The sequence below is a fragment of the Allorhodopirellula heiligendammensis genome, assembly GCF_007860105.1.
In the GTDB taxonomy this organism is placed as follows: Bacteria; Planctomycetota; Planctomycetia; order Pirellulales; family Pirellulaceae; genus Rhodopirellula; species Rhodopirellula heiligendammensis.
This window is the reverse complement of sequence record NZ_SJPU01000002.1, coordinates 917,284-1,032,626: the sequence shown is the minus strand read 5'-3', so window position 1 is coordinate 1,032,626 and position 115,343 is coordinate 917,284. Positions and strand designations below refer to the sequence as shown.

Genomic DNA, 115,343 nt, shown 5'->3' with positions numbered 1-115,343 from the left:
GGGTTGTTTGTCCGCATACACGAATCCACCATTCTTTTCGATCCGCTGACGCAATGGATCAAGGTACAATGCACGCAGCGTGCGGTCAGGCGTCGTCTCATCACGCGAGTGAGCAACGAGCAATTCACCATCGTCGAGGATGACGTCGGCCTCGACGCTCATGAAACCCTGGTCGAGTGCATCGAGCAGCGGTCGCTCGTGCACATAATCATTGTGAGCATGGGCTTGACGACGCGGAGTGATTTCGGCTGCCTGAAGGCCGGTCGCAGCCCAACTGGCAGCGATCACAATGAGGGCGGTTAAAGTACGGCTCGAGGGACTCGAAAGCATGAGCAATGATCCACAAATAGAACAAGGAAGATGTCGTAACGTGATCCATTATGACTGACGGTCAACACCATATCGACCCTTCCCCCAGAGATCCTAACAATCAACTCAGGAGTCGATTGATTGGTGCTCATCCGACGGAAACGGACATCGTGGTGATCGGAAACGCGAGCGTTAACAATCCGGTGGCGGGCTCTGACTTGAATGAGAAAGGTGCGGAACGTGATTCGTTAAGCCGTCCGGGTAACGCCCCGCTCGATCCACTCGCAGTATGCTCGCAGGTCGATGGGTGGACGCGGCGACGCCGACACTGCGACAATCCGGATCAGAATGGACCGTTCGCGTCGGCGCCGGATGTCAGCTCAAAGATATTGTCAAGGAACTCGACCGACATGGTTTGACACTTCCGACGCTGGGACTCATTGATGAGCAATCCGTCGCCGGAGCCATCGCGACCGGCACGCACGGGTCGGGACGCCCGAGTCTCTCTCACTTCGTTAGCGCGATTCGAATCGCGTCCTGCTCCGGTGAGGGAGGCCCTGCGGATTTTCACTGGATTGACAGCGGTGAACCGCACCGCCTGCGGGCTGCAAGGTGTTCGCTGGGCTGCACGGGTCAATATGATGGGAGTACTCAATGCCAAAGCCGCTGACTTCGACGGCGACGGCGACATGGATATCGTCGCCTGTGCACTCCTGGCCGGTAGCACTGCGTCTGAGTTCGCCGCGTCCGGAGTCACGTCCTTGATGCTGCTTTTGCAAACCGAGCCCGGGCAATTCGAACCATCAAAAATTGAAAGTGGGCACTATGACCACATCTCGCTGGAGGTCGGCGACTTCGACGGTGACGGTACCGTGGATATTGCCGTGGGGAACTTTCTGAGGCAAGGAAGTGCCGAAACACCTGATCTCACAATCTGGTGGAATCACCCGCAGCAAGTCGCCAGCGGCGAGTGAGAAGGATTGGCGTATTGTTAGTAGTGGGGGTCCTACGTATTGTTTGTAGTGGGGGTCCTACGTAGCGCGGGCTCATCAGCGTAGGCGTCCCCCCCTTATCCTCGGTGGCTTGATCATCCGGGCGGGAGTGGTCACGATAGAGCGGTGATGTTTCCCGCCATCTTTCCGCTGAATTCCACATGATCCTTGCCGAGAAGACACGATCGTTCACCTTGGTGGTTTCCAAGGGCCAGTCGCGGAACCCTGCCAAGCGGGCGTTGGAACAGGCGATTGCGGACGCGGGAGGAAAAATCCCTGATTTGGAAGTGGTGGTGGTCCCTCACCTGTATGACCTGCCCAAGAACGGTGAGGCTGTGACGCGGCTGCGAGAAATCGAAGGCGACATCGTTCTCGCCAGTTGGATTTTTCCCCGTGCTGCTCACTGGGTCCTCGATCGAAACGGCATCGACGGCCGGGTGGGGGTCGTGGAATTGGGCAGTGACGAGTCAGACGATGAAACCGTGGGAGATGATTCAGCCAAACTCTCGACGGTCGCGAGCGACCAAGCTGGCAGTGAGCCCGACGCTGCCAGTGAGCCCGACGCTGCCAACGGGCCCGAGGCGGTACTGCGGATGACGGAGATGTATCCGCGATCCGAGCGGCAAATTTATTCCATTGACCTGCGGACCTCGGAAGATACCTCGGATTTTGTCGCTGAGGTTCACCGTATTCTGGGCATCGACTCCGCCGAGACACGCGCGCTCCCCATCGTGGGCGGGAGTATCGAATCGGTCGAGGAGACGACGGGCCGGCGTTGGTACCCGGTGATCGACTACAGCCGCTGTACAAACTGCATGGAATGCGTCGACTTCTGTCTCTTTGGGGTCTATGGTCTTGACGGCGCCGAGAGCATTCTCGTTGAACAACCGGATAATTGTCGCAAGGGATGCCCCGCCTGCAGTCGCGTTTGCCCCGAGAATGCAATTATTTTCCCGCAGCACAAAGCACCCGCCATTGCCGGGGCCGAAACTGAGGGCGACGAGGGTTTCAAAATCGATTTGTCGCAATTGTTCGGGGCCCCCGCCGGTAGCGATGATCCCATCGCGACAGCGGCACGTGAGCGTGATGAACAATTGCTGCTGGCCGGTCGCGGTACCGTCGGTGTCGACGCCGTGCTGCGAAAACGCCAAGCCGCTCGTAACTCCCAGCCCAAGGACGAGCTCGATCGGCTCGTCGATACGCTTGATGAGATGGAACTTTGAGTACTGACCCCAACCGATCGGACAGTGTGCCGACACCACCGGCGCCCGATGTTCGCGGCGTCGCGCTGGACATGGACGGTTTATTGTTTGATACCGAACGAATTTATTTTCAGGTCGGCGACGTGGTACTGCAACGTCGTGGCTTTCGGTTCAGCAGTGAGCTGCAGAAGCAGATGATGGGACGCGTTGGACTGAGCGCGATCGGCGAAATGATCGCCTTCCACCGGCTCGATGATGAGCCCGCCGCGTTACTCGCTGAGTCCAACGTTGTCTACGCGGAATTGCTGCTCGACCATCTCGAGCCGATGCCCAACTTGGAACGATTCATCGACCACCTCAGCCGCTCGGGGGTGCCCTTCGGCGTCGCCACCAGCAGCCAGCGACAGTTTGTCGAAATGATTCTGCCAACGACGACGTGGCATGATCAACTTGCATTTGTGCTGACGGGTGACGATGTCACGCACGGGAAACCACATCCAGAAATGTACCTCAAAGCCGCTGAACTGCTGGCGATCTCACCGGCCAACATGCTGGTGCTCGAGGACAGCGGCAATGGCGCGGCATCCGCGATTGCCGCGGGAGCGATCACAGTCGCGGTCCCCAACGAGCATTCGCACGATCAACCTTTTGATGGCGTCGATCTCGTCGCGGACACACTCGGTGACGAGCGGTTGTGGGCAATGTTGCCTTCTTCGTCCCCGCAGACGAACGCCGCCACGCGTTCATGACCCCGACCGTCGTCAGTCGATTGACAGCTGCTGGTCGATCCGCTGTCGCGGTGATTGGGCTATGCGGCCCTCGTGCGGAAGAATGTATCGCCGCTTGTTTTCAGTCGGCGACGAGCTCACGCTGGCGGGTCGGGCAAGTTCGCTATGGTACGTGGCGTCGCCCTCACAGGCCGACCGGCGACTCGATTGTCGGCGAATCGGTCGTGCTGACGCCGATTGGAGAGACACATTTTGAAATTCACGGGCATGGTGGTGCCGCCGCAGTTTCCCGAATCATTGACTCTCTGGTCCAGCTCGGTGCCACTCGCGTAGACGCAGCTACGTGGGACCGGCAGCTGAGCGGGTTGCAGCACACCTCTATCGAGCCGTTGCTCGCCGAGGCGGCACAGGTGCTCATCGCGTCGACGACGCGACCCAACGCGGCGATCGCGTTGCAGCAGTATCGTGGTGCACTGCTGACTTGGACGTTGGGCTGGATAGAACGACTGACTCAGCAACCTGAGGCCCTGCAACAACCCGACGCTCTGCAACAACCCGACGCTCTGCAACAACCCGAGGCTCTGGGCGAACTCAAACACGCTGCAGCGGAGTTATGGCAACGACGGTCCATTGGCCAGCATCTGACCGCCCCGTATCGTGTTGTTTTGGCTGGGCCGCCGAACGTCGGTAAGAGCAGTCTCGTCAATCGTATCGTCGGCTACGGGCGCAGCATCACGCACGATGAGGCCGGGACGACGCGCGACGTGGTGGATTGCGATACGGTCATCGCTGGGCTGCCGATTCGTTTGAGAGACACCGCCGGTATCCGTGCCGGTGGTGGTGTGATCGAGCGCGAGGGTATCCGCCGTGGCGCGGTGGCCATCGCGTCAGCGGATCTGATTCTAATCGTCGTCGATCCCACCACCATTGCCGAGCGGGCGGCGATTGAAACCACCATCGCTGGACTGACCGATACGGCGGACGTCTTGCGAGTGCTCAATAAATCAGACCAAATCGCCAATATCGACTTCATCGGCGGCGACGACCCCGGATGGATCCAGACCATCGCTACCTCACTCGACTCCGAGGTTGGCACGACGATCGAACGAGGCGGTCGGAATGGCGGCATCGATGGCTTGATTAGCGCTATCGCTCAGCGGCTTCGGCCCGACCCTCTGCCCGAGGGCGCCCCACTGCCGATCAACGAACGGCAATCGCAATGGATTGCGGCGATCGCGAAATCGAGTGACGCGACGTCGGCGCTAAGGTACCTACATAGCTTACGCAGTGGAGCGGATAACACGTGATGCCAACGGAGACCTTTCACCATAGCGCGCTCGGCGAGATGACACCGGCCTTATGTTCACGACTCGCTGAATTGAGTCATGATCCCGAATCGAAATCGAAGCCCGATTCGCTGACGTCGGCAACCCGCGCGGTGCTGATTGATATTGCGTCGTTGCAAGTCAAAGCGAATCGCACGCTTGGAGCTCCGGTGCAGCCGGAGGCTGCATGGTGGGTCACCCGTCAATCGCTGCAGCAATCGACACATCACGCTGTCGCGGCACTCAAAGCAACTTGGCTGGGTGCAGGGCTCGTCGTCGATCTATGTTGTGGCCTCGGCAGCGACTTGATTGCGATCGCCCGTCGCGGCCCCGCCTTAGGAGTCGACATCGACAGCGACGTGCTCGCCTATGCCGCCGCGAACCTAAAAACCGCTGCGGTTGCTGCACCGCTGCATTCAATCGATGTGACCACCGCAGCCGTGATGCGTTTGCTGGATGGATCGACTCTCATCCACGTCGATCCCGACCGCCGCGTCGATGGAAAGCGACATACATTGGCGAGTGATCTCGTGCCCGACTGGTCGCGTGTGACAGAGTTGTTGCGGTCATGCCGGGGCGGTCTGGTCAAACTCGCCCCCGCCACCGGCATACCGGACGACGCGGTCGGAAAATACCACCGGACCTGGATCGCCGCCGGAGGCAGCGTCCGTGAACAGACTGTCGTGGCGGGCGACGTGCTCGATCATCCGTGGCTTCAACAGCACAAGATGGCTGTCGGGGGCCGATCGGCAATTTCAATTCGTGACGGCGAAGCGAGTGTTTTCTCATTCGACCAGCACTTGGATTTCGCCATCGACTCCGCCGATGGTATTGGTCAGTGGATTATTGACCCTGATCCGGCGATCCGCGCAGCGGGTCTGACGGAGGCTTTCGCCGCGTCAACGGGCACGCGCCCGATCGGCGGCCCCAGTGGATTTCTCACCTGTGACGATGCAGCGGGATTGGCGAGTTGGCCTCAAATGGCCAACGCAGCCCAGGTGATCGATGTCATCGGCTGTGACGACCGCAAACTCCGCCGCTGGTTTCGAGCGCATAACGGGTATCCGGACCTCATCAAGGTACGTGGTGGCGATATGGACCCCGCCGCATTGAACCGCCGCATGAAATCATGTGGTCAGACTCCCATGGGCCTCTGGATCGGCCGCCAGGGCAAACGGACCTACGCCGCGATCACGCAGTGAAGTGGTATAGTGGATGATCACCACTAATCTGACCAGTGAGGGAGTAGATGATGCAAAGTACGGCGGTCGCAGTTTGGCGTGGAGGACTCAGCGAGGGCCATGGCAGTTTGTCCGGTGGCAACGAAACATTTCAGGGCGCGCCCTTCACATCGAATTTTCGTAATCAAGTCCCGGGGACTACGAATCCAGAAGAGTTGCTGGCTGCTGCCCACGCGAGCTGTTTCTCGTTGACCCTGTCGATGATTCTGAGCGGGGACGAGTTTGCGGTGGGAAAAATCGAAACGGAGGCCACTATCACGCTCGAAAAAACACCTGAGGGACTAGCCATCACGAAGTCTCATCTGAACGTTCATGCGATCGTGCCAGGCGCTGCACCGGAGCGATTCATCGAAGCTGCGAAACAGGCTGAGATCGAATGCCCGATCTCAAAGTTGATTCAAGGCGGCGTCACAATGGAAGCGCACCTGATCGACATCGGTTGAGTGAGTCGACTTGATACCGCCAAAATGAGCTGAGTGTCGTCAGGCACCTGGCCAGCGTCGCGAGGCCGGCCGCTGACGCGTCTCGGCTCTCCAAATCCACAGCCCCATGGACGGTCCGCTACTCTCCAACGAAGCGGTCCGACGCACCTCTAGTGCAGTAGGAATGCGTTGAGATTCCAGCCGGTTTCGGTTGTTTCGACGTAGCTTGACGCATTGCGAAAGAAACCTTTTACCTGGTCGTACGGAGGCCACTGAGACGCATTGGGATGCTCGGGCTCTTCTTGCTCTTCGTCTTTGAACATCCGCCGTATGATCGCTGAGAGCACTGAGTCGTTGTCGCGGAGTTCTCCGCGGCGACGAAGTTCATATTTTGTTTCGAGTGACTCTCCCAGGCGAACAATTCGCTGAATGGCAATTTGATCGGCACCAGACTCTTTGGTCGTTTTGAACAGCGCTTGAATATCGGCTTGGTCGGCTAACCCGTCCCCAGCTCCGGACTCGATGCGCTGGGCAGCCTCGATCAAGAGGTCGACATGGCTGGCGAACATCAGATAGGAAGTGTCGGACCCCGCCGCTTTGCCGACCATGGCGATTGCCCAAGTATCGAGCAGGGGCGTCTGTTTCTCCTCAGGTTCGTCGAAGTCAGCGAAATCGTCGAAGAAGACCTCTTCCTCCAGTTGGTCTTCCGCCCGCTCGACCTTCCAAATATTGACGCCAGGAACGGTGTCCACCAAAGTGACATCCGGCTCGACTTCCATCGCCTTCTTTACTGCTTCGTTGATCGCCGTCTCGTCGGTTACCTCGATGGCGACCAGCATTCGCTCGGACTCGGTGGTTGCCGGCTCTGTGTTATCGGTGAGTAGTAGCAGGTGCTCTCCCAGACTGGGCAACACGTTTTTTTCGAGGTCAATCTGCGGGCCTTCCTCGTCATCGCGTATACCCGCGAGGGTGGGGCGGAAAATCTTATCGTTGAACGCCTCGTCCACCAATGTTTCCAACGCCCAAAAACCCTCTTCGATCTTCCAATTAATTTGTGTCGCAGTCGCGATGGTTTTAGGGATCCAGCGAGGCAACGGGCGCATATCCTCGTTGGGGAATTGCAGTATCCGGGCGGCTTGGCGATAGCGATCGGGCTGATCGGTGACCGCCGGGGCGTGGATGTAGCCGCGATGCAAGAGGTCATATTGCCCTTGGGCAACGACGACGGTACCGCCCATTGCCTGGACTGCATCGAAGCCTTGGTTTTCAAGTAGATTGAGAATTTTCACCTTGTTCCCGCGATCAACCTTGGTGACATCGCGAATGATACGTCCCATCGCGATCGGTCGCACGTACCACTGCACAGTGCTGCCGGGAGTGTCAACGGTGATCCGCTCGGCGACTTGATCGTTAACAGTCTGGTAGAGTTCGGCGTCGGCGATGGGATCTGCCAATCCACCCTGCGGGATCGCTTCGAGAATATCAAAGACAACGGAGTCTCGGTTCGCGGCGATCATACGATCTTGCGTGATCACAATCACGACCTGCTCGATTTTCAATTGTCCCGGACGCACCTTGGGTTTGTAGATTCGCACCGTCTCACCGGACTTTTGCACATCGCTACGCGTGGCTCCATCGGCTTTCAATTCACGATCGATCCGCTCAGCGATCTTGACGGCCTCATCGTGGTTGCCACGAATATCTGCAACGATGGAGAGGCAGGAAGGACGGCGACGCTCGTTTTCAAAGGGCAGCCAAGCTGCGACGACTTCGCCCGAAGCAATGTTGCACAGATCTTTAGGACGCACGCCAATTTTGTCGCCGACGTTGTTCCACATCGAGCCGTTGGCGCCGAAGTTGGCTTCCAAAAGCGGTCCCATAACATCGTCTTGCCCCAACTTGTGCAGCGTCGTGTTCTTCCACACTTCGCATAGCGTCGGCATCTCGGCCACACGCACCACTCCTGCGGCGTCGCCGGAGAAGAGACGTAATCCGCTGACGAATTCGTCGGCAGAGCAGCGGCGGGTACAGCAGGTCAGACACACCTGAACGACGCTCAATGCGATCGTAAGGAGGACGAAATTTCGGGGTCGCTGGGACCACGCCTGGTCGCTGCAGTGAATTGAAAAACGATGGGTCACGTCAGGTTCCGCCATGAGTTGTTCGAAGCAGTGGAATGGAGCATGATATCGCGCAAGAATTGCCAGCGTAATAGTGCCTGCAAGCTCACGAGATCGCCCTTCGGACAAACCCCCTCTTCCGGGGGCCAGCGGCTTCGATGGTGCGTTGGCACCGCAGTCAGCCTGCCTGTGGACGACGTTAACCCATTACCTAGCCTTCGATCAACCGCCCAACTCCCGTGAAGCGGCCCCACTTGGAGCCTGCTTTGGTGGGTGACCTTTGCTACGAAAAACGACCCGTTTTGCCACTGATCTCTTAGAAAAAGAAGATCGAATCGATTCCAAACGTCGTCTGCTGGTCAGCATTATTGGCGAGAATTCCCGCAGCATCACCATCGATCCAGTCCCAGCGGACTTCGGGCCGGACCATGATATTCGCGTGTGGTTTGATATTGATCCCCAGGGTGCAGTCGTAGATCTCCACGTCGTTGGCGAAAATTCCCTTGGCATCGTACCACTCGAAACGCCCCCCGAGGGCCAAGTAATCGTTCACGGTATAGAGAAGATAGCTGTTGTAGCTGAATGTATCTCGGACGGAGGTTCCCGCGCCGTCTTCGGTTTGCAGCACATCGATTTGGTTGATGTACTGAATCCGATCGGTGATCGTGGCTTCGGAGACGATGGAGTGCAGGAAGCCTCTCTCACTATCGGCCCCGTCGGGGAACGCCTTGCTCATCCGGCCATCACTGGTCGTGTAGGTGAGCCGATAGTGATCTGTCACCGCCCATGAGATGCCCCCCATGAACGTATCTCCATTGTCTTCAAAGCCACCGTTCCAACCTAAGGTGTAGCCCCCGTAGAGTGTCAAGTCAGTGCCCACGTTGTACTTGGCCAACGCACCCGTATTGGTGAACGGTTCGCTGTGGTACATCGTGTACGTGTGGCTATAGAAAAAATTGTCTGGAGCAGCAACGGTCTCGTACCCAACGATGCTAAAGAAGTGCCCGATTTTGACAGATAAGTCACCGTAGCCGACCTCACCATAGGCCTGCGGGAGAGCTTGTCCGTAGCCGCTGTTGTCAGGGCCATTGTCCCAATTATTGTCCCACGAACCATTATTGATCCCGAAGGCTTGGGTATCAGGGCCGTCGGTGCCGTAGATGTAATCGACACGTCCACCGAAATCGAGGCCGTTGCTTGTGTCGAGCCGCTTTTCGGCGTAAACCCACATTTGCTGCAACTGGACCTCGTTGGGCCGGCTATTGAACATCGGCAAGGCCTCGTCGAAGTATCCCAGCTGGGCCCAGCCACCGGCAACGAGGCCACTGGATTGTCCGAAGAGGCTGAACCGCTTACTAAAATCGTGTTGGCATCCATTGACGAGCAGCCCACCGACTTCGTCGTCCGCACACTCGTAGTCGCCCCCATAACCGCCATCGACGATATGCTCCGTCGTGTAGCTCGAGATCAGATCGTCGCTGACCTCATACTCGTCGTGATTTTCAAACCCGATCCGCTCGATGGGCGCATCGGCGGTGGGGTCCTGCTGAAACACAGCGTCGGAGACAAAGGTATCCTGAGCCGAAAGCATCGATGCGGTTGGCCCAACGGCACCCCACGTCGCAGCTGTCGCTCCGCCAATTGCCAACCATAATGCAAATCGTTTTGTCATCATCTTTTGTGGATCCTTCCCCGATGGCTCCCTCGATTCGCCGCAGCCTGCATCGTGCTCATCCCCTGCCAGCGATTCTAACGCGACCGAACCAGGAGCTTTCCCCCCGCGTGGAAAGCGGGGACGTTGAGTAACACAAGTTTTGAAATCAAGGATTAACGTCTCAACCATCGTATCGGCCCGTATAATCGTCAAAATTAAGACGATCGGCAGGAAAAGACCAATCCCACCGGAAAACGCCAGCGATGATGTTAAGCTGTACCGGTTAGGGCGAGGATCCGAATCATTTTAACATCTGCCCACGCGAGCTGGCGAAACACCGTCCTCCCCTGTGCCCCAGAAATATTTCCTATACCGACACGTGTACACCAAGGTTTCCCAACAGATGAGTTTGCTTCGCTTCGTACTCATGACTGCATTGCTGCTCGGTTGCCTGTGCGAAATGCAATCGGTTTCGGCGCAGCAACCCAGTGCGGTGGAAGAAACCGGCCCGCCTGCGGCGGTCAAAACGGTGGGAGTGGACGATGTCGCGTCCGATGCAGCGATCTCGACGCGGCTGCGACGTATATTTGAATCCTCGGGCTATTTCACCGATTTGGAAGTCGAGTCGGACAGCGGCATCGTCACCCTCAGGGGGATCGCCGACAACGACGAACACCGGCAGTGGGCGACCAGCGTCACGCAACGAACGCAAGATGTCATCGCGGCGATCAACAAGCTGGAGATTAGTTCCACGGTTGATATTTCGTCTAGCAGAGAGTTGGTCCAGCAGAGTCTGGGGGCGTTATGGACCGAGTTTCTCGTCCGATCTCCGCTGCTGGTGGCGGCTCTGATTGTTATTCTAATTACTATCCTGCTGGCAAAATTCACAGGCTGGTTGCTCGTCAAGGTACTCGGTGGCCGTGGGATTCGCCTCAGTCTGCAAGATCTTATTCATCAACTCAGTTCGCTCGCCATTTGGATTGTGGGGATACTGACCGCGACAGTCGTCGCCTTTCCTGGCATGACACCATCGAAGGCACTGACTGTGTTGGGCCTGGGGTCGGTTGCGATTGGATTTGCCTTCAAAGACATCTTCGAAAACTTCTTCGCTGGAATGCTGATCCTGTGGAAATACCCCTTTGATCGAGGTGATTTCATCGAGTGCGAGGGGCTGACCGGCAAAGTGGAGAAGATTACGATCCGCAACACTTTAATCCGCGGTCTCGATGGTGAACTCTCGGTGATCCCCAACGCGACTTTATTCAAAAACAACGTCGACGTCTTGACCAGTCAGCCCCAACGCCGCGTTCGAATTATTTGCGGGGTGGCTTACGGCGAAGATGTTGATGCCGCACGCGAAGTAATTCGAAACGCCATGCAAGACTGCGAAACGATTCTAGGCGTTCGCACCATCGAGGTGTTTGCGCAGGAGTTCGCCAGTTCCAGCATCAATTTTGAAGTCGTGTGGTGGACGGGGTCAAAGCCAACTGACATTCGGCGCAGTCGCGATGAAGTCATCGCGGCGATCAAACGTGGCCTCGATTCTGCCGGGATCGAGATTCCGTTCCCCTACCGCACGCTAACCTTCCAAGATGCCTCCATCGCCGCTGCGATTGGCAGCAAAGTGACAGGCGCAGAACACCGATCGCCGGATGCATGACGCGCACACAGCGATTCAATCTCGGTACCCTACGTCAGCGACTTTCGACGCATGCTGCGCTGCCCGCCTTGATTGCTCCCTGGATAGGACCGGTGTGTTTGCTGGCGATCTTCGCAGGGGTACTCAGCGGTCGAGACCGCCTAGCTTTTCGTGATGTGGGTTACTTCTACACGCCACTTTATCAGTACGTCGCTGAGCAATGTCACGGCCAGAGTTGGGGAGCTTTCGGCAACGCGTTGTGGAACCCCGCCGACCAAACCGGCATGCCGTTGGCTGGCGAAACCACGACCGCCGTATTCTATCCGTTGCGAATGCTGGTCTACGCGCCAGCTTGGTCAGCGGAGATCGCAATGGGTGTGTATGTGGTGCTGCATTTGGTCATCGCCTCGCTAGCAGCTTATCTGGCAGCTCGTCGATTTCGATGTGACCCCGCCGCTGCGGCCGTTGCAGGTGTGGTCTACCCGCTCTCTGGAATGGTATTGTTTCTGGCAACCAACCCGCCATTTTTGGTTGGTGCCGCTTGGCTGCCACTGTTGCTAACACCTCTGATTGATTGGCGGACGACACTGCGATTTTCAGGTGTCGGGGTGTGTGCTCGCCACATCATGCGATCAGCCGACGACCACGAACCACAGCACCTCGATCGCCCCCGCGGGGGCTTCGTATTCCTTCGACATGCGACTCAGATCCCGTGGTGGCGTGCGGCGGTGGTTCCGGCCATAGCGATGGCGATGATTCTGTTGGGCGGTGATCCACCCACGGCGTTGCACGCGATGATTCTGGCCGTGGTCGTGCAAGCGTCCCAGCTGGGCAGGGAGTGGTGGCGGGGATTGCGACCGCCCAACGAGCTCCTGCGGATCTCGTCGGCAATTTTGATCCAGATGGTGACCATCGTTCTCTTGGCGTCGGTATTGGCGGCACCACAACTGGCTGCGTCCCTCGCTTGGTCAGCGCGGAGCGACCGCGTGCAACATGAAGGTGTTTCCGGGACAGCAAAGATTCATGCGGAAGCCTATGCATTCTCGGTGCCGCCATGGCGGTTCGCAGAACTGCTGGCACCTAACCTGTATGGATCGCCATGGCCGACGAATACACGTTGGGACCGACTCGTGTTCGATGGGGGGCGTACGCGATTGGAGACTGCGCTCTGGACGCCAACGCTTTACAGCGGAATGCTGCCACCATTGTTGTTTGTGCTGTTACTTGTTGGCTGGTCGCGGCGAACACCATCGGCGATGGTGACCCTGTCTCGCGATGGGATGGCGATGCTGATCATATTGGCGCTATCGATGGCCGCTGCGATGGGAGCCTATGGGCCGCTGTATCGCGGGCTCCATGAATTCCTGCCCGGCTACGATTCATTGCGATACCCTGCCAAATGGTTACCCTTTGCCGCTTTCGCGTTGGTGATCTGGTCGGCCAAGCTGGTCCGGCGGGACCGCGTCAAGCGGCAGTACGACAAGGGCAGATCGACCATCGATGAGCCGGGCTACCCCACTCACATACTTGTATGGGTATTGGTTGCAATTGGGTTCGTGCTCGCTTCCGTATTGGGAGCGACGGCGATCGGGCGGCTACAGGGGCGGGTCAGCGATCCATTTTGGGGTCCATTTGTTCCGGAATTGGCCAATTACCAGTTCCTATTTTCCATGGGGAGTGTACTCGTGGCCGTCGCTCTGATGGCGGGACGGCGCCGCTCGTGGTGGTGGGTGGTGTGGGTTGCCGTGGATCTGGGAGTAGCGCACTGCCAACTCGTGCCGACGATTGAGCGGGCTGCTGAATCAAGATTACTCACAGGCCAGCAGAACGAGTCATCTGAGATCCGGTGGATGCGTGTGATCCAGGACGGTGGTTACCCTCAAGAGTGGTCGGAACAATCCGACGGCGACCGTATGCTGACCGTCGAAGCGGGGCTACGGCGAGCGAGATTCGGTCGCTGGCATTTGGAACATGGAGACGCGGTGGTCAACAACCTGGTCTCAATCGGGACAAGGGAATTGGCTGAGTTTTGGTATCACGCCAAGTCGATGGATCGAGTGAACCGTTCGTTACCCGAGCATCATTGGCGAGGTTGGTGCCGACTGCTCGGCGTGGGTGGATTGCTACGTTGTCGTGGTGGTGATCTGGCGGCACCGTCGACAACCGCTCAGCATGTTTTGCCTGCCGTGACCTGGGAGCCACTGAATGGGGCAGAATCGGTCATGCCTGACAAACTCTCCATTCGACGTCGCGTCGACGCGATCGATACGGATCGGGCTGCGGCGTGGCGGAAACTTCTGGAGGAGTACGCGGATGAGCGAGCGGGCGTAGCTGCGAGGATCCCACTGCGAATTTGGGAATCGCTGCACTCGCAATCGGAGACCGAGGGTATCACGTCGGCAGTACTTTCGCGGCACGTTTACCAGGACGGGAATTGGTCCGCGACGCTCACTCCGCTAGACACCAACTCGCCACCACAGTTCGCAGAGGTGTTCCCACTCGACTTTCTCTCCCAAGGTGTCCTGTGCCCGTCTGGTCGGTGGCGAATTGAATTCATCTATGCGCCTTGGTGGCACCGGCCCGTACTACTGCTCGCAGCGATCGGCTGGCTCGCTATCACGTTGGGATACCTGGTCAAACGAACTCGTATTGCAATGCGTCGTCGATCGCTGCTTCATATTCGGCAGCGGTGAGTTCGAGCAGATCACGCATGACTTTAAGCGTCCCTAGCTTTTCGTCAGACAGATCTTCTTCACCTGCGGTGGCTGCCAAAAACATGCCCTGGAGGGCCAACATCCGCTGCTGCGGCGTCCATCGTTTGGAGACGCTCAGCACGTAGTTACTCGCTTTGATGCCGGATTGTCGGGCAATTGATGACAACCGTCCGAGTTCCTCCCTGTCCAGTGGCCGATCAAACAGGGTATCCGCAATCATTTGAAGAGATTGGATCTCGGGTTCGGTGATGGTGTCATCGACGAGGGTCATCAAGACGGTTGCCCGAATCGCCTCATCACGAAATTGATCTTCGCGGACCTGCTCGTGCGTCGCCTGGTCCATTTCGAGTACCGTCTCATCCCAGCTCGACCGACATCCATCACAATGCACGAAGGTCTCTGCACCGCCGATTGGGACCGTCGGGATAAAATACAGCGTCAGAAAAGGACGCCGAGACCGCAATCGATAGGTCCGAGAAGCACTACAGGTGGGACAATAAAAATCCCCACGCTCCCGCGTGCGAGTCAGATTCATGGTGCCGATCAAAATCATGTCCAGAATCAATATCGAGGTGGAGAGCAGGTGTCACGAAACTCGCAGCGGCGCGCTCTCGGGTAGCCTGTCGAGGATTGTGGCGTTGCAACGCAGACTAAGAATCATCCGCCACTGTGATGATACCATTTTACCTCACGCCGCCTGATCATGGAAACGGAAAGCCCCACCCTGCCTCCTGCGAGACGAGACAATCCATCTCAGATAGACTCGGTAGCCTGTTCGCAGCCCTCCGATCGCTTGCCCAACGCGGCGTCACGAGATGCCCTGTTTGGGTAGGTGACCACGATCTCGGTGCGGGCCAGTGGATTTGTGACCCTGGGGGTGCGAGACGTGATTTTATAAGGTCGCGCAAAGAGCAAGTGAAATGGAGGCGATGATTAATCGCCGTGACTTCCTTCACGATCCATTGGAAGTCCTCATGGCTGACGTCCGGATTCGAGAACAGAAATTATTTCCCGAACCGCCAGCGACGGCAAGGCAGTGATTTCCTAGCGATGAAGTGAGCGTCCGCTCCCTCAATTACAATCTCAGTCAACCTCTAAAGCAAACCCTCAAACAGGCTTGAACCGATACGAACCAGGGTAGCCCCTTCGGCGATTGCCGCGGCGTAGTCACCGCTCATGCCCATGGAGAGTTCAGGGAAATCAACATCGGTTTGATCCACCAGCGAATCGCGTAGTTCTCGTAAACGTGAAAATTGGGGTCTGGCCTGGTGCGGGTCGGTGCCCCAGCCTGCCATGCCCATCAACCCCACAATCTGAACACCATGCGATGACGAGGAGCGATCAGGCCTCGCAAAAAAACGCTCCACCAATCCCGGTAATTCCGTTGGAGGCAAACCCGTCTTTGCCTGATCGCCGCTGACATTCACTTCGATCAGCACGTCAACCGATGTTTCCTGCCGCCGGGCTTCGGCGAGAACCTCATCGAGCAGTCGTTCGCTATCGATCGAGTGCACCAGCGGCTTGACGGTCAGTAGCCGCCGCACTTTGTTTCGCTGCAGATGACCGATCTGATGCCATTGGATTTCGGTAGCGACGTCGGGGCGGTGCTCCGCAAACCACGTCGCCTTTTGATCGAGCAATTGAGGGCGATTCTCGCCCAGATCGCGGCAACCGGCATCGACGAGCCAACTTGTGATCAGAGCGTCGACATACTTTGAAACGCCCACGATGTGGACCTCGTCTACTTGGCGTCCGGCCGCGGCAGTCGCCTCCGCAACATTCAGGCAGACCCGTTGCCAGTTCTCGGCGATGCGTTGCCTAGCATCCGCTGCCGAACAGGGTAGCTGCTTGCTCTCAATGAGTTCCGCCATGTCGGACTACTCCCCCGCATCCACAGTCACGAGTTCTTCCATCCCGCCGTCACCGGGGTGGAAACGAGCCGCAAAGAAATCAGCAATCAGGTGCTTGCCCATGATCGAACGCGGTCCCCGGCCCGACATGGAACGGTAGACGAACCAATGCTCGCTACCGATTTGGACACGGAACGCTGCGGCGATATGGCGTGGAATGATGGCGAGATCCTCAGCAATGGTGAGTTGCCGCCAGGTTCGTTTGCGGCGGAAACGGCGCGGTTGAAAGTCCAACCACAGCGGTGAGTAGACGGCTCCGCTGCCTGTCGTTGTGACCACGAGATGCTGATCTTCGGAGAGAAAGGCATGACAGCTCGATGGACCGACCTTCCATTCGCTTGAAGCCAGCGGCATGAATAGCACACGGGCTTTCTTGCCATCACTCAACACTAATTCGCGTGTCTCGGCATCCTCTATCACTTCAATGCCTGCGGCCAAGGGCAGCCGACTGACACACCGAATCTCGCGGTTGTCGACCACACCTACCCCAGTCTCCTTACGGTTCGCTTGCGTCGACGGCAGCACCGCGTCGGACACCATCACGCAGCGGTCGTCGCGGACCATCATCCACTGACGCTGCAGCACGACGCCACCGGTAAAGGGTTGCTCGAGTTCGATCAGATGTACATCGTCGTCGGAGTATTCACAGGTGCACTCCCATTTGCCCGCGGGTTGTTGGAGCTCACCATCGACCTGGATCATCGATTGATGCGTGCCCTTGAGCACCGAGCGGCGACCGGCGGTGACCTCCACCTCGACATCGGCACCTGAATAGTTGAGGAAGGTTCGTCCGCGTCGCACGTCCCACTCCGGCAACATGGCGGCAACGCCACTCCGCTCGCTATGCCACATTGTTTCAGGCAGGGATACCTCCCACGCCAATCGGCCGCCAGAGTGGCTTTGGCCAAGTGCCGCAGCCATTGCCGGTACAAGCGTTTCGGAATCAAAATCACTCCCCGCCCGCATCAAACCATGCAGGTCAGGCGGCGAAGCCTTCTTCAATGACCCGAAATCACTCCGGCACGCCGAGACGGCAGCATCGGAAAATACTTGCGTCCCATCATGTCGCGCCAGGACCGCCATCCAGGTAGCGAACTCAGCGGCAATCTCACGTTCACGCTTACTCCACCTGCGTTTGGTTGGTTTCCCAAGAAGACGTACCAGGCGTTCACACCGCACAAGAGAGGCGACGATCAATCGCAACTCCTGCGGACGGACCAGTGACCGATCGATCGATTCACCTTCGCCCTGAAGAAATCCAGACACTGCTTCCAACGCGGCGAATGCAACTTTCGGGCAGGCTGGCAATGGAGCGAGTCGCCAGGCGAGTGTCAGCCCGAGTTCACCGGCCAACACTAGGTGCAGGGGGCAGGTAGTGTCGGAGCCGAGGGAGGCGTCGGCGCGAACCTGCAGCAGCTGCTCGCCACACTGCCACCACGTTTCGGCCGGCAGGATCTGACTGAGAGCCGGCATGGCAGCAGCCCACAAAACCGTTTCGCTGGCCTCAATGCCAGTCATCTGATCAGAAAAGATACCATCGATCAGTCCGTTCGCCTCCTCGACGAGTAGTTCTCGCTCGCCAGCGGTGAGCGCACCGATCGCTTCGCCAGAGTTGCAGGTCGCAAGTTCTGCTAACTTGCGTTGGAGAACCGTCGCTGGCCCCTGCATCGCGGTGGCGAAACCCCAGCGGTAGATCGCACCGTCGCGTGCATCGTCACCCCAGACATCTTCAGCCGAACGGCCGACCGCTACGTTGCTGCTCAGATCCTGCCGCAGTGCGTCCCAATGCGAAGTGTCCAGCGGCATGCCGAAATCAAGCTGGACTGACTCGCTTTCGGGAGCAACAGCTAATGATTTCTTGCTGCGTTTGCGTTTCTTGGGCGTCGTGGGAGTCAATGTCATGGACCGATCGGCGGACAACGGGGATACTGAGGGCGTCACGTAGTTTAACCGCCCACCGATGGGAACCGAAGATGCACAATCCAGAATTCACAATCCCTTCCGCTGCGTACCGCGGGGTGCTCGTTTGCCTGGCGATCTGCTTCTGCAGTGCGTTTGTTACCGGTTGCCAGCCCCAGCCTGAACCGCCTTCGCCGGCACCTGAAACGGCGCCTGCCGCCGTGGAACCAGCGGCAACGGCTCCTCCCGAGGTCAGCAATCCGCCGCAAGCGGACGCGTCTGCCCCACCCCCCCGACCCACTGCGGCGGACACAGTTGAGCAGCCCCAAACAGCACCGAAAGAGACGCTGCGTTTACAGCCGCCGCCAGCCCGTGAGAAGAACGACGCCCCATCGACTCCTAGCAATGGAACTATCGATATCGAATCGCCTGCCGAGCAAGCTGCCGATACCACCGAATCCCCCAATGCAGGCGACACGATGGAGGAAGATGACTATGAGATCGATCCAGAAATCCTAGCTCACATCAAGGCGCAGGAACGCGCGATTCGACGTATCGCAGACACCTACGCTGCACCTCCAGGGGCCAAGCAACTCGGGAAGCAGGCGGACCTCTGGGTCGACATGAAAGCGAAACGGGTTTACATCGACGGTTACGTCGCGATGCGGCGAGGGCCGCTCGAAATGTTTGCCTGTCCGGTCGGTACGAAGGAGCACGAGTCCGTCGTTGCGGTGTTTGCGAAGAGCAGCGAAGTACATGCAGCGCTGCTCGCCATCGGTGCTCAAAGTGGCACGCCGGTGCGATGGAACCCAGAATTCCTGCCACCGACGGGCCAGACCATTACGGTGTGGGCGACCTGGCGAAGTCCTGAACCTTCATCGGTACCGGAGAAAGCAGACGAGGAGGAACCATCGAATGCAGAAGTCGAATTCGTACCGGGAGAGGAGTTCCATGCAGTCGACGCACGCGAGTGGGTTCGCAACATGAAAACCAAGACTCAGCTTGACGAACCTTGGGTTTTCGCTGGCAGTACGTTTTGGTCGGATCCCGAAGATAATGTCGAGCACTACTCCGCTGACGCCGGTGACATGATTTGCGTTTCTAATTTCAGCTCCGCGATGCTGGACGTGCCGTTCAATAGCAGCGCCGACGCCGGTAATCTGCTGTTCGAACCGTTCAGCGAAAACATTCCCGAACGTGGCACGCCGGTCCGATTGGTGTTGGTCCCCCAGTCGATCCCAAGCGATGAGCCACCGGCAGCGTTGCCGGTCGATCCCACCACACCGCCCGACAAATCGATGCTCCCGATTGCGAATCACGCTGCCCCCAAAGCTGCGGATGCCAAGGAATGAGTGATTCCAAGGAGCCATCTGCCACATCGTGTCATCGCCACGTGCTGCTCGTGGGCGCGGGTGTGGTCGGTCGTGCGATCGCAATCGATCACCTCCGCGCGGGCATCCCCGTGTGGCTAGCTGATCGAGACGAGGAGGTGCTCCGTGAAAGTTGCGACCGCGTGTTGCAACGATGTGATAGCGTCGCTGATTCCGCCTCGCCCTGGGGCGTACGATTACCGCTGCCTGTCGCTCACCTGAGTCCATCGAATTTTGACAACGGTTCGGCCGAACTCGCTGCGGCTCCTGCAGCGCTACCGTCATGGTTGCTGATCGAGTCGATCGCCGAGCGGCTCGATATCAAACAGGCGTTCTTTGCCGACGCCGAATCTTGGTTTCAACGCGACGCAGTTTTAACGACGAACACGTCCACGCTGTCGATTGCGTCGATCGCGGCCAATATGCGATGCCCCGCAAGACTTTGCGGATTTCACTTTTTCATGCCGGTCGTCGATCGCCCAGCGGCAGAGGTGATTCCGCATACCGCCGACGCTGCATCGCAGACGGGTCGAGTCGGAACCGCACCAGACGTGATCGAGGCCTGTTGCGCTCATTCACGAGCGCTCGGCAAGACGCCCCTGGTGGTACGAGACTCGCCCGGATTTGTCGTCAATCGTTTGTTGGCACCGTACCTGAACCTAGCGATGAACTTGCTTTGTGGTGGTGTGTCTGCAGCCACCATCCAACGGGCTGCCCAGCGGTATGGGATGCCGATCTCACCGCTAGAACTCGTAGATTTGATCGGGCCGCGGACGGCGTTCGACGGCGGACGTGTGGTCTGGAGCGCGTTCCCCACACGCATGGATCCATCGCCGTTACTGCCTGCAATGGTGAAGGCGAAACTCGCCGGCGTGGCAGTCGGCGAAGGTTTCTATCGCTATGATGCCGACGGCAACCGTTGTGACGATGCTTTAGCGAGTCGTGCGTCGTCGTTGGCGCTAAAATATCAGCATGATGACTTGGCAGACTTTCCCATGTCCGATGAGCAGCAGATCTCCCTCGTCGCGGATTTGTTTGCAGCGGTATTGCGACTCGAAGCGATTGCGATCGAACGAAATCAGGTAGCCGATTCCGAGACCATTGCCGCGGCCATGCGAGGCGGCTTACGATGGCATCCTGAAAGCAGGGACGCTGAGCCAAAGACCTGCCTGACCGCCGAGCACGCGGCGCAGCTGGCGATCCAGTTTCCGAAAATTAAATCGATTCAGCCTGAGAGCTAGTTCATGCGAAATTTTTTTACAACGCTGACCTTTGCGAGCGCCTGGGGTGTCATGACCTCGATATCGATCGCGATGACGCATGCCGACGACGGTCGATCGCGAGATACAGTCGCCGATGCGATGACAACGAACTCCACGGCGGTCGCTACGCTACCGCTCGATGGTTGCGACGGTCGCGAACTCTCGGTGCGCAGTTTCGATCCTGTGCCGCAGCTCAAGGTCAAGTCCACGCCACTGACGCAGGCGAAGTTCCCTGTCGTGAATGTGCATACGCACCTCTTCTACCGGCTGCGACAAAATGAACAGGCTCTCGATGACTTCGTGAGCGAGATGGATCGCAACAATATTGCGGTCTGTGTTTCGCTCGACGGCAAACTCGGCAGTCAGCTCGACGAACATCTCAAACAACTTTGGAAGCGCCACCGTGATCGCTTCGTGGTCTTCGCCAACGTTGACTGGCAGGGCGACGGAGCGGAGGATGACCCTGCCACTTGGGCGTGCCAACGACCGGGGTTCGCCGAGCGAACCGCAGTTCAGCTGCGAGCCGCAGTCGAGCAAGGCGTTTCTGGATTGAAAATCTTCAAACGCTTCGGACTGGGTTACCGCAATCCCGATGGCTCTCTGATTGAGATTGACGATCCTCGCTGGGATCCAATTTGGGCCGCTTGCGGTGAACTTGGGATTCCCGTCATTATCCATACGAGCGACCCGGCAGCCTTCTTCGAACCCATCGATGCCGACAACGAACGCTGGGAGGAATTGTCGCGGCATCCCGATTGGAGCTTTTATGGCGACGGGTACCCATCACGCAAACAGTTGCTCGACGCCCGCAACCGGATCATTGCCAGGCATCCTCAGACGCAGTTCATCGGCGCTCACATGGCCAATAATGCCGAGGATCTGGCGACCCTGTCGCAGTGGCTCGACGAGTACCCGAACCTGTGGGTCGAACCCGCCTCACGGATCAGCGAATTGGGACGGCAGCCCTACACGTCCCGTGACTTCTTTATCCGCTACGCCGATCGGATTATGTTCGGTACCGATGGGCCCTGGCCTGCACAGCGACTGCGGTACTACTGGCGATTCCTGGAGAGTCGGGACGAGTATTTTCCGTACAGCGAGAAATCGCCGCCACCGCAAGGATTATGGCGGATCTATGGCATCCACCTGCCCGACGAAGTCTTAAAAAAAATCTATCACGAGAACGCCGCTCGGCTGATCCCAGGCGTCCGTGAGCGAGTGGAAAAATGGCAGCAACCTCAACCTTGAGGACAGCAAACGCGGCCAGACAGCACTCACCTCCTCAGGCGGTCGAGCCCCGTCGTGGCGAGTGGATTCAGCGGTATCGCTGATCGATAACCCGAAACTCAAATCCGCCCTTGAGGGGCTTGCACTGAAAAACAGTTTTGGCAATATCAGTCACTGATTCGTGCCCTGCGGCAGTGGAAAATTTCAGTTCCATCAGGGCCAGTTGGTTTTCAAGATCGCGGGGAATCAAGCGAATAACCACCCGACCTTCGAGCTCAACGCCAGCTTCGGTCAAGATAACTTGCTCGTAATCACGCAGTCCGCTCGCGGTGGTCCACATGAAAAACAGCCGCTGCTCCTGTTCGGAGTTGACCAGCCGGTGGGTCTGCGGCTGTGTCGAGAGGTGCTCAACGATGTCGACACCTTGAATGCCACCACCGATCACTCCAAGTTCGATTTCAAAGTGATCGAGTTGGGCGGCATAGTCCTGTCGGTTGCCAGCAGAGAAATTCAGCTGCCAGCGCTCGAACCTGGGAACAATGTCGTCCTCTTCCTCAGGGATGCCTGCTGTGGCATCGGGCCCCGAGTGACCTGCCCCTGACGCTCGCTCGGGTAGCTCACCAAGTGGCCGGAGAGTCCGCGCCGCCTCCTGAGCGGCTTCGTTCACTGAAATTAGCGATTCCTCGATCGCCGGTTCCATCAACTCCTGCACCTCCCGCCACTGGGGAGTATCGAAATCGCTTTCGCTACCCGTACTCCCAGCGTCGACAAAGGTCGTACGTACCGGCGGAGAATGACGGATTTCTGATTGGGATGCCCAGCGATTGAGCGTCCACAGCAAGAACATCATCGAAACGATCACGCCCAGAAACAAAATCAGCGTGAGAAAAAATCCGGACGTCAGATCGAATCGGGACGGTCGCATATCGACCGTCTCATGCCGCGTGTTGCTCGATGACGGTTGCGGCGGCGCGGGGTCGGTAGATGTGGACATATCAGGCTCTTCGGCAGCTCTCAAATGAATCGTTGATCATTGCAGTCTAACCATAAAGCCGGGCGTTGTGAGCCGAGTGCCGTCGGGCATCAGGCAGGGGCGCCGCGCCGGACCGCTGACGCTTCTCGCCGCCAGGTCTCACCCTAACCTTGATGCCGGAGCGCCTCGGTGGGATGCAACCGGGTGGCCCGATAGGCGGGCAGCAACGCACCGACGACGCCAATCCCCAATCCAATCATCGCCCCGCGAAGCCATACCGACCACGCAATCGAAGGCTGCAACAGCCCGCCCGCAGCGTCAGTGGCGGCCAAGAGCGATAGCAGAGCGGCGGCGCCGATCCCGCCCAGAATCGTGGCGACGATCGCCAGGATCACTGACTCGAGAAAGATGATCAAGGCAACCCGGCGTGTCGGCCAACCGATCGCCCGCAGGATTCCAATCTCTCCGGTCCGTTCGAGCACACTCGTCATCATCGTATTGAGTGTGCCGATCGCCCCGACGAGCAACGCGATCGCCGACGTCATCCAGGCCATCGATCCTGCTAAACGCATCCGCTGGTCGGTCTCGACAAATTCATCTGTGGCTAGCGCCAGCAGTTTTGGATCAATGGCCTCGATACCGGCAACCACCGGTTTCGTGTCGCCTGGATCCACGTTCCCCGCCAGCATCACGTTGATATAGGTCAGTTGTCCCTCACGTCCCGTCAGACGTTGCAACGCCGCGAGGGGCAGGATCAGCGATCCGTTTTCCCAAATGCTGCCACTTTGAAACGTTCCGCCTACATGAAAGGGTTCGTCAAACAGCATGACTTCACTACCGACGTCCGCGTTCATCCGTCGGGCGAGATTCTCGCCGAGATACAGCGTGTCGGCATCATCACCCTCGGGCGTCTTCTCCGGCGCCGTCAATCCGTAATCGGCGAACAGCCAACTATCGGTGCGAACGCCCATGGCGGGGATACCGTAAATTTGATGGTCTTCGATCGACAGCGTTTCGAGCAACACACCGGCCGCATTGCCGACGCCCTCCACAGCAGCAATCCGAGCCGGAAATTCGTCCGACAACGAGCTGCTCAGCCGATCGGCGGAACCCTGGCGGGAGACCACCAAATCAACATGGTGGGACGCATACACGTTGCGAAAAGATTCCGTGAACCCATCCGCAACGCCCACAAACGCCATCACCGACCCGATCGCTGTGGCGAGTGCCATCAGCGTCAGACAGGCGCGAAAGGGGCGCCGCAGCAGACCTTTGAAAACGAAACCTAGAAATGTCACACCGCACCAATGGCTTCGTTTTCCTCGACGACTTCTTCTTCGACGTGCTCTGGTTTCTTGAAGAATACAATGAGGATGATATAGCAAGCCGCCATCGTCAGCGGCACCAACGTGGTCACCCGAAGTGCCATCCGACTGCCATAAAGGTTTGCTGCGGCCACTGGCCCGGCATCCACATCGGCGTAAGATTTATTGGCTTGCCACCAATCGTATTGCTTGCGCGGTTCCTCAAATTTCTCGGTCGTCCACGCTTCGCCAGCAATCTCCCGTTCGTTCTCGATCGTTTTACCATCATCCGCCAGCATCGCGGAAGCAGAACCATCGATTCCCGTGATCGCAGGGAAAAACAGAAATTGATTTTCGTTCGGAGCTTTCACCCGATCGTAGGTCTCCGGGGCAACTTCCTGCAGCTCATGAGAAGCATAGTAGTCTTGCTTGTACCCAATCCCAGGCCCGCCAAGAGCACCTGCGGAGAGCATGCCGACACCGCCCATGAGCGCCATTCCGATCGTCGCGCTCTGAGGAAAACGCTCGCCAAGCACGCCCAGCATGGTCGGCCATAGGAACGTCTTGCCGACGGCGTATACCGTCGCAGCAAAGAACATGAAGTAAACGTTCGTGCCGATGCTAATCAAATAGAGGCCCGCAGCACCGATTAATGAACTGCATAGCAGCAAACCCAGCGACGAAATGCGATGGACAATCGGTCCTGCAAAGAAACGCAATACCGTCATCAGCAACGACGTGTAAATGAACAAGGCCGTTCCCAGGGCCGCACTGCTGAGAATGCTACCAGTGATCTTGTTGATCCAGCTATCGGTACCGAGTTCGACATAACCGACGCAAGCGTGAGCGAACAACAAGATCAGGAAAAACGGCGTGATCAAACGAGTGATCATGCTACCGTAAGAGACCGCACCCTGTTCGGCCGCTGTCTTGGGGAAGGGTTCAAACGTGATGATAAAGCCGTAGATCACGACAGGAACCAAGAACGTCGCCATCAGGATCTCCCAAGGCACATACGGCTTGGCGAATACAATCAGTCCGCCAATCACCAATCCTGCTGGCCACCCCGAGTGCAAAATATTGAGGTAGTGAGTTTTCTGTTCCGGAAAAAGGGTCGCAGTGAGTGGATTGATCACACCCTCACAAATCCCGTTACCGATCGCAAAAATGAACATGGACCAATACAGCAGCGCGTACACTGCTTCTTTGCCACTGGCGTTGAACACCGGGGTCGCGAAAAATAGCATCACCGCCGAAATCAGGTGACACATCAGTGCGATCTGCATCAATCGCTTATAACCAATCGTATCGATCAGAAATCCAGCAAACAGAATCACGCACCCAAAACCGACCAACCCACCGCCGGTGATTTGACCTAGCTCAGTCATCGTGAAGCCATATTGGCCCGACCAGACTTCAAGAAGTCCGCCTCGCACGCCAAAGCCGATGCCGGCGGCAATGAGGCAGAGAATTCCGGCCAAAAGCAGTTTTTTTCGATTTTCCATAACGTCCAGCTGGTCGAGTGGTGAGCGGGTTGAGGTGGGGTAACGAGTGTCACGCACAGTGGTCGCGTGCAATTGCCTAAACGGGGGTTTGCGGAAGTATAGCCGCTCTTGATGCGGCAAAATAGCAGGCTGAGTAGCCGAGTCTCTCCGAGACTCGGTTTACCGCCGGCCAAGCCCCAGTTCCGTGGCGCGGCAGACTTAGCTCAGCGTCTGGGCAGACTTAGCTCAGCGTCTCGGAGAGACGCTGCTACTTAGTTTCGTCCGCCCCACTCTTCATCGTATAAACGAACGAGAATTTGATCGTTGAGCCGGTTGGTCGAGACCTCACGCGTCTGTTGGTCGGCGGGGAGGTCGAAGAGGCCTCGCATCGCCGCGTCATTGAGAAACTTCAATCCGGAAAGACGCGGGTTTAACCTAGGAGGTAACTGCCAGTCACCACCACTCGAAACCCGCTCGGTACCCCTGGAATCGGTCGGCAGCGGTCGCGCCAGCGCAAACCCCCACACGCCAAAGGTTGGCACACTGGCGTGGTAGGGAGAAACGTCGAATCCAGACTGCCGTAATGTCTGGAGGATGCACCAATATGATTTCGGTGCCACCAGCGGCGAGGTGCACTGGATCGCCACGCCAGCGTCAGGGGCCAAGTGCCGCTTCAACGCTCGATAGAAGTAAGTGGTGTAGAGTTTTCCCACCGAGTAACTGCTGGGGTCCGGGAAATCGATCACGACGGCGTCGAACTTTGCATCGGGACTGTCGCTCGTGTCCGCTGCCAATGGCTCCAGCCTGTCTTTGGCCCAGACGAAAGCGTCTTGATTGATCACGGCGACCTTGGGATCCGACAAGGATCGCTCATTTAGCATCGCCAAGGGCTCGAACTGGGTTGCCAAGCGAGTCATTGCTGGGTCGAGATCAACCAGCGTGATGGACTCAATATTGGGATACCGCAGGAGCTCTCGCACAGCCAGACCATCACCACCGCCAAGCACCAGGATTCGTTTCGCATCCGGGCAGACACCCATCAAAGGATGCACGAGGGCCTCGTGATAACGATATTCGTCGACACTGTTGAACTGCAGATGGCCATTGAGATAGAGCTGAAACCCACGGCCGTCCTGCGTCACCGCAATGCGTTGGTAAGGCGATGTATCGGCGTAGATAATCTGGCCACCCAAGGTGTTTTCCTCGGCCAGCGTCGTCAACGAATCCGCTTTGATGAATCCCACGATCAACAGGCCGATGACCAGTACCGCGCGACCGCGCAGCCCTTCCAGTCCTCGAGCAGGTAATAACGGTCGCAGCAGGTAAGTGCCCCATAAACCGACTGCCGCGTTGAGCAATCCGAATAAGATCGCCGTTCGCGTCAAGCCTAGCCTGGGAACCAAGAAAATGGGAAAGAGTACCGAAGCGAACAGCGCCCCCAGGTAATCAAATGCGAGCACACGCGAGACCAACTCACTGAAATCAAGATGCTCTTTTAGGATTCGCATGAGTAGCGGCAACTCGAGTCCGACTAAGATCCCGATCAACAACACGCTGCTGTAGAGCAATGTTTGAAACCAGTCCACCAGTGGGAAGGCAAGGAACAGCAAGGGCGTCGAAAATCCACCGATAAGCGCGAGCGCCAGTTCAATCTCGATGAAGGTTCTCGCTAACCTTTGCTCCAGGTACTGTGATAGCCAGGCACCGACACCCAGAGCCGAGAGATAGACGCCGATGATCAGCGAGAACTGTGTTACTGAGTCGCCAAGCAGATAGCTCGCCAGCGTGCCGGCGACGAGTTCATACACCAGCCCACAGGTGGCAATGATCAGAACGTTGACGTAGAGCAGGCCGAGTGGGGCGCGGTCGATCAATCTGCTTAACCTTGTATAGCGGCCGCGATGATCATCGACATGCCCAACACAATCGCCGCGACAACGATCGACACCGCCAGGTTATGCTCTTCGCCAATTTCATGAATGATTGAAAAGGGTGTGAGTTTTTCCGTAAGGATCAAGCACCCGATGAACACAATGACGCCCATCATTGAAAACACACTGGCCGCGATCAGGTGTTCGAGCAATAAGTCTAGGCCCATGTCGCGGGCGGGTGAAACAACCACGTGCTGGACGTCCTCAGCAGTGTTTTGGGCAGTCTGTGCGAGAAAATTCATGTCATTCGATGTGATAAGAAGGTTGTTGATGATCGTGAGTGGTTTCAACGTCGAGTTTGCGATGATCCTTGAAAATGGGCGGGACGCGGCGGCCACGCTTACTTGCCGCCACCCCACGAGCCACCGTACCCACGCCCGCCGTACACCCCACCGCTGGATCCGCCGCTGAGGAAACCGGTGTCAGGTGCCCGCCAACCGTACGCGGTCGCAATGCTGAACCACAGACAGACTCCGATGCCGACGACCAAGTAGAACTGAAGCAGTTTCATGTCACGTTTCCACCGTGGGATAGGGGCTGTAGTCGCTGTCTTTCCACCGTTGGGTTTCAAAGTGATATTTGTACGCCCCGATTCCCAATGGCACGACGGATACGAAGATCATGGCGTAGAACCACATCCATGGATCGGGCCCCGCTTGCCCAGGTGCGTGAAACCACACACCACCGAGCACGTGCATCACGGTGATGAACGCCATGAACGCCACCCAGGCCAACCACACGCCGATGTGGATCGCAGGAGAGGGTTGGATTGGACCGACGCCCCAAGGCCGAGTCAAATTCTCGAGCTGGAAGGCGGCCTTGACCTCGTCCACTGTTAAATAGACTCCATGCGAGATATTGAGTTCTTCGGTCTTGCCCGATTTTGATGTCTCAAACGAAAGCATGTAGGGAGGACTGATGTAATCACTGGTTGAAACCACGTCGCCCTGATTGACTCTCCAGTAAAACTCGCCCATGCACGAGCGCACATAAGCGCGGCCACGATCGTACAGTCGGTACGAGCGACCGCTGTACTGCAGCGACTGATGGTACTCAAAATGGTGATTGAAATCACCATCGGTCACCGGCTCAACGAAGGACCAATGGCGATCGTTTTCGACGAGCCAGCGAAAACCGATTTTTGGGTTGTGAAGCAAATACTCACGCCAGGGATAGGCGGTTCCTTGATACATCGCATAACGATCCATGCACCCAATCAACGTAAACTCGTGATCGCTCACTTTATCACGGCATTGAAAACGCCCGACGCTGCCTAGCGGGATCGATGGCTTGACCAGTCGATCATCGAGCGTTTTCAGCACCCGCAGTTTGCCATCATTGACGTCGAGCAGCGCGCCACAGTTGGGACAGCCGACACGCATCGTTTGATCAGGGGTTCGCAAATCCAATGGCCCACCGCATTGCGGGCAGTTCAATTGCACCGCCTGCACACGACGGATGGAGTCCGCTGCGAGTGGTTCGACTGCGGGTGCATCGAGATGCAGGTCTGCTAATGACACCGTTTTGCCAACGGCCAAGCTGCGTTTGCCATCCGGCTTTTGTGGGGCGTCGTATTCGATCGTGGCGAACCAATTGTCCTGTCCACGCAAATCCACATAGACGTGATCATCGCCGGGACGGAACTCCCACGGAATCTCACCCTGGGCTGTCGATGCTGTCGCGGTTCCCTTTTCCATTACCGTCAGATCGGTATCCCCCAAACTGATACTGTCACCCAGATTGATCGCATTGAAATCGGGGACGCTGATTCGTCGATCGATCCGGCGGGGGAACGTCAGTTGGAGTTGGCCCTGGGCGTCGGCCAGCCACGCGATTCGGTCACCGGGTAGGCGGAGGTACCACTCATCCCAGTACCCACCGGCGGCATGTTGGTACTGGACCCGGCCGATGCACTCAAACGGCTTTCCTCGGTACTTCCCGGTCGATCCCAACCGCACGACGCTGTCGGTTTCCACCAGATCGGAGACTTTGCCAATCAGCTCGACTTCGCGGTCGCCGCGTGCGATAGCGCTATGACAGAATTCGCAAACAGCCACCATCGTACCGCCGGAGCGAAACTCCACTGGCCCCCCGCAGTTCGGGCAGTTCGTTCCTTTCTTCTTGAGCGTTCGGGCACCGATCATCCCACGGCCTCCGCGTCAGTTGCAATTGCCTGGCGATCAAGCGGCCGCTCGAGCGGCGACCATTCTCCGCGTCGGAGCACGCGGATGAATACCGTTCGCGCTCCCAGCGCGATCTGAAGTTCACGTTCCCAGGGCCACTCGGCATGCTCGCGGCAACACACGAAATTAAACGTGGCCAGACCGTGTTCGGGATAGGTGTGGACCGCCAAGTGAGATTCACTGAGCAGATATAGCATGGTCACTCCGTGCGGCGCATCGAACCGATGCGACGCCGGAGTTCCAATCACGTGCAATCCCAGCGAGTCGATCACTCGCTGGCAGAACGCTGCGATGAGCTCAACAGATTGAAGCTTTTCCAATTCACATCCGCTGGCATCAATCACCCACTGGGTTCCAACGCTAACGATGGGATTGTCATCTGCGTTTGGCGAGGGAGTGTTCTTGCTCAAGGTTGCATTCACCGAAGAAGTTTCGCGAGTGAGAGATCGCGGAGGGCTCCCCCGTTGTACCCCAAGCGAGGCCGCGGAAAAAGCTCAGCCCTTCTTCGCCAGCTGTTTTTCAATTTCACTAGTCAATTCTTCGTCAGATGGTTTGGTCGCCGAGCGATAGCGATTGACGAGTTGTCCATCTCGCCCAATCAGGAACTTTTCAAAATTCCACTTGACGGGTCCGGTGCCAGCTGGCGGCGCCGTTTGACTGGTAAGGTGTTTGTACAGGTCGCTGGCTTGCGGGGTGTTAACCTCGATCTTACTCATCATCGGGAACGTGACACCGAACTTCGCCGTGCAAAACTCTTTGATATCCGCGTTGGTGCCGGGCTCTTGGCCACCGAACTCGTTGGATGGAAAGCCCAAGACCACGAGACCTTGGTCCTTATATTTCTTGTACAGGTCCTCCAGTCCATCGTACTGCTTGGTGTATCCACATTTACTTGCCACGTTGACAATCAACACGACTTTGCCTTCGTAGTCCTCCAAATCAACCGTTTTGCCATCAATTGTCTTCGCCTTGAAATCCAGCGAGCAGTGGGGCTCATCCGAGGTGGCGTCGGCAGCGGAGAGGGGAGCAGTCATGAAGCATCCGAGGGCCAAAGAAAGTAATAAAAGTCTGGTCATGAATCGATTTCCAGCAGGTTCGGAAGGTGGGAAGGGGTTATTCAGGATATGATAGTAGGCTAGCCAACACCGAAAGAACAGGGTTTATTTTGGCTCGCAGTGAATGACTGCGGTGAAAATATGCAGCCACAAGTGAAAGTTGGAAGATGACACTGAACGGAAAAATTGTCGCCATCACGGGCGGTGGAACTGGAATTGGAGCGGGACTGGCCCGGGGGCTGGCAGCCGCCGGGGCCCATGTGACCATCGGTGGCCGTCGCAGCGAGCCGCTCCAAGAAGTCGCAGGATCCGTCGACGCGGTTCAGCCAATACGCACGCATGTGATCGATGTTGCTGAAAATGCTAGCATTGAGGCATTCTTCGGTGATATTCGCGACAACGTCGGGCCCGTTGATATCCTCATTAACAGCGCGGGCATCAATATTGCCAAACGGACAATGGCGGAGATGGATCCGGACGAGTGGGATCGTGTGCTGCGGATCAATGCCACGGGTGCCTATCGCTGCATGCGGGAAGTCCTGCCCGCGATGCGAGACCGCCGAGATGGTCTGATCATCAATATTTCTTCCATCGCCGGGAAACGGGCTATTTCCTTAGGGGGCGTCGTCTACTGTGCGAGCAAGTTTGCGATGACTGCGATGGGAACCGCTGTGGCCAATGAGGTCCGCCACGAGGGTGTCCGCATTACCAACGTCTACCCCGGCGAAGTCAACACACCGATTCTCGACAAGCGTCCGGTTCCTGTTTCGGAAGAACATCGTCAGTCCATCCTGCAGCCCGAGGACATTGCCGAGGTTGTGCTGTCGATCTGTCGCTTGCCACCGCGCGCATGCGTTCCCGAAATTGTCATCAAACCGACGACCCAAGAATGGGTGTAGCCGCCGAAATTGCCTAGACTCTCTTGCTTCGCAGCGTCGTGAAACGCTATCTCTTCCAGGATGGAAGAGATCTCGATCCAGCCGAAACACTACCTCACCTGCCTGTGGCCAGGCATGGCGGAGCTGTGGTGGCGCGGTCGTATCTCAGCGCTGCCTGCAGCGATCGCATTCGCAGCCATTGTGAACGCCCTCCTCGTCGCAAAATTCATCTATTCCGATTGGTTATCGGGTGGTCTGGTGATGTTAGCGTGCTGGGTGGTGGCGGCGGCGTGGTTGGTCCTGACGATCCGCTCGATCCGTGAGCTGCCGCTATTATTGACGCCGCGGCAGGCGAGTGACCAACCCGATCCGTTTCCAGAGGCCCAAGGAGCCTTCCTGCGGGCTGACTACGTGGAGGCGGAAAAACTACTTAACGAGACGCTCTCGATCGAACCGCGAGATCCCCCCGCGTTGTTACTTCTATCGGCGATCTACCGGCATACCGGTCGCCTGCACGCATCGCAGCTTCTACTCGCCGAGGTTCGCAAACTGGAAGTTGCCGATCACTGGGAGCTCGAGTTCGCGGGTGAACAATCCAGATTGCAGCGAGATATCCAAGCTCGCCAGGATGGCGACGACGACGAGGACGACGAGGGCGCGGACGAGGCCGACGGTGAGTCGAGCAGCGACTCATCCGGCGACGCTGATGGGCAATCGGAACGATCCAGCGGCAGTGCACGCGACGGCGACGCATCTCGGGGTGATGGCCCCCTGAGTGATGCTACGATTGACGATACGTCTGAGGACGATCAGCCGAGCCAGGCCAAGGAGCCTGAACGAGCAAATACTCAGCAAGCGGCCGCCTAGCCCGGAACGGCTTTCCAAAGACTTCCGAGCGTTGCAGGGGGCACTTGGCATGAGATTCGCAAATGCCGTGTCCATCGCCCGTCAAGGATTGCAGTTCAGTTGTGACGCGGCGAATCTTCCCAGTGAACTCGCGCGTAGTGGGTGCGGCTGATGGTATCCTCTGAAGCAGAAAGCTTAAAATGTTCGTTCTCGAATCCATCCTAACAAACGGGATTGCTCAGCTTTCCTACTTGGTCGGTGATACGGAATCGGGACGCGCCATTGTGATCGACCCGCGGACGGACGTAACCGTGTACGAAAGTCTTGCGCGGAAGCACGGCCTCGCCATCACACATATCTTTGAGACCCACATCCATGCTGACTTCGTCTCTGGCAGTCGGTCGCTGGCAGATCGCGTCCAAACGGCAAAGGTGTATCTGAGCAGCCTCGACGCCGAGTACCAATTTGACGCGGAGTCGGTCTCAGATGGTCAATTGTTCGAATTTGGTTCTTTTCACTTGGTTGCCCGCCACACGCCAGGTCACACTCCAGAGCATCTCGCATTCGAACTGTGTGAGAAGAAAAATCCAGAGACTCCATGGGCGATTTTCACCGGTGATTCGCTGTTCGTGGGTTCTGCGGGACGTCCTGATTTATTAGGTGCTGATGAGACGAATGATCTCGCCGAGCAACTCTATCAGACGCTCTATCAGTACTATTTGAAAATGGAGGACTTCGTGACGATATACCCAGGCCACGGCGCTGGATCGGCGTGCGGCGCCGATATTGGAGATCGGCTTAACAGCACGATCGGGTACGAGCGACGCACCAACAAATTTTTAAATTTCCCCGACTACGATTCGTTCCGGTCCTTCGTGGTGGATGACGCACCACCCGTCCCATGGCACTATCCCAAACTGAAGAAAGTGAACGCAACTGGGCCTGAGCTGCTGGATCGCTTGCCCACCATACCGGCTTTACCGCCTGACGAGTTTCGCCGTGTGCAGCGGGAGTCCGGCGTGGTGCTGATCGACACACGATCGATGCTGGCGTTTGGTGGTGGGCATGTTCCGGGAGCAATCAATATTGGTGATCGTCCAGACATGTCTGCGTGGGTCGGGCAGTTATTCGACCTAAACCACCGCATCCTGCTGATTGTCGAGGATGAAACGGATATTGAAAACATCGGGTGGTTAATCGTACGCACCGGGCACGCCAACTTCGCCGGCTATCTGTGCGGCGGTATGAAGAGCTGGGAGATGGCAGGATATCCGCTCACCCATTTACAGCAACTGACTGTGGATGAATTGCGAACCCGACAACGCGACGATCCAACTATGACGATCCTGGATGTTCGCTCCCCGGAAGAATGGGCTGACGGCCATGTGCCGGGCGCCACACACTATTTCATTGGCGAGATGAGGGACCGCATCACCGGATTGGACAAGACCTCAGCCTACGCGACGTACTGCGCCAGCGGATACCGCGCCAGTATCGCTTCCAGCTTGATGAAATCTCGCGGTTTCGAAAATGTCCTCAATGTCCCGGGAAGTTGGAGTGCCTGGAACGCTCGCGGTTTCGAAGTAGAACGTTCACAGGAGGCATAGTATGAAATTTTTTGAATCCATGACGATGCTATCGGATCAGACACAGCAGATTCCCTACGACGGAGCCGCGTGGTCGCCCTATTTGGTCGGCGCGCTCATTGGAGTGTTGTCGATGTTGACATTCTATCTCTCCAACAAGCCGCTAGGGGCTTCAACGGCCTATGCACGGATTGCTGGATTGATCGGAAACTGGGTTGCTCCTGGGCACACAGCATCGCTGAAGTACTTTGACGATAAGCCGCCGAAGGTGGGCTGGGAATTGATGTTAGTGGGCGGTGTGGTGATAGGCGTCTTCGTCGCGGCGTGGACCGGTGGTGAGTGGACCGGGCGGTGGCTGCCGGAAATGTGGCAGGATCGAATCGGGCCCGCGAGTCATCTGCTCCGAATCGGCGTTGCTTGTCTGGGCGGAGTCGCGATGGCTTTTGGTGCTCGGATGGCGGGCGGCTGCACGAGTGGCCACGGGATAAGCGGCACGCTGCAATTGGCGGTGGGCTCGTGGGTTTCGGCAATCTGTTTTTTCATCGGCGGCATCGTCGCCGCCATGCTGATATACGGAATTTAATTTGATGGCAACCACGATTGAAGATAAAAGTCAAACAAGTCACGGACCCTCCAACCCGGCGTCCGCAGCGTCCTCATCGAGTGCATCCTCGCGTCAGCTGCTCCTGGGGCTGTTCTTTGGTGTCCTGTTTGGTTTTCTGCTGCAGAAAGGTGGGGTGGCTAAATTTCACGTGCTGATCGGTCAACTCTTGCTGGACGATTTTACCGTCGTCAAAGTGATGCTGTCTGCGGTTGTTGTCGGAATGTTAGGCATTCATGGGATGCATCGGTTGAAACTGGTTGAACTCCACATCAAGCCGACGCGTTTACTGTCAAATATTGTTGGTGGACTTTTATTCGGTGTCGGGTTCGCGTTGTCTGCCTACTGCCCAGGGACTGGAGCCGCAGCATTAGGTCAAGGAAACTATGACGCGTTAGCGATGATTGCCGGCATGATCGCTGGCTCGTATCTGTTCGCTGAGGCATCAGGTTGGATCAGTAGCCACGTCGATCCGATCGGCGATTATGGAAAGCTAACCTTGCACGATCTCGTGCCAGCTGGACGCGCCGTTGTGATTTTGGCCAGTGCGGTCATGCTCACCCTGGTTTTGGTCGCAATCGAGCTGCTCAGCAACCGCTAGTGGACCGCCGCATTCTTGGCATGCCCCCGATGAACTTGCCCGCGGAATGCCACCGGACGCATGAGTGACGGTACAGGAACACGATGCTTGGATTCCTGACGGGTTCATGCTCAGTCGCGCCATGTGCATCATTAGCGGTTAACCCACTGGCAACCGCGATCATGCTCGCGGTTGCCAGTTAGAACGACTCCCCCCTAGAACGCACGCACGCTCGGTTCTCGATCCCAAATGCGGTGCTGCTTGGCGATATCAACGAACGGCGTCAGTTTCGCGTTGGTCACATCGACCAGGCCTGCGTCCGCATCAATTGCGACACTAGCTTTTTGGAATAAGTCTAACGCGGACTGGGAATATCCGATGACCTTCAAGTGGGCAAACGCATCACGAATGAAATCGACCGCCGCCGCTTGGGAAGCGAGCATGCCCGCATTCTCTTTCGATGGCGCAATGATGACGCAATCGAAGAGACATGACGGGGCACCCGAGAGGAAATGGTCGGGGGTGATCTGTTCGCCGCTGCTCGATTGAATATCACCGATGGTGGGAGTGATGATCTCAACGACTGCGTTCTCAGACTTTGCTGCCTTCATGAGAGCTTTGTGTAGCTTAGCGTCGACGCCGTCGGTGGTCAGTAAACCGATCTTCTTTCCGGCGATGGTCACAGGAGCTTTCGCGTATTGCGACAAGGCTTTGGATGGTTGAACGTCGCGTACCTTGACGATCGGTTTAATCGAGTCCGCCTGCCCGGACATGCCAAGCGCCTTGGCGACCTGATCGGCAAGGTCCTTGTCGATGTTGTTCAGATGACCAAGCATCCGAGTGCGAATTTTCGCGTTCTCACACTTGCCCAGTTCGAAACCAAAACCGCCAGCAATGTGGCGCTGTTCGGGTTCGGACATCGAGATGTAAAACAGGCGAGCCTGCGAGTAGTGGTCGGCGAAGCTCTCGGGACGAAGACGAAGCTTTTGGCCCGCCTCTTCGGCAGGATATGTCGTGAATCCCGCATGCGGGTCCTCACGCAGGCGGCCGTCATCGAGGCTGTTGGGTTCATTCGCGACCCGACCTGTCGGCACCTCTGTTTGCATGTGTCCATCGCGTTGGAAGTTTGCGAAAGGACACTTCGGCTTGTTCACCGGGATCTGATGGAAGTTAGGACTTCCGAGCCGGGAGAGTTGCGTGTCCAAGTATGAGAACAAGCGGCCCTGCAAGAGCGGATCATTGGAGAAGTCGATGCCGGGTACAACGTGCGACGGACAGAAAGCCACCTGTTCTGTCTCGGCGAAGAAGTTGTCAACGTTGCGGTCGAGCACCATTTTTCCGAGCGGTGTCAGAGGCACCAATTCTTCCGGGACTAGTTTGGTGGGATCGAGCACATCAAAGTCGAATTCGTTAGCCTCCGCTTCGCTGAACACCTGCACCGACAGTTCCCATTCGGGAAAGTTCTCCATGGCGATAGAGTTGAAAAGATCGCGGCGGTGGAAATCGGGATCGGCGCCGCCGATCTTGACCGCCTCGTCCCAGATCAAAGAAAACGTGCCGAGTGTAGGTCGCCAGTGAAACTTGACAAACTTGGCCTCGCCGGCTGCGTTGATCATCCGAAACGTGTGAACCCCGAAGCCTTCCATCATGCGGAATGAACGGGGAATCGCTCGGTCCGACATGATCCACATCAGCATGTGCATCGACTCAGGGCTGAGCGACACATAATCCCAAAATGAATCATGAGCCGACTGGGCCTGCGGAAATCCACGGTCGGGAGCGGGTTTCACCGCATGGACCAAGTCGGGGAACTTGATCGCGTCGTGAATAAAGAACACGGGGATGTTATTACCGACCAGGTCATAGTTGCCTTGGTCAGTATAAAACTTAACTGAAAAGCCCCGAACATCACGAGCAGTGTCGTGTGATCCCGCACTCCCGGCAACGGTAGAGAATCGACAGAACACCGGCGTCTTGACGGACGGATCTTGCAAGAACGACGCTTTCGTTAAATCTGCATGGGACTCATAGCATTGAAAGTAGCCGTGCGCTGCATACCCTCGCGCGTGGACGACACGCTCGGGAATTCGTTCGTGGTCAAAGTGCGTGATCTTTTCGCGCAGAATGAAATCTTCGAGCAACTGAGGACCTCGCGGCCCGACCGTAAGGGTATTCTGGTCGTCGGCAACGGGAACGCCCTGATTGGTTGTTAACCGGCCATCACCCGAACTGGTTTGATGCAGCTCACCGCCGTTGCCCACGTGGGATTTCGGGCCCGATTTTCGCGTTGAATTCTTTGCCATCAATGATTTGCCCTGCAGGATGTTGAGGTGTGTGGAACGATTCGTGAGCCGGGCCAGCAAAGCAAAAGGCGTGCCAGTAATGACTGGCGAATGAGCATCGACGCGTATCCCGGCGTCGGTCACGGGGAATTCACCACAGCAGGGTTACGTCAACGAGTCCGCCGTGCACGAAGACTCTTTACCCATCCAGCTGCTGACTACCAACCGCGCCGTCAGCTCACAAGCTTGCAGTCCATAGGAATAAGGGCGGACGCCCGTGGTGTGAGGAAAAGCGACGTCATATGCGTGGCTGTTCGCTAGACCATCAACGTTGATCAATCGGTAGCAGTTGTCCACATCGATGCCACCAGTTTGATAATGAGGGCGGCCATCATCGACGCTCACCCGTGAGTTCTCATGCTCTGGCAGCTTGCCGGGCGAAGAGCTGTCGGCGAAAGGGGCTCTCGCGGGTCGGACTGTTCCCGATTCGACCAAGGAGGGAAACGGGAACTGTTCAATCTGGAGGGATCCCTGCCCGGTGCAATCAACGAACATGCGATACTGGTGGGTCGAGTTGCCACCGTCACCCTCTACCTGCACTGTCGTCAGCCCGTCCTCGAGCGAGACGACTTTGGCGTAGCCCGGCACGAGTTGCAGCATGCCCGCGGTTCGCAAAGCCAGCAACATCCGAGCCGCCCGTAGTGGCATCGCTGCAATCACATTGAGCAGAAACGGCATGACACAGGACTGGAATCGAATATGGTCTTCTGCGGGCATCCAATCGGCGTGGAAGTTGAGGGCATACATTAAGTCGTCAAAGACCTCTTTCCAATGAATTGGGAAGTCTTCTTGAACCGATCGTCTGGCTGCGGGCAGTTCCAATCGCATGCCGTCGAAGGCGTCTTCATACTCGTGTTCGCTCGTCATTTGCTCGGCGAACTGCTCGATGCCGAAATCGGGTTGACTCAGCTGAGACGCCATGTCGTCTCGGCCGTCGCGTTGGAATGCCTCGATGAGAGCGGGGCGGCAGACCTCGTGGAAGTAGGTATCCAAGCGCAGAAAACCCGACTCGTCGCGTAAAGATTCGAGATCTTCTTGAGACACGTGTCGGTAGAGTTCACGAAACGGCTCTTCTTGTTCATACTGCAAATGGGGCAGCCAGCCTTCGGCTGAGTGCATCACGAACTGAAGAGCCTCGCACCCATCGTCCGGGATGTAATCGATCATCTTGCCGCCGCCGCCAGCGCGAGCTTGGAAAGTGCCATGGCGATGGGCGAGCGACGAGATGACATCAAATGCGCTGAGCGATGCGCCCAGCGTCCCAATTTTGAAGGCGAGTTTCTGTCCGTCGGCGGGGAGAAGTTTCTGAATCGGCCAGGGAGATGTGTAGTACCCGGACGCCGGCTCGTCACGCGCATCGAATTGGTGACCACTGGCGATCACAATCGTATCGAATTCGGCTTCCAAATTAGGATCGGCAATGACGGTGTACGTTTCCTGAAGCGGGTCGACTTGAATGTCAACGACGCGACACTCAGCATGTTCAACCATCTTGATTCCGGCGGATTCTAGACGCGCTACAATCGCCCGGAACTGGGCGGCAAAGTACTGCCCCATGGCCAATCGACTGTACGTGTCATCTTCGTTGATATCATCGCGAGATAGCCCAAATTCACGCAGCGTGGCCTGATCCTGCGACCGTAGCCACGCGGCAAACGGTGTCTCCAGTGCTGGCAGCTCCTTTGAGGAGATGTTGCACATGTTGTGATGATCTGTCGTGCGGGGACTGTACGGCATCCCCATACCGAGTCGCGAGTCCTGCTCAAAAACATCGATGCTGGTGATCTGCTTGCAGAAATCGCTCGCCGAATTGGCAATGTGTTTGAGCAAGTAAAGAGCGGTGGGGCCGCTACCTACAATTGCCACGCGTTTCAAGTCAAGCATACTGCGTTGCCCTATGGATGCCATTCTTATGAAGGTAAATTAATGTCCGCCGGGGTTCGCAGGTCATGTCAATTTCTATTGCATCTCTGCGGTATGTCAGTCAGCGGGGAACTTGGGAACGCGAAACGTCACGTCCCACCAAATCGCAGCAAAATCAAAGCAAACCGCGAGCCAAACGATGTGGGACTGACTGGGCGGGGTGTCGCTCCGCACTCAGCAAGAAGAATCAAAACGGTAAGGCAAATATGAAACTCATCGAAATCATCGTCTCACCCGGTCACGATTACTGGGTAGCTAAAGGTGAGCCGACGCAGCAGCACGGCACCCTCAGCCCCCCTGAGGTTTTTTGCGAAGCCAGACGGGGCCTCGTCGGTGACCGCTACTATCACGGTAAACTCGACCGTAAGGGGCAGGTCACTTTTATGGACCAAGCCGTGATTGACGCGATTCGCGAGAAATTTGAGCTGCCGACGCTGGCAGCATCGCTGTTTCGTCGTAACCTGATCGTCACCGAAGCAAATCTAGCAGGCCTGCTTGGGAAAAGATTCCAGTTGCAAGGCGTCGAGTTTGAGGGGAGCCAGGAATGCCAGCCGTGCGAATGGATGGACCGGGTCGTTGCAGTCGGTGTGAAAGAATTCATGCAAAAGGACTTCCGCGGTGGATTGCGGGCCAGAGTGGTGTCCAGCGGAACACTGCGAGTTGAGGATGGGAATCCTGCGTAGAGGATAGTGTCAGAAGTTGAGTAGGCTGCCCCGATGGACTCGCGTCCTGCCACTGACTCAATTGCCGGGCGGCTCCCGCCTTGCCGCTCGCCCGCTTCGCTGCCCGTGGATTCACCAACCCGACCCGCCAACGAGGCAATTCATTTTGTCTCTCGTTCGCGTTTCGGGTTAGTACCTGTGCAACTGGACAGCGAAAGCAATCAATTCAACAGGCTGTTCGCGGAGCGGCGCAAACCGTCCGGTCGTTACATGCTCAAACTCCGCTCATGGACGCGCCGCAGTACCCTCGAGCTAGTACGGGGTTTTTCCACCAGTACAACCAAACACTTCTCCGGTGACATAGCTCGCATCTGTGCTGGCGAGCCAGACGTATAAAGGGGCGAGCTCGATAGGCTGGGCGGGACGCTTGAATAACGTGTCCTTTCCAAAGTTCTTAAACTTCTCCTCGTCCATGGAACCTGGAATCAGCGGCGTCCATACCGGTCCTGGCGCCACCGCATTCACCCGTACACCTTGGTCCATCGCGAGCTTTGACATTGCCTTGGTCATACCAATCATCGCCGACTTAGTCGTCGAGTACGGCAGCAGATACGGGGAAGGGTCGTAGCCTTGGATGGAAACGGTATTGATGATACTGCCGCCGGCAGGAATGTGCGGCATCGCCGCTCGTGATAGCCAGAACGGTGCATACACATTCGTTTTGAAGATGCGATCGAACACTTCCGTCGAGAAGTCTTCGATTGAATCCGCGGTTAATTGGAAAGCAGCATTATTGACTAGGATCTCAAGTGAGCCGAGTGACTCAACGGCACTCTCGATCAACTCCTCACAGAAAGATTCTTCTCGGAGGTCGCCGCGGACCACTTTCGCCTGGACGCCTGCTGCCTCCACGAGCGACTGTGTCTCTTTCGCGTCATCGTCCTCGGACAAATAGTTGATAACCACGTTGGCACCCTCGCGGGCGTAGCACAACGCAATTGCCCGCCCGATGCCGCTGTCGGCACCAGTGATAATTGCATTGAGCCCCTTTAGCTTGCCTGAGCCGCGATAGCCTTGCTCGCCGTGGTCGGGCGTGGGCTCCATTTTCGCCGTCGACCCCGGCATCTTCATCTTCTTCTGGTCGGGAAAGGGTGGCTTCACATAGGCTTCACGCGGGTCCACTAAAGTAACACGGGGAAACGTCGTTTGGTCTTGGATGGCGTCCATGGAACTAGCTCGGAAGTGACGGGAAGTGAATTGATTCCAATCGTCCTGAGCAAGCCGTGTGCCTTTCTCGCCGCATGGGTGCGAGCAAAATTCACTTGAGAGTTTGAGGGACCGCTGGCGGTCCTAGTTGGCCTGGTGACTTTGTCTTTGTGTTAAGTCACTTACCAAACGCAGCATTTTCTGGGCGTCAATCGGTTTGGAGAGGTAGTCGTTGCACCCCGCTTCCAAGCACTTGTTCATGTCGCCCTGCATCGCGTCGGCCGTTAGCGCGATGATGGGCCCCGTGTAGCCTAGCGTGCGAAGTTGTTTGGCAGTCGCGTAGCCATCTAAGATCGGCATCTGCATGTCCAATAGAATCAGGTCGGGTAGATCTCCATTGGCGTAGCAGGCCGTGATATGCTCCACGGCGAGCATCCCGTCATCGCACTCGGCCACCGATGCGCCAGCCTTCGTGAGAATGTGTTTACTTAAAAATCTAATTTCGCGGCGATCGTCTACGATCAACACATGACAGGAGAGAGGCCAAGACGTCATCTCAGCAGTCTGTTCGTCCGATCGCATGAGCGGCGTCGGTTGGGCAAACTCGATTAAATCCGTGTCGGCGATTTCGCCCGTCGCGATGGAAACGCTGAACGTACTACCAACTCCCGCCGTGCTTTCAACGGAGACCTTTCCCCCGAGTGTTTCGGCAAGTCGTTGGCTGATGGCAAGGCCCAAACCACTTCCTCCGAAGTTGCGAGTGACACTGACGTCGCCCTGCGAGAATGGCTGAAACAGCCTTGTCATCTGCTCCTCCGATACGCCGATACCCGTGTCGATAACGTCGAACTGCAATTGCTCGGTGGAGCGATGATACCGAATGCGAATCCTGACGCCCCCTTCGCGAGTGAACTTGATCGCGTTCCCGATAAGGTTGATCAGAATCTGTTTCAGCCGCTTCTCATCCGACTGAATCACTTTGGGTAGCCTGCCATCGTATTGGACCGCCAGTGACAGACCGCCCTCCTTTGCGCGGACCTCCATGATGCGTAGGACGTCCTCGACCAATCGATGCGGTTCGAAACGCCCACAGTCCACCTCCAATTTGCCCGCCTCGATTTTGGAAAGATCCAAAATGTCGTTGATAATTTCGAGCAAGTAGTCGCCGTTGCGGCGAATCGTTTCGAGATGCTGGTGAGCGTCATCGTTATTGACCAAATCACTGAGCAGGTCAGCGTAACCTAGAATCGCGGTCATGGGCGTTCGAATTTCGTGCGACATGTTTGCCAAGAATGCACTTTTGGATTCGTTCGCAGCTTCCGCGATCGCGCGAGCTTCCTTCAATTCTGCTTGCGACTCATGTCGGTCGTGAGCATCGATCACGGACCCAACATAGCCTAAGAACTTGCCGGCGGCATCAAAGCGCGGGCGTCCACCATCGATCACCCACCGATATTGCCCATCAGCGGTACGGAGTCGAAAGTCGAGTTCGAAGGATTCTCGTCGTTCGGCGGCCGCTAAAAATCCGTTCCCCGCTGCCTCGCGATCATCGGGATGGACTGCTTCCGTCCACCCCATCCCCATCCCTTCTGCGGGACTTTGGCCAGAGAAGTCATACCAAGATTGTGAAAGGAAGGTGCAGGAGTGATTCTCATCGGTAACCCAAATCATTGCTGGCGAGGTATTGGCGAGATTGCGAAACCGCTCTTCACTCTGCTCCAGCGCGATTTGCATTTCACGCAATTGCGTCAAATCCAAGACAATGCCAGAGCACGTCTTCGTGGCGTCATTGAGGATCACGAGGGACCCCCGACCTTGGAAATATCGTGTCGAGCCGTCGGGTAAATCGACTGTGTAATCTTCGTGGAATGCAGCTCCCTCTTCCAGCAGTCTCGCAATCGAGTCTCGAACCCGATCTCGATCCACCGCTGCAATCCGCTTTAAAAAGTCCTCGTATTCGCCTGGTTCGTCGACCTCCAAACCAAACATTCGAGCCAGGCTCTCGTCGGCTGTAAACCGATCCGAATTTAAATCAAAGCTCCACGATCCTACCCTACTGAACGTCATGCTCAATTCGAGCAACCGTTTTGCCTGGGCCAATTCTGCAGCCGCTGCGTATCGCTCGGTGATATCCACGCCCGAAGGGATAAGGTATTCAACGTTTCCGTCTTCATCGAGCACTGGAGCAATCATGAAGTCGATCATCACTCCTTCGTCGCCGTGAGCGAACAGTGAAACGTCAAAACGAACGATTTCGCCTGACATCGCTTGTTGCATTGCCGCTCTCATCTTCGCGGCAACCGCGGGATCGTAGCTCCACCATGGTGCGTCGGCAAAATGCCTGCCGACAACGTCTTCACGCTTTGTGTGAGCGATCGCTAGGGACCGATCGTCGACCTCCAGCAGCAGACCGTTGCGATCGATCACGCCGACAAGCCCCAACTGGTTATTGATCACGCGGCGCAGGTGCGCCTCGCGATTGGCCAACTCCTCCTCTGACCTCGCCCTCTCAATCCGAATGCCGACCCGATCGGCAACCTCTTGCAACAGTCGGCGCTCCTCGGCTTCCCAACGATGCGCTGTGGCGTACATCGCCGAAACAACGAACTTGGTGCCACGATCCGTCATGTATGCCGAGTTGCAAAACGCGCCGATGGTAAACTCGCGGAATTTAGCAGATAGCCGATCTGCACGTTCGGTCGCCTGCGTATCGTCTGCGAACACCTGCTGTCCCGCGATCAGTGCAGTCCGTTCTGATTCGTCGTGAAAGTCACCGACGGAATGCTCTCCCACCATACTTGGGCCGGCTCCGTCATGATGGTCGTATACAATTTCACCGATCTGAGCGTTGGCGTCGAACTCAACCAGGACGCATCGATCCAACTCCAGATAGTTCGCGGTCAAACGTGTGGCCGTTGCCATCAACTCATCCACCGAAGTCAGTGACACAAACTGATTCTGCAAATCAGAGAGGAATGCGGCATTCAGTTCCTTCGCTTTGCGATCGGAAATGTCTTGAATCAATCCCGTTACTTGGATTGGTGTCCCATCAGCGTCGCGGTGAATCACTCCGCGTTCTTCCACCCAAATCATACGCCCGTCGCTGGGGCGAATCAGGCGGAATTCTACAAAATGTTCATTGGCATCACTTGCAAAGTTTTCGCCCGTATGACACCTCACCGCTTCACGGTCATCGGGATGAACCAACTGTCGGAAACTGTCGACATTGCCATCGAATTGGCCGGAGCGACAGCCAACCAAGGCGTATCCCATTTCCGACCATTCCGCGTGTCCGGAGGCAAGGTCCCATTTGAACGTTCCCATTTTGCCGGCATCGAGGGCCAGCGTCAGGAACTGCTCGCGTTCGATGACGGCCGCTTCGGCAGCTTTGCGTTCACTGATATCGACCCCCGAAGGAACCAAATGAGTGATCGTCCCATCGCTTGATCGAACGGGACTGATCATGAAATCAATGGTGATGAGCGCGCCGCCTGCCATGCGTGCGACAACATCGTAGCGGACCAGTTCTCCCGAGGCCGCTCGGTGTATCGCCTGCTGTAACGTGGTCATCGACTCCGCATTAAAATTCCACCAGTAGCAGTCCCAGAACTTTTTGCCAATCACCTCGTCGCGGTCGAGTCCAGCCGAGTGGATTGCCGTCGCGTTGGCTTCCAACAGCGTGCCATCGGCGTCGAGCACCCCAATCATAAATAGAGTATTGTCGATCACACTGCGCAAGTGGGATTCTCGGTCAGCGAGTTCGAGTTCCCACTGCTTGCGTTCGGTGATGTCGCTCGCCACTGCCGTGATACTTAGCGGGTGATTATCCTTATCTCGACGGATGACTCCGCGTCCGGACGTCCAGAGCGTCTTGTGGTCATGTCCACGGATGATGCGGAAATCCATCTCATAGGATTCGCAGTTACCGGTAAATACTGCCGCTAACTGCTCAGTGACCCGCTGGCGATCATCGGGATGGATAATTTCCAGAAAACCTGCATGCGTATTTTGGAACTGGTCTCTTGCATATCCAAAAATTTCATAGAGTTGACTGGACCACGCCACATGATCGGCGGCAATGTTCCAGTGCCATGTTCCCAAACGCCCCGCATCGAGTGCCAGATTCAGCCGTTGCTCGCGATCGATCAATCGCTGCTCCGACTCCTTCCGGGCGATGCACTGAGCAACTGCGTCGGCCATCGGCACCAGTTGCTCGAAAACCTCCTTGGCGAGGGATTGCTTCGCGAACAGCGCGACGACGCCCACGACTCGATTCTCGACGACCAACGGGTAGCCAGCGAATCCCACTATGCCGGTACGGGCGTCTGACGGGAGAGCGTCGAAGTTCGCGATGCCGGACGCGTCGTTCATGAACACCGACTGGCGGGTCACGGCAATGTGGCCCACCTTCGATTCGCTCAGCGAAATACGCTTGTGCATCTCGTCAAATGAGGAGCAGCTACCGGCGCTGGCGGCCAACTGCAAGACTTGTTCCGACTCATTCAATCGCCAAACGCAAACCTGTGCCGCATCCAATCCGCTAACCATGCACTGACAGCAGGTGTCGAGAATCTCGTTCAGCGGTGCCTCGCCCGCAAGAGTGACGGCCAAGGACGCGTGCAAAGCCGTCATCGCCGCACGTTGCAGTAAACTGGCCTCGGCCCGTTTGCGTGCGGTAATATCGCGTAGATAGCCTGTAAAGAACGGTGTATCGTCTCGTCCCCGCGCGACGCTGATAGCCAGCTCAACGGGAAACAAACTGCCATCGGCGCGTTGGGCGGTCAACTCCAGTCGCTGGCCGAGGATCGCGGAGTCTCCGGTGCTCAGGAATCGAGCCAGTCCATTGCTGTGGGAGGCGCGATATTGCTCGGGGATGATCAGATCCGCCAACGATTTCCCGACGACGTCAGCAGCCGCATATCCGAATGTCTGTTCCGCGGCAGGATTAAAATCAACGATCCGACCCGCCGTGTCCATCGTGACGATGCAATCGAGTGCCGACTGCAGAATTGCAGTCTTACGGACTTCCTCATTCCGAAAGCTTGCATCGAGTCGCCGCTGCCGGATGAACTGTCCAATCTCGTTACCAACCGAACCGAGCAGCTGGATCAGTTCAGGCTCATGAGGCAAGCGTCTCGAAGTGAAGACCTCAATCACTCCTTTGAATTTATTCCCGACGATGATGGGTGTGCCCACGCCGCTGGTCAAGCCGCTCTCGCCTGCGGCGTCTGCTCGGATAAAGATGTCGATGTCCTGGACGTCCCCGAACCAGACAGGCTCACGGCGTTCCCAAACACGACCTGGCAATCCATCCCCGGGCGCGAGCTTCGTCTGGCGACTCTGGTCGACAAAGGGTTGATAGGAACTATCGATGATGTCCGTCTCGACACAACGCAGGAACTCGCCGCGTTCATCCGTTCTCCACAGCAAACACGCCTCGACTGAGAGCGAGTTGCGGAGTGCCTGAAGCACCTGGGGAATCACCTCGTCGAATGAATCCGCGTCAGCTAGCAACTTGGTCACCGCATGGGCTGCTTTTAGCCGCATGCCCAACTTCTTTTGCTCGGTGATTTCGTAGAACGTCACCACCAAACCATCTCGCTGGTTCTTATCGTTCAAATACGGCTGGATTCGACGCGTGTACCATCGACCATCATCGATCTCGACCTCCTCTTCGACCGGTAAGGCGTCGACCAGAGCGAGGTCAATTGGAAATGGCGGCATCTGCACCGAGGTATGCGTGAAGTGTTCAAGTGGACGTCCGATGTCCGTTGGAAACACGTTATAAATCGCACTCACGCCGGCGTTGAAACTGCGAATACGCAAGTCATCGTCCAGGCACAGTGTGGCAACCTTGGTGCTGTCCAAAAGATTCTTTTGATCGGACTCGACTTGCGCGATGCGGTCGAGCACCACCTGCATGTCATCCTGCGACCTCGCCAGTTCCTTCTTGGCGGCTGCCAAGTCTTGCAATGCTCGGGTCAGACGACCATCTGTCGTTTTCAGTTCGGCTGCCATGGGCGCGACTGGGGAATCGGCGTCGTGATCGGTGATCGCGTTGGACCTGGTCGCTCGCGCAGCGGGGGGACACTTGCTCTCACGGCGATTGGCCAGCCAGACATTCCCGCCGCTGAGCTCCAGCAACCGTTCTGAGGGCGGGATGTAGATGCACCCCGGTTTCAAGGTGGTCCGGCTACTGACTTCGACGACTTGCATCTCTGTCGCCTCGGCCAAGCCCGCCCTCCACGATTGCCGGTCCGGTCGATCGAGGTTTTGGAGTAAGACGACAGCCGTTTGTGCGGGTTTACCCATCTCAGCGAGCATTTCCGTCAGTGCGTCTAATTCGCTGGCAGGACCATCCACACATATGGTGATGAGTGTTGCCCCAGTGCGAATAGGCGAATTGGATGGGCCCTGGGTCATGGAACACTCGAGTGAAATTCAATAACTACTGAGAAACGACAACTCAATAAGTGGGAGAATGGATTTTCCAGGAATCCCATCCAGCGTGAGCTCAATCCAAGTCTACTGGTGCGCTTTTCAGTTAGGGAACCTGTATGCCAGCATCAACCGCACCTGCGCAAAACCGCCGTGGGCAGGGGATATTCTAGCGACTCATCGTTGCAGCGAATATCCTTCCCTGGCGATTGCGACCGTTATCTTGTCGCGATGAGAACCTCTGGTTTGCCGCCGATCGGGCCGGGCACCCGTGTGACGGTGAATCCGGTGGCAGCCATCCGGCGGCGAATTTCGCCTTTGACGCAATAGGACACCAATCTGCCACCAGCGCGTAGACAGCGAGCCAAATTGTTAAAAACCTCTTCCGTCCAGAGCTCAGGATTGGACTGGGGGTCGAACGGGTCAAAGTAAACCGCGTCGAACGTTTCCCTCGTAGCGTCCAGCCACGTTGTTGCTTCCGCGAAGATGACCTGCACCCAACGGTCGCTGTCCACTCGCCAGTTGGCGTCATACGGTCGATTTGGGAGGGAGCGTACGGGCCTGCTCTGCAAAATCGCGTCCCAGCGACTCAGGAAACAATCGGCCAACGACGGATCCGCGAGACCACGACCTAAGTCGAGCTGCCGCAGCACTTCCGTCGGGACGGCGGTGTTCTCCAGGGCAACGTATCGTAGCGGACGCCCCGCGGCGACGACACGGTCGACGGTGCGAAGCATTGCCAATCCAGTCCCAAACCCAATTTCGAGAACCGATTGTGGCCAGTGAAGCTCGGGACCGTTAAATCCGCCGTTGTGCAAGTAGACGTGATCGCACTCCGCAGCCGCCCCGCAGCCACTATGAAACGATAGGTCACCGTCTTGGCGGACCAACGTGCGGCTGCCGTCATCGGTAGTCTCAATCAGATATGCGTTCTCAACCGAGAGAACGCGAGGACGCATCGGTCTGCCCATCCATCTGCACGCGGTTTGCTGCCCCTTGGAACCAATCAAAAAAGATGGAAAAGACTACGAAGCCAGCACTTCGTCTAGCTGGATCGTCGGCGGCGGTAACTCACGCCGCACGCCCCGATAATCGCCAATCCCAGCAGGAGCGTGGAGGAGGGTTCGGGAACGGCAGTGGGACTGATGTTCGGAGCAAAGTTTGGTCCGTGAATCTCGCCACCACTTTGAGTGACGGTGGCGCCGAATACAGCACCTTCCGTAGACGCGGCAATCGTGATGGCCGCCAGCGGAGCTAGAGTGGCACCGGGGACCGAGGTGCCAAGCCTGACTGACGTGGCCTGATGATAATTCCAAATCGTCTTCGCCTTGAAAGCTTCATCATTCAGCTCGCTACCGACAACGTTGGCTGTGAAGTTGACGATTTCATCCGAAACATTGATCACAATCGCGCTAGCGGCGGCCGCGTTGTTGAACTGAATACTCTGAATCTGATCAATGCGCGCCCCGGCAGGAATGTTGAAAACCGCGACGCCATTGGGATTGGCAGAAATCGCGAACACGTCGAAAATCACCGGGCCAGGAGGCCCGGCAGTAAACGATGCAGTGCTGTTTGCGGTGAGACCAGCCAGGTAAGAAGAGGTCGACAATAACTCGTTGGCGGCGCTCGTCCGAACGTCTTCCAAATTCGCGTTCGTCAGCGTCGAGCCGCCAGGACCATTGTTAATCGCACCATTGACGGTGGTCGTATCGTTGAAGACGAAATTACCACTACTGTTGTCGGTTGCCCCGTTGCCAATGTTGCCGACAACAGCCAATGACGTATCACCCGCTTGAATAAATGGAGAGTTCGTACCGACGATGACCTGGCCGACCGTGTCACCACCCACAAACGCAGAGCCCTCCACTTCGGTACCACCCGAGTTGTAGTCTCCTAGTGAAATCATCGTGAATTCATTAATGATCGCAGCGTGCAGTGAGTTCGCGCTCAGCGCGAGTCCTGCTGCCAGGACGATGAGGTGAACGTGCTTGACCATGCGCGATTTACCTAAGCTGGGAATAGCCGAGAAAAGAGTTATGGGGGCAGAATAATCAACCCTGAGCCATTGTCAACGCTTTCCCAGCCCCACGATCGAGGACGGCAAACCGCCTGGACGGGTGCCGTCGCATCGATGGTTGAGGACCCGGTGGGGAGGCATATCAGTGCGTACTCGGAGCGAATTCGTCTCGCAGAATTGCAATGGTAGCTCTCGCCATTGCCCATCGCGCATCCTGCCATGGGAGTCGGATCCTCCTCGGTTTGGTTATCTCATTTGCTTGAGACGTGGGCGGCAACCGGCACTCCCTGACCACTTCGCACTAGCGGCGCAGGCCAGCGGTTGACTGGTAGTGGCGCAGTGCCGGCAGACCCACGCCTCGCTTTGCAGCCTCATATCGGAGGGCGCGTTCAAAGTAGGGGAAGGCGTACTGCGGATTGCGGCGGATGGCATATTGTTCGATCGCCACGACCAAGCGAGCTTCGAGCTTCTGCTCGTCAACGAGTTTCACGATATACCGAATGTAATCCCCTTGGACCTCCGTGGTCGCGTGCAGGCGATTGATGAGTTGTTCCTCCAGCGTTGCAACCGGCGAGCCACCTGCCGTCAGACTTCGTGATGGCGTGATTTGTGCAGACGCAGTGGCGGTGAAGAGTAGCCCGGTCAGCACCACGCTCCCCATCAGCACCCAGCGGGAGACGAGCGTGGTCAGAGACCCGTGCGGGGATAGGCAGTGGCAGGTCAAAATGTTCATCGTCGATCTCCTGCGAGGATTCGGTGGATTTCGAAAGTCTATTGCAGTCGTGCTAACAAATTTTTTGCCGCCACGGCAACGGCCAATAAAAAAAGCGTGGTGGGATTCGGGCCCACCACGCTTTCGCAAGTATCGTTGTAACTTCCATTCTATTGTCGAGAGCCGAGCGAAAACCGTCTCGGTGTTCCGGACTTTTTTGAGCCGGATTCCACCCGGCAAAACCTTCTCACGCGGGTTTGGGTTCGGCTCGCTCTAGAACTGGAAAACGCATCCCAGGTCGATGCCGTGGACGAACAGCGAGTCCGTCTTCAGCCCCTGGAAGGCAGGACGCTGTGGTGGCTGAATCACGCCATTGGCATTGCCAACCAAGTAGCTGGAGTTGATGTCGCGATTGAGATTGTCACCCGCCATCAGGACGTCGTTCCACATCAGGAACGAGTATCCGACCGTGAATCGCATGTTCTTGCGAAATTGATAGCCAAGTTTGACGTTGGCTTCAGGAGCGAATGCGAAACTGTTGCGTGTGATCGTCGTTTGATTGGTGGGGCTGAAGATGCCGCCTTGCTGGACGCCCGCTGGGCTTGGCAGGCTGCGTGTTCCCACGTTCGTGAACGTTTGACTCATGTCACCCAAGTGCACCTTGGTGAGGGCGGTCAGCGTCCAACAGCCACGACCGACCGAAGTCAAGAAGCCGATCTGACCACCATTGAATTCGTTGGTGGCGGTGTAGTTGTCGCTGAAGCTATAGCGGTTGCCCTGGCCGGGACCCACTTCGAGTTGCGTGGTGCTCGCATTGAGTGACAATTCGTCCTCAATATTGAAGTGCGAATAGCCGCCGATGAGATCACTGCGATATCCTTTTCCACCGAGCAGCCGCAGACGTCCGTACGCTTCGGCGGCGTACACCGAGAACGAAGAACGTGCTGAGACACTGCCTGCAAAGTCACTATCGCCCGCCCCAATGCCGTCGGCATAGGCAATCCGAATGGCATTCTCTGCATCGGTGCTCAAATCAGTGTCGTAGAACGGAATACCAATCGATCCGTTGGTGCCATCTCCGCTGGCAGCATAGCTATCGCTAGCTTGGCCAAGCATCCAGAATCGGCCACCGACCCCGAAGTCATCACTGAGCATGAACCCGCCGTCGACACGGAAGCCCGCTTGGAGCTCCCCACCGAAGGCGTTGTTGCCGCCAAAGGCGACTTGAGCACCCTGGTCGAGCTCAGGCAGGGTGCCTGTCGCTGATGTGCTGACCAATGGCACCGACGAACGCACCTGGGGAAACCACAGCAGGGCTTCGACCGTCATCCATTTGTTTGTTTCACAGGCGATGCTCCGCTGCGGGCGGCAGCTGGCTGAGTAGGTGTCGCCGCAAGAACCATCGCTGCAACCGTAGTCGCCCGAGGGATAGGCGTACGAATCGGAGTCCATCACGATGCCACTGCCAAAATCATGTTGATATTCGGCTTGCGGGTAGGACTCTTGCTCATACGTTGCGTGCGAGTCACCCACGTACGCGACAGGCTCAACAGCCTGGGGTTCTGCAGCATGGTCGCCGACAAAGTCGCTTTGGTCGACACTGGCAGCGGCATCCCCACTGGCGGTGTCTTCGTACAAGCCGCCGAAATACTCGGAAGTGTCAGCGAAGTAGGCGTCGTCGCCATACTCGCTCACGTAGCCATTGTCAGCCGCAGTTGCGGCGGTCGTACCAGCCGACAGCAGCGCTGCCAACGTCAACATCTTCCAATTAGTTTTCATATTTTTCTTCATTAGGATTCTCGTGTAGTCCGGGAACACGGGATTGATCTGCATAATGGAATCGACCATTTCCACCGGACTATTCAGAGTGAACGGAACCGTAGGAAAAGAATTCGCAAATTACCTGGTTTGAACCTGCCTGCCGGATCAACTTACCTATCCAGCCAAGAAAGCAGCTAAAATGGCGTTTCGTAGCGATTGTGCCTCGCCGAAGGGGGCGTTTTCTGCGTAAAACGGGCGTACCGATCGTGCGGTTGCCGCGAATCTCGCTCATTTTTGTGCTGTTTTTTCCCTGTGCCTGATTCCATGTCCGATTCCACCGTTTCCCGCTCTGAATCTTCCGAGGATCAAGATCTGCCGGTGCCCGCGGGCGGTGCCGGCGCGCCGCCCCCGGAGGGTGGTCCCATTCCCGCAGAGGATGCCGGGCCCGATCCTCTCGCCCCCAATCCTGCCAGTCCTGAGGACGCGGTCTTAGTCTCGACTGCCCCCGATGTCGCCAACGAGCGGCGGTCGGGTGATCCCAGCGCTCGATCGACGTCTTATCTCTCCGCCCGCAACCTCCGCCCGCGGATGGTCCGCTGGCGACGGCAACTGGCGAGGGTCAACGCGTTCGAACCCATCCTGCGAGCGGAGTCCGACGCCAGCATCCGCAAACGTTCGCTGGCGCTGAGATATCGCGCGATGGCCGGTGAGAAGCTCAGCACACTGTTACCCGAAGGCTATGCGTTATGCCGTGAAGCCGGTCGGCGGGCACTGTCGATGCGGCACTATGACGTGCAAATCGTCGGTGGGATTGGATTGTTCGAGGGGCACATTGCTGAAATGCAAACCGGGGAAGGCAAAACATTGACGGCGACGTTGCCTCTCTATTTGCATTCCCTGCTCGGCAAAGGTGCCCACCTCGCGACTGTCAACGATTACCTCGCCAAGCGAGATGCAGAGTGGATGATGCCGTTGTTCGAGATGCTTGGCGTGAGCGTAGGCATTATCCAGACGGCCGACGATCAAGGTGATCGCCGCAAGAGCTACGGGGCGGCAATCACCTATGGCACCGCGAAAGAGTTCGGCTTCGACTTCCTGCGTGACCGCTTATTGCTCCGCGCTCAAAACCGTATTCAGACTGAAATGCTCGGCGGTGGCGACGGCGGCTTTTCGGATTCAGGCGACCAGGTCGTGATGCGCGGGATGCACTTCTGCTTGGTCGACGAGGCCGACAGTATCCTAATCGATGAGGCTCGGACGCCCCTGATCATCGGAAGTATCGAAGACAATGTGCGCGATCAGATTGTCGAGACCTACCGCTGGGCATCCGAGCATGCACCGAGTTTCGAACTTGACGAGCATTTCGAAATCGATAACGACACCAAACGATACGAATTGACGGCGCGGGGTCGCAGCCGAGTGCGGGCGTTGCCCAAGAGCGACTTGGTTCGCACGATGGGCTTGGTCGATCTCTATGAATACATCGAACGCTCCGTGAAGGTGCATCGCGAGTTCTTGCTCAATCGCCAATACGTGATCCGGCCGAGCGAGAAGGATCCAAACGTTGATGAAATCGTGATCGTCGACGAGTTCACCGGGCGGCTCGCAGAAGGCCGCAAGTGGCGCGACGGGATTCACCAAGCGATCGAATCCAAAGAGGGTATCGATATCAGTGTGCCCACCGGCCAAGCAGCCCGCATCACCGTCCAAGATCTATTCCTGCGATATCCCCACCTCGCCGGCATGACCGGGACAGCGGCGACAAGCGCGAGCGAGATGCGGCGAATCTATCGCACGCCAGTCGTCCGCGTGCCCACCAACCGCCCGCCCCAACGCAAACAACTGCCGCCACGCGTCTTCGGAACGCTCGAGTCGAAATTCGACGCGATCGCGAAAGAGGTCGCCGAAGTGCACGCGACCGGACGACCGGTGTTGATCGGAACCAGATCGATTGACAAAAGTGTGCTGCTATCGAACCTGCTCACCGAGATGAGTATCGAGCACGAAGTACTCAATGCGAATAATGTCGAGCGGGAAGCTGAGATTGTCGCCGCGGCGGGCGGCATCGGTCGCGTCACCGTGGCGACCAATATGGCTGGCCGGGGAACAGATATTAAACTCGCCGATGAAGTCGAACGGCTCGGCGGCATGCACGTGATCTGTACCGAACTCCATGACGCCGCCCGCATCGACCGCCAGCTGATCGGACGCTGTGGTCGGCAGGGTGACCGTGGTTCCTACCGGCAATACCTCTCGCTCGATGACGATATCCTCAAGGGAGGATTGGGAGTGATCAAGTCGAACAAACTGAAATCCCGGGGCGCCGCCAATACCGGCAGTGCCGACCGGATGGCGACGACGTTCACGCGGGCCCAACGCAAAGTGGAACGACAGCATTTCCGCGACCGCATGGTGATGATGCATCATGAAAAGGAGCGTAAGAAAATGCAGCGAGAGATTGGTCAAGATCCTTATCTCGACACCCCTGACTGAGCGGTAGCGGACGCTCCTGCATCGCTTGGCGTGAGCTGCGTTGTGGGATAAGTTATGCCTCAGCGAAGCAGTTGAGCGAGTCGAATCAAACAGGTAGCGGTTGTCGCCAGATAGTGAAATCCACGCTCTGACGAACGTAGCTACTGGATAGATCCATTCGCTATCGCTAAGCATTTATTTTGCAATTCCCCCTGCTCAGCGATCTCATCCATGGCAAATCCTTCGATCTACAACGTGCCCAATGCACTGACGACGGTGCGTTTTGCTTTGGCGATCGCGGTCATGGTCCTCATCCCCATGGGCGAGTTCTGGGCCTCGCTCTGTGTCTTTCTAATCGCCGTTTCGACGGACTGGATGGATGGCTATTGGGCGCGGAAATATGGTCAGGTCACGAAGCTGGGCCGAATTTTCGATCCGTTCGTCGACAAAATCATCATCTGTGGGACTTTCATCGCACTCGTCGAAGTCCCGGACAGTCCCGTGAAGTCTTGGATGGCCACGATCGTCGTCGGCCGCGAATTACTGGTGACGAGCCTGCGTGGAATCATCGAAGGGGCGGGCGGCGATTTTTCTGCCCGCTGGCTCGGTAAGTGGAAAATGGTCGTGCAGTCCGCAGCCGCGGCCGCCGTTCTACTGAGTTTTGTTGTCGAGCCGTTACCGAGCTGGCTGTCGATCACCACGCTGGTGCTGCTCTGGGGAGCCATTTTTATCACGCTATATTCCGGTGCCGAATACACTCTGATCGCCGCGCGGTTGATGCAATCCGATCCGCAACCGCCGGGCGAGCGAGAGTAAACCGATGCAAGATCAAACTGCCATACCCGCGCCGCATGTCGACGGCGTGGTCGCTACCGATGCCGTCGAACTCAGCGGCGTCGAATTGCTACTATCGATGGTGATGTTGCTGCTGATTGCGGCGTTTGCCAGCTCGCTGATCAAATGGATTTTGCTTCTGCGTCGGGGGGCCCGATTGTTTGGCGAGCAAGCGTTGGTGCCCGCCCGCGAACGGGCTCGCCCGTACTGGAACCCCGCGTTATTTATATTTTTCTTCGGCGTGTTGATCGTCGCCAGTCTGCTGCTGAACGGTTGGGCAACCCGCGCTGGCTTGATTTCGACAGCGTCCGAAACGGTGCAGACCGTCGCTGACGAGAAGACCCTCATCGAGGAGGTTGTCCGCCCTGATTCCAATGATGCGGTACCACTGATCCCGGATTCGATCGCTCCAGATTCGATCGCTCCTGACAACGCGACCGCCAGTGGCGCCAAAACGCCGGACGCCGAGAACGTCCCTGACACGGGGAACGCCACGAACACGCCTGCAATCTCAGTCCCGTCGTTATTGCTCAGTTCTGCGTCCATGCTGCTGGCGACAATCGTGACGATCGTCTTTGCGCAGCTCTTTCGCCCGCGCGTGCCCGATTCCGGCAGTGAGCTGGATCCAACGGCGCCACGTGAGCGACCGCGGATCGGGTGCTTGCCGCGCCGGGGGGATATCTCGCTCGGTTTTCGGGCGGCTTGGTTGATTCTGCTACCGACGATGTTGTTGATGGGGCTTGTCACGCTGCTGCAGAAATACTCCCACCCAGTACTCGAAGCACTCAAACCGACCGGTCCCGATGCCAGTCCTGACTTGAGCGTTTTTGCGGCGTTGTTCTTCACGACCGCGATTATCACGCCCTTCGTCGAAGAGTTTTGGTTTCGTGGGATGTTGCAGGGCGGTTTGCAACGACTCGCTGACCTGGGTGTCGATGCGCGTCGATTTTGGGATCGACACTGCCAAAAATCGTCAAACCTGTCAACCGACCGTCCAGGCGATGTGAGCGGTGAACCGGAGGCGAACAGCGAACCGGCTACGAGCGGCGAACGCGATGGGAGCGGGCATTCCAATGCAAGCCCTGCAGGGGCGGTTTTGGAGAATCCTTACGCTCCGCCGCAGGAGCAGGCGAACGATCCGGTCGCTCCGCAAAACAACATCTCATCTCGTCAGATCGACCAAGACCTTGACACACGAGGTGACTGGACGCCGACGGCGGTGTGGCCAATTATCGTCACCAGTCTAGTATTCGCCGTCATGCACTGGGGACAAGGCCCCGCGCCAATCCCACTGTTCTTCCTCTCGTTGGGGCTCGGATATCTCTATCGTCAAACCGGCTCGCTGGTGCCTTCGATCGTGGTGCACTTCATACTTAATGGATTTACGATGTGCGTAACCCTGCTGCAGTTTCTACGTTGAGCCCACCCATTCGCATCCGCGGGGCACGCGTTCACAATCTCAAAGACCTGAACGTTGACATCCCCCGCAATCAGCTTACGGTGATCACCGGTGTGTCGGGCAGCGGCAAGAGTTCGCTAGCTTTCGACACGCTCTTTGCCGAAGGGCAGCGGCAGTACATCGATACGCTCTCAACCTATGCGAGACAGTATCTTGATGCGATCCCGCGCCCCGATGTCGACCTGATCGAGGGACTCGCGCCAACGCTGTCGATCGACCAAAAAAGTGGCACACAGTCCGCTCGCAGCACTGTAGCGACGGTTACCGAGATCTACGACTATTTGCGGCTGCTGTATGCTCGCGTTGGGATGCCGCACTGCACCCACTGTGGCAGTTCCATCAGCACGCAAACGACCGACGCGATTATCGAGTCACTGGCGGCCTACCCACCCCGGACCAAGCTGACACTGATGAGTCCCATGGTTCGGGGACGCAAAGGTGCCCATGCCGATGTGCTTGAAAAAATTGCCGCTCATGGTTTGGTACGAGCCCGTGTCGACGGCGAAGTCTATCTGCTCGAGGACGTGCCACCCCTGGCTGTTCGCAAGAACCATACGATCGAAGCGGTAGTTGATCGAATTGTGATCAAAGCAGGCGTCGAGGCGAGGCTGGACGAATCGACCCGTCTGGCAGTCCGCCTATCTGATGGCATGTGTGCGGTGTTGGCAGAACCACCGGACACCGAGTCGGAAACGAAGCTATTCAGTACCACCATGGCCTGTGTGGAATGTGGAGCGAGCTTCGAAGAACTCGAGCCGCGCACGTTTAGTTTCAACAGTCCCTATGGAGCTTGCCCGACTTGCGATGGACTTGGGGTGGTCTCGGAGGCTGATCTGGAAAAGCCAACGTCAGGCAGACGCAAAACCGCGAAAGCGAGCACACGGAAGAAAGCGGATTCAGAGTCCACGAGCGTATGCCCGACATGTCATGGCGGCCGTTTGCGTCCCGAAGCACTCGCCGTCACGATTGCGGATGAGTCGCTGCCCCAAGTCGTTGCCATGCCACTACCAGAGGCACAGGTCTGGATGAATTCCATCACGGATACACTTTCAGAACTGCATCGCCGCGTGGCTGCGCCGATCCAAGCCGAAGTGATCCGGCGAATGGAGTTTCTACGCCGCGTCGGAGTAGACTACCTCACGCTGGACCGATCCGCCGCCACACTCAGTGGTGGCGAGTTGCAACGGATTCGTTTAGCGACATGCATCGGTAGCGGTCTGGTGAGTGTTTGCTATGTACTCGATGAACCATCGATTGGCCTTCATCCTGCCGATCATGATCGCTTGCTCGGTGCAATCGACGAGCTCAAACGTCAAGGCAATACGGTCGTGATTGTCGAGCATGACGAAGACACCATGTGGGCGGCCGATCACCTAATCGACATCGGGCCCGGTGCCGGTGTTCACGGCGGCTATTTGGTAAGCCAAGGATCACCCGAGGAAGTCGCCAGCGACCCTGCGAGTCCGACCGGCCGGTACCTGTCGGGCAAGGAGATCATTTCCGACCGGCGATCGATTGTCGACGGACGGCTCCGTCCGCCCACAGACGAGAACTCAGTCCCCGACCAATCTCCTGCGTGTCAGGCAGACCCCGTCACCGCCGAGCGGACGAGCGGTTTGACTACGCTACCGACCGGCTCAGCGCAACAGCATTGGATCACACTGCACGGAGCGAGCCTACACAACCTCCAAAACGTGACGCTTAAACTTCCCTTAGGCAGACTCATCGGGATCAGCGGAGTCTCGGGAAGCGGCAAGAGTTCGCTCATCGTCGACACGTTGTATCCCGCCCTGGCGGCTAAGCTGGGACTGGTCGCCAAACCAGCGGGCAAGCACTCACGTTTGGTCGGTGCCGACAAGATCGACAAACTGATCCCCATCGATCAATCACCCATCGGCCGGACATCGCGTTCGTGCCCCGCGACCTATGCCGGTGTGCTCGATCCCATTCGCAATGTGTTTGCTGCGACGCGAGCAGCCAAGACGCTGGGGTTCTCAGCGTCTCGGTTCAGCTTCAATTCGCCCGCCGGTCGCTGTGAAGTCTGTAAAGGCAACGGGTTCGAGCGGATAGAAATGAATTTCCTCAGCGATCTGTTGATTGAGTGCTCGCGGTGCGGTGGCAAGCGATTCAATCGACAAACGTTGCAAGTCCGCTTCAAAGGCGCTACGATCGCGGATGTCTTGAACATGACCATTGAAGCGGCATTGGAGTTTTTTGAAAACGTCCCGAAGGTCCATACCTTGCTCGCGTCTCTGTTTGACGTTGGCTTGGGCTATGTCACGCTGGGACAGTCCAGTACAACGCTCAGTGGTGGTGAGGCCCAGCGGATCAAACTGGCTACCGAGTTGGCGCGTCCCGGCACCGGCAGCACGCTGTATCTGCTTGACGAACCAACGACGGGATTGCACTTCAGTGATGTGCAGCGCTTATTGATTGTTCTGAATCGGCTCGTTGCCGCGGGTAATACGGTTCTTGTGATCGAACACCACACGGACCTGCTTGCCGCCTGCGATTGGCTCGTCGACCTCGGCCCACGCGGCGGCGAGGGCGGAGGTCGCATCATCGCTGCAGGCACGCCCGCCGACGTCGCTGCCTGCGAGGATTCACTTACCGGACAATTCTTGCGAAAAAAATACGCCGCCAGTCGACCTCAGTAACCGCGGTAGTGGAATCTCCCCCGGTTACACGCAGCAAGACCGTGCGGGTTTTTCGCACCTTCACAAAACAGGTCAATCCTCCCGTGACACCGTGCAACCTTTTGCTTGACGCAACTATCCAGACGCCAGATACTCAGCAGCGTCCAATCGGCGGCAACATTCCGCGCGTCACCGGAGAAACCGAAGATTCAAACCGGGACCACACCCCCAAAATCCAATTATCGCCGGGTGACGCCCCCCACAACCAGCGATGACTCCACGTTATCCGACGAAGTTGAATGGCTGATACTGTAAACCCACCAACTCCTTTGTTCGCGGCCCTCGAGTGTGGGGATGACGCCGCAGCGATTCGTGCAATCGAATCAGGATGCGACGTGAATGCTCGTGACTCTCGGCCATACATGGGAGGCGGACGAACACCGATTCATGTTGCGGCCATGATGAACAATGCTTCGATGATTTCACTGCTCCTTGTGGCCGGTGCCAATATAGATGAAACCGACGACGACGGACGAACTCCGCTCTGGGTCGCCTGTTCCAATGCTGACTACCGGGCTGTGGAGGCTCTGCTCGCTGGCGGTGCCGATGTCAACATCCAAGACCAGTTGAGAAGGACACCCCTAAGGTATGTTTCTGAGAAGATCGGATGTTTCATGGCTGTGCTTGTTGCACTTGAACAGAATGCCGGCGGATAACCAACGGATTGCCTGGTCCTCCATGCGTGCCCGCAGAGCTAGCAAAAATCAATGCCATGCAGTGGAGGAAGGTGTTCAGGTCTGGGCGGGCGAACGTCGCTCTGCCGTCCTCACTGATGTTTACCGATGTCGCATCTCCATGATATGAACGCGTTTGAACCATCACGCTTGACGTTCCCTGCTAGTCGATGGCGATTCTTCACCGCCACCATGTTCAGCAGCTTGTCCATCGGGATCGTGGTTTATTGCCTTACCCGATGGTTTCAAATCCCGTTTGGGTGGGCGGTGTTCATCGTCGTGATTCGTGCAGCTTTCTGGGCTTGCGCTGTCGACATTCAAAATTTTGATGTCCATGTAGATGGATACACGCTTTCTGGACCAAGTTTTATCTTCAGCTCCCAACCGGTATCCATCGATTTGAGCGATGTGGATCCTGAATTCGTCAGCGAGTGGCTCGGGGTTTTCTCAGTCCATGATTCCGCGGGAAACGAGGTTATGGCACACTATCGGTACTACATGCCGGACGATCGCGTCCTCCTTCGAGGACTCATCGAGCGTCTTCGTCAGCCATGACAGACCGGTCGCACTGGGAGGGATAATCGTGGCATTCACACCGAACGTGGCTTGCGGCAAATTTTGAGTTGGCCAACTTTACTCTCCGTCCAACCTGGTGCCCCCCGTTCGCCGAAGAAACTCATGCTTGTACGCACCTCGATCGTCGGGCAACGCCTCCGCCGCGTATTCGCTGACACGTCACTGTCCGATGACGCAGGTAACTACGCTGATTTCGTTTACCAACTTTCTAATGGGATAACGATACGGCTTCCTTCCGTAGACGACGCTGGATTCATCGACGCTGCAAAACAATTCATCGATTAGTTCGACGCCGAAGCTAATAGACTCAGCAAGGACATGGCAGAACCAAGCGATCAACCACAGTCGCCGAGCTAATTCGACCTCATCAATCAATGACGGCAACGACGATACCGCTGCCGTTAGCTGACTGAACAGCGTCCTACCGTTAATATTATGCGAAAACGATTCAGCCTCAGAGTGTTGCTTGCCACCGTCGCATTTTCCGCGATCTGTTGCGGTTCCATCATAGCGGTGAGACATAGCATAGTAGGACGTACTTACTACGCTCGCAGACTTGAAGCTCAAATCGATGGCCTCTACGCAAAGCAGCCCAGCACACTGAATGCGGAACAATGGAAATGCATGGTCGAGTGGACACGAAACCTCCATGGAAATAGCTTGATTGCGTTCCAAACCAGCACTGGCGAGATCGCCGCGTTTGAATCCCGCATCAGCGAACGATTGTCGGGCAACGTTGACGGCACTACGATCGAGTGGATATGGGATGAGTACGCCGTCATCTGCCCGGGTGGTGAGAATTACCAGAGATTTCGAATAATGCTCAACGAGTCCCTAGTAGCCCTGAAGTCACCAGTGCTGCTGGAGCCGCCCACGATCGACCAGGAGAATGGTCGGTAACTATCGGGACAGTAACTATCGGGACAGTGCCCCGGTTGCCCGGGCCCCCTATCTCTCCGTAAGTACGCGCCGACCGCACTAGGCTGTGCGCCGCTTGGAAGCAAGCCCGCTACACCTGTCTGTCATCCCGCCGCAGGTGCCCTCGCCTTATACTGTCTCTCCATTGGGTTCCATTTGGTATACTGCCCCTTCGAAATCCACGGACACGATGTGCAGCGGCCTCTCACCCCACCAGACCACGCCCAAATTGGTCGTCCCGCACCCGCGCACGCGAGTCAAACGATCTTCGAATGAAACCTTGTTTCCGTTCCCCCGGAGGCGTGTAATGAGTAGAACACCCTAGGTTTGATGAGTGCCTATTGCCATGCATGATGAAGCTGAACTGATACCGGTGTTCGTGCCCGCTCTGGGGGCGATCCTCGTTGCAGCGGAGGACAAAAAAAGCGAGCCACTCACCAGACAAGAGGTACTCTCAATTCGCGATAACGCCGCTTGCATCATGATGACCTCTTTCGACGCCAAGAAACTGGCTCAGTCCCGTGGCTATGACGACATTGACCCCGAGAACTGTTGGTACGACTGGCAAATGCTCCGGCGTGAGCTTGACCGGCGGCCAGATCGAGACCCTGGTGCTCGTGTAGACATGGTCCGGTCGTCTGACCCTGCGTACCGGGACTGTGTTGCCAATGCGCGGGCGACACTCGATGACTTTCGCTCGCTGATTCGTCGTCATGATTCACATTCATGCCTGATCAAAACCAAACTGAACGACGGCCAGAGCAGTGGTTTTGTGTGGCTGTTCAACACCATCGTTGCAGGCGACAGCTTCACCGCTGAACTGTTCGAAGTGCCACCGTCGGTTTCGTTGCTGAAGGTTGGCCAAGTATTTGAGGTCGCCGAATTTGATGTGATCGACTGGATGGTCAACGATGATGGAACGCTGTACGGTGGATACTCTTTGCGATACCACCGTGCGAACCTTCCCCCTGACGAACGTGGGGCGTTCGATGAATATGTCGGTGTGACCAAATATAGTTAACCAAGCCTTGAACTGAATCTGGCGGTCTTGGGTTTTTTAAATCAAAGTCCATTGGCGATGATTGTAAATGAGTCGACTCGGAAGAGTATCTCGCGCAAGGCATTGGATGTGCGAGCAACGCTTTAGGCAGTCAGCACCGCAGCCAAAATCAGCCGGTGGGCGCTAGCCCCGGTTGATAAGAGAGAACGCAAAGCGTTCCGTACGCGGGACAACCGGAGGCTAGCACGCACCGGCTAATCGGTTGAGACAACCGGGGCTAGAGCTAATCGGTTGGGACAACCGGGGCTAGCGCCCGCCGGCTGATCGGTTGAGGCGGGATTGATGCTGCGATCATCGAATGGACTTGGGATGAACACACCCACCTGTGTATCAGTGGGGCGAACGGGTAGGAGGCTTTGGCAGAAAAACCTTAATAGTGTTCGTTCACTCTCCCGCCAGAACTTCTTTCGCGGCGTCGATGGTTTCATCGATAATCGCTTCGTCGTGCAGCCGACTGAAGAACAACGCTTCAAATTGGCTGCACGGCATATAAATGCCTTTCTGGATCATGCCCCAGAAGTAGCGACCGAAGGCATCGCGATCGCAACGATCGGCGTCGTCCCAACACGTCACTCGATCGGGATTGAAAAACAGCGTCATCATGCTGCCTACGCGAGTAACGCTGTGTGGAATTCCGGCGGCCGTCGCAGCTGCGTCGAGTCCCGCTGCGAGTTTTGCGCCCATTCGTTCGAGTTGCTCGTAGGGGGGATTCTCCTTGAGGATCTTCAGTGTCGCGGAACCCGCTGCGACCGCGACCGGGTTGCCGCTGAGCGTGCCAGCTTGGTAAACCTTGCCCGCCGGTAGTACGTTGTCCATGATATCGGTCCGTCCGCCGTAGGCCCCCAGCGGCATGCCGCCACCCACGATCTTTCCCAGCGTGGTCATGTCAGGGGTGATCCCGAAGAGTTCTTGCGCGCCACCAGGTGCCACGCGGAATCCAGTCATGACTTCGTCAAAAATCAATACCGAGCCATGGTGTGTGGTCAGGTCTCGCAGAGTTCGCAGAAACTCCATCGCAGGAACCACGCAGCCCATGTTGCCGACGACAGGTTCCAAGATCACGGCAGCGATTTGATCGCCCTCAGCGGCAAAGGCATTTTCCAGCTGCGTGACATCATTGTAGGACAGCACGAGCGTGTCGCCGGCTGCCCCCGGTGTGACGCCAGGGGAGTCTGGGGCACCAAGGGTCGCCGCCGCACTGCCCGCAGCAACTAGCAGTGCATCGACGTGTCCGTGGTAATTCCCGGCGAACTTGATCACTTTGTTTCGACCTGTCGCACCGCGAGCGACGCGGAGAGCGCTCATGGTGGCCTCGGTCCCGCTATTGACCAGGCGGACTTTTTCGATGCTCGGCACCGCTTCGATAATCTGCTCCGCAAGCTGGGACTCAGCTTCGGTCGGTGCCCCGTAGCTGGTCCCACGCTCGGCCGCTCGAGTAATGGCTGCGATCACTTCGGCTTGGGCATGACCGAGAATCATCGGCCCCCACGAACCGATGTAGTCGACGTAGCGATGGCCGTCGATATCGAACAGGTAAGGGCCTTCGGCACGTTCGATGAACAGGGGCGTGCCACCGACTGCGCCAAAAGCGCGAGCTGGCGAATTGACCCCGCCGGGCATCAATCGCAGGGCTCGTTCGAAGGCGGCTTGGCTGCGGGCGGGTGCGGCAGGGGAACTCGTCGACGCGGACATGTCAAATCTAGCTGTTGGAGTCGTCAAATGAATACTTTCCAGACACAGAAGTTTAGACCTCTACCGCGTTGGCTTCCAGCCGCCGGTCGTGCGGTTTGGCGTGGTCATCGACCACGATTTCGCCCGACCTGCTCAGTCGTCAAGCAAGCGTGCCGCGACCACGCAGGCGGCGGTTTCGATCCGCAAAATCCGCTTCCCCAGATCAATGGGTTGCATCCCAGCGTCCAAGCAGGCGTTGAGCTCATGATCGGTAAGTCCACCTTCGGGTCCAATCACGCAGCTCAGGTTGGCGGGCATGCTCGCGGACATCTCGCCCAAAGGTCCGCCTCCAGGCATCGCGACGAGACGTAGCGAGGTCTCGTTCGGTGCCAACCGGGGGACAGCGGGCTGGTCGATCCACTGCGCAAACGATACCACCGGCGCAATCGTCATCAATTGATTGCGGCTGGATTGCTTACAAGCCTCGATCACGATCCGTTCGAGTTTCCCGATCAAGGAGGATGACGGTGGCCGCTGCGTGCGTTCAAACGTCAGCGGCACGATGCTCGCGATCCCGAGTTCGGTCAGTCGCTCGATCATTTCCTTACATCGCTCGGGTTTCGGCAACGCAATGGCGAGTTCCAGATGCCGGCTCGCTTCACGATTGACCCGCTGTGGCGATTCACTTTGGCATTCGCACTGGCGGCGATCGACCGCTGTCACGGTGGCGGCCGCTTGGTAACCGCGACCGTCAAACAGTTCGACTGCGTCGCCGACTCGCAACCGCATCACCTTCACAGCGTGGGCGGCCTCCTCAGCGGGCAGCTGGATGAGGGGATGCTGGGTGACTAGATCGGGGACGTAGTAGCGTCGCGTCATCGGTGGCTAGCGGATTCGAGAACAGGAGGGTGAGTCGGTCAATCCAATGGGGAAGACTTTAACGTCAGCAGGGTTTGGGTCGCAGTGGAGATGTGGCTGCAGACGATTTTAGCATGGGCTCGCTGTGTTACGACTTCGCGACATCGCCCGGTCAAACGAGAAAGGCTTCGGCAGGCTCGACGTTCGCGCTGGACGAGATCCTCGCTAGGCGAGGTCCGCGTTGGGCGCGGTCGTTGAACGCTGTGGTCGCGCGGGAATATACCAGACCCCGACTTTTGCCATATCATCACTTGACGCGTTAACGAGGAATCCGGCATTGAGAACAAGGCACAGTTTGCGTGACCCCCGCCGCCATCGGTCTACCTCACCGGAACATCGCAGGTCAGTGACGTCGGGTGAACTAGTGAGCGATGAATTCAGTAGCTATCCACCCGAATGCATCACGTCGCTGGCACCTACGGTGCTGAATCATTGGGGATTGCTCGCCTCCCCCTTTGACGCACCTCGGCCGATCGCCCAGCGACCCCTCCCCACGGAGTTTTATTTTCGCGGTGACCAGCATGTCGCGGCCTGGCATTGGCTGCAAAACCTAGTTCGACGTCCGGCCTGCCTCGGCATGCTGACAACATCGACGGGAGTAGGCACATCCGCATTGCTGCGGCATCTCGCAACCACCTCGGGGCTGGGCCGGACCGCGATCGAGACTGCGACCGCGGAGTGGGGAAATCAGTCGCTCGTTCGATTCATCGAAGATCTCAACCAGACCGCGGGAGGTGTCGACACGGTTAATAGTGTCCGCACGGTTTGGATGGTCGATGTCGCCCCCGCCTGCCAAGTCAGTGTTCGCTATCAGCGAGCAGCCGCATTAAAAAATTGGTACCAGACTAATGCTCACAATTTGTCCAACTTGACGGTGGTGATGGTCATTCGCAGGAACGTTGATCACGTCCGACTGATTTCGAACGCAACCCACTCGATTCCGTCACATCATCTTGCGAGATGGAGTGACCATGAGTTGGTCCGCTGCATCGGTGCCTCGTTGCGCCAAGCCGGCAGCACTCGCCCGGCCTTTACCGTTGCCGCGACGGCGCGGCTCGCAGAGGCGGCTGAGGGCTCCGTCAGCCGGCTCGGCAGACTGGTCCACGCTGCTTTATTGCACGGCTACCTTGCGGGCCTCTTGCAGATATCGCGAAAAGACTTGGGTGGCCGACTGCATGAAGAGATCCGTTTTGACCACTCGGCCGCTCAACGGCGGACTGCGTAGCCGTCTGAGAGCTACGTATCCCTCGAGAACCAACGAGTCCATTGGCGTTTTCATGCGGCGTTGAATCGAGCGGAGAAGAATTGTCGTCTGGTGCTCGGCATGAGGCGACACTCCCCAACCGCTCGATCCTTGATAGCTTGATAGCTTGATAGCTTGATAGCTTGGCGAAATCGGACTTGGGCAATGCCCACCCAGCTTATACAGCACGGTTCCGTATCGCGGTGCTATTTAGACATCGCCAGGCATTGAGTGGTCAAACAAAATCAAACTCACCCGGCTCAAATTCGAGCGAAATGGTGCAGTTGGCAGGCTCAGTGCCGTTGAGGATCCAGTCAAGCCGTCGGTACCAGGGCAGCGATTTCTCCCATTCCTTGATGGCTCCGTAGAGCTGGATCGCCCGCGGATGGTCTGGCTCGCGGATATCTTTCAATACTGCCAAAGCGCCGCTTGGCAATCCTCTCATGAACAGCGCGGTAGCGAAATTTCGTTTATACGCATTGCAGATGTTCGGTCGTTCGCGCAATGTGCCGGGCATCAACACGAACGCGCGATACAGTTCCACAGCACTTTCGGCGCGGCCTGCCCGCATCAAGCATACGCCCAGTGTGTTACGGACCTGCGGATCGCGATTGGCGGTGACGAGTATATTTGCTGCTCCGAGATAGTTGTCCTGCTTGATTAGTTTCCATGCTTTCTGGATGACTGGGTGTAACGGCGTTGCGGTATTGCTGGTATCCCGAACAGGAGAGGAAGGGCTAGCGGATGATTGTTGTGGAGTTTTTATTTGGGTGTGCGCAGACATCGTCTGTAACTTTCGTGAAATTCGAAAACGTGATTGATGGAAAACAGAGGGGAACGCCAGGCGTTCCTAAATCTGCAGTCGCACGTTCAAGTTCACGAGAGTTGCGCCTTGGTGACGGCCTCCAACCAGTTCGCGGTGCGTTCTCCGGTCGTGGGGACAATTCAGGATGGCCCGGGACGCCAGGAACGGAGCCCAGCTACCGCCATGCAATTCCAGCTCGTTTGGCTGTTCACCCGTCCCACGCGGTGCGGCCGTGGGCTGGATTGCCCAATGCTCGGCGGCGTGAGTGTCGGCGTCCAGCGATTGGTTTACCAACGCGTCGGGAAAGTTCTCCACCACGTACCGCGAGGCTGTCAAACCGACGGGTGCAGCCTGGATCAGTGCAACAGCAACAACCAACCAGGTTAGCAGTGGTCGAGCCACGAAAGCCCATCGCGGGGGGAAACCCCGAAGGCAATCAGAGCGTCGACTGACTGGGTTGCGTGTCATGGTGTCTCAGAGAATGAGGTGTGGCGATTGAACTCCGGGCTCGATCGCAACACCCACCGCCAAATTATCGACTGTCAATCCGGTTTGGCAAGTCCATCTTTGCTGACCATCTCAAGTGCATGCTGGTCCTCGCTGCTACGTCATCGAGCGTTGTTGTCGCTCCCACAGGTGGTGTACCCAGATGGGAGGTCATTTAACCGAATGAGAAGGGAGTACGACGTGATCGTCGCTCGATGGCTGGACACCGTCGGCGGGCGTCCAACAGTATTGCGGCGCAGTAGACTGTATCAATCGTGGTTTGATACGCGGCAATTGTTGACGATTTCTGGTATCGCAACGTTCCTTTGGTAGGATTGAAACCGTAGAATCAGATGTGAGCAAGATTCTGGTCGAAGGCGCACGTTCCTGCACACGTCTGCCTGTTTCTGCAGTATCCTAGTGCTTATGCCAAAGACTGCCTCCAACTACGAGTTTCTCGACGCCCCCACCCAAGAAGGTGATTTGGGGACGCTCGGTTCGTATCGCATTCTAGGTGAACTCGGGCGTGGCGGGATGGGCTACGTTTTCCGGGCGATTGACACGGTGCTTGAGCGGCCTGTGGCACTCAAGGTGATGAATAAGAAGGTCGCGTCGACACCCAACAGTCGTGATCGGTTCCTCCAGGAGGCCCGTGCAATGGCCGCCGTGCACCACGACAACGTCGTCGTGATTTTCGAAGTCGGAATGCACGAAGGCACGCCGTTCATGGCGATGGAGATGCTTCGCGGCGTCACGCTCGAGGGGATCAACGCCAGGAAAGAGACGTGCGACTACGAGCAGGTCATCGAGTACGCGCGTCAGATCGCACGCGGACTCGCTGCTGCCCATGCCAAGGGCATCGTGCACCGGGATATCAAACCTGCGAATATTTGGGTCGAAGAGGGTACCGGGCGCATCAAGATATTGGACTTTGGTTTGGCCTTGGCGACGTCACCCGATGCGGATGCTGCTGGGGTGGGTTCCGTCTGCGGGACGCCCGGATACCTCACGCCCGAGCAGGCACGCAGTGATCCTCTCGATGACCGCAGCGATTTATACAGCCTGGGTGTGGTGCTGTACGAAATGTGTACCGGTCGGCTGCCGACATCTCAACCTGCGATTCCTCAACAGTTGGTGGCGTTGTTGACAGGGACGCCCAAACCGCTGCGCGAACTCAATCCAGCAATCCCGCAGCCACTTGCAGATTTGATCCACCAGCTGCTCGCGAAGGAACCTGTCGATCGACCGGCCAATGCGATCGCTTTAGAAAAACAGCTCGATGTGGTGGCGAGGGAATGCGAGGCGAAATCAGAGACGGCGGTGTCGCTCAGCAAACTGCAGTTGAGCTTGAAGGAAGTCGTTAGCAAGCAGGAGGAGGCGAAGGCAGAATCGTTCGACCTGTCCGCTTTCGAAGATCTCGCGCTCCCTGCAGCGTCCACGACGACGTTCCCGGGGCCAGTCACACCGAAGCCTGGTTCGCTCCCTCCGGCGGGGACCAAATCGGGCGTGTTCCCAGCGGTCACGCCCAGACCCGGTGCGCCCAGACCCGGTGCGCCCACTCCAGCAGGCAAACCCAGCTCGGCAGGCGTTAAATCGAAGTCGACCGGCGCACCTGAAGTGAAGCCTGTCAGCCCGATCGTATGGATGGGAGCGGGAATCTTAGGAACGCTGCTGCTCGTGCTGGGGATCGTGTGGATGATCCTACCGGGCCAAAGCGAAAACACAGTCACGGTGGTGCCGCAACCACCCCAACCCCCACCTTCGTCGAACCGGTCGTCACCGCCCTCGCCAACACCGCAGACCAAGCCTCCAGGTGGCAACGCGTCTCCCGCTGGAAACCGAAACGCTAAAAATAAAAATAATCGAAACAGCAAGGCACCGGCGAACTCGCGGGATCCCGTCGCTGAGCCAGTACCCCCGACGACGTCGTCACCCGAGTCGTCCTCACCGGAATCGTTGTCGCCAGAGTCGCTGTCGCCAGAATCTGCGCCCAGAGCATCCGTCGCAGCGGAATCGACTCGACAGGTGATGCCAGAACAAGACCGGCCCCCGCTGCCGGATCCCACCACCACGCCCGATCCCGTTGCGGTTGACGATCCAACGGACGAACCGGCCCAGCCGGAACCCACCAAGGTCGTGAACGTCAACACGACTGCTGGCATCGGTGCCGACTCAACCGTGCGAGAAGGTTTCGAAACGTCGCTGGCCACTAAACCGATATTGCTGGTGCAACAGCGCAAGGGCGACGGTGAAGACAAACAGCATGTGCATTTGCGATTTGATTTGCAGGCCAAAGGGGTTTCTCACGGCGATGTCCAACAAGCCCGATTGGGAATGATCCTCTCACTGCCGGGACATGAGAAGCTTCAGAATACTGCTCTGCAGCTCTACGGATACGATGCCAAAGGCGCTGATAAGTGGGTCGAAGATGACGAACGCAAAGCCATCTTGTGGGAGAATTCAATTTCGCGTGAAGGCCTCGCGTCGCTGCCGTTGCTAGCCCAATGGAGCAGTGAGGATCCAGACTATGCGAATCCGAATGTGATTTTCTTCAGCTCGCCGGAATTAGCGGCCTTTATCCGCAAAGCCTCTGGAAACACGGTTAGCTTTGTGGTCTCCGGTGGTAATCCCGAGGGCACGGCGGTGCGGTTCGTCAGTAAAGAGGGCGACGCTACAAAAGCCCCCACGTTGATGTTGTCGATCTCAGCACCAACGAACTGAGCCTTCGACGGCGTGTTCTTGGCTACGTTCTCGTCGCTACCGGTCGGCAGAAACTTTGGATCGACCCTGGGATCTACTTTTTCTGGGATCTGCTTTTTCTGGGAACTACCTTCTCTGGGATCAATCCTCTCGGGGATCCGTGCGTTGATGCAGCGTACCGGCGACGACTGAGCGGAAATTCGCGATTCATCTGACGGCAGCGTGCGCCGGAGGCGGTCTAGGAATCAGTCCGGGCACCTCGAGATACGCTGCCGCCGGATGAGCGAGATTCGCCGCATGGTCGGACGGGGCCGCGCGTATCCCACGCCCCCCCTTGACCGCGAATCGCAGGCTTCAAATGCGTCAACGGGCCCAGGTTCTCATTAGCAGCACTTAGGGAGGCGATGGGCAACATTCTTCCCATTTCGCCTAGTGATACTTCCACAGGGCTATTAGAACTAGCGAGTGCATATTTAACCTCATGCCCCCGCCCGACCAAAGTCCCGACCGAAAGCTCCTCCCTTGTCTTCCCCAGCTACCTTGAATCAGTCCGCATCGACAACCGATTCGTCCACCCGCGAAGACATTCGCAACGTGGTAATTATTGCCCACGTCGACCATGGCAAAACGACCTTGGTGGACTGTCTGCTGCGTCAGAGCGGCCAATACCGCGATACCGAACTGAAGGGTGAACGCATCCTCGATTCCAATGATTTGGAAAAGGAACGGGGGATCACAATTTTGGCGAAGAACATTGCGATCCCGTATCGCGGTGTGAAGATCAACCTCATCGACACGCCTGGTCACGCGGACTTCGGCGGCGAAGTCGAGCGTGTTGTCAAAATGGCTGATGGTTGCGTTGTGCTCGTCGATGCCGCCGAGGGGCCCATGCCGCAGACCCGCTTCGTGCTCGAAAAGGCGCTCCAAGCGGGCTGCAAGCCGATTGTCGTTGTCAACAAGGTGGATCGGCCGGATGGGCGGCCTCACGAGGCGCTCGACGAGGCCCTGGAATTGCTCGCCGAACTCGGTGGCGAAGAACAACTCGATGACGTGGGCTTCGTGTACACCAGTGCCAAGGAAGGATATGCGACAACTGATCACGAAGTGCGCACCGAAAACATGCTGCCGCTCCTCGACTTGTTTGTCGATCACATTCCCGGACCCACGATTGATCCCGACTCCGACTTCCAAATGATGGTCACCACACTCGACTGGAGCGAGTACGTGGGCCGGATTGCGGTCGGCCGCATCAACGCCGGTACCATCACCGCTGGGCAATCGTTCGATTTGCATTGCTTGGGCGCTGATGGAAAACCCACCAAACGCCGCGTCAAACCGTCCGCTTTGTACCTGTTTGACAATCTCGGCCGCGTGGCTGCGGAATCTGCCTCAGCGGGCGATATCGTTGCGATCGAAGGGCTCGACGATGTCGAAATTGGAGACACGCTGACGGCCATTGACGCCGATAATCCGCTGCCGCGTTTGAAGGTTGACGAACCTACCCTCGAAATGGTCTTCAGCGTCAATTCTTCGCCAATGGCGGGACGCGAAGGCAAGTACGTGACGACACGTCAAATCAAGAATCGGCTCGAAAAGGAACTCGAGCGTAACGTGGCCCTCCGAGTCAGCATGATCGAAGGTACCGAAGCCTATGCGGTCGCAGGACGCGGTGTTTTGCACCTCGCCATTCTGATCGAGACCATGCGTCGTGAAGGCTTCGAGCTGAGCGTGGGCAAGCCTCGTGTGGTCTTCAAAGACATCGACGGTAAAAAGCACGAGCCATTTGAGACCCTTCGCGTCGAAGTGCCCACCGAAGCGATGGGCCCCGTCATGGAACTCGTCGGTCACCGCCGCGGCCAACTCGAAGAAATGAAGCAGCGCGGTGACTACAGCCTATTGAAATTCAACGTCCCCTCGCGGGGCCTGATCGGTCTCCGGACCAAGCTACTCAATGCGACCCGCGGTACCGCGATCATCCACCACCGATTTGAGAGCTACAGAGTCGTCGAAGGTGACGTGCCACGTCGCGCCAACGGCGTGCTGGTATCGATGACCGGCGGCAAAACGATGCCATTTGCACTCTTTGCTCTGCAAGACCGCAGTGAGTTATTGGTGCCAGCAGGCGTCGAGGTTTATGAAGGCATGATTGTCGGCGAGAACTCGCGTGAAGGCGATATGGTTGTCAATCCGTCGCGTGAAAAGAAACTCACGAACATGCGAGCCAGCGGTAGCGATGAAAACGTGATTCTCAAGCCACCGCGCGACATGTCGCTCGAAGCGGCGTTAGAATATATCGAAGACGACGAACTCGTCGAAGTCACGCCGCTGTCGATTCGGCTGCGAAAGATCGCGTTGAAGGAAAACGAACGCCGCCGCAAAGGCCGTAACGCATAGAACGGCGAGGCAATCTTATTGGCTGCTGTCTTAGTTTTTGCGAAGTGACGTAAAGAAGGCATCGGGATCATCCAGCTCTTTCGTTTTCTCCTCATCGAGCTTGAGCTTTCCCATGCCAGCGGCCAGCTTCGCGTTACCTGGCACGTAGCTTACCAGCAAAATTTGCTGGCCATTTAATTGGAACAGCTCCGCTTCTGATCTCAGTCCGTTGAGCTGTCGCATGGTCATCCGATAGCCACTCAGTCCAGCGCGCGAGACAGGGGTAGTCGAACCGATAATGATGCCCTGCTGTTTCATCACCCGGATCAATTCGTCCATCGCAAAACTCTGTCCCGGCAGCGCAACCGGCTTGGTTGAAATGGCGAACTCGCTGTTCGTGCGACGATGCAAGACGCCGACGCTCTCGACGCCATCTTTGCTGGTTTGACCGGCCACCTTCCCAGGAGCGTCCGCCGAGTATCCTGCTAATGAAATCGTGGACCTGGATTCAGGCATGGAGCCGAGGACGAAGATCGCTGCGACGAGTCCAACGACCCCCACGATACTCAGACCAGCCAGAGCCCCGCAGCCAATGAGGATCGGTTTGAGGCGGCCGCCGCCCGGTGACTTTCGTTGCTTCGCTGGAGGGACTGGCGATCCAGGGTAGTGGACTGGGGCCCCGCCACGCTGGGCGGGCCCACCTTGAAAGCCGGGGATCGGTCCGGGAGGAGGTGGCGCTGCGATGTCATCCCAATCCAGATCGGGCGAGACAGTGGGCGACGCCGGGAAACTCGGCTGTCTTGTCGCGGCAAGCGTCTGCGAGGCCCTGGTTTGCGGCGCATGGTTTTGACGCGGCGCGGTACTGCGGGGACCTGCTTGCCCGGGTTTCACTGCCCTGGGGGTCTTGAACCGCAGTTGCTGTTGGCACTTAGGGCACTTCAGGGTCGAGACCTCCCCCGTGGGCACGAACCGCAGTGCTGCGGCACACTTTGAACATTTTACCTGAATAGGTGCTGACATCAGCAGGTTGCCTGAAAAGATGGTGGCAGGGGATCAACGAGGCAAAGCGACGCAATCGCAGCCGAAACGATTCAACCATTTTGAACACCTCGAAACCGATCCTGTGTTCGCTGGCGTTGTCGCTGGCCGTCTCGCCTAAGTAGCCGTCTCGCCTAAGTAGAACGGGTGGTCCCCCTCTACTGTACCCACCCCCCAGTGTGTTTGCCCAAAATCAACCTAAGTGTGGCTATCGAGGGCGTTGCGGTGCAGGCTGTTAGAACCGGTCGCCCCGAATGGCAGCTGTCATGGTCATGCACCGACGAATCGGGTGCGATATGGCAGCCGCCCACTGGAACTGCGAGATGCGAGAGATGGGTTCTATGCGACTCCCGCCGAATTGGCGGGCCAGCGATGACCGGGACGAACACGCGGCTTTCGTCCTCGAGCTCGGCTCATCTTGATTTCCACGGCGGCCAACTGGTAAACGGAGGAGGTCTGGTCGCACACCCGCATTGCGCTCCGGCCGATTTCCTCGCCGTTTACATTGCCCACCCATGAATCCAACCCAATCCTTCGTATCGAACACCGCCTCGGCGATTGTCGAATCCGGCTCCACCCTGGCCGCCAGTGAGGTGGCCCGCCAAACCGGTGAAGCTCCCTCGAAGCCTGGAATCGCCAAAGCGACCTCTGAATTGATCTCGCAGATGGCCCATCGCGATTTTTCAGAAGTGGGACAGTATGCAACCACCCACTTAGCACCAGCAATGCTGTCAGCGGCGATCGGGCTGTTCGTCATTTTCATCGGCTACATGGTCGCGAAATATTTGATGCGAGTGGTCAGCCAACCTGTTTGCCGCCGGGTCGATGAGACCTTGGGCAAATTCGTGGGCAAGATGGTTTTCTACCTGATCATGCTAGGCGTGGTCGGTGCGGTGCTGAGTGTCCTCGGCGCTCCGTTGGGCGGACTGGCGGCGATGTTAGCGGCGGCCGGGTTTGCGATTGGCCTAGCCTTCCAGGGGACCTTGAGTAACTTTGCCTCGGGTGTCCTGATGCTGGTTTTTCGACCATTCAAGGTGGGTGATTTTGTCACCGCTGCTTCAGTTTCCGGACGAGTGAACGAAATTGACTTGTTCACTACCACGCTTGACACGCCTGATAATCGCCGCATCATCGTTCCCAATAGCTCCATTGCCGGCGGCACCATCGAGAACATGACGCATCACAAGCATCGCCGTGTCGAGGTTTTGGTCGGTGTCGATTACGGCGCCGACCTCCAGATCACCCGAGCGGCCTTACAGCGGGCGATCGACAATCTGGCCGAGCACATGATTCCAGGCGAAGGTCGCGGCGGCGCAGTCGTCTTGGCAGGACTGGGAGACAGCGCCGTGCAATGGAAGGTGCGATTGTGGGTCGCTGCCAAGGAATACTGGCCGCTGAATGAGTTGTTGATTGCCGAAGTGAAAACACAGCTCGATGCCGCCGGCGTATCGATTCCATTTCCGCAGATGGACGTGCACGTCAAGTCTACCAGTGAGTCCATACTAACTGGATCGACTACCCCGATCAGTGGCGGCGCGCCGGTAGCGACGCGAATTCGCCCGACCCGCCGGGCTGCGGATCGGTTGGCCGGTTAATCTCGTAGCAAATCCCCGTCCCCTGATGTGGACCCGTCCCCTGAGGTGGACCTGTCCCCTGAGGTGGACCTGTCCCCTGAGGTGGACCACGCCTGCACGATCGCGCGCTCCCAATCACGGTTGACTGCGTTCAACTGGCAGAGCGGAGCGACAACGATACTGCAAACGGGGATAGGTCGATAAAGCTAGGCCGTTGGTCAACGATGTCGGCCATCGCAATCGCGGTCGCAGGCGAGAAGTGGATTCCGCTGCGATAGTGTCCTGCAGCGACGTAGAGGTTGCTTCGATCGGGGACGCGTCCGAGCATCGGAAAGCCGTCAAAGGTCATCGGGCGTAGTCCAGCCCATCGGTAGATTTCGGGTGCTGCGGCAAGTTCTGGGCAAACGTGTGATGCAAACTGCCGGAGTTGCTCGATCATCGCCGCGGTAGCATGCTGGGCAAAACCGGCTTCCTCTTCGCAGGAGCCCACGAGCACCTGTCCGTCACCGCGACTGACCAGATATCGATTCCCGATATTGACGACTACCGGTGCTCGGAATGCGTCAGATCGCAGTAGCAGGACTTGGCCGCGGATGGGAATGAACGAATTTTGCAAGCCGATCGTCGGATCGATGAGGCCGGTCGCAGCACCTCCACACAGGACAACGCGTTTCGCGGTGGCGACTTTGATATTGGACGATTGGTCGTCGCTAGCGTAGATGGTCGCCGACGATGGGGCGTGTTCAATGGACGTGACCGAGGTGTTCTCGATGAACTGCACCCCCGAGGCCCGGCAGGCTAGATGGAGTGCTTGAAGCAGTCGCGGAGGGCGAACTTGATACTCGTCCGGAATCCACCAGGCTGCACGATCGGGATGCTTGCACAACCAGGGATTGCTTTCAATCCAGGACGTGAGATCGGGTAGGCGGGCAGATAACTGATCTCGTGAGAGGGCATGACATTCGATATTCAGTTCATCCCAGTACGAAGTCATGCCGATCATCGCCGCAGCTTCGCCGGCAGTCTCGGCGAGATAATAGCCACCGCACGCGATGAGTCCGACGTCGATGCCAGAGACTGTCTTGAGGCGAGCTGCCCAATCAGGCCAGATTTGATGACTGAAGCCGCGAAATCGGTCCAGCGGATCGGTCGCCAGTTCAAAATTAGCCGGTGGCAGGATCCCGGCGGCCGTCCAGGAGGTGCAGGCTTCCGTCGTGGTCACGCCGTCGGGCAGCGGCGATTCTGCTGGCGTTGCTCGGCGTTCGATGACTGTCACACCATATCCTCGCTGCGCCAATTCCCAGGCAACTGAGAGCCCAATCACACCGCCGCCGACCACCGCCGTGTCGACGCGAGCGTCCACGGGTGGGGGTACCGATGCAACAAGGTCAGAGTCCGAGGCGGCCATAATGTCATCCAAGAAATGAGAGTATCCGCGCCGGGGCGGGAGAACGTACGGAAATCAACGAGTGAGCAAAGGTTCGCAAGCGTACCCGGCGGACTGTCTGAGGAGCGATTGGCTAACACCCCGCTGGTCCGTTGATCGACGACTCCGACGCGATGGCGCGGAACCCAACACTCCCTTGCGCGAGCGGTGCGGATGGGCTACTGGCACACGGAATTCGCGACCACGACGCCATCGACAGGCTGCTAATTCAGGGGTTTCACGTTGAAATTGAGTGCGCAGCCCCCAGCTTTGACTAGAAACATGCTACCAAAACGGTTAGAAAATGCACTCAGCCCGTTCTGGTTTAGCTAAACTGCTTAGAGTGCAGTCGCGTTAAGACGTCGTGGCGGCTGCCAATACAACTCTTTGGGTGGGATCACGGTCGGCCTCTTCCATGTCTTCGATTACTTCCGAACGCTTTGTATCGATGGTTGCCAAGAGCAATCTGGTCGACGAGATCGTGCTCGATCGGTTCGTGTCGAAGGTTCGCGATAAGTGCCACGGCGACCTGCCATCGAGTTCACGGAAACTCGCCTCGGCATTTAAACGGGCCGGCTTGCTGACAGATTGGCATATCGAGAAACTTTTCCAAGGAAAGTATCGCGGTTTCTTTTTAGGCAAATACAAGCTGCTCGGCCACATCGGTAGCGGTGGGATGAGCAGCGTGTATCTCGCCGAGCACATCGGGCTCAATGACAAGCGAGCGATCAAAGTACTGCCGAAAAAACGCGTTCACGATGCCTCTTATCTGGCACGTTTCAAACGCGAAGCTCAGGCGATCGCCTCTTTGAATCATCCCAACATTGTCGTTGCGCATGATATTGATAACGACGGCGATACCCACTTCATCGTGATGGAGTACGTTGACGGCCTCGATCTGCAGATGCTCGTTCGTCGCGATGGGCCGCTGGATTTTTCTACGGCGGCGGACATGATCGCCCAGGCTGCGCGCGGCCTCGAACACGCCCACACGCGGGGGGTGATCCACCGAGACGTCAAACCTGCCAACTTATTAATCGATCAGCACGGACGTGTTCGCTTGCTCGACATGGGATTGGCGTTGATTGAAACGGAGGATGACCATTCTCTCACGGTGGCCAACAATGAGAACGTGCTGGGCACCGCCGATTACTTGGCACCCGAACAGGCGCTCAACAGTCATAAGGTGGATCATCGAGTCGACATCTATGGCCTCGGCTGCACTCTGTATTTCCTGCTCACGGCACGGCCGCCATTCTCTGATGGCACGCTGGCTCAACGGATCATTAAGCACCAAAACGAGATGCCGCGTTCGATTCGCGAGCTTCGCCCCGACTGCCCTGGAGAACTCGAGGGCATGTGCGTGAAAATGCTGCAGAAAGATCCGCAGTATCGCTACCAAACCGCTAAGGAAGTCGCGGATGTGTTCGAGCGGTTTACCCAGCACGTGCCTCGCGGCGAACCAGTGCGGGTTGGACTGGGCAAGGAGCCCGAGCCTGCTGGCACGCTGTCCTCGTTGAGTTTCAGTGGGAGCAGCTCGAGCGGGGTGACCGGTGACGCCGCTCAGCACGATACGGTGGCCAATAAGAATGCGGAAACGCTCGCGAGCAGTCGGTCCAAGCTGATTCGTGACCAAGACAAACTCGCCAGCAGCAGTGGTCGCTTGGTCAAGGTGCGTTCGATGGGATCCCCTGCGGAATCATTGAGCGGAAGTTTAATTGATCTCGAGGCGGAATCGGGATTCCGTGATCCAAGGCGGCAGCGTCCCCGCGTGGATCAATCGATCATCGACAGCGATACAAGGCTGCGTCGCCCCACCCCCCAGCAACGTCCTGCAATTGACCCGGTGTTGCTCGGCACGATCGTTGCCTCCCTCTTTGTGGCGGCACTGGTGCTCGGGTACTTCATCGCGCGAGTGACGTCGTAGGGCGGGTCAATTCAATTCCCAGTGGCAGTGACTCGCCGAAAATAGCCGCTTGTTCTTCGTGGTCAAACTGACCGCCTTCGTTCACCAATTTGGCCAGGTGCGCGGGCGCCGAAATCACGCGTAACTCCCGAAGAACACGCTCGCGGGTGTCATCATCGATGTCCCGGAAACGGTCGTGGCAGCGGCGAGTGATCTGGGTCAGCGCCAACCCAGCGGCGATCTCGATCTGGCTGGCAAACCCCGACTCACTCTGCTTTTCTGATGCAGCGAGCTGCAGTGAGGGGGAGGCCAGGACGCGTCGTACGACGTGCGCCGCATCGGCAGCGCCGATGACCAAGTTGAGCGGTCCGTAGGCGGGAATGCGAGTAGCCAGCCTTCCGATTGCCCACAGCAACACCGGGTGCAATGACGAAGCTTTCTTCCGTTCCAGCTGAGTCAACGCCGCACGCACCCAGTCATTTTTCTCCTGGATAGGCAGGCGTTCGAGTGAACCGATCAGACGCCAAGCCTCCCGGGTTTCGGCAGCTTCGGCGCGAGATCCGCTGCCCGAAAGCAGATTCTTCTTCAGCACGCTCGCCAGTTGGCTCTGTTGGCCTGCGGTCAGCCCGCCCGCAATCCGGCGCCAAAGAATCAGCGTCTCGGCGCGGGTTTGGGCGTCGTCGTGAGCGATCTTTCCAAACAGCAGCCGCCAGGTTTGCGCCGTTCGCCAGTCGTCGACGGCGACTCCGAATCCAGGTCGAAGTGAATAGCCGAGCAAATTCAGCCACCGCGATTCATGTCCTGGTGATTGCCGCCGCTGTGGTTCCACCTCGATCAGCGACTCCCACAGCCCACGCAACAGCACCGGAGGCCAGTCCTCCCGGCGTAGCTCGAGGGTCGATTGCAGCCGCTTGATCAGTTTGGATGGTTTCTCAGTGCCACTGACAAACACCGACTCGATCTCATCCTTACTAGCCAGGAGGGTTTCCTCGTCAAGAATTCCAGACGCTTCTCCACTTCCCTCGTGTGACTCTCGGTCGGTTTCCAAAGTGGCACGTATGTCAAACTCGAGCTTCCACCGTTTCGCACGGCTCGTCACTCGATCAAGATCGTGCCCATCGCTCCTGTCCTCAACGCAGTACACCCCGATGGTGCCAATTTCTGAGAGTTGCGTTTCAATCACGATCTGCATCGTGGATTGGTCGCGTCGCTTGCGATTCTGCAGTGCGGTGTGGATGGGTGGCAGCGCCGTCATCTCCGTCTCGTCGATATTCACCACGTCGCCCACCCGATCTGCCAAGCGGGTACTACTGGCCCACAGCGGAAAGCTCACCGGAACGCCCACTCGAAGTTTCATTGGCAACGAATCGATGCGATAGCTCTGACCGGGTTGAGCATCGGCTGGAATCACGCAGACAGCTTGGGGAGGTGATTGGGAGATCTGCATGAAGTAAGTCCGCGCCAAATTGGCGGCGATGCGGACCCCTTCCCCCCGACGGACACGCGCATAATATGCCGCCCCTTGAGCAACAGCGAGATCGAGACGAGGTGACTGCAATGCTTGCGGCTGCCAGGTATCGTCATCGCCTGCGAACCAGGTTTGCAAACATGAGAGGATGCGTGACTGAATCGCTGGCGAACGCAACACCCCGCCATTGAACAAAACGAGATCGACGCGATCGGAGTCGACCGCTGCGTCATCGAGCCCGGTGGTGCGGTGAGTGCGCAAGAACTCAGCAAGGTGTTTGGTAATCGCAGGGTCCGCGGCGTACGGTAACCCCAGTTCTTGAAACCCGCTCTGCCCGCCAAGTACAGAAGATTCGAGAGCTACCGCAGGGAAAAAACCGTCAAGAATCACGCGGTCGACATCACCCGCTGAAATTGCTAGCGAGACCGAGTCTCCGATCAGCGACGAGCCTTCACCGGCAATCTGGACGGTGGTCTCCGCCGGGCGATCGGGTGATAGCATCAGCTCTTTGACGCGGCGGGCATCGGTGATTAACCGCTGCCATCGGCGTGCGGGGAGTGGCCCGTCGAGCTTCGCTTCCACGGACTTGGCGATGGCCAGATCGAGGTTATCTCCCCCTAGAATCAGATGCTTTCCAACGGCGACACGATGAAACTGGATGGCACCCGCTGTGGAGCTACCGAGGGGATCGACGTCTCCTTCCCGTTCAACATCACTTACTCGTTGATCGGTCGAATCAGCCGCCCGGACTCGGATCAGGGTCAAGTCGGTGGTACCGCCGCCGATATCACAGACGAGAATCAACTGGCCCACGCGAACTCGCTCGGTCCAGTCCTCGCCATGTCGATCCAGCCACGCGTAGAAGGCCGCTTGAGGCTCTTCGATCAGCTGTATGCGGGGCAATCCGGCTTTGGCCGCCGCTGCGACGGTCAATTCCCGGGCAACCTCATCAAACGAGGCTGGCAGCGTGACGACGACATCTTGTTCTGCCATTGGGGCGTCCGGATGGACATCATCCCAGGCGGCGCGGAGGTGCGCCAAGTATGCCGCCGACGCTGACATCGGCGATTGTTTTTCAACATCCTCGTCGCCGTGCCATGGCAGCAACGAAGCGGTTCGATCGACTCCTTCATGAGACAGCCAGCTCTTGGCCGACGTGATCAGTCGTCCGGGATGCGAAGCCCCGCCCACCCGCGCATATTCGCCCACGCGAACGCTCAGCGGATCCACAAGAAAACCGGCTAATCGACGAGCTGATTTGGCAGACTCGGCGGCCGCGATCTCGGCGGTCGTCAACGTGTAGTGAAACGAGGGAAGCGTGCTGCGCCCTTCGACAGCATCCACATCGACCCACTGGGGAACGGAAAACACCTCGACCGCACGTCGGTCGCTCGCGGTGTCGACATACGCCAGCACACAGTTGGTCGTGCCCAAATCGATCCCAATGCAGTACCGGGCCGGAACGGGGTCGAGAGTATCGGAAACAGCTTGATGGGCCGGATCAGTCATGGAGCAGGTGGGTTCGTGGCGTCAGCAGAGAGTCGACCGACGGCTCCCACCGTCGCAAGTCAAACCGTGATTACGACTCGCGAAACCAATTTGTAGAAGCCGTCAATCATCGACATATGAGCCTACGCGAGATTTCGTTCCCGGGATAGTCGCTGATCACTCCGCCGATCACCTGTTTTTCCACCGAGTGTACCGGATGACGATGCCGGCTGAAGTCGGGTTAAATCGCTGCATCGACGGAGGGATTTACACCGCGTCGCGCGAGAGAACCGTGATTGACTTCACGACCGAGACGCCTACGCCAGATCGAGGCACTCGGTGAGTACACGGCCTTCAGAACGTGCGATCGGGCGGCCGATGGGAGTGTCATATTCATAGGCGGGATCCAATCCCAATGCAGTATGAATGGTGGCATGGATATCGGCAATTTCGACGGGTTCACCGACGTGGCCTGCGGGACCGGTTACGTCGATCGCAGCCGACGTAGCCCCGTGTACATAGCCGCGCCGCATCCGACCACCAGCCAGGAAAGTACTGAACCCATGCGGCCAGTGATCTCGTCCACCCGCCGGGTTGATCTGGGGTGTCCGGCCAAACTCGCCTCCGCAAACCACGAGGGTTGATTCGAGCAGGCCGCGTTCCTGCAGTCGCTTCAGCAGTGCTGCGAGGGCGGGATCGAGCTGCTCGCAGGCCGAGGACTGCAGCGCATGGTTGTTCACATGACTGTCCCAACCCCCGAGTGTAACTTCGACACAGCGGACGCCCACCTCGATCAATCGGACGGCCGCTAAACAGCCGCGGCCGAATGGATTCTCACCGAATTCTGATTGCGTCGATGCAGGTTCGTTGGTGACCTCGAAGGCCGACAACTGATCGCTCGACATCATTCTCCGCGCCGCCTCGGTGCTTGCTGCCTGAAGTGTGCGGTTGGATTGCATGTCGACTAACCGACGACGTGCAAATTGTGTTTCGAGCACGTCGCTGAGATCGTCGAGTCGACGCTGGTACCGCTCGTCGTCGACGCGTGCCTCCACGTCAGGAACTCGTGAGCGTGGATCACCGGTTTTAAACGCATCAAACTTCGCCCCGAGAAATCCACCCCGCGCGGGCGAGCCGCCTGGCAAGATGGAGACGTGTCTGGGGATATCGGCGCCAGCGTCATCAGCATCGCACAGCACTGCGCCAATGGAGGGATGAATGAGGGTCGGATCCGGGCGATAACCTGTCTTGATATTGTAGATCGCTCGCTCGTGATCCCCTTCCTTACCAACCACGCTCCGGATCAAAGTCGCCATGTGCATTTGCTCCGCGACGCGCGGCAGGGAGTCGGCAATCCTCAGACCGTTCACGCTCGTTCCGATGTCGCGGGTCTGGCCACCAGCGGCGGCCTGCGGATGGGGGTCGAACGTTTCCAATTGACTGGGGCCGCCTTCGAGCCACAGCATGATCACGCTTAGAGGCGGTTTCCCTGGGTCGGCTGATTGTTCCGAGGCAATCGCCAGCCGCCGTGCTAAGGCCGGTAGCATCAGCCCACCTCCCGCGCCCAGGCACCGTCGCCGAGACAAATGAACTCGCGGATTGCAAAGCATCGGAAATGTTTCATTCATGGTCGTATCCCAGGGAAGGTCGATCCGCAATTTCAATGATTCCACGCCATTTCGCTGCTGTTGAGAAGCACCCACACAATATCAACAATGGCGTTCTTGCGACTGTCCGCCGCTGCAATCCTGGCAACGAAATGCTCGCTTTCAGAAGCCGTGGGATATCGATTCAGGTTGGCTAAATACAGCAGTTCGACGACCGCTGAGTCATCAGCGGCAAACATACCGACGTGCGCCGAGGTATTCAGAACCGGATTCCAGCTTGACATCTCGCTAGTCAATTTTCCGTTGAGGAGCACCAAACGCTGCGGGATGGTCGCCGTTTCATTTTCAAACTCGTCCTCGCCGAGATCACCGTACCGCTTGAGGAAGTCGTTGCGTTCGCCGAATTGTTGTAATTGCAACACCAATGCTGACTCCCGATCGAGCGTCTTGACGCGTCCTGCTTGAATGATCGCCCCGGCGACTTGTTCAGCGCGAAGGCGTGTGATCGGGAACGATGCCATCGCCTGTTCATGGCGGGTGGTGATCTCAAATGCCTCCTCGCCCAGCGGAGATTGACTGTCAACTCGAAACGCCGGACTATCGGTGATCCATCGGATGAGGCTGCGAATGTCGTACCCGGAGTCGATAAAGGCTTGTGCCAATGTCATGATGATCGGACTGGGGGGCTCATCGAGCGGCAAATTATCGACGGACTCTGAGGGTGGCCCGCCAAACAACAGCGTCCAAACGCGGATGACGAAGGCGCGGCTGAACTGGATGTTCTCCGGATGCGTCATCCAGGTCGCCAGACGATTGCGGTCGTTCGACCCGTCGGTGGGCAGCAAGTCACTGCGGAACGGCACCTCGGGCGCAACGACTTGTTCTTCCGTCTCGTAAAGATACTGGTAGCGGTAGTTGGCCTTCGAGTTACGGATGCCTTGCAAGCCCCGTGATTTAGCAGCGGTGAAGAACGCGGCGAGGGAATGGAAATCCCGCTGCGTGCCCTCACGAAACTCGCCATCACCGCACATCCATTGCGGGTTGCCCATCGAAACGTTACCCAGAAAGTCGTCGTGGCACTGCATGCAATCGATACGCATGCCTAGAAAGGCGCGGCACGTTCGCGCGGCCATGCGGATCGGATCGGGCTGCCCGTCGCCACTGTCAAAGGTTACTGTGTAGAAATTGACTTCGGGGCGGTCGGTCCAAAGTCCCTCCGCGGTGATTAACTGCCGTACCAGAACGTCGTACGGCACTTGAGTCGCAATCTGGTCGGACAACCAAGTACGAAAGCGACGCCGGCGGTAGACCAAGAATGGGCCTTCGTCGGCGCCAACGTAAAACCGCGTAAATCGCTCGGCCCAATAATCATGGAATCGCGGATCGATCAACAGGGCTTCGCGATGCCTTTCAATTCGCTGGTTTTCCGGAAAGCCCTCGAGACTTCGGATTTCCTCTAGCGACAAACCTGAACCGACCAACGCCAGCGATAATCGGCGACAGACCGTTAGCCAATCCGCAGGCGGTGCGGCGGTCAGCCCTGTCGACGCAATCTGATCTTCCCAATGGCTGAGGATACGGCCAGAAACATGGGACCATTCGCCGTCGTCCCGCCGCTCGCCCCCCACCGTCTCGGTCGCCAAGGAAACTGGATCGAGATCAGTAAACTTCGCTGCCGACGCGGTCTGCCTGAGCTCACTATTCGCATCGTCCCCCCCGATTTTCTCAGGGATGCCAGGGCTCATGCCAGATGTTAAAAACCCGAACGTAGCTAGCACTAGGAATGCCGTGACCACGAACTTGCCCGCGTTGATCGAAACACGCCGTAACCGGGCCAGCAGGGCGGCGGGCGGCGATTCCGTGATCGTGGGTGTGTCCATCGCTACGTTCCTATCCAGTTCGCGGACAACTAATTTGATTTGATTTCGCCTGAGTCGACAAAACGATGATGGTGTGATCGACGCCGTTCGCTCCGCCATCAGAGCCAAGGCGACCTGACGTGTTTTTGACGCTCCACGTCTCGAGAGACGTCAATGTCGTCGAGTTCGCGAATCGGATGCGTAAATACCGATCGGCCGCGAGCATGCGGAGTATTGTCGCTGTCCCTCGCTGGCGTGCGGGATACGTAAGTCACTAACCCAGCCTGCCAGTATAAGGCTTTCAGGCTCGAGGATGGTAGTAAATTTTTCCCTCTGGCCGGGTCACCAGCAGTCGCGTTTGCCAGCGGGTGCCCGTCCGTTATCATCCGGTTTCTCAATCAAGTTTTTGCCCCGGCATTTTTCTTGAGCTTTTGTCGCCGCCCGGTTTGCTTGGCAGCGATTTCGAACTGCCCATGTTGATCAACGTGACCTCGACACCCTCACCTGACTACTTTTTTGACGCCTACGATCGCGATGACATTGCGTATGGAACCGATCCCTCAGGGAGTTTGGCGGCATATCTTGACCAGACAGCCGGTCACGCACGAGGTGCAGGACGCGCGATCGATCTTGGGGCTGGTGCTGGACGCGATACTCTGGCGCTCGCTGCAGCGGGGTACGCGGTGGAGTCGGTGGATTTGAGTGAACGAGGATTGGCGAGAATTGCCGAACGGGCCGCGGAGCGTGGCCTGACTGACCGGATTCGCACCCGCATGGCTGATGTCTGTCATGTTGATTTTCCACCGTCGCACTACGACGCGGTGATCGCCACCACGGTGCTCGACCATATTTCCGCCGCCGCCGCCGAACAGGTGTGGCAGCGAATGTGCGACGCGCTGAGCGCTACGGGATTTCTTTATGTACAGGTCCATACGACGGAAGACCCCGGTAGCGATCAACCGCCCGGCAATGCCAGTTCCGAACCCGTCAGTGAAACCGCTGGCGCTGTGATCAACTATTTCAGACCCAATCAACTGGCCGCGATGGCGGTTCGGGAGTCGTCGAATCTTCGTATTTTGCGTTACGAAGAACGGTTGGAATGGGACTACACCCACGGGCCCGAACATCAGCATGGCAAGGCCGTCTTGCTAGCAGTCAGAGCGGGGTTCCATCCACACTGGTACGGTCAACCCGCTGCGTTCCCGCGGCGATCGGTCAGTTAGAGCCGAAGACTGTGTTGGGATCGGAGAAGCGAAACAGCGTGGGTCACCCATCCATCTGATCGGCCGAGCGAGTGGCAACTATGCGGATTGACAATCTGGCGACGTAGGTCGATACTCCCACCCAACGATACTTGGTGCCGCGTCGGTTGGTCTTGACCGCCGCGAAAACAGGGAACTTCGGTGAGATTCCGAGACGGCCCGGCCGCTGTATCCGACGCCATGAGCCAATCAACCCGCATGTTCTGCGGTGGTTCGCCCCCACTCCTCCCTCATTGCCATTGCCGAGTGTTCGGTGAGAAGGCCGGGAGTGCGGATCGCGTCGGGAGTCAGAAGACCTACCTGGTATCGGACGTTGAGCATGATTGTTGGTGGCGTTCACTTGCTACCAGCATCTCGCAAGGACCTTCTTGGGTGAGGTCAGCGTCACGAACCTGTTTCGTTTTCTGTCCGATCGAGATACCGCTGCTTTCAGTGAAGTGCAGTTGGGGTGTCGATTGTTTGCTGGCAGCCGGTTGAATATGCCCTCACCATTGAAACTAGCACCTGCACGCACAGGGATTCCAGGAGTCCAGCGTCCTATCACTATCAAACCGCTTCGCCGGCTCGGTTTCACCTTGGTGGAATTGCTCGTCGTGATCGCCATCATCGGGGTGCTGGTCGGCTTGCTGCTGCCTGCCGTACAGGCGGCTCGGGAAGCGATGCGACGGGCCTCCTGTCAGAATAATTTGCATCAAGTCGGATTGGCGTTGCACAACTATCACTCAGCGATGGGATTTTTCCCGCCGGGGGCCGTGGAAGTTCGGCCGCAGTACGCCGGAGGAAAGCAGTTCGCTTGGTCAGCATTTATCTTGCCGTACCTAGAACAAATCGCCATCGCCGAGCAGATCGACTACGGCCGGCCATTTGATGATCCCATCAATGCCGCCGCCGCTCAGACCCCGATCAAAGCCTATCTTTGTCCGAGCACACCACGGTCCGAACCCCGTCGGGGTGGCCATGGTGCAACGGACTACGGAGGCATGTACGGCGAGCGAATCGTCAGCACCAATAGCCCGCCACGCGGCATGATGATTCATGATCAGACGCTCGGTTTTCGTGACATCCTCGACGGCAGTTCCCACACCATCATGGTCACGGAGGACGCGGATTTCCCCGACGGACAGTGGATCAATGGCCGCAACCTATTCGACCAAGCGTTCCCTCCCAACACGGCCCCCGCCTTTGAGAACGACATGCGGAGTTTCCATCCCGGCGGCGTGATGACAATGTTCGCCGACGGCTCGACACGATTCATTGTCGAGCAGATCGACATGCAGATTCTGGCCGCGATCTGCACACGCAACGGACATGAAATGACGGCTGACTACTGAGTGATTTCAAGCGATTACGCCACTCTCGCAAGACACCTCCTGACTACCTACTCGCTCAACAATTTTTATGAAGATGAAACGTACCCAACGGCAATCGCGGCGGCTCCTGATCCAATCGCTCGAAGGTCGGCGGATGTTGGCGGCGGGACCGTACGCGCCAGCGGCTGGAGAATTGGGGTCGACTGCGATCAAGAACACCGATCCCGCCTTCGTGGGCTGGGCATCGGCCGTCGCGGACTATTCGCCAGGCAGTGATGTCGACGACGTCTGGACGGACGCTACGAATGCGCTCGGCCCTGCCGAGGGAAACTATGATTCCATTGTTTCACTCGGCCGAGGTGGGGCGATCACCTTGACGTTTGATGCTCCCATTCGTGACGGTCTCGGCGCGGACTTCGCCGTATTTGAAAACTCGATCAACGACACTTTTCTGGAGCTCGGTTTTGTCGAGGTCTCGTCCGACGGCGTAAATTATTTCCGCTTCGCAGCCGATTCCAAAACGCCTTCGGCCGTCGCAAGTTTCGGAGCAGTCGACCCTACCAACATCCACAATCTCGCTGGTAAGTATCGCGGTGGGTTTGGAACCCCGTTCGACTTGGCGGAGCTTCGCGATCAAGCGGGACTCGACGTGACCGCCGTCAAGTACGTGCGATTGGTCGACATTGTGGGCGATGGTCTCACCCGCGATGCAACGGGTGACTCAATCTATGATCCGACCCCAACCTTCCAGTCTGCCGGACTTGACGTCGATGGCGTCGGCGTCATTCATGCCGTCGAAACAGGGCCAGGGGTGATCGATTTTGAGACGCTCGGAGGCGGGCTTGGCCCGAGCCAGTTCGACAACGGTGCGAGCGGTGCGGGGCAATTCAGCGAGGACGAGCTCAGCCTGAACAACGACTACTCCACGGCCTATCAGAGTTGGTCGGGATGGTCGATTTCACAGACAACCGACACCACCACGGCGGGCTACACCAATCAGTATGCCAACATTACAGGCGGTGGAGTTGACGATTCAGACACGTTCGCGGTGGGCTTCTTCGATTCATCCCCGAGCGATGCACTCACGCCACCGACAATGACGTTGGACCCTGCCACCGGTGCGAGTTTTGACTCCCTCTACGTCACGAACACCACCTACGCCGTCTTGTCGATGCAGCAGGGCGACGGGTTCGCCAAAAAGTTTGGTGGTGTGACAGGTAACGATCCCGATTATCTGCGGTTGACCATCACGGGGGTCGATGCATCAGGCACCCCGGTTGGCGACGTCAAGGTCATGCTCGCTGATTATCGCCCTGCCGACAATACTCAGGACTTCATCGTTGACACGTGGACTCCTGTTGACGTCTCATCACTCAGCGATGCCCAATCGCTGCAGTTCACACTTGATTCGACCGACAATAGTCCGTTTGGGATGAACACCCCGGCATATTTTGCGGTCGACAACGTGACCCTCCGTCGCCCCGCCGTCCCGTTGGACCTGGCCAGTCCCATCACGACGGAGGACAATAGTGTGATTGGACGTGTATCGCGTCCGTCGTTGGACTCCTCTACGGAACTGACCGTCTCGCTGACTCGTACCGGTAGCGATCAAGCGACGCTGCCCGATGCGGTTACCATCCCGGCGGGAGCGGACTACGCTGAGTTTAGCATCACGCCAGTCAATGATGCGGTTCCGACGCCTGACCGCGAGCTGCAGGTTACGGCATCAGCGGACCTCTTCGTGCCCACGACTCGCTCGCTCTTGATTCAAGATGACGAAGTCCTCTCGATCCATTTCACTCCATCGATCGTCAACGCGACCGAGGGAGCTGGTCCCAGTGGAGCCTCGCTGACCCTCACGCGAAATGATGCAGATGTGAGCACTCCGCTGACGGTGACACTCACGCACGATGCAACCGACTTGCTGAGCATCCCCACCACAGCCACGTTCGCGTCTACTCAGCGCACGATCACGATCCCGGTTGATGTGTTGGATGACGATATTGCCAGCAGCGGGCAGACCGTCCATGTTCAGGCCGCCGCGTCGGGGCGAGCGTCTGCGCAACTGACGATCGAATTGGCCGATGACGATTTGCCACGGCTCCAGATCGATCCAACTTTCATTCAGTTAAGCGAAAACGAACCATCCACCATTCGAACGGTTCGACTCTATCGAAATACCGCCGATCGGGCCAATCCCGTCACGGTGTCGCTATCACTACCCAGCGGCGGCCCGTTGACGATTCCAAGTGAAGTCACCATTGCCGCCGATGCCGATTTCGTAAGTTTCGACGTGGGCGTGATCGACGATTCCTTGGTCAATACCATGTCCGAGTATCCGATCCTGGTAAGCAGTTCGAGTTTTCTATCGGCATCGCTTCGCGTCACCGTTACTGACAATGATGGACCACCGCCCAGTCTCGGGATCACCTTTCCGGACGGCGGATTGTCCGAGTCCGATGCCGTCTTTATCAGCGACTTTGAATCACTCGGCGCGGGATTGCTCAGCGGTGAATTTGAAAACAATGCTGGCTCCGCGGACGGGTTTAGCGACGGAACGTTGCAATTTGAAAATTCCTTCGATCAGTCGTTCGGGTTTGACGTGTGGTCTGGATTTGCAATCAGTCGCGGGACCGACACTCACACACCGGGATTTGGCAATCAGTATTCGTCCATCGCCGGAGGCGGGTCTGAGGGTTCGTCGACTTACGCCGTTGCCTACGCGTCGGCGCCAGTCACGGTCAGACGCCCGAGCAATAGCACCCCGTTTTCATCCATGGATGTCTCCAACACAACGTATGCCGCGTTATCGATGCGCGACGGTGATGATTTCGCAAAGAAGTTTGGTGGCGAGTCTGGTAATGATCCAGACTTTCTGCTGCTGACCGTCGATGGACTGGACGCCGACGGCAATTCGATCGGCGAGGTCCAGGTCTATCTGGCTGACTATCGCTTCAACGATAACGACTTAGACTACATTCTCGAGGATTGGAGCACGATCGACATCAGTTCGATCGGTACTGCCGAAACGCTGTCGATACAACTCTCGTCGTCCGACAATGGCGACTTCGGCATGAACACGCCAGGGTACTTCGCACTCGACAACGTGCTGTTAGAACCCGCTTCCCCCAGTCTTCCCACAATCACCATCACTCGCACCGGGGATGACGTTGCAACTCCCCTGGAGGTAAGTGTCGTCGATGACCGCAGCGAATTGCGACTGCCGTCACGGGTCACGATTCCGGCGGGTGTGGCCCAGATCAGTATTCCTGTGATATGGCTCGACGACAACGTGGCCGAGGGAGACAGAACGTGGCAAGTCGCCGTCACCGCAACTGGTTATACGGGTGATAGCCAGACGGTCACGCTGCATGATGACGATGAGAACACCCTGTCCATCACACCGTCCGTCGACGAGGTCAGTGAGTCCGCAGGCAGACAGACGGTTGGATTCGAAGAAATCGGTGAATCACTTCAGGACGATGCATTCAACAATGGCTCTGACGGTCGAGGTGGCTTTCAATCTGGGTCGGTACAGTTTCCGACCGCGTACAATGCCACGTATGGTAGTTGGAGTGGGTGGGCGGCATCCAACGTCGGCGACGTTGCCACGGCCGGCTTCACCAATCAATTTTCCGCCTTCGCGAATATCGAGAGTGATCACCCCGGAGGCGGCGCTGCCGATTCGGCTACGTTTGCGGTCGCCGGCGGCTACGGATCTTCGCCGCTAACCATTTCCCTGCCGAACGGATTGGATGGTTCCTCGTTTGCGTCGATATCGGTAACCAACACGACGTACACGGCGTTGTCAATGTTGCAGGGTGATGACTTCGCAAAACGGTTCGGTGGCGAGACTGGGGACGCCCCCGACTACTTTCTGTTGACAATTGACGGCGTCGACGATGCCGGTGATGTCATCAACACGATTGAGTTCTATTTGGCCGATTATCGCTTCGCCGATAACTCACTCGACTACGTCGTTGATGACTGGACCACGATCGACCTGAGTACCCTCGCGGGGGCGACGAGTTTGCGATTCGGGATGTCATCATCGGACGTCGGCGACTTTGGCATGAATACTCCGGCATATTTCGCGATCGATGATCTAGTTATCGATCGCACCAACGACGCGCCCCCGTCGCTCATGATTGCCCGCAATTCGGGTGACCTCAGTGAGGATGTCACGGTCACTCTCAATGCTAGCCCTGCGTTCCCGTTGATAACACCCTCAAGTGTTGTCATTCCGGCTGGCCTCGATCGAGTTCGTGTGCCATTGAACCTCATCGACGATGCGGTCTATTCAGGTGATCAGACGGTCGATTTCAGTGCATCCGCATCCGGATTCGCGGACGTGATCGCGTCGATTGACGTGCTGGAAGACGAACTGCCGAGCATCGTGCTCACGGACGCGACTGACAACATTTCAGTCGTCGAAGGCGGACCCGAGAACTCATTTATGGTGCAGTTGCCATCGGCGCCATCCGGACCGGTTACCGTGTTAATCACTGGAGGTGAGGACTCACTCGACGTCTCGGCCAGGGAACTGACTTTTGGTCCCGACGATTGGAATCAGCCGCAAGTCGTCACGGTTTCCGGCCGGCTCGATCTGCTAGCCGAAGCCGATCAAGTCATCCAGCTACAAGTGAGTGGTTCTTCAGGCGACTATGCAGCGGCAGATGCGTGGGTCCAGCTTGCCGATTACCAACCCGCACAACTCACCCTAAAACGGGTCGGCGATCAGGTCGAATTGGTGGACGATGTTCGCGACTATGTATTCGGTGAGTTTACCGACGACGATCCGATCGCCATCTCGCTGAGTGATCTATCCCAGCAATTCACACTCGAGCCAGTCGGCCGTGACGGCGTCACCGTCAGCCTGGGCGGCGGTGATGACCAACTTCTTTTGAATTCGGCAATCTTTACGCAGATTAATGGCGGAGGCGGTCAGGATAAAGCTGTGCTCACGCCCACGGATCTCAATGTCGACGAGTCGATCGACGTGGCGGATTGGTTATCCGATCGAATCATCGGTTTCGAGCATGTCGTACTGGGTTCGGAAACGATCGGTGCTGACACCGCTTCGATTTCGTTCACACTCGATGCGGATCGAATGCAGACGATGTTTACCGATGACTCACCGTTTCTGATCACGACGAGTGATCAAAACTTGGCGTTGGTGGGTGACTGGAGGATTGGAGAACCGACGATCGCCGACGGTGAATTTACCGGGCGGATGGTCAGCGGCGCAGCCGATGTGTGGGTCGTTACTGATCGACCGTATCAAAACTTTGTCCAGCATGCGGATGTCAACGCAGATGGATTGGTGTCATCGGTCGACGCTCTCACCATCATCAACCGGATCAACGCCGACGCGGAATTCATCCTGCCGCCACCGACGTCCACGGCAGATTTCGCAGGCATTTACTACGATGTTTCCGGCGACGGTCTTGTAACTTCACTCGACGCACTGCAAGTCATCAACTGGCTCAATGAGAATGACATCGCCGCCGGTTCCGATACAGTCACAGCGGCACCGACGAATGCAAACAGAGAATCGCTGCACGGTTGGTCGGCCCAGCGAGATCAAACCTGGAGTGACATCGACAGGGCGAACATTTCCAGCACGCAAACGAGCCCTATGGAGAACACAATGTTGCCTGCGTCGACGGTTCGCCCGCGCCCCCCGATGCAGCAGGTCGCTCCGGTGAAGCCAATTGACCCTGCCGCCGCGGACATGGCAATTGCTGATCTGGATTTGTTGACCGATTCGCTTGCCACGTTTACTGCAGAGCGATTCCGATGATGCCAGCCACGGTAGTGCGTTCCCCTTGTATCGGAATCTGCTTGGTAAACGACCGGCAAATCTGCACCGGTTGCCATCGCACGCTCGATGAAATCGGTCGTTGGTCGATTGCAACTTCCGACGAAAAACGTTCCATTTTAAATAGTGTGCAATCGCGACGTTTTGCTGCCCTTGCGGACCGACGAACCGATGAAGAGCCCGATTAGTTCAATACGTGCCCTTCAATCCAATCCACTGATATTAATCTTAATTTCCTTTTTCCTTTCAAGAGTCGTTTGATGAAATCCATCTCCAGCCAGATCCGCCACGCTCGCTCGTCCGTTTCGCCGTCGCAAATCGCACTTATCACCGCCGCGATTGGAATCGCTGTCGTCTCGCGATTGCTGCCACATCCGCCGAACTTCACACCCCTCGCTGCGATCGGGTTATTTGCCGGTGCGATCAGCCTCCGTCCTGCCGTGGCAATCGCCACCGTCTTGCTGGCGATGTTAGTGAGCGACGCATTTCTCGGATTTCATTCGCTAATGCCGGTCGTCTACGGATGCCTGTTGGTTAACCTAATGATCGGCTCGCGGTTGGTTCGTGGGAGCGAGGGACTGCAGTTCGGAGCGGCGTCCTGCGGGCGAATCGTTGCCGGCAGTTTGCTCGGCAGCGTCTTGTTCTTTCTAGCAACCAACTTTGCTGTGTTCGTCACCTCCTACCCGACAACCGGTACGGGCCTACTCGCTTGCTACACCGCAGCCATCCCCTTCTTTCAGTACACCGTGACCGGCGATTTGGCATACAGCGCCGTGTTGTTCGGAGCCTATGCTTTGTGCACGGCACGCTCCGCCTCTCCTGTTTACGTCAACGCGTAAAGCATGTATTCCGAAACACGAGCCCGCTGGCGAAAATAATCGGTGGCGGGCAGAGAGGAACGATTCACAATGAGGCCTCACCGACTTGGTCTCGGAGCAACTTTATCGCTGTTCTTAAGTCACCCGTGTTTTTTAAAACCTGTTCTGAATTCGAACGGACTTCGTTTAATAATCGTACGGCAACTCGCCAGTTGGCGCCAGCTGCCACCGATTCGATTCCTGCCGCACTGGAAGTGCCATTCGCTTGGCCTACACTCGTTTGAGCGTCTGATTGTCGGTGATCTCCGCGACGCGGTGCACAATCGTGTAACTGCCCCTCAGCGAGTTAGCGAGCGTTCGCCTGTCCCCGAGGCAAAGCGAAGGCGAGCGTTGCACGTTAATCTCGCATGACGGCATTGAATACGATCTGACGTATTGGTACGGAAATCCCGTATGGCGAGTGGTTGACGCTATCGCTGAGCAAGATTCGAGGATCAAGGTTTTCGATTTTGGTGCCCGCCGTTAACCGGCGAGCCTTCGGCGCTTCGATTGAATGGTCTGGTCGAAACAAACAAACGCCGTGGTATGTACCGACAAACACTTTCGCAAGAAGCCGCTCTTTGGCCAACACGAATCGGTCATTCGATCGCACCTCAGTCCGCGTCAAAGCAGGAACGCCCATGGCGGTCTTCACAAACCAATCACGATTTCAACCGCCACGCGTCGTACGCGGCAAACAGGGTCCGTCGTTGTAGATGCGGGTCGGTTGGTTCGTTCCATCGCTCGCCATAACTTTGCGAAGTAACCGTGGGGTGGTGACCTCATCCGACCTGCTTTCTATCGCAGATACTTTTGAACTTCGCTATCGCGTAGGCAAAGACCGTGTCGATCGCCTCACCCCATCCTTCTTTGCCAAGGCATTCCGAGGCGAGCTCGTCCCGCAGGACCCGAATGACGAACCGGCGAGCGGCTGCTCGAACGCACCCGCGCTGCCAAGCCTGCCATGAAAAAGAAGACAGCAAGGCGAAAGACGAAGGCAGAATAACCGGCGCGAGAACCTGATTACGCCAACCCAAGCCGGTCAAGCAAACGGTCCAAACGTAACCATTGAAACCTGCGTCGAACGCTCTATTGCCCTTCGGATGCAGGCGACTGCGGCTCGGATTGGCTGCTTGAAGATTGGCGATTATCGACAGGTGTTCTCGCAGTAGAATTGGTCGGCTGGGAACTATGAACCAGGATATTCCGCTTCCAGCTTGGCCAAGTCTGAACCTCAGCCGTTGCCCGCTCGATTTGTTGGCGGATTTCCTTGTCAGTCATGACACGCCTCCTTTATCGGTTTTCATCGCGACCTTCTTGCCGAATGCTTCGCAAGCAAGGTATTCCAGTCCCAAGTAGGAAAGTGGCTTCATTTGTAAACGAAGTTGGGCTTTTTCGATACGCCACTCTTTAGTCTCACCAGTGTCTCTGTTTTTTCGGATCAATGGGTAACTGGACCCCAAGTTCATTGAAAAAAGTTCGAAGAATCGGCGTGGTCCTACTCCGACGAATGGCTCGAAAACCACCATTGGCTTTTCCGCTTCACCGGCATTTTCCGCCTGCACAATCGAATCATCGTGAAACTCGAACGCCTTGCTCTTCGAATAGGGCTCGACGTAGACAACGCGAACAACCCCAGCCGCGACGATGTGCTTAGCGCAATTGTGGCAAGGAAAAGTGGTGCAGAGCAGAGTTGTTCCACGCGTCGAAATGCCGTTTCTGCCGCAACTCAGCAGTGCTTCCATCTCCGCATGCACGACGCGTCCAAACTCGGTCAAGTCTCGAATACCGCTTTCACGCAACACCGACAACAACGTGTCGCCATCGAAGTCGGGTTTCACACTTTTCGTTTCATCGATAATTCGCTGGATGATATTAAGCTGCTCGATGCGATTGGAATCACCTTCACGGGTGTAGTCTCGCCCTCGCTTGGCGTCTTCGATGCATCCCGTTTGAGGATTGCGTTCTGCCCAATACAAACCCCCTTTCGCTGACGGGCATTCGTTCGCACCCGTTGCCAATATCTCTTTCTCTCGTGTGATCACTGCGCCAACTTGCCGAGACAAGTCGGCCGAGCGCAGTGCCGCTGAAAACGCCATGAACATGGCGTACTCGTCGAAAGTTGGCGTAACAAACGGATCGCCAAACCAAAGACCTACAAGTCGACGAATATCACACCGCAGTCGATCATGGTTGTCAGTCACTTGAACGAAGAAGTCGGCCAAGTGGAACGTCGAGTTCACTCGCTGGCCGTGTTTGCGATCGCCTTCTTGCCGATCACGCTCGATCAGCTTCTCCGCTTCATCTTCCGACATGCCTTTATTGTCGATGAGATGCTTCGTACGTCGATCGACCTCGGCATGTATGCCTAGCAAAACGAAACCCGACGGATAAATGATCCGCAGCTTCTCAACCTCCTCCGGCCGTTTTAGTGAATCGATAATGAACGCGGTTTTTGGAAGTGGCTCCGGTTCACCGTCAAGATCTAGCTCTTCTGCTTGCCGGTGTTCTGTATTCAGTTGGGTTCGCCGCGCAGCGATGTGCGTTGCGACCCCCAATGCAAGTACAGCGTCGTCTGGATATGTTTCGGGATCCTCGCTCTGGTTCGTCGAGAGTCCCATTTCACGACACTTGTTACCTGCATCCATCAGGTCGGAATATCGTTTGTACTGACTCGTTCCTGGGTCTTCGACATCCACGAGTTGTCGAATCACGTGAGAAGAAACCTTTACGACTTCAACGCGGTAGCCAACCCTGCCGAGTCGTTCTCGGAGCAGATCGATCACTAGCCCTGTCTCCGTACCAACTGCACAAACGAGGCCGATCACTAGTTCTGAATCGAGTTCTTTGTTGTTCAGATAATCGCTCATTACGTATGCTCGCCATTGGGTCTTCCGCACACGACTTCATCTTGACCAGTGCGTCGTAGTGCCACTTGAATGTGAGCTTAAGCTGCCCCAGTGACACGTTTGGTCACAAGTCAACATTTTCCCCGCTGTTTGCATTTGCTGTCAATTAGAGCAATGAAGCAAGAATGGCTGGCCGCTGTCCAGCCTTTTACTTGCCTGACCACGCTATAGTGCTCATGGATCGAGCAGGCGGTCTTCAATCTCCGCCAACCGTTCTTGCAACGTGCTGAGGGTGTTTTCGGCGTCTTTGGTGACGAATCCACGCCGCTGCAGAAAGGCGATCCAACGCCGACCGCCGATAGAAACCGGGTCAACTTCCGCCGTCCCGCCGGCGGCCTCGCTCGGGTGGACAGCTACCAGACAGTTCGCTCGGGACAATGGTCCCGAGCTACGGATACGTATGCTCGTAGCAGTCTGGTATTACGCGGCGCGGCGGGCAACTCGGTCTTGCTCGATCCGGCGGCGTGGAATGGCCGATGCCCCGACTTCGTCGGCTTTGGCAAATGCGTACCAGGCCCGCTCGTCGATCACATTGAGAATCGATTCAGCGACCGCAACGGCGCGGGCACCCGCAGTGCCATCGACGACCGGTACGCCACCGCACTGAACGCTGATCACGAAATCATGGAGTTCGTCGAGAATTGCGTTACGAGGTTCCAGCTGTTGGACTTCGCACTGCAGGTGTTCTCCGAACAGGCTATCCGCGTATGTCAACGGATTGTCAGTTTGGTCGGCGAGATGGAAGTCCCGGCGTGCCAATGACTCGCTACTGCGAACCGTGGTCAATGCGGGTTTGCCAAAATCAATTTGGGCGAATCCCGCCGGGCTGTAGAGGACCATGTCGCGGGCCGGCAGTGGACTGATCCGCGATGCTTTGACGTTTGCGACGAGCCCGCACTGAAATTCAATGCGAGCTTCGGCGATGTCTTCATGATCGGAGACCACCGATAGACCGCTGGCAGCGATCGAACTCACTGGCGCAGTCGTCAGCGAGAGAATGAGGTCCAGGTCGTGGATCATGAGGTCCATGACGACGCCCACATCGAGGCATCGCCCGGGAAACCGGGACGCTCGCGTGGCTTCGATATACTTGACATCGACACCGAAGTCACCCAAGGCGGTGAAGGCAGGGTTGAATCGTTCGACATGGCCAACTTGCAGTACCAGTCCGCGAGTGGACGCAAGCAACGCCAGTCGCCGGGCATCGTCGGATTCGTGAGCGATCGGTTTCTCTACGAATAGATGTTTGCCAGCCTTGAGCAGTGTCGTCGCAATTTCGGCGTGGTAGTGCGTGGGCGCGGCAATGATCGCGGCATCAATGGACTCGATGCAATCGCGGTAGTCCGCGTAGGCGGCTACGGTGCACTGGGTGGTTGACTGCGCGGTAGCTATCGCTTGCCCCGCAACTTGATCAGGATCGCAGACGGCAACTAATCGAGCACCGTCAACTTGACTGAGAAGTTTGGCGTGGATGCGTCCGAGATGTCCGCCACCAATAACGGCGACACGTAGTTCACGGCTCATGCTGCTTTCTTTCGGCGGTCTCGACCTCTTCCGGCCCGGCCACCACACGTGGTTTCTAAACAATCAAATAGGTGCCGGAGGACAGGCCGGATCGGACCGGTTTTGAACATCTCGACACGGGAGGGCTCAATGCCAATACGTTGTCGATACAACAATCGGAAAGCCTGAGTCAAGACCGCGATATCCTCTTCGGTGTAGTCGTGTCGCTTCAATCCGACCGTATTGATGCAACGCGGTTTCGCATCGTAGCCTTCGATGATGACATAGGGCGGGACGTCTTGCAGGATGCGGCTCATCGCACCCACGAATGCCAATGTCCCGACGGAGACGAATTGGTGAATGCCTGCGCCGCCGGCAATCGTGACGTCATCATGGATGTGAGCATGGCCGGCGATCATGCAGTTATTCGCCAACACGATGCGATTGCCGATCGAGCAGTCATGGGCGATGTGCGTGCCTGTCATCAGGTAGTTCTGATTGCCAACACGCGTCACGCCGTCCTCTTTTTCGCTGGCGCGATTGATGGTGACTTGTTCTCGGAACACGTTTCCATCACCGATTTCCACGCGCGTTGGTGCCGCCCGATAGCTGACATCCTGGGGATGTGAGCCGATCGAACAATGCGAGAAGACTTGGTTATCACTACCCAAGCGAGTGACGCCGGTAATGCTAACGTGGTCTTCAATCCGACAGCGATCGCCAATGGTGACATCGGGTCCGATCACGCAAAAATGTCCGACGCGAACGTCCTTCCCCAAATTTGCTTTGGAATCGACAACGGCGGTGGGAGCGATCACGACACTCATCGGGATAATCCTTCGAAGAGGAAAAAGTGAGGGTTCAAAGGTGAAGTTTCAGAGTTGAGAGTTCAGAAAGCGGGTGTTACGCGACTTTGCCATGGCGACTATCGCATGCCTTGGAGGCTCGACAGTCGCCAGCCATTTTTGCTTGAGCGAGCATCTCCGAGAGTTGCTGAGCGAGCACGCCATTGATTCGATGACCACCACGATCGGAGCGAAACTGCCCAATCAAGTCGACACCGACCAAGGCGAGATCGCCAATCATGTCCAATGTTTTGTGGCGAGCGCATTCGTTTCCGAAGCGGTACGTGTTCTCGATCGGTCCCTCCGGACCAATCACGAGCAACTCTTGATTGGAGACGTGACCGGCGATCCCAGCGGCACGCAGCTGCTCGGCTTGTTCAAGCGTGACAAATGTTCTCGCTGAGGCGACCTGGCGCACAAATTGTCGAGGGTTTAGCTCGAACAGAAAATCCTGATCACCAATTGCACTGTCGCTATCGTAGGCCAGCCGATATCCGAAACTGGCCACTCGCCCTTTACTCGGCGTGACTTCAATGGTGGCATCTTCGAACCGCACTTTGAATGGCGCTTCGATGATCAATTGAGGCTTCAGTATTGATTGGATGACCAACCCTGCAGACTGAAGGGCCACGACGTACGCTTGGCTGCTGCCATCGAGTCCCGGCATTTCTTCCGCGTCGACTTCCACGTAGCAGTTATCAACTTCCAGTCCGGCCAAGGCCGCCATGACATGTTCCACCATCGTGAAACGGGCGTCTCCATTCTCCAGATTGGTACGAAACTGGATGCCATTGGCATACTGGACTCGAGCAGGGCATTGGGGATTGCCGCTGAGGTCACTGCGTACAAAGACGATACCGGTGCCCCCGGGGGCAGGCTGAAATCGAATCTGGACGGCTTGGCCGCTCCAATATCCGCGTCCCATGACTTCGCAAGGGGATGCGATGGTGTGTTCGTTACGATATCCGATCATGACGCTGGCCTCCTTGCCTCGTCTGAGGGGCGACCGTGCTGCGCACGGGCTCCCCGCCTCCCGATTGACCTGGCCAACACGTCGTTGACCAAACCGATTCGATTTTCTGCCGAGCCTGAAGGCATGGCAACGATAGCGGCCTCATGCCGCCATCGCAAAACGTCGTCGCCACCGCTGCGGTCTGCAGCGTTGACAACGCAACCACACCTACTGGCGATTCGCAGCTGGAGTGGTCGCGACCTTCAATGCTCGATTGAGGTAGTCCATTGTACCGTTGGTCATGTCAATCGCTTCATCATGATAAACGATGTTTTTCATGACACCACGGATGACCGATTCGCCCTGTTCCAGGTCCATCTCTTCGCTGTTGTAACGCAGGACGAGGTTGACTTTGTGGTACTGGGCCAAGGCTTTCACACCAGCAGCGATGATCTGATAGTTGTCAAAGTAGATCTTGGCTTCACGGTCGGCGAGTTCTTTTCGCTTGCGAGCCATTTCAAGCCGGAGCTTGGATTCCATCGACGCGACTCGCTCTTCTTGCGAGATGTAATCGGACGATCCAGGCTGAAATGTTTTGAGCTTTTCTGCAGCGGACTTGAGTTCGTTGCGTTTGCCTTGTAGTTCTTCGTCGAAGCTCTTGAGGCTATCCTCGACTTCTTTGACTTGGGCTTTAATGCCTTCGTTGTTCTTAAAGATGTAGGCAACATCCACCACCGCGATCCGGTGGCCACCCTCTTGAGCGCTGGCGGCGGTCGGGGCGAGAACGGTTAGGGTGGTCGTGGCCAGGGTTAAGGCCGAAAGTACAAATAGTCGCACGTCCGCTACTCCTTGCGTGGTGAATGCGAAATTTCGAAACCGGTAAAGCATTGGATTGCGGCTTCCATCGCCGACAATCGTTTGCCTACCGCGTTGATGTAGGACTGCGTTTCGGCTGCCCAGTGGTATCAACGCGGTTTCGGATTGTGTCAATCGTGAGCGAAGGGAGCAAGAGGAATCGGACCACTTTTCGAACGCTCAGGAAAATAAATTTGTGTGTTTGACGGCCGATGCTCTTAACGAGGTCGGAGCTTGATTTCGAGTTTGAGTTCCTCGGCGTCACGGCGAACCACCACGCTGAGCACATCGCCGGGTGATTGAAGACGCAGTTGCTCCATCACGTCTTCAATGCGATGGACCGTCTTTTTGCCGACCTGTATCAACTGATCGCCCGCACGGACGCCTGCTTCAGCGGCCGGGCCAGCCGCGAGAATTGACGAGAGCACCACATCGCCAGGTTGTTGGGACAGCGTCACCCCCATCGAAACCGTCAACTGACGTCGAATTTGGACGTTTTTTTCTGTCTCTGCATACACCGGACGCTCGGGCGCTGTCGCCAATCGCTCGCTGACCTGTGAAATGATATCGGTTATCCGGTCCATACCGATTAGGTTTAATTTGTCGAAATCGTCACTTGGTCGGTGATAGTCAGCATGCAGGCCAGTGAAGAAAAACAACACGGGAATGCCCGCTTGGTAAAACGATGAGTGATCGCTGGGACCATAACCACTCTGAACTTTCACCATTTTGAACTTTGCATCTTCGTTGACATCGTCCAGCAGAGCTTCAAAACCCTCAGCGGTACCGGTGCCATAGATGGTGAGTTCGTTGTCATTGAGGCGACCGACCATATCCATGTTGATCATTGCTACGGTTGAGGAGAGCGGGAACCGCGGCTGTTCGATGTAGTGCTTGCTGCCCAACAGCCCGCGTTCCTCTCCGGTAAATGCAATAAATACCAATCGTCGGCGGCTATCTACCGGTTGCTCGCCCGCTAACTTTTGAACCAATTCGCCAGCGACACGGAGCATGGCAGACGTGCCACTGGCGTTGTCGTCGGCGCCATTGTGAATAGCGACTGTCCCAGGTGCCAGCGATCCGAATTCGCCCATCCCAACGTGATCGTAATGAGCCCCGATCACGACCGTTTCATTGGCCAACGCACCGCGTCCAGGCAGCACGCCGATCACGTTGGGACTGCGTGCACTCGACGGCGTCAGCTCCACACCGAGTCGAAGCTGTGTGCCAGCGAGTAGGCGACTGCGCGGCTGCCAATCCGAATCAATCTCTGCCTCGAATTCGCTGAGCCGATTTGCGAGAAGTCGATTGGCCAACGCCCGAGAGATGGACAGAACCGGAATAGGCGGTCGGGGTGTCGGTTCGCCATCGGCGGCGTCGACGCTTGCGGATCCGTGTTGGGATTGCGTGCCAGCCTCGGCGATCCCGAGCAGGCCTCGCTCGGCCATGGCGGCTTCGTCGGACTCCGCCAGCATCGATTCGATCCGCTTGATTTGCCCATTCAATTTTTCACGTGCGTTGAGCGCTTCGGCGGGCAAGGCCAGCAAACGCTGGCGAATTTTTGCAAGTCGCGATAATTCACCCTGCCGCCGTTGCTCAGCGGCGGCAACCATTTTCTCGACGCTGGCCGGATCGTTGACGATCAAAACTGCCGCCGCGCCTTCATCGATCGCGGTGGCGACTTTGGTTTCAAAAAATGCATGCCGCGTATTTTCTGCACCTTCAAATGGGCTATCAGGATCGTTGGTGCCCGGTTCCTTACGCAGCATCATCACGATTTTCCCCTGCACATCGACTGCTGCGTAATCGTCGTATTGATACTCAGGAGCACGAATCCCGTAGCCGACCCACACCAATTCACCGCTCAGGGCTTGCTCGCTCGCACCAATTGCTAGCGGTAGGAAATCGCGGCTCAGGGACAACTCTACGCGATCGTCGTCTTCGTCTTGTTCGCTCCCGTACGACGTGATTTCGAGGAAATTTGCCGCTTTGGATCCCAGGCGAGGCCCCACCGCGATGTCGAGAAACTGCAGCGGCGATCCATCAAACAAAGAGGTTTCGAGTCCGAGTCCACGAAAACGTTCCGCGATATAGTCAGCCGCATCCAAGATTGTTGGGTCGATGCTGCTGCGCCCCTGGAGCTCGTCACTGGTCAGGAACCGCAGATCCTCCACCATGGCATCGTGCAACTCGGCATGGGGCGTCGCAGTTGCCGGGGCCAGAGAATCAGCATCCCGTTCTGCCGCGGTCGAGGAGCCAAAGACGACCAGGCAAGCGACGATCAAGGTGAGTGATCGCATTGCCGGGGCGGAAAGAAAAGTAGCGGTCATGGATGGTGAATTCGAGTTCAGGGAGGAGCGTAGATTCCATCAGAGTATATCCAGACACGGCAATCGGATGAAGATTGGAGTCGGCCAGGTACCTAAATAGTTTGAGTTCGATCGCCGTGATCCTCCGCCATGTTTCGTCTTCAGCGGGCGTCCGAAACGAGCGTTGATCATGGCTCTGCGGAACGCAGCGGCAGGGGGCTCATTCTTGGTCGGATGCTATGGCGGATACTGCCTCATTTGTCTATCTTGGCAACTCGAACGCAGTCACTCACCGGTGGCCGAAATGATCCTTTCGGCCACCGGCGCGGGACTGAAGTCACGAAGAAATCTCTTCGCCTCTTCTCTTCTATTGATGGTTTTGCTTTGTCCGCCTCACCTTTTGAGTCGGAATCCGCCGACGATTTGCGCGATTCCAAAATTCCTGAGCCAATTCCGCAACCCGAGGTCGCGCCACCTAGCGTCGCGCTGCCCGCTGACGTCGAACAACAAACTGACGAAGAGCGAGCGGGACCGGGGCAGTTCGTCGCCGACCAACGGGTCGCTCATCCGGGTTCGATTCATCTCGTCGACGCCGCCGCAGTGGGCGAGCCCTACTCTGACTCGAATGCGAAACTGCAGCGCTGTCAGGAAATCCTGCGATACCAATTTCAAGACCTGAGCCTACTGAAGTCCGCATTGACTCACGCATCTGGAGCATCCAATCGGTTGTCCAGCAACGAGCGACTCGAGTTTTTGGGGGACGCGGTGTTAGGGATGACGGTCTGTCAGTGGCTCTTTGAGACGTACCCCGAATACAGCGAAGGCGATTTGACGAAGATCAAGTCAGCGGTGGTGAGTCGGCGCACGTGCGGTCGAACGGCGACAAAACTGGGTTTGGACGAATGTTTGATCGTTGGCCGCGGAGTGACCCGTAATCGCAGTTATCCACGTTCGCTCGTCAGCGATGTCTTTGAGTCGATCATCGCTGCGTTGTACCTCGATGGTGGAGCCGACGTGGTCCGCGACCGACTCAAAGAATGGCTCGCCGAAGAGGTTCGCCTGTCGGTGGAAACGCAGGGATCGGGAAACCACAAATCAGTCCTCCAGCAGCACGCACAGCGAGAACTCGCTGCGACGCCGGTATACAAGCTGATCCGTGAGATGGGCCCCGATCACCGCAAAGCATTCTTGATCGGCGCGGTGATCGGCCCGCAGGCTTTCCCGCCCGCTTGGGGCAACAACAAGAAAGACGCCGAACAACGGGCCGCTGCCAACGCGCTGGCTACCCTCCATGACCAGCCGATCCCGCATGTCTGCGATGAAGGTGATGGAGCGACCAAGCCAGCTCACTGAATGTCGTTGCCCCGCACGGCACTATCTGACCCTGCGGGTAACGTCGTGGACTTGGCGAGGATCGGGCAGCCCGCTGGGTCGGGAACGACTCTGTGTGACGACTCTGTGTGTCGTCCTCCACCACTGCCCAGCGGTCTATGCTTGGAAAGCGGTCTATACTTCGTAGCTCTTGCCGTCTTCTTCGTAAACGATCTTGTAGAGATCCCGTTTGCGGTCGTTCCAATTTTGGACGGATCCTTGTTCGCGGTGTCGGCGGAGTTGCTCAAAGTCGAGGTCGTGAATGATCAACGTTTCCACGTTCGGGTTGCATTCCGCCGCGACAGCCTCCCGAGCAAACTCAGCGTCAGCAGGCGTGAAGATCCCGGACTGTGCGTAGTGGATGTCTGAGTTTTCGACGAACGGGAGGTTGCCCGTGCAACCTGAAATCGCGACGTATAAATGGTTTTCAATACACCGTGCTTGCGAGCAATATCTCACGCGCAGATAGCCGTGTTGGGTATCGGTATTGAACGGAACAAAGACAATCGAGGCTCCTTTTTGGGTCGCGATGCGTGTGAGCTCGGGAAACTCGATGTCATAGCAGATTTGGATCGCGATTCGCCCACAATCAGTATCAAATACCTCAACCGACTTGCCCGGATTCACTCCCCACCATTTTCGCTCACTTGGCGTGATATGGATTTTGTATTGTTTGCCAATCGAGCCATCGCGGCGGAATAGATAAGCCACGTTGTAGAGCGTGTCATTCTCGATTACGAACTGAGACCCGCCAATCACGTTAAGATCGTACTTCACAGCCATCTCCGTAAATAGATCGAGGTACTGCGGCGTGAACGCCGCGAGCTGCCGGGCGGCTTGGCCGGGACGGGTCGCGTCAACGCATGAAAGCAGCTGCGTTGTGAACAACTCAGGAAACAGCACGAAGTCGCATTTGTAGTCTGATGCCGTATCCAAAAAGAACTCGCACTGCTGAGCAAATTCGTCAAAGTTCTTGATGGTCCTCAACTGGTACTGCACGACGCACACGCGAATCGGTTCGATCACATGATGAAAGCGGCGTTTGGCGCCCGGAATATGTTCCAGGTTCGTCCAAATGGCGTACGTAGCGTAGCCGCACGATTCCGTGTCCGAGGGTAGGTAGTTCGGAATCAGGCCGCGGACAATAAACCCGTTGGACAGTTGGGCGGTGAGCACAGGATCGTAGTTATTCTTTTCCAGAACACTGTCGATATATTCGCGCGCGGACATCTCATCGGCCCGGCGATGGTAGCCTGGGATCCGGCCGCCAATGATGATCTGAGCGAGATTCATACGGCGACAGAGATCTTTGCGGGCATCGTAGAGACGCCGCGACAGCTTCATGCCGCGAAACTCGGGATCGACCATGATCTCAATCCCATAGAGCGTGTCCCCCTTGGGTTTGTGATTGCGAATGAAGCCGGAGTCAGAGATCGCTTTCCAGTTGTGCCATTCCAAGCCGGCATCATATTCCAATATCAGACTCGATGAGGAGGCGGCAATCTTGCCGTCAATCTCAACGACGATCTGGCCTTCTGGGAAAATCTCAAGCTGGCTCTCGAGCTCTTCACGACCAAACGTGGGCATCCCTGGAAAACACTTCTCTGCCAAAGCCGTCAGGGCGTCAAAGTCATCTCTCGTCAACTGCCGAACGACTGTTTTCCATTCGAATTTGGCGAGGTCAAGCGTTTCCATTGTGAAGTGCCTTGGTAGATCAGATTAGTGAATGCGGAGTAGAGTCGAAGCTCGTTAATCAGTAGACACGACACCACCTCTTGGCAACACTGGCCATTGATTGCCGTGGCATCTCGGCTCTGATCCGTCCGCAATTCGGTCGCAATGACGAACTTGTGCGTGACGCACCACACACATGGTTCTCGTGATCCAAACATGAGGGCTGGCCGCTACCGGCTGGATTGGCCGAGCGACAGTCGCAATCGCCCACACTTTGATACCATGGCGAGCGCTGCGAGACTCGGCAGGAATACAAACGCGGCATCGGAAAACCGACCAATCGTCGGGCTGGTGAGAGCCACAAAGGCGAGCCCTGTCGCAGCGTAGCTGATCGCGAGCAATACCAAGGCACGGCGTGCTCGTGCGGAGCACCTGGCAGGTTCGGAATCCATTTCTGCCCGCGACGAGATGACTTGCGGCCAAATGCAAACCAGCATCGCAACGCCCGCAGCCAACACGATCACCATGAGAAAAATAGGATGCATGACGATGTTGGCCACCGAACCCCAGATACCACGACGCATCGCTAGCATCCACCATCTCGCATACCGCAACGGGTAGGCCAGCACAATCTGACGGTCAAGCTCAGCCAACAAGCGATGTTGATCGATCGGGTCATCGCCGGCAACTGCGATCGCTGCGGGGATGGCCACAAGATATGTCATCGCATCCCAACGGTTTTCCAAGGTCATGTAGGAGTCCGCTCGCAGAGAAGGATCACTGGTCACTCGCAGATCGAGTCCGTCGATCGCCCCCGTTCCGGGCTGACTCGCTCGGCCGCTGCGGCCGGTTGAAACGGCAACTCGACGCCTCGCGATTTCGGAAGCCAATGCACCTCCAGGTCCCGACATCTGCTCCAGTTCATCGTTGTCGAGCAGTTGGGTCGTCACGGCCGCCATATTCTGATGGCCGAACGGCAACAGTGAAAAATCGTTGGCAACGGTGTATCGAAACTGACACCAACCGAGCAGCACAACCAGTGGCAGCGAGCCGATGACAGCCACATCCCTCCAGCGACGTGTCCAGGGCGGCAGCACGCCATCCCCCGCGCGAAACAGCACCATCGTGATCACCCACGGCAGTAGAAATAGGTAGGCAGGCCGCAAGCTGATCGACAATAAACTGCTCGCAGCGACGCCCGCAGCGAGCGGCGTTGAAAACCCAATTCGCCAGCCTCGAAGTATGCACGCTGCCGTGATCACACCCCATGACATGGCCGCGCAATCGGTTGCGATGGTGGATACATGATCCCAAAACGAACAGCCCACCGCGACCGCTGCCGCCGCCGCGATAGCAGCACTACGCGAGAGTCCCCATCGCCGCATTTCGATCATGAAGAAAGAAACCGCAATCGCTTGCAACAGGATTTGAACAAGCACCACTAATTGCAGTCCCACCGATTCGCTCGGCGCGATTGCTAGGCAGGCACGCAGGAGCGCCGGATAGGCGGGCAACCGCGAATAACGCGCCATCGATTCCAGTGACGCGAATGGATAGTCCAGGTAACTCGCAGAATCTGAAACAAGATGCGGCTGCCATCGCCCCGACACCGCGCACATGGCCCACAGAGCAATTGACCACCAAAAGACAATTTTGATGGCGTGGAAGGAGGGTGAAGGGTAGAGAGAGTGAGTAACAATATCAGGCTCGCGGCGAGTCCGGCTGGACTCTGCTTGATCGTTCACTCCTCATCGCCTTCAAACTCTGCCTCGCCATCAAAAAAATCTTCTGCTCCTGGAGTTTTGGGATCGATTGGTGCACGCTTGCGAAGTTTACGCTGGAGTGATCGGCGATGAATTCCCAATCGCCTCGCGGCTTCGGAGATGTTGTTATTGCAGTCGGCGAGGACACGGTGAATATGCTCCCACTCGTTGCGGGCCAGGGAAGGCGCGGGGAATGCCAAGCCGCCTTCTGGGACGATAGGTTCATCGCCGCGGACGAAGGCAGATAGAATGTCGTCTGCGTCGGCGGGTTTGCTCAAAAAGTTGACCGCGCCGGCGCGGACGGCATCGATTGAGGCCGGGATGCTGCCGAAACCTGAGAGCATGATGATCCGGCAATCCGGTTTGATTTGCAGCAGCCTGCGCAGCAGATCGAGGCCGCTGCGACCGGGCATCCGCAAATCCAGCACCGCGAGATCGCAGGGATTACGCTGAAAGATGCTGACCGCTTCCTCGTAATTTCCTGCCGTGAGGGCCTCGAGACCGCGGCTCCGCATCGCCATCGCGAGTCGCTCGCGGAGTACTTCCGTGTCGTCGACTAAAAGAATTGACTTCGCTCCGACCGTGTCGGCGGTACAAGCTTCCGACGGATCGGGATAATCAGGAGGTAAACTCACAAGCCGTGCCGTAGGTGAGGTGAAGAAAAAATGACGCGCAAAAACCGCCGATGAGTGACCCTCATGAGCTGCCGTCCAGTGTCGTCGGCCCCGGCAGATTTTTCAACATCCCCCAGGGTCGACTGCTACCTCATCTACCCCTGATTTACGGTCGCGGTACCAACGGTAAGACGACTGTTGCCGTGGTCCCCTTGCCTGGAACGCTTTGGAATTGCAGGCGACCATCCATTCTTGTGATCACGTTGCGGGTCAGAAATAGCCCCAAGCCAATGCCTCGCCCCGGTTCTTTCGTGGTGAAGAACGGATCGCCAGCGCGATCAAGGACGTCCGTTGACATGCCTTGGCCGCGGTCAACCACGATCAACGAGAGCTCTTTCCCTACCCGGGCTGCCTGCATGGTTACGGATTGATCGCCCTCGCTCGCGTCGAGCGCGTTGTGTAGCAGATTTCGAATGGCCTGAGCAACCGCTTCCTCAGGTAACCATAGAGGTTGCCGCTCCCATGCCGGCGTGTCGCTGTCTCCGGTGGTCGCGTCGGCATCGGCCACACCCGTCAAATCGGGTTCAGGCGTCCAGGGGTCAATCGGTTCGAGGATCTCGACACGGTGTGGATCACGTATCCCTTCGAGTGTGGTGTCGATCAAGTCGCCCAACGTAGTACGGTTCCACTGGTCGGCGACCGCGTCGCCAGCCGCGGTGCGCATCCGCGAAAGGATTTGCCGGCACATTAACAGCTGTCCGTCGATGAGTCGCAAGTCGTCATCAATCGATGAGGGTTTGTCGACGGTCTCCAGATGCCGTGTTAGTTCCCGGCAGGCAACGTCGATCGCCGAAAGGGGCGTCGCCAGCTCATGGGCCGCACCGGCAGCCAATGTCGTCAGGCCTTCCAATCGCATCGCGTCGGCACGCTCGGCCTGACTGCGTCGCAGGTCCTCGTCGCGATTGCGAAGCTGGCGAGATGTTCGGGTGACGAAAAACGTGATCACTGTAGCACATGCAATGAAAGCGATGAGCGATGCGAGGTCTCGCATTCCCAGGTCACCAAACAAGATCAGCGGGGGATCGATCGTACGTACACTCAGGCCTTTCACAGGCCACGAATGCACCAGGAGGAAAACGTAGCCCATGACCGCCAAGTTCGTCAGCGTCCATGCGGCAGACCTCTCCAGCATCACGCCACCGACCGCGAGATTGACAAAGTAAAAAAAACAGAATGGATTGTCGGCGCCGCCACTGAGGAAGAGCATCGCTGTCAGCGTCACCAGGTCGAGTGCCATCAACGCGAACGCCACGCGAAGTGGTATCACACTGGTTTCATCGGACGACGACGGTTGCTCCCAGCGCATCAACCACCAGCCGTACGCAAAATTGGTGCATGCGGTGAGGGCAACGAACAGTAGCAGAGGCACGATCGGCAACGGCGTCGCCGTCAGTGGACCTGCCAGCAGAATGGTAATGAGCTGACCGAGGCTCGCGAACGAGCGGAGCCGCAACAACCAGGAAGCCGATCCTAACGGGGCCGATGAGATGAACCTCATCCTCAGTGCGTTTCGCGTCGCGTCAATTCATCACGCAGCTTCGCAGCCAACTCGTAGTGTTCGTGCTCAACGGCTTGATCGAGCCGTTCTCGCAAGGTCTGTCCGACGGAGTATTCTGTCCGCAATGATTCCCGCAGATCGATCAAACGGACAATCAATTCGTCTTCGTCAAAGTGCTCTTCCGCATCGTGTTTGACAAAAAACTCACGCAGCGTTTCGAGTCCGCGATTGATTGCCTGAATCGCCTCCTCGGGTGTGTTCTCTTCAAGTTCGCCCAGGGCTTCGGCCTGGGTGCGATGAAACAGCACGAAGGGTCGGTATTGCTCGTGCGAAGCCGACCAATCCGGATCGTCCGATAGGTCTTCGCACACATCCATCAGCCGCAGCGTGTGATCGGCGTCCATCACCGCTCGATGGTAGAACTGCAACCGCAACCAGCAGATCCGACGGTGATAAAACTGCATGAACTCGCGATCAATCTCATTGCAGTCGTGCTCGCTCAATTCATAGTCGGGCTCGTTGAGTCGGCACAAATTCAAATGTTCGAGATAGGTGTCCGAGCCACTGACCATCTCACCGTCAGGCCGACCGGTCGTCTCGAGTTGGAGGACACCCAATTCCACCCGCATTTGCAGCACGTCTCGCTCATCCTTACCTTTCACCATGCGCACGTTCAATGTCGCCGGGTCGAATGCCCATTGTTTGAGCAGGTCGTCCAAGTGCCGCGAGCGTTTCATGTAGTTCAAAGGGTTCAGAGCGAAAGGATGCGTCAGGTTCCATCCAGTATATCAGTCAATCGCCACAAGTGAACCTTCAATCGTCGCGTTGGGGGCGGCCACGCAGTCGTTTTTTATCAGATAGACGGCGTTTCCCTTCGATTCGTCGCTTTTTACTACCCAAAGTCGGCCGGGTGGGAGTGCGGGTTTTCGGTGGTAAACGACACTCCAACAGCATCCCCACCAAGCGAGCACGGGCGTCAGCGAGATTGCGGTTTTGATCTCGCGTCTTCTCGCTGTGCAGCACCAATTCCCCTTCCCGATTGATCCGAGTGGAAAAACGCGACATAAAGCGATGCCGCCAACTATCGTCGAAACCCGGCTGAGCCACTGGTGTCCAACGCAGCGTCACTTTGGAGTTCACCTTGTTCACGTTCTGCCCACCCGGGCCGCTGCTTCGGCTCGCCGACCAGCGAAGATCACTATCGGGAATCTTGAAACGTTTCGTCACACTCAAATCAGACATAATCTATTCAAAAAAACGTAGGACAGGCTTCCCGCGTGTCATGGTTCGTTAATGCTCGTCTAAATAATCGATCGTCCACTGCTGCACCTCTTCGTCATTCATCAGAAACGAATGCAGCACCGGAACATGATGCACGATCTCGGCACCCTCGAGTTGGGCCTCTTCCAAACTGACCACAAAATCGCTCTCGCCATCAACAAGTGGATTGCGGAGCGGTCCTGAATCGAATTTGCCAGCCACGATCGCAAACGGAAATGGAGGTGTCGCGAGGTTGGCCTGCACGTCGGCCCATCGCGGCCCCAATTCCATCGCGCCCGGACCCGCCACCCATCCAAACACACCGGTTGGTCCCAATCGGCGGGCGATTGCAGCACCTTGATTGGGTGGACCTAGCATGACCATCGCACGGCACCGCGGCAGAATTCCGTTGGGATCGCCGTCCCTCTGCAGATCGCCGATCAGGTGCCGCGTGACAATGTTTCCCATGCTGTGACCGACAATACAGAACTCGGCATCGGGATGCTGGCCCGCGAGTACCCGGTTTAGCGAGGCAGCGGACGCGGACAAACTCGATCGCGTGCTGGCGTATCCAAAGCGAATGACCTGCTCGTATCCATCCGCGCGCAAGGCGTTCTCAAGCGACTTCATCGATCCATCGGTCCGCATCAATCCGTGCATGAGTATGACGATCGGCTTGGCCGGAGGTTCAGGAATCTCCGGACAAAGTTCATCGAGGAGCTCGAGTGAGTCTGTCTCGCTGCCCCACCCACGCCGCACATTATTGGAGTCCAGAATCCGGCAGTGTCCGGTCAGGGCGTTGCGTTGAACACGGTATCCGCCTCGAACCTCCAAGTCCGTCCACAATTGTGCCCCCCCTGCAGTTGGCAGGGCGACATTGAATTTTCTCGCCACGGTTTCGCTTTCATTCTGTCCAATCGCTCGGCACGACGTAAATGCGCAAATTCCCAGAGCAGTCATGCCGAGGCTAAACCTGAAGAATCGGCGGATGGAGGTTCGCAACATATTGCAGATGTCTTGCATGGGAATCAAATCGATAAATGTACTCCGATCCAGAGCCCGCCCGATAGAGAACGCAGCGCGACAACTTCCGGTGCGATGCTCATCGAAACGCGGTCCACGCTTGCGTGGGCCCGACTTCTTAGCTGTACGCAGATCATTTCAGGAACATCCGCCGTCGTCTTGGAGCGTGTCTAGCTCCGCGCGAGTGTTTTTCATCATGCGGTTGATCGTCGCAGTGTTCCCCATCTAAAAAACGGCATGTGGCAAGTTGCTGGCCGCATTTCTGTACCTCCCGTTCGCCGACTGAGTCAACCAGCAGCACACCAGCGTGGTGAGTCTCGCTATTAAAATCAGACGTATACTCATCGCCGCAGTACCTCAATTCAATCCGTGGGAAGCCGTTGCTGATCGCTCGGCTGTGAGCAAGATCGAGCGTAAAACGCTTTACGGACCATGATTTCCGATGATTTCCGGTCCGTCCCGACTGCGTTCGATCTCCAGGCGAGGAAACGACAGGCGACATCGGATAAGGAAGCCCAGATCAACACTATCCGTCTATAACCGTGGAATGCTCTGCCTTGGTGAGGCTCGATCAGTACCTGCTTGGTGGACTATGATACCCCAACCCGATTGCTCCATGGAGAGAACAAAACCAACGGTTGCCGCGTTGGAAGGTAGAAACGCACCTCAAGAGCGGTACGGCTCAGCGAGCTGATTTGGTATCCTAACGCGATGACCTTGGCCTGCGGTATCGGCTCCTCGTCTGGATGTAACAGCACGATTGCTAGGAAGTTCCCGCCTCTCCCACCTCCCCCACCCTCCTGCTATTCAATTGTCCACCCTATCGGTTCCAGCCGGCTCGGCTCACATCCCCACTCTGCGAGCGCTCGTTTTGGCAGGCATCTTCGCCAGCACCATGCTGCTGACGGGCTGCTCCGAAGAGGCGCCTATCGTCACCTATCAGATCCCGACGACGGTGCCAGCGGCGCTAGCGGCTGAGGACACTCGCATGGTCGCTGCGATTATCCCGCAAGCCAATCAAGCTTGGTTTTTCAAGTTGATGGGGCGGAAATCAGCGGTTGACGTGGCCGCCGAAGAGTTCCGCCAGTTCGTTGAGGAAATTGAGTTTGAAGACGGCGAGCCCGTCATCGGTGACTTGCCACCGGAATGGAAGCGGAGTGGAAATCGCCCGATGCGGTTTGCTTCGATTGATATCAACACGCCCACCGAACAACTTGACCTGAGCATCTCGCAACTCTCCCGTAGCGACGATTGGGATTCGCTCGTGACCAGTAACGTCAACCGCTGGCGAGGTCAGGTAGGGCTAGAGCCCACCGAGGAAAAATGGTCCGGCGCCCAACAGCTTGCCTGGCAGTCGGGACAGGCCGAGGATGCGGACACGCCCCCCGCCGCTGCGATTTGGGTGGATATCACAGGCCGTCCCGCAGAATCAGGATCGCCCATGATGGGCGCGCCGATGATGGGGAATGCCCCCTTTGCGGGAACCGCCGGGGGGGCTGGGGAGATGCCTGCAGACCCGCATGCAGGCCTGCCCCAAACCACCCGTGATGCGATCGCTGCCAAGTCGAAATCATTGCAGGCTCCCAATTCCATGAGTGAATCGGATACCCCGGCGGTGACGTCCGCGGCGGAGTCCGGCGACCAAGTTGGCGATCCCAGTTCAAAATTAAAATTTGATCGCCCGGAGGGCTGGCGCGATGGTAGGATGAG

General features: G+C 57.2%; 87 protein-coding genes and 1 riboswitch (2 of these 88 only partly in view). Of the genes, 38 read left to right on the top strand and 49 right to left on the bottom strand.

Going from position 1 to position 115,343, the window contains the following annotated elements; all coding sequences use genetic code 11:
- Positions 1-330 carry the beginning of a phosphatidylinositol-specific phospholipase C/glycerophosphodiester phosphodiesterase family protein gene (locus tag Poly21_RS14200; RefSeq protein ID WP_146407631.1) on the bottom strand. Its footprint begins 480 nt before the window's first position, so the window shows 330 of its 810 coding nt (coding positions 1-330); it begins with the start codon at positions 328-330; its stop codon lies beyond the left edge, outside the window.
- A gap of 268 nt (positions 331-598) precedes the next feature.
- Between Poly21_RS14200 and Poly21_RS28315 the strand changes: the two genes are divergently transcribed.
- The 7 genes from Poly21_RS28315 (at position 599) to Poly21_RS14165 (ending at position 6,240) form a co-directional block, all read left to right on the top strand.
- Positions 599-979 carry an FAD-binding protein gene (locus Poly21_RS28315; protein ID WP_146407630.1) on the top strand — a complete coding sequence of 127 codons (381 nt, stop codon included), beginning with the start codon at positions 599-601 and terminating at the stop codon, positions 977-979.
- Positions 894-1,283 (top strand): FG-GAP repeat domain-containing protein, encoded by a 390-nt coding sequence (locus Poly21_RS14190; RefSeq protein WP_367302553.1) that lies wholly within the window; start codon positions 894-896, stop codon positions 1,281-1,283. Before Poly21_RS28315 ends, Poly21_RS14190 begins: the two co-directional genes overlap by 86 nt.
- A 179-nt stretch (positions 1,284-1,462) precedes the next feature.
- Complete coding sequence (locus Poly21_RS14185) at positions 1,463-2,524, top strand: ATP-binding protein (protein WP_146407628.1); 1,062 nt, start codon at positions 1,463-1,465, stop codon at positions 2,522-2,524.
- Complete coding sequence (locus tag Poly21_RS14180) at positions 2,521-3,252, top strand: HAD family hydrolase (RefSeq protein ID WP_302118912.1); 732 nt, start codon at positions 2,521-2,523, stop codon at positions 3,250-3,252. The genes Poly21_RS14185 and Poly21_RS14180 overlap by 4 nt, the downstream gene beginning before the upstream one ends.
- Positions 3,249-4,538 carry a GTPase gene (locus Poly21_RS14175; protein WP_146407627.1) on the top strand — a complete coding sequence of 430 codons (1,290 nt, stop codon included), beginning with the start codon at positions 3,249-3,251 and terminating at the stop codon, positions 4,536-4,538. The genes Poly21_RS14180 and Poly21_RS14175 overlap by 4 nt, the downstream gene beginning before the upstream one ends.
- Positions 4,538-5,758, top strand: coding sequence for a class I SAM-dependent methyltransferase (locus Poly21_RS14170; protein ID WP_146407626.1), 1,221 nt, complete (start codon positions 4,538-4,540; stop codon positions 5,756-5,758). Before Poly21_RS14175 ends, Poly21_RS14170 begins: the two co-directional genes overlap by 1 nt.
- 47 nt (positions 5,759-5,805) lie before the next feature.
- A complete protein-coding gene (locus Poly21_RS14165) occupies positions 5,806-6,240 on the top strand; it encodes an OsmC family peroxiredoxin (protein WP_146407625.1) in 435 nt (144 codons plus the stop codon).
- A 149-nt stretch (positions 6,241-6,389) separates the two neighbouring features.
- On the opposite strand, the gene Poly21_RS14160 is transcribed toward Poly21_RS14165, so the two are convergent.
- Positions 6,390-8,375 (bottom strand): membrane or secreted protein, encoded by a 1,986-nt coding sequence (locus Poly21_RS14160; RefSeq protein WP_146407624.1) that lies wholly within the window; start codon positions 8,373-8,375, stop codon positions 6,390-6,392.
- A 280-nt stretch (positions 8,376-8,655) separates the two neighbouring features.
- Positions 8,656-10,014, bottom strand: a complete 1,359-nt coding sequence (locus tag Poly21_RS14155) for an outer membrane beta-barrel protein (RefSeq protein ID WP_146407623.1) — start codon at positions 10,012-10,014, stop codon at positions 8,656-8,658.
- Positions 10,015-10,396: 382 nt separating this feature from the next.
- On the opposite strand from Poly21_RS14155, the gene Poly21_RS14150 reads away from it, so the two are divergent.
- Both Poly21_RS14150 and Poly21_RS27560 read left to right on the top strand, forming a co-directional pair.
- Positions 10,397-11,653, top strand: coding sequence for a mechanosensitive ion channel family protein (locus tag Poly21_RS14150; protein WP_146407622.1), 1,257 nt, complete (start codon positions 10,397-10,399; stop codon positions 11,651-11,653).
- Positions 11,650-14,325, top strand: coding sequence for a hypothetical protein (locus tag Poly21_RS27560; protein ID WP_302118910.1), 2,676 nt, complete (start codon positions 11,650-11,652; stop codon positions 14,323-14,325). Before Poly21_RS14150 ends, Poly21_RS27560 begins: the two co-directional genes overlap by 4 nt.
- Here the strand turns inward: Poly21_RS27560 and Poly21_RS14140 are convergent.
- The 3 genes from Poly21_RS14140 to Poly21_RS14130 form a co-directional block, all read right to left on the bottom strand.
- A complete protein-coding gene (locus Poly21_RS14140) occupies positions 14,267-14,881 on the bottom strand; it encodes a zinc ribbon domain-containing protein (RefSeq protein WP_302118909.1) in 615 nt (204 codons plus the stop codon). The genes Poly21_RS27560 and Poly21_RS14140 overlap by 59 nt on opposite strands.
- A gap of 559 nt (positions 14,882-15,440) precedes the next feature.
- A complete protein-coding gene (locus tag Poly21_RS14135; RefSeq protein ID WP_146407620.1) occupies positions 15,441-16,217 on the bottom strand; it encodes a YggS family pyridoxal phosphate-dependent enzyme in 777 nt (258 codons plus the stop codon).
- A gap of 6 nt (positions 16,218-16,223) precedes the next feature.
- The gene (locus Poly21_RS14130) at positions 16,224-18,158 is read right to left on the bottom strand and encodes a hypothetical protein (RefSeq protein ID WP_146407619.1); all 1,935 of its coding nucleotides are present in this window, start codon (positions 18,156-18,158) and stop codon (positions 16,224-16,226) included.
- A gap of 71 nt (positions 18,159-18,229) precedes the next feature.
- Between Poly21_RS14130 and Poly21_RS14125 the strand changes: the two genes are divergently transcribed.
- The 3 genes from Poly21_RS14125 (at position 18,230) to Poly21_RS14115 (ending at position 22,035) form a co-directional block, all read left to right on the top strand.
- Entirely contained in the window at positions 18,230-19,507 is a 1,278-nt protein-coding gene (locus Poly21_RS14125) for a YdjY domain-containing protein (RefSeq protein WP_302118907.1), read from the top strand.
- Entirely contained in the window at positions 19,504-20,766 is a 1,263-nt protein-coding gene (locus Poly21_RS14120) for a 3-hydroxyacyl-CoA dehydrogenase family protein (protein WP_146407618.1), read from the top strand. Before Poly21_RS14125 ends, Poly21_RS14120 begins: the two co-directional genes overlap by 4 nt.
- Positions 20,767-20,886: 120 nt before the next feature.
- The gene (locus Poly21_RS14115; RefSeq protein WP_146408693.1) at positions 20,887-22,035 is read left to right on the top strand and encodes an amidohydrolase family protein; all 1,149 of its coding nucleotides are present in this window, start codon (positions 20,887-20,889) and stop codon (positions 22,033-22,035) included.
- Positions 22,036-22,102: 67 nt separating this feature from the next.
- Here Poly21_RS14115 and Poly21_RS14110 read toward each other — a convergent pair whose 3' ends face one another.
- The 9 genes from Poly21_RS14110 to Poly21_RS14075 form a co-directional block, all read right to left on the bottom strand.
- Positions 22,103-23,008, bottom strand: coding sequence for a hypothetical protein (locus Poly21_RS14110; RefSeq protein ID WP_146407617.1), 906 nt, complete (start codon positions 23,006-23,008; stop codon positions 22,103-22,105).
- 143 nt (positions 23,009-23,151) lie between these two features.
- A complete protein-coding gene (locus Poly21_RS14105; protein WP_146407616.1) occupies positions 23,152-24,285 on the bottom strand; it encodes an ABC transporter permease in 1,134 nt (377 codons plus the stop codon).
- Entirely contained in the window at positions 24,282-25,796 is a 1,515-nt protein-coding gene (locus Poly21_RS14100) for an MFS transporter (protein ID WP_146407615.1), read from the bottom strand. The genes Poly21_RS14105 and Poly21_RS14100 overlap by 4 nt, the downstream gene beginning before the upstream one ends.
- A 251-nt stretch (positions 25,797-26,047) precedes the next feature.
- A complete protein-coding gene (locus Poly21_RS14095) occupies positions 26,048-27,649 on the bottom strand; it encodes a polyamine aminopropyltransferase (protein ID WP_146407614.1) in 1,602 nt (533 codons plus the stop codon).
- A gap of 5 nt (positions 27,650-27,654) precedes the next feature.
- Positions 27,655-27,948 carry a DUF350 domain-containing protein gene (locus Poly21_RS14090; protein ID WP_302118904.1) on the bottom strand — a complete coding sequence of 98 codons (294 nt, stop codon included), beginning with the start codon at positions 27,946-27,948 and terminating at the stop codon, positions 27,655-27,657.
- Positions 27,949-28,046: 98 nt separating this feature from the next.
- On the bottom strand, positions 28,047-28,217 hold the full coding sequence (locus Poly21_RS27555; RefSeq protein ID WP_302118903.1) for a hypothetical protein: 171 nt from the start codon (positions 28,215-28,217) through the stop codon (positions 28,047-28,049).
- A 1-nt stretch (position 28,218) separates the two neighbouring features.
- On the bottom strand, positions 28,219-29,850 hold the full coding sequence (locus tag Poly21_RS14085; RefSeq protein ID WP_302118902.1) for a DUF4178 domain-containing protein: 1,632 nt from the start codon (positions 29,848-29,850) through the stop codon (positions 28,219-28,221).
- A complete protein-coding gene (locus Poly21_RS14080) occupies positions 29,847-30,311 on the bottom strand; it encodes an S-adenosylmethionine decarboxylase family protein (RefSeq protein WP_302118901.1) in 465 nt (154 codons plus the stop codon). The genes Poly21_RS14085 and Poly21_RS14080 overlap by 4 nt, the downstream gene beginning before the upstream one ends.
- Positions 30,312-30,383: 72 nt before the next feature.
- A complete protein-coding gene (locus Poly21_RS14075; protein WP_146407613.1) occupies positions 30,384-30,965 on the bottom strand; it encodes a glutathione peroxidase in 582 nt (193 codons plus the stop codon).
- A gap of 146 nt (positions 30,966-31,111) precedes the next feature.
- Between Poly21_RS14075 and Poly21_RS14070 the strand changes: the two genes are divergently transcribed.
- The 5 genes from Poly21_RS14070 (at position 31,112) to Poly21_RS14050 (ending at position 35,456) form a co-directional block, all read left to right on the top strand.
- A complete protein-coding gene (locus tag Poly21_RS14070; RefSeq protein WP_146407612.1) occupies positions 31,112-31,843 on the top strand; it encodes an SDR family oxidoreductase in 732 nt (243 codons plus the stop codon).
- Between the two features lie 60 nt (positions 31,844-31,903).
- Positions 31,904-32,689, top strand: coding sequence for a tetratricopeptide repeat protein (locus Poly21_RS14065; RefSeq protein WP_146407611.1), 786 nt, complete (start codon positions 31,904-31,906; stop codon positions 32,687-32,689).
- A gap of 179 nt (positions 32,690-32,868) precedes the next feature.
- Positions 32,869-34,275: an MBL fold metallo-hydrolase gene (locus Poly21_RS14060; protein ID WP_146407610.1), complete on the top strand. Its 1,407-nt coding sequence runs from the start codon at positions 32,869-32,871 to the stop codon at positions 34,273-34,275.
- A gap of 1 nt (position 34,276) precedes the next feature.
- Complete coding sequence (locus tag Poly21_RS14055; protein ID WP_302118899.1) at positions 34,277-34,837, top strand: YeeE/YedE thiosulfate transporter family protein; 561 nt, start codon at positions 34,277-34,279, stop codon at positions 34,835-34,837.
- Positions 34,838-34,841: 4 nt separating this feature from the next.
- Positions 34,842-35,456, top strand: coding sequence for a YeeE/YedE thiosulfate transporter family protein (locus tag Poly21_RS14050; protein WP_146407609.1), 615 nt, complete (start codon positions 34,842-34,844; stop codon positions 35,454-35,456).
- Positions 35,457-35,650: 194 nt separating this feature from the next.
- On the opposite strand, the gene Poly21_RS14045 is transcribed toward Poly21_RS14050, so the two are convergent.
- Both Poly21_RS14045 and Poly21_RS14040 read right to left on the bottom strand, forming a co-directional pair.
- A complete protein-coding gene (locus tag Poly21_RS14045; RefSeq protein WP_146407608.1) occupies positions 35,651-37,738 on the bottom strand; it encodes a catalase in 2,088 nt (695 codons plus the stop codon).
- Positions 37,739-37,882: 144 nt separating this feature from the next.
- On the bottom strand, positions 37,883-39,661 hold the full coding sequence (locus Poly21_RS14040) for an FAD/NAD(P)-binding protein (protein ID WP_302118897.1): 1,779 nt from the start codon (positions 39,659-39,661) through the stop codon (positions 37,883-37,885).
- A gap of 65 nt (positions 39,662-39,726) precedes the next feature.
- On the opposite strand from Poly21_RS14040, the gene Poly21_RS14035 reads away from it, so the two are divergent.
- Positions 39,727-40,383 carry an MOSC domain-containing protein gene (locus Poly21_RS14035; RefSeq protein ID WP_146407606.1) on the top strand — a complete coding sequence of 219 codons (657 nt, stop codon included), beginning with the start codon at positions 39,727-39,729 and terminating at the stop codon, positions 40,381-40,383.
- A 291-nt stretch (positions 40,384-40,674) separates the two neighbouring features.
- Here Poly21_RS14035 and Poly21_RS14030 read toward each other — a convergent pair whose 3' ends face one another.
- The 6 genes from Poly21_RS14030 to Poly21_RS14005 all read right to left on the bottom strand — a co-directional run bounded on the left by Poly21_RS14030 (position 40,675) and on the right by Poly21_RS14005 (position 52,514).
- A complete protein-coding gene (locus Poly21_RS14030) occupies positions 40,675-41,589 on the bottom strand; it encodes an SDR family oxidoreductase (protein WP_146407605.1) in 915 nt (304 codons plus the stop codon).
- Positions 41,590-41,712: 123 nt separating this feature from the next.
- Positions 41,713-47,991: a PAS domain S-box protein gene (locus Poly21_RS14025; RefSeq protein ID WP_146407604.1), complete on the bottom strand. Its 6,279-nt coding sequence runs from the start codon at positions 47,989-47,991 to the stop codon at positions 41,713-41,715.
- Between the two features lie 233 nt (positions 47,992-48,224).
- Positions 48,225-48,965: a tRNA (5-methylaminomethyl-2-thiouridine)(34)-methyltransferase MnmC2 gene (gene mnmC2, locus Poly21_RS14020; RefSeq protein ID WP_302118896.1), complete on the bottom strand. Its 741-nt coding sequence runs from the start codon at positions 48,963-48,965 to the stop codon at positions 48,225-48,227.
- Positions 48,966-49,051: 86 nt separating this feature from the next.
- On the bottom strand, positions 49,052-50,002 hold the full coding sequence (locus Poly21_RS14015; RefSeq protein WP_146407602.1) for a choice-of-anchor A family protein: 951 nt from the start codon (positions 50,000-50,002) through the stop codon (positions 49,052-49,054).
- Positions 50,003-50,324: 322 nt separating this feature from the next.
- Positions 50,325-50,756 (bottom strand): hypothetical protein, encoded by a 432-nt coding sequence (locus Poly21_RS14010; protein ID WP_302118894.1) that lies wholly within the window; start codon positions 50,754-50,756, stop codon positions 50,325-50,327.
- Between the two features lie 252 nt (positions 50,757-51,008).
- Positions 51,009-52,514, bottom strand: a complete 1,506-nt coding sequence (locus tag Poly21_RS14005) for a BBP7 family outer membrane beta-barrel protein (protein ID WP_302118893.1) — start codon at positions 52,512-52,514, stop codon at positions 51,009-51,011.
- Positions 52,515-52,820: 306 nt separating this feature from the next.
- Here Poly21_RS14005 and Poly21_RS14000 point away from each other — a divergent pair, with 306 nt between their 5' ends.
- The 6 genes from Poly21_RS14000 to Poly21_RS13975 all read left to right on the top strand — a co-directional run bounded on the left by Poly21_RS14000 (position 52,821) and on the right by Poly21_RS13975 (position 61,186).
- Complete coding sequence (locus Poly21_RS14000; protein ID WP_146407601.1) at positions 52,821-54,989, top strand: preprotein translocase subunit SecA; 2,169 nt, start codon at positions 52,821-52,823, stop codon at positions 54,987-54,989.
- Positions 54,990-55,199: 210 nt separating this feature from the next.
- Positions 55,200-55,784 carry a CDP-diacylglycerol--glycerol-3-phosphate 3-phosphatidyltransferase gene (gene pgsA, locus Poly21_RS13995; protein ID WP_146407600.1) on the top strand — a complete coding sequence of 195 codons (585 nt, stop codon included), beginning with the start codon at positions 55,200-55,202 and terminating at the stop codon, positions 55,782-55,784.
- A 4-nt stretch (positions 55,785-55,788) separates the two neighbouring features.
- Positions 55,789-57,222: a CPBP family intramembrane glutamic endopeptidase gene (locus Poly21_RS13990; protein ID WP_302118891.1), complete on the top strand. Its 1,434-nt coding sequence runs from the start codon at positions 55,789-55,791 to the stop codon at positions 57,220-57,222.
- Entirely contained in the window at positions 57,219-59,918 is a 2,700-nt protein-coding gene (locus Poly21_RS13985; protein WP_146407599.1) for an excinuclease ABC subunit UvrA, read from the top strand. The genes Poly21_RS13990 and Poly21_RS13985 overlap by 4 nt, the downstream gene beginning before the upstream one ends.
- 278 nt (positions 59,919-60,196) lie before the next feature.
- On the top strand, positions 60,197-60,613 hold the full coding sequence (locus tag Poly21_RS13980; RefSeq protein ID WP_146407598.1) for an ankyrin repeat domain-containing protein: 417 nt from the start codon (positions 60,197-60,199) through the stop codon (positions 60,611-60,613).
- 126 nt (positions 60,614-60,739) lie between these two features.
- Positions 60,740-61,186, top strand: a complete 447-nt coding sequence (locus Poly21_RS13975; protein WP_146407597.1) for a hypothetical protein — start codon at positions 60,740-60,742, stop codon at positions 61,184-61,186.
- A gap of 180 nt (positions 61,187-61,366) precedes the next feature.
- Here Poly21_RS13975 and Poly21_RS27550 read toward each other — a convergent pair whose 3' ends face one another.
- The gene (locus Poly21_RS27550) at positions 61,367-61,729 is read right to left on the bottom strand and encodes a hypothetical protein (protein ID WP_302118889.1); all 363 of its coding nucleotides are present in this window, start codon (positions 61,727-61,729) and stop codon (positions 61,367-61,369) included.
- On the opposite strand from Poly21_RS27550, the gene Poly21_RS13965 reads away from it, so the two are divergent.
- Positions 61,721-62,107: a hypothetical protein gene (locus tag Poly21_RS13965; protein ID WP_146407595.1), complete on the top strand. Its 387-nt coding sequence runs from the start codon at positions 61,721-61,723 to the stop codon at positions 62,105-62,107. The genes Poly21_RS27550 and Poly21_RS13965 overlap by 9 nt on opposite strands.
- 364 nt (positions 62,108-62,471) lie before the next feature.
- Complete coding sequence (locus Poly21_RS13960) at positions 62,472-63,146, top strand: DUF2314 domain-containing protein (RefSeq protein WP_146407594.1); 675 nt, start codon at positions 62,472-62,474, stop codon at positions 63,144-63,146.
- 423 nt (positions 63,147-63,569) lie between these two features.
- Here the strand turns inward: Poly21_RS13960 and hemL are convergent, their stop codons facing one another.
- Together hemL and Poly21_RS13950 are read right to left on the bottom strand one after the other, a co-directional pair.
- A complete protein-coding gene (hemL, locus tag Poly21_RS13955) occupies positions 63,570-64,877 on the bottom strand; it encodes a glutamate-1-semialdehyde 2,1-aminomutase (RefSeq protein WP_146407593.1) in 1,308 nt (435 codons plus the stop codon).
- Between the two features lie 132 nt (positions 64,878-65,009).
- Positions 65,010-65,735 carry an RsmE family RNA methyltransferase gene (locus Poly21_RS13950; protein ID WP_146407592.1) on the bottom strand — a complete coding sequence of 242 codons (726 nt, stop codon included), beginning with the start codon at positions 65,733-65,735 and terminating at the stop codon, positions 65,010-65,012.
- A gap of 403 nt (positions 65,736-66,138) precedes the next feature.
- Between Poly21_RS13950 and Poly21_RS13945 the strand changes: the two genes are divergently transcribed.
- A complete protein-coding gene (locus Poly21_RS13945; RefSeq protein WP_146407591.1) occupies positions 66,139-66,999 on the top strand; it encodes a hypothetical protein in 861 nt (286 codons plus the stop codon).
- A gap of 253 nt (positions 67,000-67,252) precedes the next feature.
- Here the strand turns inward: Poly21_RS13945 and Poly21_RS13940 are convergent, their stop codons facing one another.
- Both Poly21_RS13940 and Poly21_RS13935 read right to left on the bottom strand, forming a co-directional pair.
- A complete protein-coding gene (locus tag Poly21_RS13940; RefSeq protein WP_146407590.1) occupies positions 67,253-67,801 on the bottom strand; it encodes a tetratricopeptide repeat protein in 549 nt (182 codons plus the stop codon).
- Positions 67,802-67,867: 66 nt separating this feature from the next.
- The gene (locus Poly21_RS13935; RefSeq protein WP_146407589.1) at positions 67,868-68,224 is read right to left on the bottom strand and encodes a hypothetical protein; all 357 of its coding nucleotides are present in this window, start codon (positions 68,222-68,224) and stop codon (positions 67,868-67,870) included.
- Positions 68,225-68,734: 510 nt separating this feature from the next.
- Between Poly21_RS13935 and Poly21_RS13930 the strand changes: the two genes are divergently transcribed.
- Both Poly21_RS13930 and typA read left to right on the top strand, forming a co-directional pair.
- Positions 68,735-71,029: a serine/threonine-protein kinase gene (locus Poly21_RS13930; protein ID WP_146407588.1), complete on the top strand. Its 2,295-nt coding sequence runs from the start codon at positions 68,735-68,737 to the stop codon at positions 71,027-71,029.
- Positions 71,030-71,530: 501 nt separating this feature from the next.
- Entirely contained in the window at positions 71,531-73,402 is a 1,872-nt protein-coding gene (gene typA, locus Poly21_RS13925) for a translational GTPase TypA (RefSeq protein WP_146407587.1), read from the top strand.
- Positions 73,403-73,432: 30 nt separating this feature from the next.
- Here the strand turns inward: typA and Poly21_RS13920 are convergent, their stop codons facing one another.
- A complete protein-coding gene (locus Poly21_RS13920; protein WP_146407586.1) occupies positions 73,433-74,401 on the bottom strand; it encodes a hypothetical protein in 969 nt (322 codons plus the stop codon).
- Between the two features lie 533 nt (positions 74,402-74,934).
- Between Poly21_RS13920 and Poly21_RS13915 the strand changes: the two genes are divergently transcribed.
- On the top strand, positions 74,935-76,014 hold the full coding sequence (locus Poly21_RS13915) for a mechanosensitive ion channel family protein (RefSeq protein WP_146407585.1): 1,080 nt from the start codon (positions 74,935-74,937) through the stop codon (positions 76,012-76,014).
- 130 nt (positions 76,015-76,144) lie between these two features.
- Here the strand turns inward: Poly21_RS13915 and Poly21_RS13910 are convergent, their stop codons facing one another.
- Positions 76,145-77,401: an NAD(P)/FAD-dependent oxidoreductase gene (locus tag Poly21_RS13910; protein ID WP_146407584.1), complete on the bottom strand. Its 1,257-nt coding sequence runs from the start codon at positions 77,399-77,401 to the stop codon at positions 76,145-76,147.
- 433 nt (positions 77,402-77,834) lie between these two features.
- Here Poly21_RS13910 and Poly21_RS13905 point away from each other — a divergent pair, with 433 nt between their 5' ends.
- Positions 77,835-79,346 (top strand): serine/threonine protein kinase, encoded by a 1,512-nt coding sequence (locus Poly21_RS13905; protein WP_146407583.1) that lies wholly within the window; start codon positions 77,835-77,837, stop codon positions 79,344-79,346.
- Here the strand turns inward: Poly21_RS13905 and Poly21_RS13900 are convergent.
- From Poly21_RS13900 to Poly21_RS13890, 3 genes are all read right to left on the bottom strand, one after another.
- A complete protein-coding gene (locus Poly21_RS13900) occupies positions 79,324-82,302 on the bottom strand; it encodes a hsp70 family protein (protein WP_146407582.1) in 2,979 nt (992 codons plus the stop codon). The genes Poly21_RS13905 and Poly21_RS13900 overlap by 23 nt on opposite strands.
- Positions 82,303-82,598: 296 nt before the next feature.
- Positions 82,599-83,909, bottom strand: a complete 1,311-nt coding sequence (locus Poly21_RS13895) for a DUF1501 domain-containing protein (protein WP_146407581.1) — start codon at positions 83,907-83,909, stop codon at positions 82,599-82,601.
- Positions 83,910-83,941: 32 nt separating this feature from the next.
- Positions 83,942-85,768 carry a DUF1549 domain-containing protein gene (locus Poly21_RS13890; RefSeq protein WP_146407580.1) on the bottom strand — a complete coding sequence of 609 codons (1,827 nt, stop codon included), beginning with the start codon at positions 85,766-85,768 and terminating at the stop codon, positions 83,942-83,944.
- A 452-nt stretch (positions 85,769-86,220) separates the two neighbouring features.
- Between Poly21_RS13890 and Poly21_RS13885 the strand changes: the two genes are divergently transcribed.
- The 5 genes from Poly21_RS13885 (at position 86,221) to Poly21_RS13865 (ending at position 94,979) form a co-directional block, all read left to right on the top strand.
- Positions 86,221-86,970: a class I SAM-dependent methyltransferase gene (locus Poly21_RS13885; RefSeq protein WP_302118884.1), complete on the top strand. Its 750-nt coding sequence runs from the start codon at positions 86,221-86,223 to the stop codon at positions 86,968-86,970.
- A gap of 115 nt (positions 86,971-87,085) precedes the next feature.
- Positions 87,086-87,327, top strand: a riboswitch (cobalamin riboswitch).
- A gap of 11 nt (positions 87,328-87,338) precedes the next feature.
- Positions 87,339-88,340: a DUF1559 domain-containing protein gene (locus Poly21_RS13880; protein ID WP_302118882.1), complete on the top strand. Its 1,002-nt coding sequence runs from the start codon at positions 87,339-87,341 to the stop codon at positions 88,338-88,340.
- A 73-nt stretch (positions 88,341-88,413) separates the two neighbouring features.
- Positions 88,414-94,122 (top strand): DUF4465 domain-containing protein, encoded by a 5,709-nt coding sequence (locus Poly21_RS13875; RefSeq protein ID WP_146407579.1) that lies wholly within the window; start codon positions 88,414-88,416, stop codon positions 94,120-94,122.
- Entirely contained in the window at positions 94,119-94,328 is a 210-nt protein-coding gene (locus tag Poly21_RS13870) for a DUF1289 domain-containing protein (protein WP_146407578.1), read from the top strand. Before Poly21_RS13875 ends, Poly21_RS13870 begins: the two co-directional genes overlap by 4 nt.
- Before the next feature lie 72 nt (positions 94,329-94,400).
- Positions 94,401-94,979 (top strand): DUF6580 family putative transport protein, encoded by a 579-nt coding sequence (locus Poly21_RS13865; protein WP_302118881.1) that lies wholly within the window; start codon positions 94,401-94,403, stop codon positions 94,977-94,979.
- A gap of 376 nt (positions 94,980-95,355) precedes the next feature.
- On the opposite strand, the gene Poly21_RS13860 is transcribed toward Poly21_RS13865, so the two are convergent.
- The 9 genes from Poly21_RS13860 to Poly21_RS13820 all read right to left on the bottom strand — a co-directional run bounded on the left by Poly21_RS13860 (position 95,356) and on the right by Poly21_RS13820 (position 104,391).
- Complete coding sequence (locus Poly21_RS13860) at positions 95,356-95,640, bottom strand: hypothetical protein (RefSeq protein ID WP_146407577.1); 285 nt, start codon at positions 95,638-95,640, stop codon at positions 95,356-95,358.
- Positions 95,641-96,086: 446 nt separating this feature from the next.
- Complete coding sequence (locus tag Poly21_RS27545; protein ID WP_302118880.1) at positions 96,087-96,278, bottom strand: hypothetical protein; 192 nt, start codon at positions 96,276-96,278, stop codon at positions 96,087-96,089.
- Positions 96,275-97,867: an anti-phage dCTP deaminase gene (locus Poly21_RS13850; RefSeq protein ID WP_146407576.1), complete on the bottom strand. Its 1,593-nt coding sequence runs from the start codon at positions 97,865-97,867 to the stop codon at positions 96,275-96,277. The genes Poly21_RS27545 and Poly21_RS13850 overlap by 4 nt, the downstream gene beginning before the upstream one ends.
- Positions 97,868-98,080: 213 nt before the next feature.
- The gene (locus tag Poly21_RS13845; RefSeq protein WP_146407575.1) at positions 98,081-98,284 is read right to left on the bottom strand and encodes a hypothetical protein; all 204 of its coding nucleotides are present in this window, start codon (positions 98,282-98,284) and stop codon (positions 98,081-98,083) included.
- A 42-nt stretch (positions 98,285-98,326) separates the two neighbouring features.
- Complete coding sequence (locus tag Poly21_RS13840; protein WP_146407574.1) at positions 98,327-99,430, bottom strand: Gfo/Idh/MocA family oxidoreductase; 1,104 nt, start codon at positions 99,428-99,430, stop codon at positions 98,327-98,329.
- Positions 99,427-100,236 carry an acyl-ACP--UDP-N-acetylglucosamine O-acyltransferase gene (gene lpxA / locus Poly21_RS13835; protein WP_146407573.1) on the bottom strand — a complete coding sequence of 270 codons (810 nt, stop codon included), beginning with the start codon at positions 100,234-100,236 and terminating at the stop codon, positions 99,427-99,429. Before lpxA ends, Poly21_RS13840 begins: the two co-directional genes overlap by 4 nt.
- A 76-nt stretch (positions 100,237-100,312) precedes the next feature.
- Positions 100,313-101,227 carry a UDP-3-O-acyl-N-acetylglucosamine deacetylase gene (gene lpxC, locus Poly21_RS13830; RefSeq protein ID WP_146407572.1) on the bottom strand — a complete coding sequence of 305 codons (915 nt, stop codon included), beginning with the start codon at positions 101,225-101,227 and terminating at the stop codon, positions 100,313-100,315.
- Positions 101,228-101,434: 207 nt separating this feature from the next.
- Positions 101,435-102,043: an OmpH/Skp family outer membrane protein gene (locus Poly21_RS13825; RefSeq protein WP_302118876.1), complete on the bottom strand. Its 609-nt coding sequence runs from the start codon at positions 102,041-102,043 to the stop codon at positions 101,435-101,437.
- A 236-nt stretch (positions 102,044-102,279) separates the two neighbouring features.
- Complete coding sequence (locus Poly21_RS13820; protein WP_146407570.1) at positions 102,280-104,391, bottom strand: M28 family peptidase; 2,112 nt, start codon at positions 104,389-104,391, stop codon at positions 102,280-102,282.
- Between the two features lie 363 nt (positions 104,392-104,754).
- Between Poly21_RS13820 and rnc the strand changes: the two genes are divergently transcribed.
- Positions 104,755-105,723, top strand: coding sequence for a ribonuclease III (gene rnc, locus Poly21_RS13815; protein ID WP_302118875.1), 969 nt, complete (start codon positions 104,755-104,757; stop codon positions 105,721-105,723).
- A gap of 153 nt (positions 105,724-105,876) precedes the next feature.
- On the opposite strand, the gene Poly21_RS13810 is transcribed toward rnc, so the two are convergent.
- The 7 genes from Poly21_RS13810 to Poly21_RS13780 form a co-directional block, all read right to left on the bottom strand.
- Positions 105,877-107,436, bottom strand: a complete 1,560-nt coding sequence (locus Poly21_RS13810; protein ID WP_146407569.1) for a bifunctional GNAT family N-acetyltransferase/carbon-nitrogen hydrolase family protein — start codon at positions 107,434-107,436, stop codon at positions 105,877-105,879.
- Positions 107,437-107,645: 209 nt separating this feature from the next.
- Positions 107,646-109,160, bottom strand: a complete 1,515-nt coding sequence (locus Poly21_RS13805) for a hypothetical protein (RefSeq protein ID WP_146407568.1) — start codon at positions 109,158-109,160, stop codon at positions 107,646-107,648.
- A complete protein-coding gene (locus Poly21_RS13800) occupies positions 109,157-109,813 on the bottom strand; it encodes a response regulator transcription factor (protein WP_146407567.1) in 657 nt (218 codons plus the stop codon). Before Poly21_RS13800 ends, Poly21_RS13805 begins: the two co-directional genes overlap by 4 nt.
- A 145-nt stretch (positions 109,814-109,958) precedes the next feature.
- Entirely contained in the window at positions 109,959-111,350 is a 1,392-nt protein-coding gene (locus Poly21_RS13795) for a sensor histidine kinase (protein WP_146407566.1), read from the bottom strand.
- A 2-nt stretch (positions 111,351-111,352) separates the two neighbouring features.
- Complete coding sequence (locus tag Poly21_RS13790; protein WP_146407565.1) at positions 111,353-112,087, bottom strand: UvrB/UvrC motif-containing protein; 735 nt, start codon at positions 112,085-112,087, stop codon at positions 111,353-111,355.
- Between the two features lie 76 nt (positions 112,088-112,163).
- On the bottom strand, positions 112,164-112,592 hold the full coding sequence (gene arfB / locus Poly21_RS13785) for an alternative ribosome rescue aminoacyl-tRNA hydrolase ArfB (protein WP_146407564.1): 429 nt from the start codon (positions 112,590-112,592) through the stop codon (positions 112,164-112,166).
- A gap of 48 nt (positions 112,593-112,640) precedes the next feature.
- Entirely contained in the window at positions 112,641-113,633 is a 993-nt protein-coding gene (locus Poly21_RS13780; RefSeq protein ID WP_302118874.1) for a lipase family protein, read from the bottom strand.
- Between the two features lie 811 nt (positions 113,634-114,444).
- On the opposite strand from Poly21_RS13780, the gene Poly21_RS13775 reads away from it, so the two are divergent.
- On the top strand, positions 114,445-115,343 hold the 5' portion of the coding sequence (locus tag Poly21_RS13775; protein WP_146407563.1) for a hypothetical protein. Its footprint extends 388 nt past the window's final position; only the first 899 of its 1,287 coding nucleotides appear in the window; the start codon lies at positions 114,445-114,447; the stop codon falls past the right edge of the window.

Bases quoted from the DNA above. Each gene is read 5' to 3' on its own strand.
- Poly21_RS28315 (WP_146407630.1), top strand. From the start codon at position 599: ATGCTCGCAGGTCGATGGGTGGACGCGGCGACGCCGACACTGCGACAA.
- Poly21_RS14185 (WP_146407628.1), top strand. From the start codon at position 1,463: ATGATCCTTGCCGAGAAGACACGATCGTTCACCTTGGTGGTTTCCAAG.
- Poly21_RS14175 (WP_146407627.1), top strand. From the start codon at position 3,249: ATGACCCCGACCGTCGTCAGTCGATTGACAGCTGCTGGTCGATCCGCT.
- Poly21_RS14170 (WP_146407626.1), top strand. From the start codon at position 4,538: ATGCCAACGGAGACCTTTCACCATAGCGCGCTCGGCGAGATGACACCG.
- Poly21_RS14165 (WP_146407625.1), top strand. From the start codon at position 5,806: ATGATGCAAAGTACGGCGGTCGCAGTTTGGCGTGGAGGACTCAGCGAG.
- Poly21_RS14160 (WP_146407624.1), bottom strand. From the start codon at position 8,375: ATGGCGGAACCTGACGTGACCCATCGTTTTTCAATTCACTGCAGCGAC.
- Poly21_RS14155 (WP_146407623.1), bottom strand. From the start codon at position 10,014: ATGATGACAAAACGATTTGCATTATGGTTGGCAATTGGCGGAGCGACA.
- Poly21_RS14150 (WP_146407622.1), top strand. From the start codon at position 10,397: ATGAGTTTGCTTCGCTTCGTACTCATGACTGCATTGCTGCTCGGTTGC.
- Poly21_RS27560 (WP_302118910.1), top strand. From the start codon at position 11,650: ATGACGCGCACACAGCGATTCAATCTCGGTACCCTACGTCAGCGACTT.
- Poly21_RS14140 (WP_302118909.1), bottom strand. From the start codon at position 14,881: ATGAATCTGACTCGCACGCGGGAGCGTGGGGATTTTTATTGTCCCACC.
- Poly21_RS14135 (WP_146407620.1), bottom strand. From the start codon at position 16,217: ATGGCGGAACTCATTGAGAGCAAGCAGCTACCCTGTTCGGCAGCGGAT.
- Poly21_RS14130 (WP_146407619.1), bottom strand. From the start codon at position 18,158: ATGACATTGACTCCCACGACGCCCAAGAAACGCAAACGCAGCAAGAAA.
- Poly21_RS14125 (WP_302118907.1), top strand. From the start codon at position 18,230: ATGCACAATCCAGAATTCACAATCCCTTCCGCTGCGTACCGCGGGGTG.
- Poly21_RS14120 (WP_146407618.1), top strand. From the start codon at position 19,504: ATGAGTGATTCCAAGGAGCCATCTGCCACATCGTGTCATCGCCACGTG.
- Poly21_RS14115 (WP_146408693.1), top strand. From the start codon at position 20,887: ATGACAACGAACTCCACGGCGGTCGCTACGCTACCGCTCGATGGTTGC.
- Poly21_RS14110 (WP_146407617.1), bottom strand. From the start codon at position 23,008: ATGTCCACATCTACCGACCCCGCGCCGCCGCAACCGTCATCGAGCAAC.
- Poly21_RS14100 (WP_146407615.1), bottom strand. From the start codon at position 25,796: ATGGAAAATCGAAAAAAACTGCTTTTGGCCGGAATTCTCTGCCTCATT.
- Poly21_RS14090 (WP_302118904.1), bottom strand. From the start codon at position 27,948: ATGAATTTTCTCGCACAGACTGCCCAAAACACTGCTGAGGACGTCCAG.
- Poly21_RS27555 (WP_302118903.1), bottom strand. From the start codon at position 28,217: ATGAAACTGCTTCAGTTCTACTTGGTCGTCGGCATCGGAGTCTGTCTG.
- Poly21_RS14085 (WP_302118902.1), bottom strand. From the start codon at position 29,850: ATGATCGGTGCCCGAACGCTCAAGAAGAAAGGAACGAACTGCCCGAAC.
- Poly21_RS14075 (WP_146407613.1), bottom strand. From the start codon at position 30,965: ATGACCAGACTTTTATTACTTTCTTTGGCCCTCGGATGCTTCATGACT.
- Poly21_RS14070 (WP_146407612.1), top strand. From the start codon at position 31,112: ATGACACTGAACGGAAAAATTGTCGCCATCACGGGCGGTGGAACTGGA.
- Poly21_RS14065 (WP_146407611.1), top strand. From the start codon at position 31,904: ATGGAAGAGATCTCGATCCAGCCGAAACACTACCTCACCTGCCTGTGG.
- Poly21_RS14060 (WP_146407610.1), top strand. From the start codon at position 32,869: ATGTTCGTTCTCGAATCCATCCTAACAAACGGGATTGCTCAGCTTTCC.
- Poly21_RS14055 (WP_302118899.1), top strand. From the start codon at position 34,277: ATGAAATTTTTTGAATCCATGACGATGCTATCGGATCAGACACAGCAG.
- Poly21_RS14050 (WP_146407609.1), top strand. From the start codon at position 34,842: ATGGCAACCACGATTGAAGATAAAAGTCAAACAAGTCACGGACCCTCC.
- Poly21_RS14045 (WP_146407608.1), bottom strand. From the start codon at position 37,738: ATGGCAAAGAATTCAACGCGAAAATCGGGCCCGAAATCCCACGTGGGC.
- Poly21_RS14040 (WP_302118897.1), bottom strand. From the start codon at position 39,661: ATGCTTGACTTGAAACGCGTGGCAATTGTAGGTAGCGGCCCCACCGCT.
- Poly21_RS14035 (WP_146407606.1), top strand. From the start codon at position 39,727: ATGTCAATTTCTATTGCATCTCTGCGGTATGTCAGTCAGCGGGGAACT.
- Poly21_RS14030 (WP_146407605.1), bottom strand. From the start codon at position 41,589: ATGGACGCCATCCAAGACCAAACGACGTTTCCCCGTGTTACTTTAGTG.
- Poly21_RS14025 (WP_146407604.1), bottom strand. From the start codon at position 47,991: ATGACCCAGGGCCCATCCAATTCGCCTATTCGCACTGGGGCAACACTC.
- mnmC2 (WP_302118896.1), bottom strand. From the start codon at position 48,965: ATGCGTCCTCGCGTTCTCTCGGTTGAGAACGCATATCTGATTGAGACT.
- Poly21_RS14015 (WP_146407602.1), bottom strand. From the start codon at position 50,002: ATGGTCAAGCACGTTCACCTCATCGTCCTGGCAGCAGGACTCGCGCTG.
- Poly21_RS14010 (WP_302118894.1), bottom strand. From the start codon at position 50,756: ATGAACATTTTGACCTGCCACTGCCTATCCCCGCACGGGTCTCTGACC.
- Poly21_RS14005 (WP_302118893.1), bottom strand. From the start codon at position 52,514: ATGAAAACTAATTGGAAGATGTTGACGTTGGCAGCGCTGCTGTCGGCT.
- Poly21_RS14000 (WP_146407601.1), top strand. From the start codon at position 52,821: ATGTCCGATTCCACCGTTTCCCGCTCTGAATCTTCCGAGGATCAAGAT.
- pgsA (WP_146407600.1), top strand. From the start codon at position 55,200: ATGGCAAATCCTTCGATCTACAACGTGCCCAATGCACTGACGACGGTG.
- Poly21_RS13990 (WP_302118891.1), top strand. From the start codon at position 55,789: ATGCAAGATCAAACTGCCATACCCGCGCCGCATGTCGACGGCGTGGTC.
- Poly21_RS13980 (WP_146407598.1), top strand. From the start codon at position 60,197: ATGGCTGATACTGTAAACCCACCAACTCCTTTGTTCGCGGCCCTCGAG.
- Poly21_RS13975 (WP_146407597.1), top strand. From the start codon at position 60,740: ATGTCGCATCTCCATGATATGAACGCGTTTGAACCATCACGCTTGACG.
- Poly21_RS27550 (WP_302118889.1), bottom strand. From the start codon at position 61,729: ATGTCTCACCGCTATGATGGAACCGCAACAGATCGCGGAAAATGCGAC.
- Poly21_RS13960 (WP_146407594.1), top strand. From the start codon at position 62,472: ATGCATGATGAAGCTGAACTGATACCGGTGTTCGTGCCCGCTCTGGGG.
- hemL (WP_146407593.1), bottom strand. From the start codon at position 64,877: ATGTCCGCGTCGACGAGTTCCCCTGCCGCACCCGCCCGCAGCCAAGCC.
- Poly21_RS13950 (WP_146407592.1), bottom strand. From the start codon at position 65,735: ATGACGCGACGCTACTACGTCCCCGATCTAGTCACCCAGCATCCCCTC.
- Poly21_RS13940 (WP_146407590.1), bottom strand. From the start codon at position 67,801: ATGTCTGCGCACACCCAAATAAAAACTCCACAACAATCATCCGCTAGC.
- Poly21_RS13930 (WP_146407588.1), top strand. From the start codon at position 68,735: ATGCCAAAGACTGCCTCCAACTACGAGTTTCTCGACGCCCCCACCCAA.
- Poly21_RS13920 (WP_146407586.1), bottom strand. From the start codon at position 74,401: ATGTCAGCACCTATTCAGGTAAAATGTTCAAAGTGTGCCGCAGCACTG.
- Poly21_RS13915 (WP_146407585.1), top strand. From the start codon at position 74,935: ATGAATCCAACCCAATCCTTCGTATCGAACACCGCCTCGGCGATTGTC.
- Poly21_RS13910 (WP_146407584.1), bottom strand. From the start codon at position 77,401: ATGGCCGCCTCGGACTCTGACCTTGTTGCATCGGTACCCCCACCCGTG.
- Poly21_RS13905 (WP_146407583.1), top strand. From the start codon at position 77,835: ATGTCTTCGATTACTTCCGAACGCTTTGTATCGATGGTTGCCAAGAGC.
- Poly21_RS13900 (WP_146407582.1), bottom strand. From the start codon at position 82,302: ATGACTGATCCGGCCCATCAAGCTGTTTCCGATACTCTCGACCCCGTT.
- Poly21_RS13895 (WP_146407581.1), bottom strand. From the start codon at position 83,909: ATGAATGAAACATTTCCGATGCTTTGCAATCCGCGAGTTCATTTGTCT.
- Poly21_RS13890 (WP_146407580.1), bottom strand. From the start codon at position 85,768: ATGGACACACCCACGATCACGGAATCGCCGCCCGCCGCCCTGCTGGCC.
- Poly21_RS13885 (WP_302118884.1), top strand. From the start codon at position 86,221: ATGTTGATCAACGTGACCTCGACACCCTCACCTGACTACTTTTTTGAC.
- Poly21_RS13875 (WP_146407579.1), top strand. From the start codon at position 88,414: ATGAAACGTACCCAACGGCAATCGCGGCGGCTCCTGATCCAATCGCTC.
- Poly21_RS13870 (WP_146407578.1), top strand. From the start codon at position 94,119: ATGATGCCAGCCACGGTAGTGCGTTCCCCTTGTATCGGAATCTGCTTG.
- Poly21_RS13865 (WP_302118881.1), top strand. From the start codon at position 94,401: ATGAAATCCATCTCCAGCCAGATCCGCCACGCTCGCTCGTCCGTTTCG.
- Poly21_RS13860 (WP_146407577.1), bottom strand. From the start codon at position 95,640: ATGGGCGTTCCTGCTTTGACGCGGACTGAGGTGCGATCGAATGACCGA.
- Poly21_RS27545 (WP_302118880.1), bottom strand. From the start codon at position 96,278: ATGACTGACAAGGAAATCCGCCAACAAATCGAGCGGGCAACGGCTGAG.
- Poly21_RS13850 (WP_146407576.1), bottom strand. From the start codon at position 97,867: ATGAGCGATTATCTGAACAACAAAGAACTCGATTCAGAACTAGTGATC.
- Poly21_RS13840 (WP_146407574.1), bottom strand. From the start codon at position 99,430: ATGAGCCGTGAACTACGTGTCGCCGTTATTGGTGGCGGACATCTCGGA.
- lpxA (WP_146407573.1), bottom strand. From the start codon at position 100,236: ATGAGTGTCGTGATCGCTCCCACCGCCGTTGTCGATTCCAAAGCAAAT.
- lpxC (WP_146407572.1), bottom strand. From the start codon at position 101,227: ATGATCGGATATCGTAACGAACACACCATCGCATCCCCTTGCGAAGTC.
- Poly21_RS13820 (WP_146407570.1), bottom strand. From the start codon at position 104,391: ATGACCGCTACTTTTCTTTCCGCCCCGGCAATGCGATCACTCACCTTG.
- Poly21_RS13810 (WP_146407569.1), bottom strand. From the start codon at position 107,436: ATGGAAACGCTTGACCTCGCCAAATTCGAATGGAAAACAGTCGTTCGG.
- Poly21_RS13795 (WP_146407566.1), bottom strand. From the start codon at position 111,350: ATGAGGTTCATCTCATCGGCCCCGTTAGGATCGGCTTCCTGGTTGTTG.
- Poly21_RS13790 (WP_146407565.1), bottom strand. From the start codon at position 112,087: ATGAAACGCTCGCGGCACTTGGACGACCTGCTCAAACAATGGGCATTC.
- arfB (WP_146407564.1), bottom strand. From the start codon at position 112,592: ATGTCTGATTTGAGTGTGACGAAACGTTTCAAGATTCCCGATAGTGAT.
- Poly21_RS13780 (WP_302118874.1), bottom strand. From the start codon at position 113,633: ATGCAAGACATCTGCAATATGTTGCGAACCTCCATCCGCCGATTCTTC.